Annotated in this window: 82 protein-coding genes, 2 tRNA genes and 1 pseudogene; 35 read left to right on the forward strand and 50 right to left on the reverse strand. The window is 59.2% G+C overall.

The window, feature by feature from the left end:
• Positions 1–60: 60 nt before the first annotated feature.
• From ACWR1S_RS16370 to rluD, 5 genes are all read right to left on the reverse strand, one after another.
• Positions 61–137: transfer RNA gene (locus ACWR1S_RS16370), tRNA-Pro, on the reverse strand.
• Between the two features lie 9 nt (positions 138–146).
• Positions 147–222 (reverse strand) — tRNA-Asn (locus tag ACWR1S_RS16375).
• 297 nt (positions 223–519) lie between these two features.
• The gene (clpB, locus tag ACWR1S_RS16380; protein ID WP_064118713.1) at positions 520–3,084 is read right to left on the reverse strand and encodes an ATP-dependent chaperone ClpB; all 2,565 of its coding nucleotides are present in this window, start codon (positions 3,082–3,084) and stop codon (positions 520–522) included.
• A gap of 130 nt (positions 3,085–3,214) precedes the next feature.
• Positions 3,215–3,937, reverse strand: coding sequence for a peptidoglycan editing factor PgeF (pgeF, locus tag ACWR1S_RS16385; RefSeq protein WP_454564235.1), 723 nt, complete (start codon positions 3,935–3,937; stop codon positions 3,215–3,217).
• On the reverse strand, positions 3,934–4,896 hold the full coding sequence (gene rluD, locus ACWR1S_RS16390) for a 23S rRNA pseudouridine(1911/1915/1917) synthase RluD (RefSeq protein ID WP_034153865.1): 963 nt from the start codon (positions 4,894–4,896) through the stop codon (positions 3,934–3,936). Before rluD ends, pgeF begins: the two co-directional genes overlap by 4 nt.
• A gap of 151 nt (positions 4,897–5,047) precedes the next feature.
• On the opposite strand from rluD, the gene ACWR1S_RS16395 reads away from it, so the two are divergent.
• From ACWR1S_RS16395 to ACWR1S_RS16410, 4 genes are all read left to right on the forward strand, one after another.
• Positions 5,048–6,064 carry an outer membrane protein assembly factor BamD gene (locus ACWR1S_RS16395; RefSeq protein ID WP_454564236.1) on the forward strand — a complete coding sequence of 339 codons (1,017 nt, stop codon included), beginning with the start codon at positions 5,048–5,050 and terminating at the stop codon, positions 6,062–6,064.
• A 126-nt stretch (positions 6,065–6,190) separates the two neighbouring features.
• Positions 6,191–6,433, forward strand: coding sequence for a PP0621 family protein (locus tag ACWR1S_RS16400; protein ID WP_454564237.1), 243 nt, complete (start codon positions 6,191–6,193; stop codon positions 6,431–6,433).
• Positions 6,423–8,012, forward strand: coding sequence for an ATP-binding protein (locus ACWR1S_RS16405; protein WP_454564288.1), 1,590 nt, complete (start codon positions 6,423–6,425; stop codon positions 8,010–8,012). Before ACWR1S_RS16400 ends, ACWR1S_RS16405 begins: the two co-directional genes overlap by 11 nt.
• On the forward strand, positions 8,009–9,355 hold the full coding sequence (locus ACWR1S_RS16410; protein ID WP_454564238.1) for a sigma-54-dependent transcriptional regulator: 1,347 nt from the start codon (positions 8,009–8,011) through the stop codon (positions 9,353–9,355). Before ACWR1S_RS16405 ends, ACWR1S_RS16410 begins: the two co-directional genes overlap by 4 nt.
• 115 nt (positions 9,356–9,470) lie before the next feature.
• Here ACWR1S_RS16410 and thiO read toward each other — a convergent pair whose 3' ends face one another.
• From thiO to ACWR1S_RS16445, 7 genes are read right to left on the reverse strand one after another with little or no spacing between them, the layout of a single operon-like run.
• Positions 9,471–10,571 (reverse strand): glycine oxidase ThiO, encoded by a 1,101-nt coding sequence (gene thiO, locus ACWR1S_RS16415; protein WP_454564239.1) that lies wholly within the window; start codon positions 10,569–10,571, stop codon positions 9,471–9,473.
• 57 nt (positions 10,572–10,628) lie between these two features.
• A complete protein-coding gene (locus tag ACWR1S_RS16420; protein ID WP_454564240.1) occupies positions 10,629–11,030 on the reverse strand; it encodes a type IV pilin protein in 402 nt (133 codons plus the stop codon).
• Between the two features lie 15 nt (positions 11,031–11,045).
• Entirely contained in the window at positions 11,046–14,129 is a 3,084-nt protein-coding gene (locus ACWR1S_RS16425) for a pilus assembly protein (RefSeq protein WP_454564241.1), read from the reverse strand.
• A complete protein-coding gene (locus tag ACWR1S_RS16430) occupies positions 14,116–14,595 on the reverse strand; it encodes a pilus assembly PilX family protein (RefSeq protein ID WP_064118722.1) in 480 nt (159 codons plus the stop codon). The genes ACWR1S_RS16425 and ACWR1S_RS16430 overlap by 14 nt, the downstream gene beginning before the upstream one ends.
• Before the next feature lie 11 nt (positions 14,596–14,606).
• On the reverse strand, positions 14,607–15,320 hold the full coding sequence (locus ACWR1S_RS16435; RefSeq protein WP_454564242.1) for a PilW family protein: 714 nt from the start codon (positions 15,318–15,320) through the stop codon (positions 14,607–14,609).
• Positions 15,317–15,766 carry a type IV pilus modification protein PilV gene (gene pilV, locus ACWR1S_RS16440; protein ID WP_454564243.1) on the reverse strand — a complete coding sequence of 150 codons (450 nt, stop codon included), beginning with the start codon at positions 15,764–15,766 and terminating at the stop codon, positions 15,317–15,319. Before pilV ends, ACWR1S_RS16435 begins: the two co-directional genes overlap by 4 nt.
• Positions 15,763–16,236, reverse strand: a complete 474-nt coding sequence (locus tag ACWR1S_RS16445) for a GspH/FimT family pseudopilin (protein ID WP_454564244.1) — start codon at positions 16,234–16,236, stop codon at positions 15,763–15,765. Before ACWR1S_RS16445 ends, pilV begins: the two co-directional genes overlap by 4 nt.
• Positions 16,237–16,366: 130 nt before the next feature.
• Between ACWR1S_RS16445 and ACWR1S_RS16450 the strand changes: the two genes are divergently transcribed.
• Positions 16,367–16,921 carry a GspH/FimT family pseudopilin gene (locus ACWR1S_RS16450; RefSeq protein WP_454564245.1) on the forward strand — a complete coding sequence of 185 codons (555 nt, stop codon included), beginning with the start codon at positions 16,367–16,369 and terminating at the stop codon, positions 16,919–16,921.
• Here ACWR1S_RS16450 and ispH read toward each other — a convergent pair.
• The 6 genes from ispH to murJ all read right to left on the reverse strand — a co-directional run bounded on the left by ispH (position 16,893) and on the right by murJ (position 24,404).
• A complete protein-coding gene (gene ispH / locus ACWR1S_RS16455; protein WP_454564246.1) occupies positions 16,893–17,837 on the reverse strand; it encodes a 4-hydroxy-3-methylbut-2-enyl diphosphate reductase in 945 nt (314 codons plus the stop codon). The genes ACWR1S_RS16450 and ispH overlap by 29 nt on opposite strands.
• Before the next feature lie 165 nt (positions 17,838–18,002).
• Complete coding sequence (gene fkpB / locus ACWR1S_RS16460; RefSeq protein ID WP_454564289.1) at positions 18,003–18,440, reverse strand: FKBP-type peptidyl-prolyl cis-trans isomerase; 438 nt, start codon at positions 18,438–18,440, stop codon at positions 18,003–18,005.
• A gap of 7 nt (positions 18,441–18,447) precedes the next feature.
• Positions 18,448–18,960 carry a signal peptidase II gene (gene lspA, locus ACWR1S_RS16465; protein WP_454564247.1) on the reverse strand — a complete coding sequence of 171 codons (513 nt, stop codon included), beginning with the start codon at positions 18,958–18,960 and terminating at the stop codon, positions 18,448–18,450.
• Positions 18,953–21,784: an isoleucine--tRNA ligase gene (ileS, locus tag ACWR1S_RS16470; protein WP_454564248.1), complete on the reverse strand. Its 2,832-nt coding sequence runs from the start codon at positions 21,782–21,784 to the stop codon at positions 18,953–18,955. The genes lspA and ileS overlap by 8 nt, the downstream gene beginning before the upstream one ends.
• A gap of 13 nt (positions 21,785–21,797) precedes the next feature.
• Complete coding sequence (gene ribF, locus ACWR1S_RS16475) at positions 21,798–22,736, reverse strand: bifunctional riboflavin kinase/FAD synthetase (protein ID WP_008078544.1); 939 nt, start codon at positions 22,734–22,736, stop codon at positions 21,798–21,800.
• 129 nt (positions 22,737–22,865) lie between these two features.
• Positions 22,866–24,404 (reverse strand): murein biosynthesis integral membrane protein MurJ, encoded by a 1,539-nt coding sequence (murJ, locus tag ACWR1S_RS16480; protein WP_454564249.1) that lies wholly within the window; start codon positions 24,402–24,404, stop codon positions 22,866–22,868.
• Positions 24,405–24,656: 252 nt separating this feature from the next.
• Here murJ and rpsT point away from each other — a divergent pair, with 252 nt between their 5' ends.
• Positions 24,657–24,929: a 30S ribosomal protein S20 gene (gene rpsT, locus ACWR1S_RS16485; protein WP_003228351.1), complete on the forward strand. Its 273-nt coding sequence runs from the start codon at positions 24,657–24,659 to the stop codon at positions 24,927–24,929.
• Between the two features lie 196 nt (positions 24,930–25,125).
• Here the strand turns inward: rpsT and ACWR1S_RS16490 are convergent, their stop codons facing one another.
• The 5 genes from ACWR1S_RS16490 to rplU form a co-directional block, all read right to left on the reverse strand.
• Positions 25,126–25,593, reverse strand: coding sequence for a CreA family protein (locus tag ACWR1S_RS16490; protein WP_454564250.1), 468 nt, complete (start codon positions 25,591–25,593; stop codon positions 25,126–25,128).
• Between the two features lie 10 nt (positions 25,594–25,603).
• Positions 25,604–26,722 carry a glutamate 5-kinase gene (gene proB / locus ACWR1S_RS16495; RefSeq protein ID WP_026000682.1) on the reverse strand — a complete coding sequence of 373 codons (1,119 nt, stop codon included), beginning with the start codon at positions 26,720–26,722 and terminating at the stop codon, positions 25,604–25,606.
• 137 nt (positions 26,723–26,859) lie between these two features.
• On the reverse strand, positions 26,860–28,083 hold the full coding sequence (gene cgtA, locus ACWR1S_RS16500; protein WP_454564251.1) for an Obg family GTPase CgtA: 1,224 nt from the start codon (positions 28,081–28,083) through the stop codon (positions 26,860–26,862).
• 193 nt (positions 28,084–28,276) lie between these two features.
• Positions 28,277–28,534, reverse strand: a complete 258-nt coding sequence (gene rpmA / locus ACWR1S_RS16505) for a 50S ribosomal protein L27 (protein WP_003176049.1) — start codon at positions 28,532–28,534, stop codon at positions 28,277–28,279.
• Positions 28,535–28,568: 34 nt separating this feature from the next.
• The gene (rplU, locus tag ACWR1S_RS16510) at positions 28,569–28,883 is read right to left on the reverse strand and encodes a 50S ribosomal protein L21 (RefSeq protein ID WP_003176051.1); all 315 of its coding nucleotides are present in this window, start codon (positions 28,881–28,883) and stop codon (positions 28,569–28,571) included.
• Positions 28,884–29,122: 239 nt separating this feature from the next.
• Between rplU and ACWR1S_RS16515 the strand changes: the two genes are divergently transcribed.
• From ACWR1S_RS16515 to ACWR1S_RS16525, 3 genes are all read left to right on the forward strand, one after another.
• Positions 29,123–30,091, forward strand: coding sequence for a polyprenyl synthetase family protein (locus ACWR1S_RS16515; protein ID WP_007909817.1), 969 nt, complete (start codon positions 29,123–29,125; stop codon positions 30,089–30,091).
• Positions 30,092–30,236: 145 nt separating this feature from the next.
• Entirely contained in the window at positions 30,237–30,578 is a 342-nt protein-coding gene (locus tag ACWR1S_RS16520; RefSeq protein WP_077574604.1) for a zinc ribbon domain-containing protein YjdM, read from the forward strand.
• Between the two features lie 206 nt (positions 30,579–30,784).
• Positions 30,785–31,042, forward strand: coding sequence for a PA4570 family protein (locus ACWR1S_RS16525; protein ID WP_008078558.1), 258 nt, complete (start codon positions 30,785–30,787; stop codon positions 31,040–31,042).
• Between the two features lie 132 nt (positions 31,043–31,174).
• On the opposite strand, the gene ACWR1S_RS16530 is transcribed toward ACWR1S_RS16525, so the two are convergent.
• The 3 genes from ACWR1S_RS16530 to ACWR1S_RS16540 form a co-directional block, all read right to left on the reverse strand.
• Positions 31,175–31,792: an FKBP-type peptidyl-prolyl cis-trans isomerase gene (locus ACWR1S_RS16530; protein WP_008078561.1), complete on the reverse strand. Its 618-nt coding sequence runs from the start codon at positions 31,790–31,792 to the stop codon at positions 31,175–31,177.
• A gap of 122 nt (positions 31,793–31,914) precedes the next feature.
• A complete protein-coding gene (locus ACWR1S_RS16535) occupies positions 31,915–32,220 on the reverse strand; it encodes a DUF6482 family protein (RefSeq protein WP_454564252.1) in 306 nt (101 codons plus the stop codon).
• Between the two features lie 135 nt (positions 32,221–32,355).
• Positions 32,356–32,844: a TIGR00645 family protein gene (locus ACWR1S_RS16540; RefSeq protein ID WP_007909801.1), complete on the reverse strand. Its 489-nt coding sequence runs from the start codon at positions 32,842–32,844 to the stop codon at positions 32,356–32,358.
• Between the two features lie 161 nt (positions 32,845–33,005).
• On the opposite strand from ACWR1S_RS16540, the gene ACWR1S_RS16545 reads away from it, so the two are divergent.
• On the forward strand, positions 33,006–34,835 hold the full coding sequence (locus ACWR1S_RS16545) for a hypothetical protein (protein WP_454564253.1): 1,830 nt from the start codon (positions 33,006–33,008) through the stop codon (positions 34,833–34,835).
• Between the two features lie 36 nt (positions 34,836–34,871).
• Here the strand turns inward: ACWR1S_RS16545 and ACWR1S_RS16550 are convergent, their stop codons facing one another.
• Both ACWR1S_RS16550 and ACWR1S_RS16555 read right to left on the reverse strand, forming a co-directional pair.
• Entirely contained in the window at positions 34,872–35,186 is a 315-nt protein-coding gene (locus tag ACWR1S_RS16550) for a PA4575 family protein (RefSeq protein WP_007909799.1), read from the reverse strand.
• A 309-nt stretch (positions 35,187–35,495) separates the two neighbouring features.
• Complete coding sequence (locus ACWR1S_RS16555; protein ID WP_454564254.1) at positions 35,496–37,934, reverse strand: Lon protease family protein; 2,439 nt, start codon at positions 37,932–37,934, stop codon at positions 35,496–35,498.
• A 302-nt stretch (positions 37,935–38,236) separates the two neighbouring features.
• On the opposite strand from ACWR1S_RS16555, the gene ACWR1S_RS16560 reads away from it, so the two are divergent.
• The 4 genes from ACWR1S_RS16560 (at position 38,237) to ACWR1S_RS16575 (ending at position 41,814) form a co-directional block, all read left to right on the forward strand.
• Positions 38,237–38,725: a DUF3015 domain-containing protein gene (locus ACWR1S_RS16560; protein ID WP_007909797.1), complete on the forward strand. Its 489-nt coding sequence runs from the start codon at positions 38,237–38,239 to the stop codon at positions 38,723–38,725.
• Positions 38,726–38,819: 94 nt separating this feature from the next.
• A complete protein-coding gene (locus tag ACWR1S_RS16565; protein ID WP_454564255.1) occupies positions 38,820–40,673 on the forward strand; it encodes an Lnb N-terminal periplasmic domain-containing protein in 1,854 nt (617 codons plus the stop codon).
• A 219-nt stretch (positions 40,674–40,892) separates the two neighbouring features.
• Positions 40,893–41,249 carry a hypothetical protein gene (locus ACWR1S_RS16570; protein ID WP_454564256.1) on the forward strand — a complete coding sequence of 119 codons (357 nt, stop codon included), beginning with the start codon at positions 40,893–40,895 and terminating at the stop codon, positions 41,247–41,249.
• 70 nt (positions 41,250–41,319) lie between these two features.
• Positions 41,320–41,814, forward strand: a complete 495-nt coding sequence (locus ACWR1S_RS16575) for a GreA/GreB family elongation factor (RefSeq protein ID WP_454564257.1) — start codon at positions 41,320–41,322, stop codon at positions 41,812–41,814.
• On the opposite strand, the gene gdhA is transcribed toward ACWR1S_RS16575, so the two are convergent.
• Positions 41,811–43,148: an NADP-specific glutamate dehydrogenase gene (gene gdhA / locus ACWR1S_RS16580; RefSeq protein ID WP_454564258.1), complete on the reverse strand. Its 1,338-nt coding sequence runs from the start codon at positions 43,146–43,148 to the stop codon at positions 41,811–41,813. The two genes, ACWR1S_RS16575 and gdhA, sit on opposite strands and share 4 nt — an antisense overlap.
• A 349-nt stretch (positions 43,149–43,497) precedes the next feature.
• A complete protein-coding gene (ettA, locus tag ACWR1S_RS16585) occupies positions 43,498–45,162 on the reverse strand; it encodes an energy-dependent translational throttle protein EttA (protein ID WP_064118743.1) in 1,665 nt (554 codons plus the stop codon).
• Positions 45,163–45,447: 285 nt separating this feature from the next.
• Between ettA and morA the strand changes: the two genes are divergently transcribed.
• The 5 genes from morA to ACWR1S_RS16610 all read left to right on the forward strand — a co-directional run bounded on the left by morA (position 45,448) and on the right by ACWR1S_RS16610 (position 53,869).
• On the forward strand, positions 45,448–49,296 hold the full coding sequence (gene morA / locus ACWR1S_RS16590) for a cyclic di-GMP receptor MorA (protein WP_454564259.1): 3,849 nt from the start codon (positions 45,448–45,450) through the stop codon (positions 49,294–49,296).
• 253 nt (positions 49,297–49,549) lie between these two features.
• Complete coding sequence (gene glyA / locus ACWR1S_RS16595; protein ID WP_077574612.1) at positions 49,550–50,803, forward strand: serine hydroxymethyltransferase; 1,254 nt, start codon at positions 49,550–49,552, stop codon at positions 50,801–50,803.
• A 236-nt stretch (positions 50,804–51,039) separates the two neighbouring features.
• On the forward strand, positions 51,040–52,353 hold the full coding sequence (locus ACWR1S_RS16600) for a C4-dicarboxylate transporter DctA (RefSeq protein WP_141126425.1): 1,314 nt from the start codon (positions 51,040–51,042) through the stop codon (positions 52,351–52,353).
• A gap of 81 nt (positions 52,354–52,434) precedes the next feature.
• Positions 52,435–53,139 (forward strand): FadR/GntR family transcriptional regulator, encoded by a 705-nt coding sequence (locus ACWR1S_RS16605; RefSeq protein ID WP_454564260.1) that lies wholly within the window; start codon positions 52,435–52,437, stop codon positions 53,137–53,139.
• A 19-nt stretch (positions 53,140–53,158) separates the two neighbouring features.
• A complete protein-coding gene (locus ACWR1S_RS16610) occupies positions 53,159–53,869 on the forward strand; it encodes a GntR family transcriptional regulator (RefSeq protein ID WP_454564261.1) in 711 nt (236 codons plus the stop codon).
• Positions 53,870–53,984: 115 nt separating this feature from the next.
• On the opposite strand, the gene yjiA is transcribed toward ACWR1S_RS16610, so the two are convergent.
• The 3 genes from yjiA to ACWR1S_RS16625 all read right to left on the reverse strand — a co-directional run bounded on the left by yjiA (position 53,985) and on the right by ACWR1S_RS16625 (position 57,399).
• Entirely contained in the window at positions 53,985–54,956 is a 972-nt protein-coding gene (gene yjiA / locus ACWR1S_RS16615; protein WP_454564262.1) for a GTPase, read from the reverse strand.
• Positions 54,957–55,119: 163 nt separating this feature from the next.
• Positions 55,120–55,317 (reverse strand): YbdD/YjiX family protein, encoded by a 198-nt coding sequence (locus tag ACWR1S_RS16620; protein WP_003228401.1) that lies wholly within the window; start codon positions 55,315–55,317, stop codon positions 55,120–55,122.
• Between the two features lie 15 nt (positions 55,318–55,332).
• Entirely contained in the window at positions 55,333–57,399 is a 2,067-nt protein-coding gene (locus tag ACWR1S_RS16625; protein ID WP_397482762.1) for a carbon starvation CstA family protein, read from the reverse strand.
• Positions 57,400–57,558: 159 nt separating this feature from the next.
• Between ACWR1S_RS16625 and ACWR1S_RS16630 the strand changes: the two genes are divergently transcribed.
• Entirely contained in the window at positions 57,559–57,927 is a 369-nt protein-coding gene (locus ACWR1S_RS16630; RefSeq protein ID WP_454564263.1) for a PilZ domain-containing protein, read from the forward strand.
• A 120-nt stretch (positions 57,928–58,047) separates the two neighbouring features.
• Here the strand turns inward: ACWR1S_RS16630 and radA are convergent, their stop codons facing one another.
• The 3 genes from radA to katB are packed head-to-tail and all read right to left on the reverse strand — an operon-like array spanning position 58,048 to position 61,606.
• Positions 58,048–59,415, reverse strand: a complete 1,368-nt coding sequence (radA, locus tag ACWR1S_RS16635) for a DNA repair protein RadA (RefSeq protein ID WP_007909773.1) — start codon at positions 59,413–59,415, stop codon at positions 58,048–58,050.
• 45 nt (positions 59,416–59,460) lie between these two features.
• Entirely contained in the window at positions 59,461–60,006 is a 546-nt protein-coding gene (locus ACWR1S_RS16640) for an ankyrin repeat domain-containing protein (protein WP_454564264.1), read from the reverse strand.
• Between the two features lie 58 nt (positions 60,007–60,064).
• Positions 60,065–61,606: a catalase KatB gene (gene katB / locus ACWR1S_RS16645; protein ID WP_454564265.1), complete on the reverse strand. Its 1,542-nt coding sequence runs from the start codon at positions 61,604–61,606 to the stop codon at positions 60,065–60,067.
• Positions 61,607–61,892: 286 nt separating this feature from the next.
• Here katB and mscL point away from each other — a divergent pair, with 286 nt between their 5' ends.
• Positions 61,893–62,306: a large-conductance mechanosensitive channel protein MscL gene (mscL, locus tag ACWR1S_RS16650; RefSeq protein WP_034153825.1), complete on the forward strand. Its 414-nt coding sequence runs from the start codon at positions 61,893–61,895 to the stop codon at positions 62,304–62,306.
• A 46-nt stretch (positions 62,307–62,352) separates the two neighbouring features.
• Here mscL and ACWR1S_RS16655 read toward each other — a convergent pair whose 3' ends face one another.
• Positions 62,353–63,129: a ferredoxin--NADP reductase gene (locus tag ACWR1S_RS16655; protein ID WP_454564266.1), complete on the reverse strand. Its 777-nt coding sequence runs from the start codon at positions 63,127–63,129 to the stop codon at positions 62,353–62,355.
• Positions 63,130–63,449: 320 nt separating this feature from the next.
• Between ACWR1S_RS16655 and ACWR1S_RS16660 the strand changes: the two genes are divergently transcribed.
• Entirely contained in the window at positions 63,450–64,163 is a 714-nt protein-coding gene (locus ACWR1S_RS16660) for an autoinducer binding domain-containing protein (RefSeq protein WP_454564267.1), read from the forward strand.
• A gap of 177 nt (positions 64,164–64,340) precedes the next feature.
• On the forward strand, positions 64,341–65,465 hold the full coding sequence (locus ACWR1S_RS16665; protein WP_454564268.1) for a methyltransferase: 1,125 nt from the start codon (positions 64,341–64,343) through the stop codon (positions 65,463–65,465).
• A 72-nt stretch (positions 65,466–65,537) separates the two neighbouring features.
• Here ACWR1S_RS16665 and ACWR1S_RS16670 read toward each other — a convergent pair whose 3' ends face one another.
• The 3 genes from ACWR1S_RS16670 to ACWR1S_RS16680 all read right to left on the reverse strand — a co-directional run bounded on the left by ACWR1S_RS16670 (position 65,538) and on the right by ACWR1S_RS16680 (position 68,225).
• Positions 65,538–65,705, reverse strand: a complete 168-nt coding sequence (locus ACWR1S_RS16670) for a DUF2474 domain-containing protein (RefSeq protein ID WP_150706869.1) — start codon at positions 65,703–65,705, stop codon at positions 65,538–65,540.
• A 63-nt stretch (positions 65,706–65,768) separates the two neighbouring features.
• Positions 65,769–66,776, reverse strand: a complete 1,008-nt coding sequence (gene cydB, locus ACWR1S_RS16675; protein ID WP_454564269.1) for a cytochrome d ubiquinol oxidase subunit II — start codon at positions 66,774–66,776, stop codon at positions 65,769–65,771.
• A gap of 3 nt (positions 66,777–66,779) precedes the next feature.
• Positions 66,780–68,225, reverse strand: coding sequence for a cytochrome ubiquinol oxidase subunit I (locus ACWR1S_RS16680; protein ID WP_454564270.1), 1,446 nt, complete (start codon positions 68,223–68,225; stop codon positions 66,780–66,782).
• 459 nt (positions 68,226–68,684) lie between these two features.
• Between ACWR1S_RS16680 and ACWR1S_RS16685 the strand changes: the two genes are divergently transcribed.
• The 3 genes from ACWR1S_RS16685 to ACWR1S_RS16695 all read left to right on the forward strand — a co-directional run bounded on the left by ACWR1S_RS16685 (position 68,685) and on the right by ACWR1S_RS16695 (position 70,588).
• Positions 68,685–69,923: an MFS transporter gene (locus tag ACWR1S_RS16685; protein WP_454564271.1), complete on the forward strand. Its 1,239-nt coding sequence runs from the start codon at positions 68,685–68,687 to the stop codon at positions 69,921–69,923.
• 84 nt (positions 69,924–70,007) lie between these two features.
• A complete protein-coding gene (locus ACWR1S_RS16690) occupies positions 70,008–70,286 on the forward strand; it encodes a type II toxin-antitoxin system RelE/ParE family toxin (protein ID WP_454564272.1) in 279 nt (92 codons plus the stop codon).
• A gap of 14 nt (positions 70,287–70,300) precedes the next feature.
• Entirely contained in the window at positions 70,301–70,588 is a 288-nt protein-coding gene (locus ACWR1S_RS16695; protein ID WP_095048728.1) for a HigA family addiction module antitoxin, read from the forward strand.
• Positions 70,589–70,600: 12 nt separating this feature from the next.
• Here ACWR1S_RS16695 and ACWR1S_RS16700 read toward each other — a convergent pair whose 3' ends face one another.
• Together ACWR1S_RS16700 and ACWR1S_RS16705 are read right to left on the reverse strand one after the other, a co-directional pair.
• On the reverse strand, positions 70,601–71,146 hold the full coding sequence (locus ACWR1S_RS16700; protein WP_454564273.1) for a DJ-1 family glyoxalase III: 546 nt from the start codon (positions 71,144–71,146) through the stop codon (positions 70,601–70,603).
• Positions 71,147–71,212: 66 nt separating this feature from the next.
• On the reverse strand, positions 71,213–71,662 hold the full coding sequence (locus ACWR1S_RS16705) for a DUF4879 domain-containing protein (protein WP_454564274.1): 450 nt from the start codon (positions 71,660–71,662) through the stop codon (positions 71,213–71,215).
• 222 nt (positions 71,663–71,884) lie between these two features.
• Here ACWR1S_RS16705 and ACWR1S_RS16710 point away from each other — a divergent pair, with 222 nt between their 5' ends.
• Entirely contained in the window at positions 71,885–73,180 is a 1,296-nt protein-coding gene (locus tag ACWR1S_RS16710; RefSeq protein ID WP_008084602.1) for an NCS2 family permease, read from the forward strand.
• A complete protein-coding gene (trmA, locus tag ACWR1S_RS16715; RefSeq protein WP_454564275.1) occupies positions 73,177–74,256 on the forward strand; it encodes a tRNA (uridine(54)-C5)-methyltransferase TrmA in 1,080 nt (359 codons plus the stop codon). Before ACWR1S_RS16710 ends, trmA begins: the two co-directional genes overlap by 4 nt.
• 54 nt (positions 74,257–74,310) lie before the next feature.
• On the opposite strand, the gene ACWR1S_RS16720 is transcribed toward trmA, so the two are convergent.
• The gene (locus tag ACWR1S_RS16720; RefSeq protein ID WP_454564276.1) at positions 74,311–74,757 is read right to left on the reverse strand and encodes a DUF2442 domain-containing protein; all 447 of its coding nucleotides are present in this window, start codon (positions 74,755–74,757) and stop codon (positions 74,311–74,313) included.
• Positions 74,754–75,182 (reverse strand): annotated as a pseudogene (locus tag ACWR1S_RS16725) (DUF4160 domain-containing protein). Before ACWR1S_RS16725 ends, ACWR1S_RS16720 begins: the two are co-directional and overlap by 4 nt.
• A gap of 316 nt (positions 75,183–75,498) precedes the next feature.
• Here ACWR1S_RS16725 and aroQ point away from each other — a divergent pair.
• The gene (gene aroQ, locus ACWR1S_RS16730; protein ID WP_008084592.1) at positions 75,499–75,939 is read left to right on the forward strand and encodes a type II 3-dehydroquinate dehydratase; all 441 of its coding nucleotides are present in this window, start codon (positions 75,499–75,501) and stop codon (positions 75,937–75,939) included.
• 5 nt (positions 75,940–75,944) lie between these two features.
• Positions 75,945–76,799, forward strand: coding sequence for a shikimate dehydrogenase (locus ACWR1S_RS16735; RefSeq protein ID WP_454564277.1), 855 nt, complete (start codon positions 75,945–75,947; stop codon positions 76,797–76,799).
• A 78-nt stretch (positions 76,800–76,877) separates the two neighbouring features.
• Here the strand turns inward: ACWR1S_RS16735 and ACWR1S_RS16740 are convergent, their stop codons facing one another.
• Positions 76,878–77,555, reverse strand: a complete 678-nt coding sequence (locus ACWR1S_RS16740) for a TetR family transcriptional regulator (RefSeq protein WP_454564278.1) — start codon at positions 77,553–77,555, stop codon at positions 76,878–76,880.
• A gap of 101 nt (positions 77,556–77,656) precedes the next feature.
• Complete coding sequence (gene quiC / locus ACWR1S_RS16745; protein WP_454564279.1) at positions 77,657–79,558, reverse strand: 3-dehydroshikimate dehydratase QuiC; 1,902 nt, start codon at positions 79,556–79,558, stop codon at positions 77,657–77,659.
• A gap of 269 nt (positions 79,559–79,827) precedes the next feature.
• On the opposite strand from quiC, the gene ACWR1S_RS16750 reads away from it, so the two are divergent.
• Positions 79,828–81,165 (forward strand): MFS transporter, encoded by a 1,338-nt coding sequence (locus ACWR1S_RS16750; RefSeq protein ID WP_141126448.1) that lies wholly within the window; start codon positions 79,828–79,830, stop codon positions 81,163–81,165.
• 103 nt (positions 81,166–81,268) lie between these two features.
• On the opposite strand, the gene ACWR1S_RS16755 is transcribed toward ACWR1S_RS16750, so the two are convergent.
• From ACWR1S_RS16755 to ACWR1S_RS16770, 4 genes are all read right to left on the reverse strand, one after another.
• Positions 81,269–82,159, reverse strand: a complete 891-nt coding sequence (locus tag ACWR1S_RS16755; RefSeq protein WP_454564280.1) for a DMT family transporter — start codon at positions 82,157–82,159, stop codon at positions 81,269–81,271.
• Positions 82,160–82,275: 116 nt separating this feature from the next.
• Positions 82,276–83,091, reverse strand: a complete 816-nt coding sequence (locus tag ACWR1S_RS16760; RefSeq protein WP_454564281.1) for a sugar phosphate isomerase/epimerase family protein — start codon at positions 83,089–83,091, stop codon at positions 82,276–82,278.
• A 2-nt stretch (positions 83,092–83,093) separates the two neighbouring features.
• Complete coding sequence (locus tag ACWR1S_RS16765) at positions 83,094–84,155, reverse strand: Gfo/Idh/MocA family protein (protein WP_454564282.1); 1,062 nt, start codon at positions 84,153–84,155, stop codon at positions 83,094–83,096.
• Positions 84,156–84,398: 243 nt separating this feature from the next.
• The gene (locus ACWR1S_RS16770; RefSeq protein ID WP_454564283.1) at positions 84,399–85,175 is read right to left on the reverse strand and encodes an IclR family transcriptional regulator; all 777 of its coding nucleotides are present in this window, start codon (positions 85,173–85,175) and stop codon (positions 84,399–84,401) included.
• A 177-nt stretch (positions 85,176–85,352) separates the two neighbouring features.
• Here ACWR1S_RS16770 and ACWR1S_RS16775 point away from each other — a divergent pair, with 177 nt between their 5' ends.
• The 4 genes from ACWR1S_RS16775 to ACWR1S_RS16790 form a co-directional block, all read left to right on the forward strand.
• Positions 85,353–87,092 (forward strand): FAD-dependent oxidoreductase, encoded by a 1,740-nt coding sequence (locus ACWR1S_RS16775; protein ID WP_454564284.1) that lies wholly within the window; start codon positions 85,353–85,355, stop codon positions 87,090–87,092.
• A complete protein-coding gene (locus ACWR1S_RS16780; protein ID WP_454564285.1) occupies positions 87,076–87,909 on the forward strand; it encodes an aldo/keto reductase in 834 nt (277 codons plus the stop codon). The genes ACWR1S_RS16775 and ACWR1S_RS16780 overlap by 17 nt, the downstream gene beginning before the upstream one ends.
• A 192-nt stretch (positions 87,910–88,101) precedes the next feature.
• The gene (gene ypfJ / locus ACWR1S_RS16785) at positions 88,102–88,989 is read left to right on the forward strand and encodes a KPN_02809 family neutral zinc metallopeptidase (RefSeq protein WP_454564286.1); all 888 of its coding nucleotides are present in this window, start codon (positions 88,102–88,104) and stop codon (positions 88,987–88,989) included.
• Positions 88,990–89,737, forward strand: a 748-nt coding sequence (locus tag ACWR1S_RS16790) for an alpha/beta hydrolase (protein WP_454564287.1), incomplete at its 3' end; no start/stop codon positions are given. It abuts the gene before it with no gap.

Genomic DNA, 89,737 nt, shown 5'->3' on the forward strand with positions numbered 1-89,737 from the left:
AACCTACGACCAATTGGTTAAAAGCCAACTGCTCTACCAACTGAGCTAACGACCCAAAAATGGTCGGGGTAAGGGGATTCGAACTCCTGACATCCTGCTCCCAAAGCAGGCGCGCTACCGGACTGCGCTATACCCCGGCTTGAAATTGGCTCCGTGACCAGGACTCGAACCTGGGACCCAATGATTAACAGTCATTTGCTCTACCGACTGAGCTATCACGGAACTACATATTTCAATTTACAACGGTGAAACTTGTTGCATCTAGTCACTCGTTCGCATCGCTGCGTTCGTGTGTCTGAGGCGCGCTATTCTACAACCTAGAACACCTCTGTCAACCCCCTAAATTGCTTTCAAGTTAATGATTTGCAACTTATTTCAGATTTCAACTCAGTGAGCTGAGACCGTCTTGGCGACTGACTGCGGGGCGCACTTTACAAGCCTTTTCCTTTGAGTTCAACAGCCTAACGAAAAAAAAGGCCCCACAATGTGGGGCCTGCCAATTTTCATTGGCGTTTGGACTTAGTTGAAAACGATTTCGTCGTTCTCGACCTTGCCGGTTGCCGTGTCGCCTGGCATGAAATGACCCGAGAGGATCAATTGCGCCAGCGGGTTTTCGATCCAGCGCTGAATCGCCCGTTTCAAAGGACGTGCGCCATACACCGGGTCGTAACCAACGGCGATCAGCTTGTCCATCGCTTCGGGACTGAGTTCCAGCTTCAGCTCGCGCTCGGCCAGACGGCTGCGCAGACGGCCCAACTGAATCTCGGTAATGCCCGCGATCTGATCCCGTGCCAAAGGCTCGAAGATCACCACTTCGTCGACCCGGTTGATGAACTCCGGACGGAAGTGCGACGTCAGCGCATCCATCACCGCAGCACGCTGTGCCTCACGATCACCGACCAGCTCCTGAATCTGCACAGAGCCGAGGTTAGAAGTCATGACGATCACGGTATTGCGGAAATCCACCGTACGGCCATGGCTGTCGGTCAGGCGACCATCCTCAAGCACTTGCAGGAGGATGTTGAACACATCCGGGTGAGCCTTCTCGACTTCGTCCAGCAGGATCACCGAGTACGGCTTGCGGCGCACCGCTTCGGTCAGATAACCGCCCTCTTCGTAGCCGACGTATCCCGGTGGCGCACCGATCAGGCGAGCCACGGAATGTTTCTCCATGAACTCGGACATGTCGATCCGCACCATCGCCTCTTCAGTGTCGAAGAGGAATTCGGCCAGTGCCTTGCACAGCTCGGTTTTACCGACACCGGTCGGGCCGAGGAACATGAACGAGCCGCTTGGACGATTCGGGTCGGACAACCCGGCTCGCGAACGCCGGACTGCGTTGGCCACGGCAACCACGGCTTCTTCCTGACCGATCACCCGTTTGTGCAACAGACTTTCCATCTTCATCAGCTTGTCGCGCTCGCCTTCGAGCATTTTCGACACGGGGATTCCGGTCCACTTCGACACGACTTCGGCGATTTCTTCTTCCGTCACCTTGCTGCGCAGCAACTGGTTTTCGCTCTTGCCGTGCTGATCGACCATTTGCAGGCTGCGCTCCAGATCCGGGATCACCCCGTACTGCAACTCGGCCATGCGATTGAGGTCGCCTTTACGGCGTGCCGCTTCCAGTTCCTGCCGCGATTGTTCGATCTTCTGCTGAATCTGTGCAGAACCCTGCACCTCGGCTTTTTCCGAGTTCCAGATTTCTTCCAGATCGGAATACTCACGTTCGAGACGGACGATTTCTTCCTGGAGTTTCTCCAGACGTTTCATCGCCGCTTCGTCGCTTTCTTTTTTCAGCGCCTGGGATTCCACCTTCAACTGAATCAGGCGCCGCTCCAGACGATCGAGCACTTCCGGCTTGGAATCGATTTCCATGCGGATACGGCTGGCGGCCTCGTCGATCAGGTCGATGGCCTTGTCCGGCAACTGTCGGTCAGTGATGTAGCGATGGCTGAGCTTGGCCGCGGCGATGATCGCGCCGTCGGTGATCGCCACCTTGTGGTGAACCTCGTAACGCTCTTTGAGGCCACGCAGGATGGCGATGGTGTCTTCTTCGCTCGGCTCATCCACCAGGACTTTCTGGAAGCGTCGCTCGAGGGCCGCGTCCTTCTCTATATATTGGCGGTACTCGTTGAGCGTGGTCGCGCCGACGCAGTGCAACTCACCGCGAGCCAACGCTGGCTTGAGCATGTTGCCGGCGTCCATCGAGCCTTCGCCTTTACCGGCACCGACCATGGTGTGCAGTTCGTCGATGAACAGGATGATCTGCCCTTCCTGTTTCGACAGCTCGTTGAGCAGCGATTTCAGGCGCTCTTCGAACTCACCGCGATACTTGGCACCGGCAATCAGCGCACCCATATCCAGCGAGAGCAGACGCTTGCCTTTGAGGCCGTCCGGCACTTCGCCGTTGATGATGCGCTGGGCCAGACCTTCGGCAATCGCGGTTTTACCCACGCCAGGTTCGCCGATCAGCACCGGGTTGTTCTTGGTGCGACGTTGCAGAACCTGAATGGTGCGACGGATTTCGTCATCACGACCAATCACCGGATCGAGCTTGCCGTCCTCGGCGCGCTTGGTCAGGTCGACGGTGTATTTATCCAGCGCCTGCCGCGACTCTTCGTGGTTGGCGTCGTTTACCGCTTCGCCGCCACGCAGGTTGTTGATCGCGTTTTCCAGGGCTTTCTTGCTAACGCCCTGGCCGAGCAGCAACTTGCCGAGCTTGCTGTTCTCGTCCATCGCGGCGAGCAACACCAGTTCGCTGGAAATGAACTGGTCGCCCTTCTGCTGGGCCAGACGATCGGCTTGATTGAGCAGGCGCGCCAAATCCTGCGACATGTTGACGTCGCCGGTGGGGTTCTGGATTTTCGGTAATTGGTCGAGCTCTTTGGTCAGCTCTTTGCGCAAGCTGTTGACGTCGAAGCCCACCTGCATCAGCAGAGGTTTGATCGAACCACCCTGCTGCTCAAGCATGGCTTGCATCAAGTGCGCCGGCTCAATCGCCGGATGATCGTGGCCGACTGCCAACGACTGGGCGTCGGACAAGGCCAACTGTAATTTGCTGGTTAAACGGTCTATTCGCATAAGTCACCTTCCTTTTGAGCAGGCCGGACCTAAAAACCATCCTGAATAAAGAAACCTGCCAGATACCGCTATAGATGCGGTCGATTCTGCAAGATTCAAGCGCCAGAGGGTTGATTCAGGTCAGGCAAGTCTAGCGGGTAAGCCAGATAAGAGAGGCAAAGCGACCGGTGCGCGAAGCACGGCGATAGGAGAAGAAGCGCGGATCGGTCACGGTGCAGAAACCGCCGCCATAAACCGCTGTGACACCACGGGCTGCCAGACGCAGGCGCGCCAGCATATAGATGTCCGCCATGAACTTGCCGGCATTGATGCTTGGTACAAAGGCTTCGGCTGCTTCCGGCAGTTGATTGATGAAGACTTCCCGCACTTCCGGGCCGACTTCAAAGGCTTGCGGGCCGATGGCCGGACCGAGCCAGACCAAAACGTCTCCAGCCGGAACATCAAGGCTGTCGAGAGTTGCTTCAAGCACGCCCGCCGCCAGACCGCGCCAACCGGCGTGAGCCGCAGCAACGCGAGTGCCGGCGCGATCGCAGAATAATGCAGGCAAGCAGTCCGCCGTCATCGCCGCACAGGCAATACCGGGCGTTGCTGTCCAACTGGCATCGGCGGTCGCAACGATGCCCGGATCAGCATGCGCCACGGCGATCCCGTGCACTTGCTGCAACCAGGCAGGCTGTATAGAGAAGTGATCGGTCAGGCGCCGTCGGTTCTCGGCAACAGCCTCAGGACGATCATCGACATGATCGCCCAGATTGAGGCTGTCGAACGGCGCCTCGCTGACACCGCCCTCGCGGGTGGTGACGCAGGCTTTGACGCTGGCCGGCGCAGGCCAGTCCGGCGTCAGCCAGTTCATCCGATGAAGGCCTCGCGATCCTGCTTGAGCAAGGTCAGCAGCCAGACGAAATCTTCCGGCAGCGGCGATTCCCAGCTCATGCGCTCACCGGTCGTCGGATGATCCAGCTCCAGGAAGCGCGCGTGCAGGGCCTGACGCGGGAAGTGCTTGAGGGATTCAACCATCGTCGGGTTCGCCGCTGGCGGAATGCGGAAACGACCGCCGTACGCCGGGTCGCCGACCAACGGGAAGTTGATGTGCGACATGTGCACGCGAATCTGGTGAGTACGACCGGTTTCCAGCTTCACCCGTACGTGGGTGTGCGAACGGAAACGCTCCAGCACGCGGTAGTGGCTGACGGCAGGCTTGCCGCCTTCCATCACCGCCATGCGCTGGCGCTGCTGGCCGTGGCGACCGATCGGGGCGTTGATCTTGCCACCGGCGGTGACCACACCGATCACGATGCACTCATAGATGCGGCTGACGCTGCGGCTCTGCAACTGAGTAACCAGTTTGGTCTGCGCCTGAATGGTCTTGGCCACCACCATCAGACCGGTGGTGTCCTTGTCCAGACGATGCACGATGCCGGCGCGCGGGACATTGATGATGTCCGGCACGTGGTGCAGCAAGGCGTTGAGCAGCGTGCCATCGGCGTGACCGGCAGCCGGGTGCACCACCAGGCCCGCAGGCTTGTTGATCACCAGGATATCGTCGTCTTCGTAGACGATGTCGAGCTCGATGTCCTGGGCGATCCATTCGCCCTGGGCTTCCTGCTCGGCAGTCAGCTCAAGGATGGCACCGCCGTGCACGATGTCGCGAGGGCGGATGACCGCCCCGTCCACAGTCAGGCGACCTTCTTTGATCCAGGCGGAAAGGCGCGAGCGAGAGTGCTCAGCGAAGAGTTGGGCAGCGACTTGATCGAGGCGTTGGCCGCCCAATTCGGACGGCACCTCTGCGCGAAGTTCAATTTTATCGGACATGCTCTGACTGTGCGTCGGCACAGCTTTTGGTTTCGGCTGCGCGCTTGTGGTTAAATACGGCGTCTTTTGCCCCGAGGCTTTTCAACGGGGCGCTCATCATAACAGGACGGCCCCGCCCAAGACAGCGGCCGTCATAGGGACGCAAGCCGCCATGCAAGTGAAACACCTGCTGCTGATCGCCATCCTCGCATTGACCGCTGCTTGCTCATCGAAGGAAGTCGTAGACGAAAACCTCAGCGAAGCCGAGCTGTATCAGCAGGCTCAGACTGACCTGGACAACAACAGCTACACCAGCGCCACAGCCAAGCTGAAGGCTCTGGAGTCGCGTTATCCGTTCGGTCGCTACGCCGATCAGGCGCAGCTGGAGCTGATCTACGCCAACTATAAGAACGCCGAGCCGGAAGCTGCAAAGTCTGCCGCCGAGCGTTTCATTCGTTTGCATCCGCAGCACCCGAACGTGGATTACGCCTATTACCTGAAAGGTCTGACGTCTTTCGACCAGGACGTCGGCCTGCTGGCGCGCTTCCTGCCGCTGGACATGACCAAGCGTGACCCGGGCGCTGCCCGCGACTCCTACAACGAGTTCGCCCAGCTGACCAGCCGCTACCCGAACAGCCGCTACGCGCCGGACGCCAAGCAGCGCATGATCTACCTGCGCAACCTGCTGGCCGCCTACGAAATCCACGTGGCCGACTACTACCTGACCCGTCAGGCCTATGTCGCCGCAGCCAACCGTGGTCGTTACGTCGTAGAAAACTTCCAGGAAACCCCATCGGTCGGCGACGGCCTGGCGGTAATGACGGAAGCCTATCAGCGTCTGCACCTCGACGAACTGGCGACCACCAGCCTGGAAACCCTGAAGCTCAACTACCCGAACCACCCGAGCCTGCAAGACGGTCAGTTCGTGCCACGGGTTGCCGAAGCCGATAACCGCTCGTTCCTGAGCAAGGCGACGCTGGGCCTGATCGAGTCGCGTCCACCGCTGCCGCCGGGCGAAACCCGCGCCAACCAGGATGTGCAGAAGCAGTTCCAGGACGCGAAAGACGCGATCCCGAACGAGCTCAAGCCTAAAGACGAAAACGGCGACGTGATCGAAGAGCCAGAGCCTGAGTCGAGCAACACTGACCGTTCGTGGTTCAGCTACATGACCTTCGGCGTGTTCGACTGATCACACCGGATGGACAAAAAAGGGAGATCTGCGGATCTCCCTTTTTCATGTCCGCGCTTTAATAGGCTGTGCGCTTGTCGGGTCCTTGGCTAAACTGCCGGATCATCAGTCGAAAAGCCGCTCATCATGCTTCGTTTATTGTTCTGGATTGTCGTGATTTTCGCCGCCATCTGGCTGTGGCGTAAATTCAAGGCGCCCGCCGCATCCAATCAATCCAACCGTGCCTCTCGCGAGCAGGACGCCCCGCCAATGGTGCGCTGCGCTCATTGCGGCGTGCATCTGCCACGCGACCGCGCGCTGAGCGTCCAACAACAGTGGTATTGCAGCCAGGCTCACCTCGAGCAAGGCCCGGGTGCCAGTGATCGCTGAGGCCACTCACGCCGACAGCAAACAGGCGCAGCGCCTGCTGCGCCTTTATCATCTTTACCGTTTAAGCGTCGGCATCACCCTGGTGTTGCTGATCTCCAGCAACATGGACAACCGCCTGCTGACGTCGGCCAACGACGAATTGCTGCGCGGCGGCAGTTGGCTGTACCTGATCCTCAACATTCTGTTGGTGGTGTTTCTTGAAAACCCCCGACGGCCGGCGCAGCTGTTCAGCCTGGCCCTCGTCGATGTCCTGCTTTTATGCGCTTTGTTCTTTGCGGCGGGCGGTGTAGGCAGTGCGCTGGGCAATCTGCTGATTGTCTCGGTGGCGATCAGCAACACCTTGCTTAGGCGGCGCATCGGTCTGCTGATCGCCGCTATCGGTGCGCTGGGCATCGTCGGCTCGAGTTTCCTGCTGGGTTTCAACCACCCCCTGAGCGCCAATGAATACTTGCAAGCCGGCACCCTCGGCGCGCTGTGTTTTGCCGCGTCGTTGCTGGTGCAGGGGCTGATCCGTCGCCTCGAAGTCAGCGAAACACTGGCCGAGCAACGCGCCAGCGAAGTGGTCAGCCTCGAAGCGCTCAACGCGCTGATTCTGCAACGCATGCGGACCGGCATTCTGGTGCTTGATGAAGAGCGCCGGGTGCAACTGGCCAACCACAGCGCACAAACCCTGCTCGCGCAATCGCACCTTCAGGGGCATTTGATCGACGAATATTCCACGGCGCTGGTCGATCGCTTGCAGCTGTGGATGAACAACCCGACCCTGCGCCCGCAGAGCCTGAAAATCCCCGGTAATGGCCTCGAACTGCAACCCAGCTTTATCGCCCTCGAACAGAGCCCCAACCAGCAAACCCTGGTGTTTCTCGAAGACCTCGCGCAAATCGCCCAACAAGCCCAGCAACTGAAACTCGCCGCACTCGGGCGTCTGACTGCCGGCATCTCCCACGAGATCCGCAATCCGCTGGGTGCGATCAGCCACGCCGCACAGCTATTGGCTGAATCCGAGGAACTCGACAGCGCCGATCGGCGTCTGACGCAGATTATTCAAGATCACTCCCAGCGCATGAACCGAGTCATCGAAAACGTCCTGCAACTGTCCCGCCGCCAGCAGAGCGCGCCACAACGGCTGGATCTCAAGCCGTGGCTGGAAAACTTCGTCGCCGAGAGCCGCGAACAGGCCAGCGAGCGCCAGCAGATTCATCTGCGGATCAACTCGGGGGAGTTCATCACGCTGATGGACCCCAACCAGCTCACGCAAATTCTCGACAACCTGTTACGCAACGGCTGGCGCCACAGCGCTCTGTTGCACGATCAGGCCGAAGTCTGGCTGGCCCTGTTCAGCGATCCCAACAGCCAATTGGCAGTCCTCGAAGTGCAGGACAACGGCCCCGGCGTCCCGGCCGATGAACAGGCGCATCTATTCGAACCCTTCTTCACCACCAGCAGCCAGGGCACCGGCCTTGGGCTTTATCTGTCCCGTGAGCTGTGCGAAAGCAACCAAGCGCGCCTAGACTTCCAATCACGCCAAGGCGGCGGCTGCTTTCGCATCACCTTTGCTCACGGACGGAAACAAAGTTGAACACGAGCCCACGGCAAAAAATCCTCATCGTCGACGACGAACCGGATATCCGCGAACTCCTGGAAATCACCCTGGGACGGATGAAACTCGACACCTACAGCGCGCGTAACCTGAGCGAAGCCCAGGCGCTGCTGAACCGCGAGGGCTTCGATCTGTGCCTGACCGACATGCGGTTGCCCGACGGTACAGGGCTGGAGCTGGTGCAGCATATTCAGCAACGTTATCCACAACTGCCGGTGGCGATGATCACCGCGTACGGCAGTCTGGAAACAGCCATCAACGCTTTGAAGGCAGGTGCTTTCGACTTTCTGACCAAACCGGTAGACCTCACCCGCTTGCGCGAACTGGTCGGTACAGCCCTGCGCATGCCAGCCGTGGGTGGGGTTTGCACCTCGATTGATCGACGGCTGCTGGGTGATTCACTGCCAATGCGCAACCTGCGCAAACAAATCGACAAACTTGCTCGCAGCCAGGCGCCGGTGTACATCAGCGGCGAGTCGGGCAGTGGCAAAGAACTGGTCGCGCGCCTGATTCACGAACAGGGTCCGCGTGCCAGCCAGCCGTTTATCCCAGTGAACTGCGGAGCGATTCCGTCAGAGCTGATGGAAAGCGAGTTCTTCGGCCATCGCAAAGGCAGTTTCACCGGCGCCGTCGAGGACAAACCCGGACTGTTTCAAGCGGCCCATGGCGGCACGTTGTTTCTTGATGAGGTGGCGGACTTGCCGTTGTCGATGCAGGTAAAACTGCTGCGGGCGATCCAGGAAAAAGCCGTTCGCAGTGTCGGTGGTCAGCAGGAAAGCGTGGTTGATGTGCGGATTCTTTGCGCCACGCACAAGGATCTCGACGCTGAAGTGGCTGCCGAGCGTTTCCGTCAGGACCTTTATTACCGCTTGAACGTGATCGAACTGCGCGTGCCGTCGCTGCGTGAGCGGCGCGATGACATAGAAGTGCTGGCGGCGCATATGCTCAAGCGTTTGGCCAAGGACACGGGTCAACCAGTGGCGCGCTTGCATGCGCAGGCGTTGGAAGCGCTGAAGAACTATCGCTTTCCGGGGAATGTGCGGGAGTTGGAGAACGTGCTCGAACGGGCGCACACCTTGTGTGAAAACCGGACGATCGAGGCTGGGGATTTACGCCTGAGCGAGGGCAACTGCGCGGCGGAGGGCGGGATCGCCGATCTGACGCAGATCGACAACCTTGAGGATTATCTGGAGAACGTCGAGAGAAAGCTGATTCTGCAAGCGCTGGAAGAAACCCGCTGGAATCGTACGGCAGCGGCGCAGCGTCTGAGTCTTTCGTTCAGGTCGATGCGTTATCGGCTGAAAAAACTCGGCCTGGATTGAGGGCCCCTTCGCGAGCAAGCTCGCTCCCACATTGGATTTTGTGAACGACAAAGATCAACTGTGGGAGCGAGCTTGCTCGCGAAAGCGATCTGCCAGGCTCCAGAGATATACCTGACTAAATACGGCCTTCCGGTGCATACGGCGTCGGATCAATAATCGGCGCCCTTCCCAGCATCACATCGGCAAACAACTGACACGACGCCGGCGCCAGCACCAGCCCATTGCGGTAATGCCCGCAGTTCAGCCACAACCCGTCAAACCCCGGCACCCGGCCAATATACGGAATGCCCTCCGGCGACCCCGGACGCAACCCCGCCCAGTGCCCGACCACTTCGGCATCGGCCAACGCTGGCAATAACTCCACCGCCGAAGCCTTGAGACTTTCCAGCGCCACATCGGTCGGCGTCTTGTCGTAACCTTCGTGCTCCAGCGTGCTGCCAATCAGAATGTGGCCGTCGCGACGCGGAATCGCATAACGCCCTTTTGCCAGCACCATGCTCGGCAGAAAATCCGCCGCACACTTGTAGAGAATCATCTGGCCTTTGACTGGCTCGACCGGCAATGTCAGATCCAGCGTCTTGAGCAGATCGCCGCTCCACGCCCCAGCAGTCAGCACGACCTGATCGCCCTTGATCACACCCTTCGACGTCTCGACGCCAACAACCTGCTCACCTTCGCGGACAAACCCGCTGACTTCGCACTGCTCGTGAATCGTCACGTTCGGCATCGCTTGCAGCGCCGCTTTCAACGATTTCACCAGACGCGGATTGCGCACGTTGGCGACATCCGCCATGTAGATCGCCCGCGAGAAGCCGCCCCCGAGCACCGGCACCGCATCATGCGCCGCCGAGATATCCACAGCCCGCAACGGACGATTTTCCCGCTTGGCCCAGGCCAGCGCTTCGGCCTCATCGTCCAGATCCAGCCAGTACAGGCCGGTGGTGTGCACTTCAGGATCAACGCCAGTGTCGGCAAACAAACGCTCGCCGAGCTGTGGATAAAAGTCCTGCGACCAGTGCGCCAGTGCGGTAACCGCCGGGCTATAGCGCCACGGATACAACGGCGAAACGATACCGCCGCCCGCCCAGGACGATTCCTGGCCGAGGTTCGAGCGATCGAGCAGCACCACGCTGCGCACTTCGGAGGCGAGGTTGTAGGCGGTCAGCAGGCCAATCACCCCGCCACCGACAATCACCACTTGCTGTTGCCTGGTCATGTTTGTTCCAACCGTAAAAAAGACAGTGGGCGCAAAAGGCACCCGAAAGAAAGCGCCTCAGCGGCCCCAGCAATCCTTGGTGGTCAGCCCGGTGGTCGCGTTGTTCATGCTGCGGACACCGGTGTTGTTCAGGGTGAAATCCCCGCACTTGTCGGTGGCCATGGAGGTACCCGTTTTACGGGTGGCGGTCAGCAGGAAGGTTTGGTCAGCAATGGTCGGAGTGAGGGTGTAGAAATCATTGCCCGTGCTCAGACCGGTGATGCCGGTATAGACATTGTTCTTGGTGTAGAAGCGTTCGAGGCTCTGTGCCTGCTCCGAGAGCAGCGATACCACTTCGGCGCGGCGGCCCTTTTTCAGGTACTCGGTATAGCTCGGTGCGGCGATGGTGATGACGATCCCGATGATCGCAATCACGATCATGATTTCGATCAGGGTGAAGCCTCGGTTGAATCTGCGCATGCCTCAAACTCTCGCTTACTGTATTTGTCGCCACATGATACGACGGCTGCCGCCACCGCCCTTTTCTACAATGATCGTGATGGTGCCACTGGTGTCGGTCGTACCCTTGCGCTTGCCATCGCTGGAGACGAAGTTCAGGGTCGGAATGCCACCGGTGAATATTACGCCGCTGGATATCGTGTCATTGCTGTCGACCAAACCGTCAGTGTTGGTGTCCAGCACGGCGTAATTGAGCATCTTACCGCTGAACGCATCCAGTTCGACCAGTTTGCCAGTGCCAAAACTCGCACAGGGATCGGTGGTATCAACACTCGCCGTGGTAAAGACAACACGGCCCAGCACGATACTCGCCTGATTGATCACCCGCTCTCCAGTCAGCACGTTGTTGTATACCAGCGGAAGATACCAACCCTTCTCCGCCGGATACGTCGTGTCATTCTGCGTTGTGGTCAGAAACTGTCCAGAGCTGCCGGAGAATGATCCGGTGATCGCCTGCGGCTGCAAACTGCTGACAGTCAGTTGACCAGAACCTCCATCGGCGTCCCACACGGAATAGAACGCCTGCAAATCCTTGTTGGTCTTGTCGGCCGTTTCGTTGAACTTGCCGGTACCGACGAAGACCTGTTTGCCGCCCAGCGCGTTATCAGCCAGTAACGGCTGCGCGGTGATCGGTTGAGTCGCCCCGCCCGCCGTGGTGAATAGTGGCTTGCCGGAAAACGCCACGCCCCAACTATCGGAGGACGTGGCACTCAGGTCGAACTTCCATAACCGCCCCTTCAAGTCGCCACCGTAAGCGGCCTGCACCACATTCGAAGAGTTGACCTTGAGTTTCACCGACGACAAACCGTTGGTGGTTTCCGTGCTGTCGATAACGATTTTCCTGATCAGCGAACCGTCCAGCGCATCCAGTACATACAGGGCCGCCACGCCTGAATTGCTGCCGTAGCCGTTGGCAATGAATGTCGCCCAGCGACCATTGGCCAAGCGTGCCACTTCCGGACGGGCGTAGGCATAACCCAGATCATTGAATGCGTTCGCAGTACTGGCGGTGGCCGGCGCACTGACCTCCCACAAGGCCTTGATTACATTGCCCGCAGACGCATCAAACAGTTGCAACCCGTAGAAGGTTTTACCCCCGGCACCGGTGCCGCCAATGGCCAGGGTTTTCCACGCAGTGCCGGACTGCGCGTCGAACACCCCAACCTGACCGTCCACCAAAAACTTGTGGCTCACACCGTTGACGTAGTTGGTGTCGGCGATCAGGCGCAATGACGGCAGCACACTGGACGGCATGTAGGCGTAACGGCGAGTACCGTTCGCCGAATTGATCACGTTGACGAAACCATCGTTGGCGTTGACCACCAGGCTGGTGTTCATGTTCGCAGCCTTGGTGGCCAGGTAAGTGCTGTAGCTGGTGTCCCCGGAAAGATCGGAGGCGGTTTTGTCTGATGGCGACGCCAGCACCAGCGGCGAATTGATGATGTCGCCGAGCAGCACACTGCGCACTTTCAGCCCGGTCTTGTTCGTGCCCTTGCTCCACTCCACCAGATCAATGCCGCTGATGCCGGTGGGCAACCCCTGACTGAGCGTGGTCTGCTGGGCCGGAGAAAAGTTGCCGTAGGCCAGGGTTACCGCTGCGTTGCTCAGCGTGTTCCACGACTGAAAGGTCGCGGCGGTGGCGGATGGCACGATGGTGGTGTCGGTCGTCCACTGCGCCGCGGAGGTATTGACCGTCCCGGTCGAGGTGAAGCCGAACGACCTGATCGTGCCGCGCCAATCCTTGGGGTCATAAGTGGTTTGATAAAAGCTGCTGCTGGACGTCAATGTTGTCCCGCTGGTGACCCCCGCGCCGCCGGAACCGGCCTTGGACGTGATGTCGCTCAGCGCCGAGGACAACGCCGCGTTGAGCCCGGTACTGTCCGTCGCCTGGTAATACTTGCCCTGCCCATAACTTGCCGCGTCCGACAGCATGTCATTGTCGGCGGTGAAGCCCACGGTGTAGGTGTTCATATTCTGCTTGGGAAAATCCACCGCGTTCCAACTCTTGCCCGCCGCGTCGGTACCGGTCGAGCGCATGTCGATATCGAAGGCGAACTTGGCGATGTCATCCAGATACAGCGTGTCCCCTTCGTTGTCACCATTGAGATTGTTGCCGTCATTGTTGACGCCGTCCCAGTTCGGCAAACGGCTGCCGCCCAATGGGTCGTTAGTCGGGAAGGTCCGGTCGAAAGTCGGCAAACCGTCGGTTATTACCACGCCATAGTTTTTCTGGCAGCGGTACTGAATCGGGCTGGTGTAGGTACTCGGCGTGCTGTTGTAGTAAGGCGCCATACCGCGCATGTAGCGGGTGATTTCGTAATAGGTTTCCGCCAATGGCGTGTTGGCCACCGCGCTCAAGCCGTTGATCGAGGAGATCAGTGCGTTGTAGTTGGTGTCGGCCTGTGCCTGGGTCACGCTGCCGCTGACCGGCGACAGATCGCTGATCGAACGGGCAATGAATCCGCCATTCCCCGAGTTGTTGCTGGTGGCCGGATTGAATGTCGACAGCCCGATACGCAACGTGCGGTTGCTGCTGACCAATGCCGTGGAGACGTTACGCGCAACGTTGATGCGGTAGTCGTTGGGGATCGCGCCATTGGTGAAGTCCCGCGTGCCGTTGTTGATGGCCAGGCCGACTACGTAGGAAATGTAATCCCCGGAATAACGCGTGTTGCCACTGCCCACCGGATCCGGCAGCTTCAGACACAACGGCGCCAGGCTATTGTTGTAGAACGCATAGGCGCCGCCGGAACAGCCTGATGTCGGCAGGCTCGACAGAAAGATCGTGTCGCCCGTGATCGGCGTCGAACTCAGGCACAACCCAAGCAATGCATTACATTGCCGGGCCGGAGTGAAATTGTCGGCAGGGTTGAATCCGGCTGCATAAATGATGCTGTTCATGCTCCCCGAATCGTCGATCAGCAGCATGACGTTGGGTGGCACCGCTGCCGCACTCAACAGCGGCGAATCAGACGGCGTGAACGCATACGCCGGCGCCGCCAGATAAAAGCTCATCAGCATGCCGAACAGCAGCGACCCATAGCGCTCAATACTTCGCATAGACACTCTCCACAACGCTACGCGAAGTGCCGGCGATGCCGACGGCAGTGACTCGATACAACGTCGCCGAGGTGTTACTGGGTACATTCACAGCCGTGAGTGTGGTGCCAATGTTCTGCACGCCATAGAAACCATTACCGGTCGCAATCCAGGTCACACCCGAGGTTGAGTTGAGCCCCGCCGCACTGACCACCGATGACTCCGCAGGCGGTGCGCATTGCGTGGTACCGCTGCAAACCGCGAGGGTGTAGCTGTCGAGTTGCACCGCACTCTCCCCCACCCGCAACGCCGCCTCGGCAGTCTGAAACGACTGATTACGCAGACTGACGCTGCCGGCCATTTTTTCCTGCAGATTGGCACTCTGCATCGACGACAGGCCGATCAGCGTCAGCAACAACAGAAACACCAGACTGACCAGCAACGCCATGCCGCGTTGCGCTTGCCGGTCATGAAGAGAAATCCGCATCACCCCGGCCCTCACTGCAGGCGGTTGCGCAAAGCGGCAACCACATTGAAGGTTTGCGTGGCGACCCGGCTGTCGGGGTCGGTGAGAGTCAGGCTCAGGCGCACACTGCGAATGCGTGCCGGATCACTGGGGTTGGCGCTGTAGGTCGAGGCCGCCACATCCGTCGCGGAACTGGCCAGGCCGAATGTGACGTTGAAAGCACTGACGTTGTTCACCAGCACCTGCTGGGTCGGCGTGCCGCTGCCGGTGCCCATGAGAATCTGATTGTTGCTGAAGCTGTAGATCAGACGCCGGATCGGGAAGGCAATCTGCCCGCTCGCCGCCGCTCGCAACCCGGTATAGGCCGTTGCACTGTTGCGGCAATCGGAAAGCACTGTCCAGGTCGGCGTGCCGCCACCGCTGCCGATATCGGCGGTGACCAGTGTCAGTTTCAGGTTGGCGTTGTCCCAGTTGATCGGCGCTATCTGCGACGCATTGAAATCCCCCGCCGAACTGGAGTCCGTAATGGTGCCGAGACATCCGAACATCCCGACCATGCGAATTTCCTGAATCATTTTGCTCAGCACAAAACGCGCGTCTTCCTGCATCGCCGCGGCGCTGTTCTGACTGACGTAAGTGTTTTTCGCCGCGATGAAAATCTGCACGACGCCGAGCACGATGATCAATCCAAGCGCGAGGGCAATGAGCAGTTCTATCAGGCCGAAACCACGGTTATCGCGCTTCATGGCGTGGCCACCGGATCGACTGCAGCGCGACTGCTCAGAACGAAACTGCGCGGCGCACTGGCCGTGTTGGCCGCACGTGCGTCACTCCAGTTGATGGTGATGGTGTAGACCCGCTGATTGAGGGTGATGCTGCCAGTCGCGGTCGGTCCACCGAAGTTGATGATGTTGGTGGTGAAGTCGTAGAGGTCCTGATCGCGAGCAACGCTCAGATTGCCCGAGGTCGGCGGTGTGACCGTGTAGTCGGCGCCGGAGTTGGCGCGGATGCGGTCCATCATGTCGTAGGCGATGAAACTGGCCTGGCTGGTCATCCGTGAACTGTCGGTGTACTTAAGCGCATTCAGTTGCACGGCCGCCGCCCCCAGCAGCCCGACCGTCAGAATCAGCAACGCGACCAGCACCTCGATCAGCGTCATGCCCTGCTGTGCGTGTTGACTCCCTACCCTCATCCGCAAGTTCCACCCAATTGAATTCGTCCGTTCAAACACACGTTCAGCGTCCTGCTTTGCGTTCCCAACGTGTAACTGATGACCACCGCCGTCGACGGTGCCGCCAGACCGCCGAGGTTGTTGAAATCCAGTGCGGTCACTCCTGAGGGTAGCGTCAGAGTCGCGCCGCTGCTCATCGCGGGAACAACCCGCAACACATTGGCCGGAGTGCCAGTACTGTCGTAGACCGCCAGTTCACCGGTCCAGACGCTGCCGCCGGCGGTCGGACGCAAACGCAGGGTGGTGCCACGGTCGATGGCTTCCAGGCGGGCGAAATTGATCGCGCGCTGCAGGTCGCCCATTTCGGTATCGGCCTTGCTACTTTGTATCGAGCGGGTGAAGGCTGGCACTGCCAGGGTAATCAGGATCACGAAGATCGCGAGTGCGACCAGCAACTCGATCAGCGTGAAACCTTTTGTACGAAGATCCATCGATGCCCTCCGTTGCCGTCGGCTATACCTGCTTCTACACGCTAGAACATTCAACCGGCCCGCGTCGGTTGATTTGCCCTGCCCGGCGCACGGAGCGCGCCGTTCATCACACTCCACGGAGGGAGTTTTCATGCCGCAACAGGGTTTCAGCCTGATCGAACTGCTTATGGGACTGGCGATTGGCGCAATTGTTCTGCTGATCGTCAGTCCGGCGTTTGCCACGCTCACCGAGTCGAACCATCGCCATCAGGCTGCGCAATCGCTGCTCGACGGTATTCGCAATGCTCGAACGTTAGCGATCACGCACAATCAAAGCGTGGTCATTCATGGCATCGACGGCGACTGGAGCCGGGGCTGGCGAATCATTCTGGATATCAGCGGCAAGGGGCCGGAGGACAGCAGCAATCCACTGCTGGTCGAACGCGCGAGCGATCAGCGAATTCCAATTGCCGGTAACTGGTGGGTAAGTCGCTATATAAGGTTTGGCAGCCTGGGTAAGCCGCTGATGCCCGGGCGAATGTTTCAGGCAGGAAAACTACATATCTGCTCGGTAAACGAGCCGGTCAGCCAGCTCCAGGTGGTGCTGGCGGCGACCGGTCGCGTGCGCCTGGCCAGCGAAAAAGCTGAGCAGGCGCTGTGTCAAAAGAACAAAAGCGTCAGATCGAACGTACGCGCAGCTCTTTAGGCATCGAGAACGTGATGTTCTCTTCGCGCCCGGCCAGCTCATCGGCACCGGTGGCGCCCCAGGCCTGCAATTGCTGAATCACACCACGCACCAGGACTTCCGGTGCGGAGGCGCCGGCAGTGATGCCGATACGCTCAACACCATCGAACCAACTCTTTTGCATGTCTTCGGCGCCGTCGATCAAGTAAGCCGGCGTGGACATGCGTTCGGCCAGTTCACGCAAGCGGTTTGAGTTGGAGCTGTTCGGGCTGCCCACCACCAGCACCACGTCGCACTCGTCAGCCAATTGCTTGACCGCGTCCTGCCGGTTTTGCGTGGCGTAGCAGATGTCGTCCTTGCGTGGACCGCCGATGGCCGGGAAGCGTGAACGCAGCGCATCGATGACACGACTGGTATCGTCCATCGACAGCGTGGTCTGGGTGACGAAGGCCAGTTTTTCCGGGTTGTGTACCTGCAATTCGGCGACGTCTTTCTCGTCTTCAACGAGGTAGATCGCGCCGCCATTGCTGCCGTCGTACTGGCCCATGGTGCCTTCGACTTCCGGGTGTCCGGCGTGGCCGATCAGGATGCACTCACGACCGTCGCGGCTGTATTTCGCCACTTCGATGTGCACCTTGGTGACCAGCGGACAAGTGGCGTCGAACACCTTCAGGCCACGGCCGGCGGCTTCGGTACGCACAGCCTGGGATACGCCGTGGGCACTGAAAATGACGATGACGTCATCCGGCACCTGATCCAGTTCCTCGACGAAAATCGCGCCACGACTGCGCAGGTCTTCAACGACGAACTTGTTGTGCACCACTTCATGACGCACGTAGATCGGCGGCCCGAAGACTTCCAGGGCGCGGTTGACGATTTCGATCGCACGGTCCACGCCGGCGCAGAAGCCACGGGGGTTGGCGAGTTTGATTTGCATGCTGTGCCTCGTGTCTTGCGCGCGAAAACAGTTAAAAACACTGTGGGAGCGACGGTGCGACGATTCGACTTGCTCGCGAAGAGGCCATCACCTGCAACATTACTGTTGGCTGACACACCGCATTCGCGAGCAGGCTCGCTCCCACATTTGACTCCATAGAGTCAGTTAGATCGCTTTGACGGAAATGATTTCCACGTCAAAGGTCAGCGTCTTGCCTGACAACGGGTGATTGAAGTCAATGGTCACTTGCGCGTCATCGAACTCTTTCACCACACCCGGCAGCTCAGTATTGGCCGCATCGTTGAAGATCACCAGCAAACCCGGCGACAGCTCCATATCAACAAACTGCGAACGTGGAATGATCTGCACGTTCTGCGGGTTCGGCTGGCCGAAAGCGTTTTCCGGCTCGACGGTCAGTGTGCGCTTGTCGCCGGCCTTGAAGCCGAACAGCGCCGCTTCAAAACCCGGCAGCAGGTTGCCGTCGCCGACCTTGAAGGTCGCCGGGGCCTTGTCGAACGTACTGTCGACGGTGTCGCCGTTCTCCAGGCGCAATGCAAAGTGCAAGGTGACTTCCGTGTTCTGGCCGATGCGTTGCTCAGCCAATACCTGTTCAGTCATGAACGGCTTCTCCGGTCTTTTTACTTTTGAACATATCCAGTGCCAGCATCACCGCGCCAACGCTAATCGCGCTGTCGGCGAAGTTGAACGCCGGGAAGTACCAGCGGTTCTGCCAGTGCACCAGAATGAAATCGATCACATGGCCCAGGGCAATGCGGTCATACAGATTGCCCAGCGCGCCACCCAGCACCAGCGCCAAAGCGACGGCCAGCCAGGTTTCGTTGCGGCCAAGACGCTTGAGCCAGACCACCAGCACGGCACTGACCACTATCGCGATCAGAGCGAACAGCCAGCGCTGCCAGCCGGAGCTGTCAGCCAGGAAGCTGAACGCAGCGCCAGTGTTGTAGGCCAGGGTCCAGCTGAAGTAATCGGGAATGATCACGATCTGCTGGAACATTTCGAGCTTGCCTTCGAAGTAGAACTTGCTGGCCTGGTCGATGACCAGAACCAGCAAACTCAACCAGAGCCAGCTCAACCGTCCGAAACGGCCAACGGCATTAGGCATAGTGACGAACCTCGCCAGCGCCGCTGATGTTGTCGACGCAACGACCGCAGATTTCCGGATGCTCCGGATTCACGCCAACGTCTTCGCGGCAGTGCCAGCAACGGGCGCACTTCGGGAAGGCCGATTTGACGATCTTCAGCTTCAGGCCGCTGACTTCAGTCACTACCGCGTCTTCAGGTGCGCTAACAAAAGGCGCAACACTGGCCGTCGAAGTGATCAGGACAAAGCGCAGTTCGTTGCTCAGCTTGGCCAGATCGGCGCTCAGGGCGTCTTCGGCGTACAGCGTCACTTCGGCTTGCAGGTTGCCACCGACAGCTTTCGCCGCGCGCTGGATTTCCATCTCTTTGTTGACCGCTACCTTGACCGCCATCACGCGTTCCCAGTAGTCGCGGCCCAGTTCAACGTCGGCTGGCAGTTCGGTCAGACCTTCGTACCAGGTATTGAGCATGACCGATTCGTTACGCTCGCCCGGCAGGTATTCCCACAGCTCGTCGGCGGTGAAGGCGAGGATCGGCGCGATCCAGCGCACCAGCGCTTCGGAGATGTGGAACAGCGCGGTTTGCGCCGAACGGCGAGCCTTGCTGTTGGCGCCAGTGGTGTACTGACGATCCTTGATGATGTCGAGGTAGAAACCGCCCAGCTCCTGCACGCAGAAGTTGTGGATCTTCGAGTAGACGTTCCAGAAACGGTATTCGCCGTAGTGCTCTTGCAGCTCGCGTTGCAGCAGCAAGGTGCGGTCGACCGCCCAACGATCCAGCGCGAGCATTTCTTCGGCCGGCAGGATGTCGGTGGCCGGGTTGAAACCGCTCAGGTTCGAAAGCAGGAAGCGCGCGGTGTTACGGATACGACGATAGGCGTCCGCACTGCGTTGCAGAATCTGGTCGGAAACCGCCATTTCACCGGAGTAGTCGGTCGAAGCGACCCACAGACGCATGATGTCGGCGCCGAGGGTGTCGTTGACTTTCTGCGGCGCGATCACGTTGCCCAGCGACTTGGACATCTTGCGGCCGGCTTCGTCGACGGTGAAACCGTGGGTCAGCAGTTCGCGGTACGGCGCGTGGTTGTCGATGGCGCAACCGGTCAGCAGCGACGAGTGGAACCAGCCACGGTGTTGGTCGGAACCTTCCAGGTACAGATCGGCACGCGGGCCGCTCTCGTGACCCATCGGGTGCGAACCGCGCAGGACGTGCCAGTGCGTGGTGCCCGAATCGAACCAGACGTCGAGGGTGTCACTGATCTTGTCGTACAGCGGCGCTTCGTCGCCGAGCAACTCGGCAGCGTCCATCTTGAACCAGGCTTCGATGCCTTCGACTTCAACGCGTTTGGCGACTTCTTCCATCAGCTCGACGGTGCGTGGGTGCAGCTCGCCGCTTTCCTTGTTGAGGAAGAACGGGATCGGCACGCCCCAGTTGCGCTGACGCGAGATGCACCAGTCCGGACGGTTGGCGATCATCGAGTGCAGACGCGCCTGGCCCCAGGCCGGGACGAATTTGGTGTCTTCGATGGCTTTGAGCGAGCGCACACGCAGGGTGTCGCCGCTGGTTGGCTCTTTGTCCATGCCGATGAACCACTGCGCGGTGGCGCGGTAGATCAGCGGGGTCTTGTGGCGCCAGCAATGCATGTAGCTGTGTTCGATGACGGTGGTGTGCAGCAGCGCACCGACTTCGGTCAGCTTGTCGACGATGGCCGGGTTGGCCTTCCAGATGAACTGGCCGCCGAAGAATTCCAGCGACGGCGCGTACACGCCGTTGCTCTGCACCGGGTTGAGGATGTCGTCGTTGACCATGCCATATTTCTTGCAGGTCACGAAGTCGTCCACGCCGTAGGCCGGAGCGGAGTGAACCACGCCAGTGCCAGCACCCAGTTCGACGTAGTCAGCCAGGTACACCGGCGACAGACGGTCGTAGAACGGATGACGGAAGTTGATCAGTTCCAACTCTTTACCGGTGGTGGTGGCGATGACCGAACCTTCCAGGCTGTAACGAGCCAGGCAGGCTTCGACCAGCTCTTCAGCCAGCACCAGCAGCTTGTCGCCGACATCCACCAGTGCGTAGTTGAATTCCGGGTGAACGTTCAGTGCCTGGTTGGCCGGGATGGTCCACGGGGTGGTGGTCCAGATCACGATCGACGCCGGTTTGCCCAGCGACGGCAGACCGAACGCGGCAGCCAGTTTGGCTTCGTCAGCGATCGGGAAGGCCACGTCGATGGTCGAGGACTTTTTGGTCTCGTACTCGACTTCCGCTTCAGCCAGGGCCGAACCGCAGTCGAAGCACCAGTTCACAGGCTTGAGGCCCTTGAACACGAAACCGCCCTTGACGATTTCCGCGAGGGCGCGGATTTCACCGGCCTCGTTCTTGAAGTCCATGGTCTTGTACGGGTTGGCCCAGTCGCCCAGCACGCCGAGACGGATGAATTCGGACTTCTGCCCTTCGATCTGCTCGGTGGCGTAGGCACGGCACAGCTCGCGGGTCTTGTCCGCGCCCAGGTTCTTGCCGTGGGTCACTTCAACCTTGTGCTCGATCGGCAGGCCATGACAGTCCCAACCCGGAACGTACGGCGCGTCGAAACCCGACAGGGTTTTCGAGCGGATGATCATGTCCTTGAGAATCTTGTTCAGTGCATGACCGATGTGGATCGTGCCGTTGGCATACGGAGGGCCGTCATGCAGAACGAACTTCGGACGATCCTTGCCAATCTCGCGCAACTTTCCGTACAGGCCAATACTGTCCCAGCGCTGCAGGATCTGCGGTTCGCGCTGTGGCAGGCCGGCCTTCATTGGGAAGGCGGTGTCCGGAAGGTTAAGCGTGGCTTTATAGTCGGTCATTTAAGGCTCTTCATTAGCGATGGGCGCTAGGTGCGGCTAGTGCACGGGCGGTGGCGACATCCGCATTGATCGCCGTTTTCAATGCCTCCAGGGAGGCGAAGCGCTGCTCTTCACGCAGCTTTTGGTGGAAAACCACCGTCAAACGCCGGTCATACAGATCGCCGGCAAAATCTAAAAGATGGACTTCAAGGTGGGCCTTGCCATCACCTTGTACCGTGGGCCGTACACCGATATTGGCGACACCGGGCCAGGTTTTGCCGTCGATATCGACATCCACCAGATACACCCCGGTGAACGGCACGCGACGACGCTTGAGTTGAATGTTGGCAGTGGGCGTACCCAGTTGCCGGGCCAGTTTCTGGCCATGCAGCACGCGACCGGCAATGCGGTACGGGCGGCCGAGCAAACGTTCGGCCAAGGCAAAATCGGCGGCGGCCAGGGCGTTACGGACCTGGGTGCTGCTGACGCGAATACCGTCCAGTTCGACGGTTTGCGCGGCTTCAACGGTAAAACCGTGCATCTGCCCGGCCTGCAGCAGGAAGTCGAAATCGCCGAGGCGATCGCAACCAAAGCGGAAATCATCACCGACTTCCAGATGCTGCACGCCGAGGCCATCGACGAGGATGGTGTCGACGAATTCACTGGCGCTGAGTTTGCTCAAGCGCTGGTTGAATGCCAGGCATAAAACCCGGTCAACGCCTTCAGCGGCCAGCAGTTGCAGCTTGTCGCGCAACCTTGCCAGACGCGCCGGCGCGGTCTCGGGGGCAAAGAACTCCCGTGGCTGCGGCTCGAAAATCACCACGCAGCTGGGTACACCCAACTCGAGCGCACGCTCACGCAGTCGGGCCAGGATAGCCTGGTGACCACGGTGAACACCGTCAAAGTTGCCAATAGTGGCGACGCAGCCCCGATGCTGGGGGCGCAAGTTGTGGAGGCCTCGAACCAGCTGCATAACGCGCTTCTTGCTCATAAAGTGGTCGATTATAACCACACCCGACGGCCGACGACAGGCAACACCGTAACGCAAAGTGAACGAGCCGACAAAACTGCCGGCCCGCGCCTGTTTATAAAGGGTAAAACCTTAACTCAGGGCCTTGCGATTGAAGTCACGCAAGCGGAAACCCATCAGCAGCAACATACCGAAATAGGACACCACGCCCGCCGCGACCAATGCGCCCAGACGCAGGAAGCGCTCAAGCATGTGCCCTTGATCCCACGCTGGCATGAAGTGCATGCCGATCAGCAACACCGCCGACATCACTGCCACCGCCACCACCAGTTTGAAGCCGAACTTGGCCCAGCCCGGTTGCGGCTGATACATCTGCTGTTTACGCAGTTGATAAAACAACAGTCCGGCGTTCAGACAGGCACCGGCACTGATCGCCAGGGCCAGACCCGCATGCGCCAACGGCCCGATCAACACCAGGTTGAACAGCTGGGTAACCACCAGCGTGAAGATTGCGATTTTCACCGGCGTACGGATGTTCTGTTGCGCATAAAAGCCCGGTGCCAGCACCTTGATCACGATAATCCCGAGCAGACCGACAGAATAGGCAATCAGTGCGCGCTGGGTCATTTCAGCGTCGAAACCACTGAACTGCCCGTACTGAAACAGTGAAACGGTCAGCGGCTCGGCAAGAATCCCCAGCGCCAGCGAACAGGGCAACACCAGCACGAAGCACAGGCGCAAGCCCCAGTCGAGAATGCGCGAGTATTCGTGGCGATCCTTGCTTGCGTAAGTTTTCGCCAGGGTCGGCAGCAGGATTGTGCCCAGCGCCACACCCAGTACGCCGGATGGTAATTCCATCAGACGGTCGGCGTAATACATCCATGACACCGAGCCTGCGACCAGAAACGAGGCGAAGATGGTGTTGATGATCAGCGAAATCTGGCTGACCGAGACGCCGAGAATCGCTGGCAGCATCTGTTTCATCACGCGCCAGACACCGGTATCGCGCAGATTCAGGCGCGGCAGCACCAGCATGCCGATCTTTTTCAGGTGCGGCAGTTGATAGAGCAACTGCGCCAGACCGCCGACCAGGACCGCCCAGCCCAATGCCATGACCGGCGGATCGAAGTACGGCGTAAGGAACAGCGAAAACACGATCATGCTGACGTTGAGCAGGGTCGGCACGAAGGCCGGCACCGAGAAACGGTTCCAGGTATTGAGGATCGCCCCGGCCAGCGACGACAACGAGATGAGCAATATATAGGGGAAGGTCACCCGCAGCAGATCGGAGGTGAGCTGGAATTTTTCCGGTGTGTCGGTGAAACCCGGCGCGGTGGCCCAGATCACCCACGGCGCGGCGATCATGCCCAGCGCAGTGACTACCGCCAATACCAGAGTCAGCAAACCTGATACGTATGCAATGAAAGTGCGTGTCGCCTCTTCGCCCTGCTGGCTTTTGTATTCGGCCAGAATCGGCACGAATGCTTGCGAGAAAGCGCCCTCGGCGAAGATCCGCCGCAGCAGATTGGGCAATTTAAAGGCAATAAAGAAGGCGTCCGTCGCCATCCCGGCGCCGAATGTACGGGCAATGAGCGTGTCACGAACAAACCCTAAAACCCGGGAAAGCATCGTGATAGAGCTGACGGCGGCCAACGATTTGAGCAGATTCATTGAGGGAATTTGTGCCTGTCGATAAACAGCAGGCGAACAAAGCGCCTACTTGTGCGATACTCCGCGCCGCAGCAGCACAGAGCCAAAGCTCGCGAGTTTACAGGTCAAGCGCCGGAAATAAATATCCCGCCTCTTTATACCTACCACTTAGCGGAACGTTTCAAGTGCCCTTGACAAGACTTCAACTCATCGGCATGATTCGCGGCCTATTTTGTTTGCTATTTCCTAAAAAGTCTTTCGAGGAGCTCGACGGTGGCCAACTCACCTTCCGCCAAAAAACGTGCAAAACAGGCTGAGAAGCGTCGCAGCCACAACGCCAGCCTGCGTTCCATGGTTCGCACCTACATCAAGAATGTAGTTAAAGCCATCGACGCAAAAGACGCTGAAAAAGCTCAAGCTGCATACGTTCTGGCTGTGCCAGTTATCGACCGTATGGCCGATAAAGGCATCATCCACAAGAACAAGGCTGCTCGCCATAAGAGCCGTCTGAATGGCCACGTCAAAGCGCTGAAAGAAGCCGCTTAATCGACGTAGTCATTAAAAAACCGACCTTAGGGTCGGTTTTTTATTGCCTGTGATTTAACAAATCCCAGCGCAAAAAAAGTAGGAGTGAGCCTGCTCGCGATAGCGGTGTCACAGTCAATAATTGCATCGACTGACACACCGCTATCGTCGGAACGCCGCCCGGAGCAGGCTCACTCCTACAGTTTGTTTTGCGGCGTTATTGCTGGACTGGCACCCACGGCAGGATCGGGATGGCGGTCACGGCATTCTGCGGACTGCCTTCGATCAAACGGTCGCTGTAGACCAGATAAACCAGCGTATTGCGCTTCTTGTCGAGGAAACGCACCACCTGCATGGTCTTGAACACCAGCGAGGTACGCTCCTTGAACACCTCATCACCATCCTTCAGCTCACCCTTGAACTTGATTGGGCCAACCTGGCGACAGGCGATCGATGCTTCGGCGCGATCCTCAGCCAGACCCAGGCCACCCTTCACACCGCCAGTCTTGGCGCGCGACAGGTAGCAGGTCACCCCTTCAACTTTCGGATCATCGAAAGCTTCGACCACAATCCGGTCGTTCGGGCCGACGAATTTGAACACCGTCGACACCTGACCGATCTCCTCGGCCGAGGCCAGCAATGGCAGCGCCATCAGCAAGCCCAACAATCCTTTTGCTAAACGCATCGAGTTTTCCTTAAACCAGAATCAAGTTGTCACGGTGAACCAGTTCCGGCTCCGCCATGTAACCGAGCAAACCGACAATCGCATCCGACGATTGACCGATGATTTTTTGTGCTTCCAAAGCGCTGTAATTGGCCAGGCCACGTGCAATCTCACGACCATCCGGCGCCACACAGACCACCATTTCGCCACGACGGAAACTGCCTTGCACGAGCTTCACACCGACCGGTAGCAGGCTCTTGTTGCCCTTCGACAACGCCGACACCGCCCCCTCATCCAGCACCAAGGTGCCGCGAGTTTGCAGATGCCCAGCCAGCCACTGCTTGCGCGCCGCAAGCATGCCGCGCTCAGGCGACAGCAGCGTGCCGATACGCTCACCCGCCTTGAGGCGATCAAGCACTCGCTCAAGACGCCCACCGACGATAATAGTGTGCGCACCGGAACGCGCAGCCAATCGAGCCGCACGCAACTTGGTCTGCATGCCGCCACGACCCAGCGCACCGCCCGTGCCGCCCGCTACCGCATCGAGGCTCGGATCATCAGCGCGCGCCTCGTAAATCAGCTGCGCATCAGGGTTGTTGCGTGGATCGGCGTCGAACATGCCATCGCGATCGGTAAGGATCACCAGCAGATCCGCCTCGACCAGATTCGCCACCAGCGCCGCCAGCGTGTCGTTGTCGCCGAAACGGATCTCGTCAGTGACCACGGTGTCGTTTTCGTTGATCACCGGGATGACTTTCAGCTCGACCAGTGCGCGCAGGGTACTGCGGGCGTTCAGGTAACGCTTGCGGTCGGAGAGGTCGTCGTGCGTCAAGAGAATCTGCGCAGTGTGCCGGCCATGCTCGGCGAAGCTCGATTCCCACGCCTGCACCAGACCCATCTGACCAATTGCCGCAGCCGCCTGGAGCTCGTGCATCGCACTGGGTCGTGCGGTCCAGCCCAAACGGCTCATGCCGGCCGCCACCGCCCCGGAGGACACCAGCACCAACTCGACGCCAGCCTCATGCAAGGCCACCATCTGCTCGACCCAGACACTCATTGCCGCGCGATCCAGCCCTTTGCCATCAGCTGTCAGCAAAGCGCTGCCGATCTTCACGACCCAACGCTGCGCACCTGTCACCTTGCTCCGCATCATCTTCAACCTTAGCTTGAGGGCAGCGCGACCCAGCGCTGCCCGTGACGTTATTCGTGGCTATTGCCGACCAACGATCGATTTCCAGATACTAAAACGCCGCTCGATTGAGCGGCGTTCAAGTTTATCGCAACGGATCAGTCACGCACGTAAATGATTTCCGGACCGTCTTCGTCATCCACATCTTCTTCGTCCCAATCATCGTCGCCGATGTCATGGACCGACTTCACGCCGCTGCGGCGCAGGGCACGCTTATCATCCAGCGCCTGCAGTTGCGCGCGGGCTTCGTCTTCGATGCGCTGATCGAGATCGGCCAACTCTTCCTTGTAAGCCGGGTCATTGGCCAGGCGATCAGCACGGTCTTCCATGTAACGCATGATGTCGTGGCACAGACGCTCGGTACCGATCTTGGCGATGGCCGAGATCACGTAAACCGGGCCGGTCCACTCCAGACGATCAACGATTTCCTTGACGCGCTCATCGTGATCTTCTTCGAGGATCTGGTCGCACTTGTTCAGCACCAACCAACGATCACGCTCCGCCAGGGACGGACTGAACTTGATCAGCTCGTTGACGATCACTTCGGCGGCATCCGGTGCACTGGAGTCATCCAGCGGCGCCATGTCGACGAGGTGCAGCAGCAAACGCGTGCGCGCCAAGTGCTTGAGGAAGCGAATACCCAGGCCGGCACCGTCGGAAGCCCCTTCGATCAGACCCGGGATGTCCGCGACGACGAAGCTCTTCCAGCGATCAACGCTGACCACTCCGAGGTTCGGCACCAGCGTGGTGAACGGATAGTCGGCGACTTTCGGCTTGGCAGCCGAGACCGAGCGGATAAAGGTACTTTTACCGGCGTTCGGCAGACCCAGCAGACCGACGTCAGCCAGCACTTTCATTTCCAGTTTCAGGTCACGCTGCTCACCCGGCTTGCCCGGCGTGGTTTGACGCGGCGCACGGTTGGTACTGGATTTGAAACGGGTGTTGCCCAGACCGTGCCAGCCGCCCTGCACCACCATCAGTTTCTGACCGGCCTTGGTCAGGTCGCCGATGACTTCCTGGGTAGCGGAGTCGATCACCGTGGTGCCGACCGGCACCCGCAGGATCAGATCTTCACCTTTTTTGCCAGTGCAGTCGGTGCTGCCGCCGTTGGAGCCACGCTCGGCATCGAAATGCCGGGTGTAACGGTAGTCAACCAGGGTATTGAGGTTTTCGTCGGCCATCATGTAGATGGAACCGCCGTCACCGCCATCACCGCCGTTCGGGCCACCGTTTTCGATGAATTTTTCCCGACGGAAACTCATGGCGCCATTGCCGCCGTCACCAGCCTTTACGCGAATCGATACTTCATCAACAAACTTCATAACCAACGCCTCTCGCCATACGGACGAGCCGAAAAACAATCAAGACATAAGACTCTTGCAAAAATGAGCGCAGCGACCCCAAAACACGACCTGCATCGCACGCCGACAGCCCATACAAACAGTTTTGCAAGAGACTCACCCCACAAACGAAAAAGCCCCGTCGCAAGACAGGGCTCTTCCAGCGATCGCGCAATTAAGCTGCGACAACGCTCACGTAACGGCGGTTGAACGCGCCCTTTACTTCAAACTTGATCACGCCTTCGATTTTCGCGAAGAGGGTGTGATCCTTACCCATGCCAACGCCGTAGCCAGCGTGGAATTGGGTGCCGCGCTGACGCACGATGATGTTGCCCGGAATGATTTTCTGGCCGCCATACATCTTAACGCCAAGGCGTTTGGCTTCTGAGTCGCGACCGTTACGGGTACTACCACCAGCTTTTTTGTGTGCCATGAGTCAATTCTCCTAGTGAGGAATTAGGCTGAAATTAAGCCTGAATACCGGTGATTTTGATCTCGGTGTACCACTGGCGGTGGCCCATACGCTTCATGTGGTGCTTACGGCGACGGAACTTGATGATGCGGACTTTATCGTGACGACCTTGGGAGATCACTTCAGCCACAACGGTAGCGCCAGCAACAACTGGAGCGCCGATATTCACGTCGTCGCCATTGGCAACCAACAGAACGCGATCAAAGGTAACGGATTCGCCGGTAGCGATTTCCAGTTTTTCGATCTTCAGGTATTCACCTGGGGCGACTTTGTACTGCTTGCCGCCAGTAACGATTACTGCATAAGACATGGTATTTCTCCGATAATCCTGCTCACCCAGCTCTTTATAAGAAGAGGTATTGGCTGGCATGGCTGCATAAGGCTGGAAGGCCCGTTGCAATTGCGTAAGGCAGGTGCTGCCCAGGAAGTTCAGGGTGCGCGATTGTACGCAAGCTGCGAGTGTCACGCAAGAGGCCGTCCATCGCGCCTTGACAGGTCCGGATGGGGGTCCTAGCATGCCGCGCAACCCTTCTGGAGCGACTCTCGCTGATGCAACCCCAAGCTTTCTACCGCGCGGTGGCGGACGATTTTAGCGCCGTCGACGGCATCATCAAGAAGCAGCTGACTTCCCGAGTTCCGCTGGTATCGAAAATCGGCGATTACATTACCTCGGCCGGCGGCAAACGTCTGCGTCCTTTATTAGTGTTGCTGTGTGGCAAGGCCCTGGGTCGCGAAGGCGACGACATGCGTCTGCTGGCCGCCACCATCGAATTCCTGCACACCGCGACCCTGCTGCATGACGACGTGGTCGACATGTCCGGCATGCGCCGCGGCCGTTCGACCGCCAACGCCATGTGGGGCAACGCGCCCAGCGTGCTGGTCGGCGACTTCCTGTACTCGCGCTCGTTCGAAATGATGGTCGAACTGGGTTCGATGCCGGTGATGAAGATTCTGTCCCAGGCCACGCGCATCATCGCCGAAGGCGAAGTGCTGCAGCTGTCCAAGGTACGCGACGCCAGCACCACCGAAGAAACCTATATGGAAGTCATCCGCGGCAAGACCGCGATGCTCTTCGAAGCCTCGACCCACAGTGCTGCGGCACTGGCCGGCGCTACCGCCGAGCAGAGCGAAGCCTTGCGCACCTTCGGCGACCACCTCGGTGTGGCGTTCCAACTGGTCGACGACCTGCTCGACTACAAGGGCGACGCCGAGACCCTGGGCAAGAACGTCGGTGACGATCTGGCCGAAGGCAAGCCGACCCTGCCGCTGATCTACACCATGCGCGAAGGCACGCCGGAACAGGCTGCACTGGTGCGTCAGGCGATCCAGAAAGGCGGGATCGAAGACCTGGAAAGTATTCGCATCGCCGTGGAGGCCTCCGGTTCGCTGGAGTACACCGCGCAACTGGCCCGTGATTACGTGGCCCGTGCGATCAAGTGTCTTGAGGCACTGCCGGCCAGTGAATATCGTGATGCGCTGGTTGAACTGAGCGAGTTTGCGGTCGCGCGTACGCACTGATATCGCTGAAGCAAGATCAAAAGATCGCAGCCTTCGGCAGCTCCTACAGGGGTTGTCGGGGCTGCGATTTTTGCTTTTGACTGCCTGAAAAGCTAAAACCCTATACAATGTGCGACTTTTAGCGATCCACACCCAAGGAGCCTTAGTGAGCACGTTGCCACCCTGCCCGAAATGCAATTCCGAATACACCTACGAAGACGGTACCCAACTGGTGTGCCCGGAGTGCGCCCACGAGTGGTCCGCCAATGGCGAAGCCGAAGTGGCGTCCGATGATGCCGTGAAGAAAGATTCGGTCGGCAACGTCCTGCAGGACGGCGACACCATCACCGTGATCAAGGACCTGAAGGTCAAGGGCACCTCGCTGGTGGTCAAAGTCGGCACCAAGGTCAAGAACATCCGCCTGTGCGATGGCGACCACGACATCGACTGCAAGATCGACGGCATCGGCCCGATGAAACTCAAATCCGAGTTCGTCAGAAAGGTCTGATTCCGCTGTCATCCATCCCGCGCAAGGCGTGGGATGGAGCTTCGCCCTCCTCGCTCAGCCCCAGCAAAACCACGCAATAGCCAAACGCCAGCCGTTTTGACCTTACGCAATCTTTACCCGGAAAAAATCAGAATCTGCCAATAGGCGCTTGCTATTTAGATAATAAGAATTATTCTCATCAAATACATTCAATGGAGATGAGAACCATGACTTATCTGATCGACGCCTGGCTGGACCGCCCACACCCTTACCTCAGAATCCTCCATCGGGAGACCGGTGAAGTCTGTGCGGTGCTTGAAGAAGAAGCCCTGCATGAACTGCAAGACCAAGGGGATCTGGACGTCAGCAGCCTCAATTCCAGCGAGCCGTTGGTGCTCAAGGAGCTGGTGCGCAATCTGTTCCTGTTCTGCTATGCCCGGGCGTTGCGCCCGACCCATGAACTGCATCACAAGATCGAAATATGAAACACGGTAAAAACTGTGGGAGTGAGCCTGCTCGCGATGACGGTATGTCAGACAACAAATCAGTCGACTGAAAAAACGCTATCGCGAGCAGGCTCACTCCTACATTAGCCTGCCATCAAGACAGGCTTGGGATTACAGAACGTCCAGCAGCTCGACGTCGAATACCAGAACGCTGTGCGGCGGGATGCTGCCAACGCCTTGAGCGCCGTAAGCCAGTTCGCTCGGCACGTACAGACGCCATTTGCTGCCGGCGTTCATCAGTTGCAGGGCTTCGGTCCAGCCGGCGATCACGCCGCCAACCGGGAATTCTGCAGGCTGACCACGCTCGTAGGAGCTGTCGAATACAGTGCCGTCGATCAGTGTGCCGTGGTAGTGCGTACGCACCTGGTCTTCACGGGTCGGCTTGGCGCCTTCGCCCTGAGTCAGCACTTCGAATTGCAGGCCGGAAGCCAGAGTGGTGATGCCGTCACGCTTGGCGTTTTCAGCCAGGAAGGCCAGGCCTTCGCCAGCAGCGGCTTCAGCTTTGGCAGCCGCTTCGGCTTGCATGATTTCGCGGATCACCTTGAAGCTGGCGGACATTTCTTCCTGGCCAACACGGCTTTCCTTACCGGCGAACGCGTCGGTCAGACCGGCCAGGATGGCGTCCAGGCTAACGCCCGGTGGCGGGTTGTCGCGCAGCTGGTCACCCAGCTGACGGCCGATGCCGTAGCTGACGCGGGTTTCGTCGGTGGACAGATTTACTTCGGACATGACACTGCTCCGCTGTGCGGACGGCCACAAGACTTGCCGTGCGTGCACAGCGCGTCCCGGCGCGCCCGGAACCAAAAGGGCGAGCAGACTAGCACAGATGCTCAGGCGATGGCGCGCAAGGCCTACAGCGCCGAACGCCAAGCCAGTGGCACTTTCAGACTTTCCTCGCTGCTCGGACCCAGCCCACACATTTCATCGTGTACCGAGGTGTGCACGAGATTGAACGGCAGCACCGGAAAGTTGTGCAGCAAATCCCGTGCATGCTCCACCGAGCGCAATGTCAGCATCTCACCCTTGAGATCACGCAGAGGAACCGCCGCCCCATGCATCCGCGCTTCGAGCAGATAAATCCCGCCCTCCATGGAGATCAGGTTCAACTCATCAACTTTCCTGGCGATGGCAAACGCATTCAACTCTTGCAGGTTCATGAACGCACCTCAGACAGTGGCGAATCAGGACCTCTACAGGGATATGCCCGCACGCACCAAAGCACAAGCCACAAACGACACCGCCCGTCTGTTTCGCAACAGACGGGCGGTGTTTTTGCAGCGATCAACGGTTGATCAGTGCTTGGTGACCTTGTCCAGGTAACCCATGGCGAACGCCGAGACGACGAAGGTCATGTGGATGATCACGTACCACATCAAGTGCTCGGGATCGACGTTCTTGGCGTCCATGAAGATGCGCAGCAAGTGGATCGAGGAGATCGCCACGATCGAGGCCGCGACCTTCATCTTCAGCGACGAAGAGTCCATGGTGCCGAGCCAGCTGAGCTTTTCCTTGCCTTCATCGATGTTCAGTTCAGAGACGAAGTTCTCGTAGCCGGAAATCATCACCATGACCAGCAGGCCGCCGACCAGCGCCATATCGATCAGCGACAGCAGCACCAGAATCAGCTCCGATTCGGCCATTGAGAACACGTTGGGCAGGATGTGGAAAACTTCCTGGAAAAATTTCAGTGCCAGCGCCAGCAGTCCGAGGGACAGCCCGATATAGATCGGCGCCAGCAGCCAGCGCGAGGCGTACATTGCATTTTCGATAAAGCGTTCCATTGAATCTCACACAGGGGGGGCTGGAAATGGCGGCGAGTATACCAGCCCCCTGTGACAGCCAGAAACTGCCCGAAAATCCGCCACCTGCGCGTGTGGGTGATTTTTTTCTGCTAGTGTCCAAGCCATTGACAGCCCAGTGACTGTAAACAGGACGCGTGGAAATGGATGTGCGATTACCGATAACGACGGCCGGAATCTGCCTTGCTCTGTTGATCAGCGGTTGCTCGCCCGGCGACGACAAACACGCCGCCAGCCTTGAAGAAAAAACCGCGAAGTTCGAACAGTCACTGGACGCCATCACCGATCCAAAACTCAAGGACGCCATCACCGAACTCGGCGGCTCACTGCTGCTGCTCGAACGGGCGCAGATCAAACTCAACGACATTCCACCCCGCACCGAATACGGCGAAGATGCGCTCGCCGTGCTCAAGCACTACCCTGCCCCGCAGACGCTGGTCGATACCTTCATCAATGGCCTGTTCGTGCTGCACAAGGATGCCAGCTCCGATTACCTCACCGACCTGCAACCGGTGTTCCCGTTCAACCTGAACATTCCCGGCGGATTCTTGTTTCCACACGGTGTGGAATGGCAGTCGGTGACGTTGAGCAACAAACGCGTGATCGCTTATCAGCCGGAATGGTCGGAAACCGATCCGGGCATTCAGCTCAGCCCCTCTAGCTCCAACGTCACCAACCCCGAAGACCTGACCGTGACCTACCCGTTCATTGACGGACTGGACGTGGACAAGAAGTCCCTGCCGCAACCGGTCAGCCTGCAAGGCCAGATCGAAGTCATCGCGCCGCGCCGCCTGTACAGCTTCGACCTGACGCAAAAAGACGTCGGCCAGACCCGCAGCAATGACAACCTCAGCGTCAAACTGCTGAAGCTCGAGAACAACTACGCCGAAGTCGAATTCAGCAACAATCTGCCACTGGCGGCGGAAGTCGCGGAGACGCAGCTCAATCCGCTGATCGTCCAGGCCCGCGACAAGACCGGGCAATACCTGATACGCGCCGGCTCGATCAACGAGAGTCCGGAGCAAGTGACCTTCTATGAAAAACAACTGGCCTACCTGCAACAGCAGAAGGGCTGGAGCGATGCGCTGGAAAAGCAACTCACCCAAGAGCAGCAGGATTTCGAACAGAAACATCCGCGTCGCTACAACAAGGTCTATTTCAATGGCCCGATCGACACCCTGGAAGTCAGCGTGCTGGATTTCTCCTCGGCGACCGTGACGCGTAAACCGCTGGATCTGCCGATTCGCACGTTCAATCAGCACACCACGGAGAAAACCATCCAGCCACTGGATCCGTCGGTGACCGTTTACGACGATCTGGCGGCCAACTGGCTCAAGGGCGCGAGCCTGACCGAAGAGCAATTGAAGGCTGGCATCCGCATCCATCAATCCGTGGAAGAACCGAGCGCCGCCCGCATCGAGTTCTCCCATCGCCGTACGTTCAACGATGAATTGCTGGGCGATGACTTCAGCCCGGGCGTCAGTCCTGTCACGTTCTTCACCGAAAAACGCAGCGGCAAGCTCGATGAGCCGATCGAACTGCCGCCCGAGGCCTATCAAGTCGATCCGCTGCGCGCGACGATCACTTACGACCTGAACCTGTTCCCGGAAACCCCGGCGATTGCCGTCGGCTCAATGCCGCTGTTTCTCGCCACGGTGGCCAAACAGGCGTACGACGCCAAATCCTTGCCCAAAGGCCTGGAGATCAAGAACAACCAATTGGTGGTGGATCTGAAACTGTTCCCGCCCAACGAGTGGCGTTTCTTCGTCAAAGACGACAGTGGCAACTACCTCAAGCAGATCCTGTCGGTCAGCCACGATGCGAGCGCAGAAGGCCCGGCGTTGTTTGGCGTGCATTACTTCTACGGCCGTCCCACCCACGTGGAAACCTATCAGCGAACCGACCTCGCCACCGTGCAATACGGCTTTGAGGTCAAACTCGACAAGGCACAGGTGCCTGAGACTGCGCCTTGAAGGGCAAGATCAAAAGATCGCAGCCTGCGGCAGCTCCTACAGGGCGCGGCCACGCCCACCGTTGATCTGCCGCAATTGAGCTTGCAGGTGCAGGCTCCAGATCTGCGGATCATCGGCTAATTCGTAGCCATGCAGGGTCAGACTTTCGACGATGGTGTCGAGTATTGATTCAGCGGCGACCGGCCCATGAAACGGGCCCTGGGCTTTGATGGCGGAAGGTTGTTCGCCGGCCATGCCGGCCGCGAAGAGCAGCGTCCACATGCCGTTATCGCCGGCCAACGGCTTGATGGCGCATTCGATACGGGTCACCAGACCCAGGCACTGACGGGTGAGACAGAGGTTGCGCGACATGGCGGCGACCCTCGGTGAAGCCGGTATTCAGCCCCCACGGGAGGACTGGCTCGATCCAGTGATACTGTCGATATCCTTGAGCTGAGAATAGAAGAAAAGTCCGCTGCGCAAGCCGAATGGAACCAGAAGGCGCCGAATGGTCATTGTGTGAATATTGGCGCCAGAGTTGTGGCGAATTTTCGATGGATTCACACAAAACAAATGTAGGAGTGAGCCTGCTCGCGATAGCGGTGTGCCAGGCAACTTATTCGCCGACTGACACTCCGCTATCGCGAGCAGGCTCACTCCTACAGTTTGACCGCGCCAGGCTTAAGCGGGTTTTGCTTCGGCCAGGGCTTCTTGGGCCAGCTCCTTCTCAGCCTCTTTAAGGTCTTCTTCGCTGATCATCTCAGCGATGTCGCGCAGACGCTCGACCACCCGTGCGTTGATGCTGCCTTCCGGGAATTCGCCATCGGCATTCGGTTCACCCGCCGGCTCGCCAACCAACAGACTCAACGCCTCGTCGGCCTGCCGCACCGCGTACACGTGGAACTGTCCGGCACGCACTGCCGCCAGCACTTTCTCATCGAGCATCAGCGTGGCGACGTTGGCCTGCGGAATGATCGCGCCCTGCTCGCCGGTCAGCCCGCGCGCCTCACAGAGACGGAAGAAGCCTTCGATTTTCTCGTTGACCCCGCCCACCGCTTGCACTTCACCGAACTGGTTGATCGAGCCGGTGATCGCAAAACACTGCTTGAGCGGGGTTTTCGACAGCGCCGAGATCAGCGTGCACGCCTCGCCCAGTGACGCACTGTCGCCATCAACGTAACCGTAGGATTGCTCCAAGGCGATGCTCGCGGAAATCGCCAACGGGAATTCCTGCGCATAACGGCTGCCCAGATACCCGGTGAGGATCATCACGCCTTTGGAGTGGATCGGTTGACCGAGGTTGACCTCACGCTCGATGTCGACGATGCCGCTACCGCCCGGGTACACCGTGGCGGAAATCCGCGCCGGCACACCAAACGCCGAATCACCGACTTCGAGTACGGTCAGACCATTGCACTTGCCGACTGCGGCGCCATCGGTGTCGATCAGGATGATCCCGGCGAGCATGTCGTCGAGAATCCGCGCCGACACACGTCCGGTGCGCGTAGCTTTGGCTTTCAACGCGCGTTCGATGTGTCCGGCATCGGTCATTTCATCGCCGGCCAGGTGACGGATGAAATCCGCCTCGCTGACCAGTTGGAACAGATCACCGATACGCGCCGACAAACGCCCCTGATGCTCGGCCAGTCGTGCGCTGTAAGTCGCCAGACGCGCTACCGCATCGGCGGTCAGCGGCGCCATGCCTTCTTCCGAAGTACGGGTTTTCAGCAGTTGGGCAAATTGCTCCAGGCTCTCGTCGACCATCGGGATGTCTTCGTCGAAATCAACGAGAACGCGGAACATCTCCTGGAAGTCCGGATCGAGGTCTTGCAACGTGTAGTACAGCGATCGCGCGCCGATGATGATGACTTTGACCTGCAACGGAATGTGCTGCGGGTTGAGCGTCACGGTGGCGAAACGGCCCATTTCGCCCAGCGGCGATTCCATTTTCAGCTTGCGCGATTGCAGGGCGCGTTTCAGCGCGTCCCACACGAACGGCTCGCTGAGCATTTTTTCCGCTTCAAGAATCAGGAAACCGCCGTTGGCACGGTGCAAGGCACCCGGACGCAACTGACGATAGGTCGTGTAGAGCGCGCCCTGATCGGTGGTGTATTCGATACGACCGAAGAGGTTTTCGTAAGTCGGGTGTGGCTCGAACACCACCGGCGCACCGCCGCTGGACGGATGGCCGACCACCAGGCTTGGCGCGTATTGCTCTTCCAGCAGCTTGCGCGCCACGGCGTCAGTCTTGCTGTCGTCGACCAGTTGCTCGACCACGGTTTTCAGCAAGTACACCTGCATCGCTTGCAGGTAACCGCACACCGCAGCGTTCTCGGCATATTTCTCCGACAGCGGCGACAGCAACGGTTGCAAGGCCAAGGTGATGGTTTCTTCGTTGAGCGAGCGCAGTTGATTGTTCGACTCTCGCTTCCACTGCGGCAGGCTGGCGAGCTCTTCGTTCAGGCGCTCTTCGAGGCCGGAAATATCTTCATGGAAACGCTCGCGATCAACCTCTGGCAACTGGGCGAATTCCGCTTCGTCCAGCGCTTTGCCATCAAGCATCGGCGTGAAGGCGATGTTGCTGCTGTCGCGGTACAGGGCGACGTCTTTTTCCAGGGCCAGGCGCTCGATGATGTCGAGAGCCTTGTCGTAGCGCTGGTTGAAGGCGCGGTCGATAGCGCTTTTCTTCTGCTGGTAGGACGGGTGCTCGAACACCGCTGGAAACGTCGCCAGCAGGTTATCGATCAAGCCGTTGATGTCACCGATGAATGCGCCGGCAGTGCCCGATGGCAACTCCAGTGCGCGGGGTTCGCGAGGCTCGTCGAAATTATTGACGTAGACCCAGTCCGCCGGGGTCTGCAGGCGTTTGCCTTCGGCCTTCAGGTAGCGTTTGACGAACGAGAAACGACCAGTGCCGGGCTCGCCCATGACGAAAACGTTGTAACCGGGGCGTGGCATGGCCACACCGAACTGCAAGGCTTCGACCGCGCGTTCCTGGCCGAGCACACCGCGAAAGGGCTCCAGATCATTGGTGGTAGTGAAGCTGAACTGTTCAGCGGAAAACGGACGGGTCAGCGCTTCGGGCGCGAGACGCAAGCTGGCAGCAACAGGATCAGGCATCGGGCTTCCTTAACAATCAGGCGGGGCAGATAGCGGCATTCTGGCGCTGCCCGTGCCCCACTGGCAAGGCGCGCCACACCACAAAGCATAGACAACCGGCCAAGCCTGCGGCTCGCCCCCGGAAACCGGGGTTTATTCCAAATATTTTGCAAAAAACCACGGAACCCCTGGAACGTGCCTAAACTCCAAACTGCGCGGCTGGAACTAATACCGGCCCACTGGCTTCGTTTGGATCTGTTTCGTACAGAGCTTGGGGGGCCAGAACCCTGTCCATTGGTATGCACACAAAAGAGAACAAAGCTATGAAACGGATTCTTCTCGGTACTCTCTTCACCGCTGTATCCATCAACGCAATGGCGCAAGCTCCAGGCGGCCCGGATTGCGGTTGGGGCAACATGCTGTTCGAAGGTCAGCGTGGCACCCCTGCTCACTTCCTCGCTTCCACCACCAACGGCACGTCCGGTAACGCCACCTTCGGGATGACGTCCGGCACCAACGGTTGCTCGACCAACGCATCGCTGACCTACGGCGGCAAATCCTGGTTTGCCATGAATGGCATGATGAACGAGCTGTCCGAAGACATGGCCAAAGGCAACGGCGAAGCGCTGACGACTTATGCTGTGGTACTGGGCGTGGCGCCGGAAGATCGCGCGCATTTCGCGGCGGTGACTCACGAGCACTTCCAGCAGATCTTCAGCAAGGCTGACGTGACCGCTGAAGACGTGCATACCAACACCCTGGCCGTACTGAAATCGGATCCTCGTCTGGCCAAGTACGCAACTCAGGCTTAAGCTCGACCCCACCCGCTTCCTTCGGGAAGCGGGTTTTGTTTTTTCGGCCCGCCCTCCTTGGGTCTTTATTTCTTTCCTGTTCAAGTTGCCGACTATGCTCAAACGCCTTGCCTGGCTGGCGCTCTGTGTCTGCGCCCCGCTGTCCGCCGCGCCAACCATCGACCCTCAACGTTTGCAGCAACTGGCCAACGACCGCTTCTGGATTTCCCTCGGTCACTACGAAACCGCCAAGCTCGGCGGCTGGCGCAGCTATGTCAGCGACAAGAAGTTCTTTCTCGCGCCGGATGGCAATGAGCATCCCGACCACGAACTGGCGGCCACCGTGCAAGCGCTGTACGCCCCGGCCAGCCTCGGCGAGCAACACGCGCAATGTGTTTATCCGGCACGTACTCGCTGGCTGAAGGCTCAGCTCAATCTCAGCGATCTGCCGACACCGGAATGTGCTGAATACAAGAAGTGGTTCAAGGATGTCTCGCCGCACAGCGCGGTGATGATCTTCCCGGCGGCGTACTTGAACAGTCCGTCGTCGATGTTCGGCCACACCCTGCTGCGTATCGATCAGGCCGATGTGCAGGCCGATAAAACATCGCTGCTCAGTTACGCGATCAACTTCGGTGCCTACATCGAAGGTTCGGACAACAGCATTCTCTACGCCTGGAAAGGTTTGATGGGCGGTTATCCCGGCCTGTTCGCGCTGGTGCCGTATCAGGAAAAACTTTCGGAATACCGCAGTCTGGAAAACCGCGACCTGTGGGAGTACCGACTGAATCTGACGCAAGAAGAAACCGCGCGCATGGTCGAACATGTGTGGGAGTTGAAGCAGATCCAGTTTGATTACTTTTTCTTCGATGAAAACTGCTCGTATCGCCTGCTGGAGCTGCTGCAAGTCGCACGGCCGAGCCTGCGCCTGACCGAACAATTCCCGCTGACCGCGATTCCCACCGACACCGTCAAAGCGGTGAAGGAAGCCGGGTTGGTGGAAAGCATTGAATATCGTCCGTCCCGTGAGCGTGAATTGCTTAGCCGTGCCGAGCCGTTGAGCAATGACGAACAGCAATGGGTGCTGAACGTCAGCGCCGATCAACAGCAGTTGCAGGATCCGGCTTTCAAAGCCCTGCCCCGCGACCGTCAAGCGTTGATCATCGACGCTGCATATCGTCTGGAGCGCTACCGCGCCAACGGCCAGGAACGTGATCCGCAACGGGCGCAACGCAGTTTCGAATTGCTGCGGGCGATCAACAAGAATCCCGCGCCTGAGTTGGACATTCCGCAGCCAGGCTTGCCGGAAGACGGCCACGAATCACGCACCTGGCAGGCAGGCCTCGGCACACGCGGCGATCGTGCGTTCGGCGAATACGGCTTGCGCATGGCTTATCACGATCTCAACGACAACGCCGAGAGCTTCCCGCTCGGCGCGCAGATCGAAATCCTGCAGATGAAGTTGCGTCAGTACGAGGGCAATCATTGGCAGTTTCAGCAGCTGGATCTGGCGACCATTCGCTCGCTGACGCCGCGCAATGAGCTATTGCAGCCGCTGTCGTGGCAGGTGACCGGTGGGCTTGAGCGGGTCCCGGGCAAGCATGATGACGAGACGCTGGTCAGCCACGTCAACGGTGGCGGTGGCGGCACCTGGGCGTTGGGTGACGATGTGCTGGGTTTTGCCCTCGGCACGGTGCGCGTTGAACACAACAATGACTTCGCTGAATTCGTCGCCCCGGCCGGCGGTTTCAATACCGGTGTGCTGTGGAAAAACCCGCTGGGCAATCTCAGCCTGGAGGCCAAGGGCGATTACTTCTTCAATGGCGAAGTGCGCCGCAGCCTGAGTCTGAACCAGCAGTGGGAATTGTCGCGCAATCTGGGTTTGCGCCTGAGTGCGCAGCGTGAATTCAGCCACCTTGCCACCCCTGAGACGGAAGTCATGCTCGAAGTGAAGTGGTATCACTACTGACTCCGAACACAACACAGAACCAATGTGGGAGCGAGCTTGCTCGCGAAAGCGGTGGGTCTGTCGATATTAAAATCGCCTGACAGGACGCCTTCGCGAGCAAGCTCGCTCCCACAGGGGTTTTGTGGTGTTAATGGATTTTTCACGGGGCTTCGACAGCCGTGTCATGAATCAGCTTCTAGACTTTCCCCATAAGCCGGACAACCGGCGCGGGAGAGTGCGATGTGGCGGTGTGCGGGTGTGTTGGGTGTTTTGCTGTTGCTGGGCGGTTGCCAGTCGACCCACGATGATTTGATCGCCAAGGGTTACCCACCGGCCTTCGCTGACGGTTTTGATGACGGTTGCATCAGCGGCCGCCAAGCGGCCGGTTCGATCAGCGGCGAGTTCCGCAAGAACGTGCCGCGCTATCTCAAGGACAAGCAATACGCCGAAGGCTGGACCGACGGCTTCCGCCAGTGTCAGGCAATGTTGGAAAACAAGGACCGCGAACAGTATCGCAACGAGCACTGGGACGAACGCGAACGCGCCTGGCAGCAACAGAAAGATCAGGACGCCGGGCGGGCTTATCGCTCGCCATAGGTCGTTTCCAGACATCCGGTGAAACCAAATGCCTGCGAGCATGGCCCAAACCTCATACGAGGAGGACACCATGAGTCGCGCATTCGTCAACGAAGACAACGCCGCCGCGCAAGCCGATCAGCCTGTCGAGCGGCAGGTCAGCACGCAGCCCAATTACGTCACGGCGCAAGGACTGGCGCAGTTGCAGGCGAAAGTCGCCGACCTGCAAACCCAGCAGGCCGAGCAGACTGCCAAAGGCGAACAGGCCGATAAGCAGCGGCAAGCGGATCTGCAAAGGGATCTGCGTTATTTCAATCAGCGCCTGAGCAGTGCGCAAGTGGCTGTCCCGGCAACGTCTAGAGACAAAGTGCAGATCGGCAGTTGGGTCACCTACGCCGACGAACACGACACCGAACGCCGCGTGCAACTGGTCGGCGAAGATCAGGCCGATGCCAGCAAAGGCCTGATCAATTGGGGCTCACCACTGGGCCGAGCGCTGCTCGGTGCCCGACTCAACGACGAGGTGCTGTGGCAGCGCCCCGCCGGCGATCAAGTGATCGAAGTGATTCGTATCGAACCGGCTTAAACCACGCCCTGCGCCAGCATTGCGTCGGCGACTTTGACGAAGCCGGCGATGTTCGCGCCTTTGACGTAGTTGATGCGGCCGTTCTCTTCGCCGTAATGCACGCAAGCGTGGTGGATCGACTGCATGATCGCGTGCAACTTGCTGTCGACCTCACCCGCCGTCCACAGCAGACGCATGGCGTTCTGCGACATTTCCAGACCACTGACCGCTACGCCGCCGGCATTGGATGCCTTGCCCGGAGCGAACAGAATGCCGGCCTCGATAAAAATATCCACAGCCGCAAGCGTGGTCGGCATGTTCGCGCCTTCGGCCACGCACACGCAGCCATTGCGCAGCAGTGTGCGTGCGGCTTCGGCGTCGAGTTCGTTCTGCGTGGCGCACGGCAGCGCGATGTCGCACGGCAACGACCACGGCAGCTGACCGGCGCGGAACTCCAGACCGAACACTGCCGCCAGTTCGCTGATGCGCCCACGTTTGACGTTTTTCAGTTCCAGCAGCGCCAGCCACTGTTCTTCGTTCAGACCGGCCTCGCAATACAGCGTGCCTTCGGAGTCAGACAGCGAAATCACCTTGCCGCCCAGATCCATCACTTTGCGCGCCGCATACTGCGCAACGTTGCCGGAACCGGAGATCGCCACGCGCTTGCCTTCAACCGTCTGCCCGCGACGCTTGAGCATTTCTTCAGCGAAATACACGCAGCCGAAACCCGTGGCTTCCGGGCGAATCAGGCTGCCGCCGTAGGTCATGCCTTTGCCCGTGAGGACGCTGGTGAACTGATTGCTCAAGCGTTTGTACTGGCCGAACAGGAAACCGATTTCCCGCGCACCAACACCGATATCACCGGCCGGCACGTCAACGTCGGCGCCGATATGGCGATACAACTCGCTCATGAATGCCTGACAGAAGCGCATGACTTCGGCGTCGCTCTTGCCCTTCGGATCGAAGTCCGCGCCGCCCTTGCCACCGCCCATGGGTAACGAAGTCAGGGAATTCTTGAAGGTCTGTTCGAAGGCGAGGAATTTCAGCACGCCCATATTGACCGAAGGATGGAAGCGCAAGCCGCCCTTGTACGGGCCGATGGCGCTGTTCATCTGGATGCGGAAACCGCGATTGACCTGAACCTTGCCCTGGTCATCGACCCACGACACGCGGAACACCACCGCGCGTTCCGGTTCACAAATACGCTCCAGAATTCCCGACGTCAGGTAGTGCGGATTGGCTTCGAGAAACGGCCACAGACTGCGCAGGACTTCTTCGACGGCCTGGTGAAATTCGGGTTGATCCGGGTCGCGTTTTTTCAAGCGGGCGAGGAAGGATTCGACGGATTCGATCATGGCAAAAGTCTCGGCAAATTTATTGTCGTTGGAGGAGATTGGGCCGGACTGTAACAAACGAAATGCGCACAGGAACAGAGCAAAATGTCGCAGTTATGAAATTAAATGGTGCACAGGATATAAATCAGGCCGTTTTTTGGACCTGCTTTGCACTCTAATGGTGAGATTAGATTCACGTCATGCACCAACAGTTACACCCCCTTCGCGAGCAAGCTCGCTCCCACATTTGAAATGCGTTCCCCTGTTGGAGCGAGCTTGCTCGCGAAGGGTTCGACTCGGTTAAACCTGAAAAACACAGGCAAAAAAAACGGAGCCCGAAGGCTCCGCTCTTTTATGCAACCAACCCGAATCAGGCCAGTTTCTTGTGACGTACGCGGTGTGGCTGGGCAGCTGCTTCGCCGAGACGCTTTTTACGATCAGCTTCGTACTCGGTGTAGTTACCTTCGAAGAAGATCGCTTGCGAGTCGTCTTCGTACGCCAGGATGTGTGTCGCCACACGGTCAAGGAACCACCGATCGTGAGAGATCACAATCGCGGCGCCCGGGAAGTCCAGCAGGGCTTCTTCCAGGGAACGCAGGGTTTCAACGTCGAGGTCGTTGGACGGTTCGTCGAGCAGCAGGACGTTGCCGCCCTCCTTCAGGGTCAACGCCAGGTGCAGACGACCGCGCTCACCGCCGGACAGGTCCTTGACGAACTTCTGCTGGTCGCCGCCCTTGAAGTTGAAGCGACCGACGTAGGTGCGCGACGGGATCTCGTAGTTGCCGATGCGGATCTGATCCGAACCGTCGGAGATCTGCTGGAACACAGTCTTGCTGCCATCCAGGTCATCGCGGCTCTGATCGACGCAGGCCAGCTGCACGGTTTCGCCGACTTCGATGCTGCCCGAATCCGGTGTTTCCTTGCCCATCAGCATGCGGAACAGGGTCGATTTACCGGCACCGTTACCGCCGATCACGCCGACGATGGCGCCCTTCGGCATCGAGAACGACAGGTTGTCGATCAGCACGCGATCGCCGTAGCCCTTGGTGACGTTCTTGAATTCGATGACCTTGTCGCCCAGACGTGGGCCGGCCGGGATGTAGATCTCGTTGGTTTCGCTGCGCTTCTGGAATTCCTGCGATTGCATTTCTTCGAAGCGTTGCAGACGTGCCTTGGATTTCGACTGGCGGGCCTTCGCGCCTTTGCGCACCCACTCCAGTTCTTCTTTCATGGCTTTTTCATGGGCCGACTGCTGCTTGGATTCGGCGGCCAGACGATCGGACTTGGCTTCAAGCCAACCCGAATAGTTGCCTTCGTACGGAATGCCCGCGCCGCGGTCGAGTTCGAGAATCCAGCCAGCGACGTTATCGAGGAAGTAACGGTCGTGCGTGATCGCTACCACGGTGCCCGGGAAGTCGTGGAGGAAGTGCTCCAGCCACGCAACGGAATCGGCGTCCAAGTGGTTGGTCGGTTCGTCGAGCAGCAGCATGTCCGGCGCGGACAGCAGCAGGCGGCACAGGGCCACACGACGCTTTTCACCGCCAGAGAGGAATTCGACCTTGGCGTCCCAGGCCGGCAGACGCAGCGCATCGGCGGCGACTTCCAGTTGACGATCGAGGTTGTGACCGTCGCTGGCTTGCAGGATCGCTTCGAGCTTGGCCTGTTCGGCAGCCAGTTTGTCGAAGTCGGCATCTTCTTCAGCGTAAGCCGCGTAGACCTCGTCCAGGCGGGCCTGGGCGTTCTTGATCACGCTGACCGCTTCCTCGACCACTTCACGCACGGTCTTGGTCGGATCAAGTTGTGGCTCTTGTGGCAGATAACCGATGTTCAGCTCCGGCATCGGACGGGCTTCGCCCTCGAACTCGGTGTCGACGCCAGCCATGATTTTCAGCAGCGTGGACTTACCCGAACCGTTGAGGCCGAGTACGCCGATCTTGGCGCCGGGGAAGAAGGACAGCGAAATGTTTTTGAGAATTTCCCGCTTCGGCGGAACAACTTTGCCCAGCCGATGCATGGTGAAGACGTATTGAGCCATGGAGAACCTTGGGTCAGTGACAGATGAATGATTGCAGCGCGGGCGATGCCCGGCCAGACCATGCGCGTCGTTCACTTGATGGTTATCAATGCGTGCGCGCTGAAAAAGTCTGAGTCTAGGAGCTGGAACGCTCCCGCGTAACCGGCAAAGCTACCTGATTGACCAGTGGCAGTCCAGCCGCGCGGGGCTGGCACTTCGCCACGACTCAAGGCATGCTAGCCGCCCTTTGGGCGTCCGGCTTATAGTGCACGTCGCGCCAGTCCAGCCAAACCGCAGGATTACAGCTTGTCCAATGTCACTCCGCCAGCTTCTGTGAGCAGCACCCCACCGGCGCCCGGCTCGTCCCTGCGCGGTACATTAAAGGGTGCGCTGGCGACGCTCGTGCTTTTGTTGCTGGCGTTGCTGTTCTGGCAACTGCTCGATCAATTGCGCGAAACCCAGAAAAACCAGCGTCAGTACACCATCGATTACACCGCCGACCTCGCCTCGCAGGTCAGTCTGAACATGGCGCTGAACGCGCAAATCGCCCTCAATCTGCTACCGATCGTCGAACAACCGCAATCAGCCGACGAACAGCAGGCGCTGCTGCGCAAGCTTCAGCAATCGCTGCCCGATCTGCGCAGCATGGCGTTGCTCAGCCCTTCCGGGCGGATCATCAGCGACAGCGCCGCTGACAGCCACGACGCCGACTACCTGACCGAATTGGTCCGCCGCAGCCGCGCCCAGGCGCATTACTTCAGTAACGCCGACGATGGCTCGGTGGTGCATCTGTTGCTGCATCAGGCCAGCGGCAATACACGCGGCTATTGGGCGTTGCGCCTTACCCCGACCTTCTTCGATTCACTGACCAAACAGGGTGACACCGGCCTGCGCCCACTGTGGCTGGTGGAAAACCGCGTCAACCATCAGATCATCAGTCGCGACGAAGCACAGCCTTCGGCCAAGCCCGGCGTCTTGAGTCCGGACGACATGGCCAACACCGTGCTGACCGTGCCGCTGAGCAGCAGCGATTGGCAGTTGCGCGGCCTGTTCGACCGTCAGCGCGTACTCGAAGAATTGCTGCCGGCGTTTATCGGCAAATGCCTGCTGGGCCTGGCGTTCTCGATGCTGCCGGTGATCGCGCTGTTGAACATGCGCCGCCGCCAGCGCCAGTTGCATGAGGGTCGCCGACGCTATCAGGACATTTTCGAAGGCACCGGCGTGGCGCTGTGCGTGCTTGACCTGTCCGGTCTGAAGCAAGTCTTCGACAAGGCGCAGATCCAGACCAGCGACCAGCTCAAGGCCTGGCTCGACCAACCGCAGCAGCGCCAGCAACTGCTGCAGGAACTGCGCATCACCGAGGTCAACCAGGTCGCGTTGCTACTGCTCAATGTCAACTCTTGCGAACATGCCTGGCAACTGTTGATCGATGGCCACCCACACCGTCAGTGTGCGATCGGCAATCAAGTCCTCGACGCCGTCCTGCAGCAACAAAAGCAGCTGGAACTGGAAATCAAACTGCCGGACATCAACGGCCGCGACCAGCACCTGTGGATGGTATTGCGCCTGCCGACCGAGCAGCACGACTACAAAGCCGTGATCCTCAGCATCAACGACATCACCAGTCGCAAGCTGATCGAACTGTCGCTGCTCGAACGCGAGGGGTTCTGGTCGGACGTGGTGCGCACCGTGCCGGATCACCTGTACGTGCAGGATGTGATCAGCCAGCGGATGATTTTCAGTAACCACCACCTCGGTCAGACGCTCGGCTACAACCGCACCGAACTGCACCAGATGGGCGAGTATTTCTGGGAGATCCTCCTGCACCCGGAAGATGCCGACTACTACCATCGCTCGCGCCAGTTGCAGCGCCACGCAGGTTATAGCCAGTTGCTGCAATGCCAGTTGCGTTTCCGCCATCGCGACGGCAAATGGCGGCGTTTCGATATTCGCGAACAGGCGCTAGCCCGCGACAAGCATGATCAAGTCACGCGGATCATCGGCGTGGCCAAGGACATCACCGAGCAGATCGAAGCCAGCGAATCCCTGCGCGACAGTGAGCAGCGTTATCGCATGCTCGCTGAAAGCATCAGCGACGTGATCTTCTCCACCGACAGCAAGCTCTCGCTGAACTACGTCAGCCCGTCGGTGCAAGCCGTGCTGGGTTACGACGCCGAGTGGATTTTCCAGAACGGCTGGCAATCGACCATCGCCAACCCGCAGCAACTGAGCGGCATCTACACGCTGATGGATCGGGTCAGCAAGGCGTTGGACAAACCCGAGCAATTGGCCATTTTGCGCAATCAGGTGCAGACGCAATTGTTCCTGTTCGATTGCCTGCGCGCCGATGGCCGCAAGATCCCGATCGAGCTGCGTCTGGTGCTGGTGTGGGACGAGCACGGTGCGTTCGAAGGCGTGCTCGGTGTCGGTCGCGATATCAGTCAGCAGCGCCGCGCCGAGAAAGACCTGCGCATGGCGGCGACAGTATTTGAGCATTCCACGTCGGCGATCCTGATCACCGACCCGGCCGGCTACATCGTTCAGGCCAACGAAGCCTTCAGCCGCGTCAGCGGTTACGCGGTGAGCGAGGTGCTCGACCAGTTGCCGAACATGCTCACCGTTGATGAGCAGCAGGACGCGCATCTGCGCTACGTGCTCAAACAACTGCATCAGCACAGCACCTGGGAAGGCGAAGTCTGGCTCAAGCGGCGCAATGGCGAGCATTACCCGGCGTGGGTCGGCATCACTGCGGTGCTCGACGACGAGGGCGACCTGGCCAGTTATGTGTGCTTCTTCAGCGACATCAGCGAGCGCAAGGCCAGCGAGCAACGGATTCACCGCCTCGCCTACTACGACGCCTTGACGCATTTGCCGAACCGCACGCTGTTCCAGGATCGCCTGCACACCGCGCTGCAATCGGCCGAACGGCAGAAGTCGTGGGTGGTGCTGATGTTCCTCGACCTCGACCGTTTCAAACCGATCAACGATTCCCTCGGCCACGCCGCCGGCGACCGCATGTTGAAAGACATGGCCACGCGCCTGCTGGCCTGCGTCGACGATGACGACACCGTGGCGCGCATGGGCGGCGACGAATTCACTTTGCTGCTGCAACATCGCTCCAGTCGCGAAATGGCGCTGAACCGGGCGATTCATGTCGCCGAACAGATCCTTGGCAGCCTGGTGCGGCCATTCGTGCTCGAAGGCCGCGAGTTCTTCGTCACCGCCAGTATCGGCATCGCCCTGAGTCCGCAGGACGGCAACGAACTCAGCCAGTTGATGAAGAACGCCGACACGGCGATGTACCACGCCAAGGAACGCGGCAAGAACAACTTCCAGTTCTATCAGGCCGACATGAACGCCAGTGCGCTGGAGCGCCTGGAGCTGGAAAGCGACTTGCGCCACGCCCTGGAGCAGAACGAATTCGTCCTGTATTACCAACCGCAATTCAGCGGCGACGGCAAACGCCTGACCGGCGCCGAAGCGCTGTTGCGCTGGCGTCATCCGCGTCGCGGACTGGTGCCGCCGGGGGATTTCATTCCGGTGCTGGAAGAACTCGGGCTGGTGGTGGACGTTGGCGACTGGGTGATCAGCGAGGCGTGCCGCCAACTGAAGACCTGGCACCAGAACCGTGTGCGCGTGCCGAAGGTGTCGGTGAACATCTCGGCGCGGCAGTTCTCCGATGGCCAGCTCGGCACGCGGATCGCCACGATCCTGCGCGAGACCGGCCTGCCGCCGGCGTGTCTGGAATTGGAGCTGACCGAAAGTATTCTGATGCGCGAAGTCAGCGAGGCCATGCAGATTCTCGCCGGGCTGAAAAACCTGGGTCTGAGCATTGCGGTCGATGACTTCGGCACGGGTTATTCATCGCTGAACTACCTCAAGCAATTCCCGATTGACGTGCTGAAGATCGACCGCACGTTTGTCGATGGTTTGCCGTCGGGCGAGCAGGACGCGCAGATTGCCCGGGCGATCATTGCCATGGCGCACAGCCTGAATCTGGCGGTGATCGCCGAGGGCGTGGAAACCCATGAGCAGTTGGACTTCTTGCGTGAACATGGCTGCGATGAGGTTCAGGGCTATCTGTTCGGGCGGCCGATGCCGGCGGGACGATTTGAGGCGCAGTTCAGCAATGACGCGCTCTTTATGTTCGACTGAAGATCGGCGTCGCGACCGAAAAGATCGCAGCCTTCGGCAGCTCCTACAAGGATTGATGTCGGTCACAGTATTCGGGATCAGCTCGGATTACTGTAGGAGCTGCCGAAGGCTGCGATCTTTTGAGGCCGGCACAATCACCATCTATCTGCGCATGAACGCCACTTGTCTGCGACATGATGTCGTTTCATATGCCATCCAAAACCCATTGGGTTAGAATGCCCCCCTTTTCTGCCCCCGATCCTTGAGGACCGCCATGTTCAGCCGTGATTTGACTATTGCCAAGTACGACGCCGACCTTTTTGCCGCCATGGAGCAAGAAGCTCAGCGCCAGGAAGAACACATTGAGCTGATCGCTTCGGAAAACTACACCAGCCCAGCGGTGATGGAAGCTCAAGGCTCGGTCCTGACCAACAAGTACGCTGAAGGCTACCCAGGCAAGCGTTACTACGGTGGTTGCGAGTACGTCGACATCGTTGAGCAACTGGCCATCGACCGCGCCAAAGAGCTGTTCGGCGCCGATTACGCCAACGTTCAGCCGCACGCCGGTTCGCAAGCCAACGCCGCCGTTTACCTGGCCCTGCTGCAAGGTGGCGATACCATCCTGGGCATGAGCCTGGCACACGGTGGTCACCTGACCCACGGCGCCAGCGTTTCCTCCTCCGGCAAGCTGTACAACGCCGTTCAATACGGTATCGATGCCAACGGCCTGATCGACTACGACGAAGTCGAGCGTCTGGCAGTTGAGCACAAGCCAAAAATGATCGTGGCCGGTTTCTCTGCCTACTCGCAGATTCTCGACTTCCCACGCTTCCGCGCAATCGCTGACAAGGTTGGCGCTTACCTGTTCGTCGACATGGCTCACGTAGCCGGTCTGGTTGCCGCCGGTGTTTACCCGAACCCGGTGCCGTTCGCTGACGTCGTGACCACCACCACGCACAAGACCCTGCGCGGTCCACGTGGCGGCCTGATCCTGGCGCGCGCCAACGCCGACATCGAGAAGAAGCTGAACTCCGCGGTCTTCCCGGGCGCCCAGGGTGGCCCGCTGGAGCACGTGATCGCTGCCAAGGCGATCTGCTTCAAGGAAGCGCTGCAACCTGAGTTCAAGGCCTACCAGGAACAAGTGGTGCTGAACGCCCAGGCCATGGCCGAAGTGTTCATCGAGCGCGGTTTCGACGTAGTTTCCGGTGGTACCAAGAACCACCTGTTCCTGCTGTCGCTGATCAAGCAGGACATCTCCGGTAAAGACGCCGACGCCGCTCTGGGCAAAGCGTTCATCACCGTGAACAAGAACTCCGTACCAAACGATCCACGCTCGCCGTTCGTCACTTCCGGCCTGCGCTTCGGTACTCCGGCTGTGACCACTCGCGGCTTCAAGGTTGCAGAGTGCAAAGAGCTGGCCGGCTGGATCTGCGACATCCTGGCTGACCTGAACAACGAAGCGGTGATCGACGCCGTGCGCGAGAAAGTCAAAGCCATCTGCAAGAAACTGCCGGTGTACGGCGCGTAATTGCGACGTTAAATCTGCAGCATGAAAAACCGGCCAAGTGATTGGCCGGTTTTTTTTCGCCTGCAGAAACCACCGGTCAGACCGGTCATGCCAATTTTGTGTTTTTCACTTGTCATCCCGAAAAAACCGAGCGTAGACTGCACCCGCACTGGACATACCGGTAAGACCACAATAATTAAGTCCTGAATCTGAGCGTGTAAGCGCCAGCAGCCAGGACACCGACCAGGATTCCTCCCATGCTCAGATGGTGCTCGCGTTCAATCTTCCTCCAAGTGGTTCTCGGACTGATGCTCGGCATCGTCTGCGGGCTGACCCTTCCTGAATACTCGGCCCAGCTCAAACCGCTCGGCGACGGCTTCATCAAACTGATCAAAATGCTCATTGGCCTCATCGTGTTCTGCGTGGTGGTCAGCGGCATCAGCGGCGCGGGCGATCTGAAGAAGGTCGGGCGCATCGGCCTCAAATCGGTCATTTACTTCGAAGTGTTGACCACCATCGCCCTGGTGATCGGCCTGGTGTTCGCCTTCAGTACCGGCATCGGCAGCGGCGCGAACATTCATTTGGAGCAGCTGTCCGCCGCTGATATAGGCGACATCGCCGAGCGCGGCCAGCACATGCACACCACCACGCAGTTCCTGATGGACCTGATTCCGACTTCAGTGATCGGCGCCTTCGCCGACAACAATATCCTGCAGGTGCTGCTGTTCTCGGTGCTGTTCGGCAGCGCCTTGAATCTGGTCGGCGAAGCGGCTTCCGGGATCTCCCGACTGATCAACGAACTGAGCCATGTGATCTTCCGGATCATGGGCATGATCGTGCGTCTGGCGCCGATCGGCGTGTTCGGCGCCATCGCCTTCACCACCAGCAAATATGGCCTCGATTCCCTGCAGCACCTGGGCAGTCTGGTCGGTTTGTTCTATTTGACCTGTATCGCTTTCGTCAGCGTGATTCTCGGTCTGGTGATGCGCGCCTCTGGCCTGCGTATGTGGCCGCTGCTCAAGTACCTGCGTGAAGAACTGCTGATCGTCATGGGCACCGCCTCTTCCGATGCTGTGCTGCCGCAAATCATGCGCAAACTCGAACACCTCGGCATTGGCAGCTCGACGGTTGGCCTGGTGATTCCGACCGGGTATTCGTTCAACCTCGACGGTTTCTCGATCTACCTGACCCTGGCCATCGTCTTCATCGCCAACGCCACCGGCACGCCACTGGCGATGACTGATTTGCTGACGATTCTGCTGGTGTCGCTGATTACCTCCAAAGGGGCACACGGCATTCCGGGTTCGGCGCTAGTGATTCTGGCGGCAACATTGACGGCGATTCCGGCGATCCCGGTGGTCGGTCTGGTGCTTGTGCTCGCGGTGGACTGGTTCATGGGCATCGGCCGGGCACTCACCAATCTCATCGGCAACTGCGTCGCCACGGTAGCAATCGCCCGTTGGGAAAAAGACATCGACGTGCAACGCGCCAACAAAGTACTCAGCGGCCAGCAGGGCTACACCTTTCAGCCGCGTAAAACAGCAACTCCGGCGCACCAGCAGGAGTTCTGATTTCAACCCTGGAGGCGCTGCCGCAAGCGGTGATCTTTGATCCTGATTTGCGGCGCCCTACAGGCACATGGAGCAAGACAAGTGATTACCACATCAACCGTCGTCAACTCAGTCGTAGAAAAACTCCGCGCCGCCCTCGCCCGGGGTCAGTGGCGCTCCGGCGACATGCTGCCGGGCCAGCGTGAACTGGCCGAACAACTGGGCATCAGCCGGCCGAGCCTGCGCGAAGCGGTGATCGTCCTTGAAACCCTGGGTCTGGTGCGTTCGATGCCGGGCAAAGGCGTGGTCGTCCTCGATGCGCAATTGAGCGACAGTCAAAGCCACGACAGTGCCGTGGCCGGCGCCAGCCTGGAAGACGTGCTGCAACTGCGCTACACCCTTGAGCCGTTCATTGTCGGGCTGGTCGCACAATCGATCAGCAGCAAGGAAGTCGGCCAGTTGCGCCTGACCCTGATGGACATGCGCGAAGCCCTCGAGGCTGGCGACAGCGAAGCCGGGGTCAGCGCTTACATCGCCTTCCACGAAGAGTTGTTCACCCTGACCTCGAATCCGATCTTCCAGAGTGTGGTGCAGCAGACCAGCAATGCCCTCAAGCAAAGCGCTGAAGTGTTGCGCAACTCACCGGAACATCTGGCCGAACGGCTGGAAGAAAACGAAGCGGTGGTGCGCGCCATCCGCAGCAAGAACAGCGCCCAGGCCAGCGCCGAAATGCGCCGGCACATTCTGCGCGAAGGTCAGCGCATGGGCATCGAGCTGAATATCCCGGAAGACCACCTGAGTCGCTGATATCTATTGGAGACAGGCTATGAACAGTTTCGCTTCACCCTCGCATGCTCAGCCGACTGCCACGCCCCTGCCCTTCTCTCGGCTGCGGGCGCCGGTGGAGGATTTGTATCCGCGACTGTTCGACGCAATTCTCGAGCAGCGCATTGATTCGGCCAGCCGTTTTACTGAAGACAGCCTGAAAGACATGTTCGGCGCCAGCCGCGCCGAGGTGCGCCGGGTGCTGACCCAACTGTCCCATGAGCACGTCATTGTGTTGCGGGCCAATCACCGGCCACGGGTGGCGGCACCTGATCGGGAACAGACACGGCAGGCCCTGCATGCGCGGCGACTGACCGAGAGCACGCTGGTACATTTGGCCTGTCAGCGCGCGCAAGCGGAAGGGTTGAAACGCTTGCGCGGGGTGATCGAGCGCGAGCGTCAGGCCGTCGACAAAGATCGGCGAGGTGCGGCGATTCGCATGTCGGGGGAGTTTCATCTGCACTTGGCGCAGATGGCGGGAAATGCACCGTTGGCGCATTTTCTTGGCAGTCTGGTGCCGCTGACGTCATTGGCGATTGCGCGAAGTGAGTGCCAGACGCATAGCTGTTGCGCATGGCAGGAGCACTTGGCGCTGGTTGAGGCGGTGGAGCGAGGCGATGCTTGCAAAGCCGGGATGCTGATGAATCAGCATCTGGATCAACTTGAGCAGACCCTGCTGGGTTCAGACCTTGAGCAATGTGCTGTCGGTTAGACCGCCATCGCGAGCAAGCTCGCTCCCACAGTGAATTGCATTCGACTGACAGAGTGCGGTCGACTGTGGGAGCGAGCTTGCTCGCGAAGAGGCCATCACTGACAACCAAGATCCATCAGGCAGAAGCGACTTTGGCAAACCCCGCCCGAATCTTCTCTTCCGGCAAATCATCAGCAATAAACACAATCACGCTTTCCCGCGCCTCGCCCTCGGCCCATTCGGTGTCCCAGTCGAAACCATAAAGCTTCAGCACGCCCTGAAACACCAAACGCCGATCCTCACCGGCAATGCTCAGCACGCCCTTGTAACGCAGCAATTGCTTGCCGTGTTCTTCCAGCAGTTCGTTCATGAACTCGCTGAGCTGATCGATATCCAGCGGCTGATCGGTGCGCAGCACCAGACTGGAAATACGATCGATTGACGGCGCCTTGCTCACCGGGCGCAGGCTCAAGCCGCCGCCAAGATCGGCATTGAGGTTGAAGCCACGGACATCCAGCAGTTCTGCCAGATCGATGTTGCCGTGCTCAACCACACGAACCGGCGCGCGCCGGTTGATCCGCGTCAGTCGTTCGCTCAGTGCATTGAACGTGGCTTCGTCGACCAGATCGGTTTTGCTCACCAGCAGGCGATCGGCAAAACCGATCTGTGCCTGGGCGATGGTCTGGGTCAGGTGCACGTCTGCGTGCGCGGCATCGACCAAGGTGATGATGCCATCGAGCAGATAACGCTCGCGCAATTCCTCATCGATGAAAAAGGTCTGCGCCACGGGTGCTGGATCGGCCAGGCCGGTGCACTCGATGACCAGACGATCGAACGCAATATCACCGCTGTCCAGCCGTTCAAGCAGCAAGTACAGAGCCTTGGTCAGGTCGGTGTGAATAGTGCAGCAGACGCAGCCGTTGGCCAGGGTCATGACTTGCACCGGCTCATCACCCAGTAACTGAGTGTCGATGCCGGCGTCGCTGAATTCGTTTTCGATCACGGCGATTTTCAGGCCGTGCTCGGCTTTGAGGATATGGCGCAGCAAAGTGGTCTTGCCGGCACCGAGAAAACCGCTGAGTACCGTTACCGGAATGGGAGAGGACAAACGCTTTCTCCTTCACAAAATGAATGAACAACACAAAAACAACTGTGGGAGCGAGCCTGCTCGCGAAGGGGTCGTGTCAGTCGACATCATTGCTCGATGACACACCGCTTTCGCGAGCAGGCTCGCTCCCACAGGGGGATTACCTCAACCGCACGCTGTCAGCTCAACAGCACTTCGGCCCACCCTTGCCACCGTAACGGGCTTCCTGACGTTCGCGAAAGAACATCTCGTAGCTCATCACCGGTTTGTCCGGGTGCTTGGTTTGCATATGCTCGACGTAGGTGTCGTAGTCGGGCATGCCGACCATCAGACGCGCGGCCTGACCGAGGTATTTACCGAGGCGACTCAGGTCATTGAACATGGTGCAATCCTCTGGTTACGCGTCCGGCAGGGCCTGGAATGGCGATTCTTTATCCGTACGCTCTTTTTTGCCCCAGGCGGCGATGCCGACCTTGAGCGCATAGAACAGGATACTGAAGACCACGAACAGGAACAGCGCGGTAAGCGTTGCGTTGGTGTAAGCGTTGAAGATCACGTGCTGCATCTGCTCGACGCTTTTTGCCGGTGCCAGCACCTGACCGTTGGCCAGCGCATCGCTGTACTTCTTGGCCAGCGACAGGAAGCCGATCGCCGGGTTGGCATCGAACAGCTTGATGAAGCCTGCAGTCGTGGTGCAGATCAGCAGCCAGGCGGCTGGCAGCAGCGTGACCCAGATGTAGCGCTGGCGCTTCATTTTGATCAGAACCACGGTGCCGAGCATCAGCGCGATACCGGCCAGCATCTGGTTGGAGATACCGAACAGTGGCCACAGGGTATTGATGCCGCCCAGTGGATCGATCACACCCTGGTAGAGCAACCAGCCCCACATCGCCACACAACCGGCGGTGGCGATCAGGTTGGCGGTCCATGATTCGGTACGTCTCAGTGCCGGAACGAAGGAGCCGAGCAGGTCCTGCAGCATGAAACGCCCGGCACGGGTACCGGCGTCGACTGCGGTAAGGATGAACAGCGCTTCGAACAGGATCGCGAAGTGGTACCAGAACGCCATGGTGTTTTCACCCGGCAGGACGCTGTGCAGGATCTGTGCGATACCGACCGCCAGGGTCGGCGCACCACCGGCACGGGCCAGAATGGTGGTTTCACCGATGTCGTGTGCCACCGCTTGCAGCGCTTCCGGCGTGATCGCGAAGCCCCAGCTGGAGACCACTTGCGCAACCGAAGCGACGTCACTGCCAACCACAGCGGCCGGGCTGTTCATGGCGAAGTACACGCCTGGCTCGATCACCGAAGCGGCGACCATGGCCATGATGGCGACGAACGACTCCATCAGCATGCCGCCGTAACCGATGTAACGGGCGTTGGTTTCGTTATCCAGCAGCTTCGGCGTGGTGCCCGAAGAAATCAGTGCGTGGAAACCGGACACTGCACCGCAGGCAATGGTGATGAACAGGAACGGAAACAGACCACCCTTCCACACCGGGCCAGTACCGTCGACGAACTGGGTCAGCGCCGGCATTTTCAGCTCGGGCATGGTCACCAGAATACCGATCGCCAGGGCGATGATGGTGCCGATCTTGAGGAACGTGGAGAGGTAGTCACGCGGAGCCAGAATCAGCCACACCGGCAGCGATGCCGCGACGAAACCGTAACCGACCAGCATCCAGGTAATCTGCACGCCGGTGAAGGTAAACGCCTTGGCCCACACCGGATCAGCGGCAATCTGCCCACCGAGCCAGATTGAACCGAGCAGCAGCAACACGCCGACCACGGAGATTTCACCGATGCGGCCCGGGCGGATGTAGCGCATGTAAATGCCCATGAACATCGCGATCGGGATGGTCGCCATCACGGTGAAGATGCCCCACGGGCTCTCGGCCAGCGCTTTAACCACGATCAGCGCCAGCACCGCGAGGATGATGATCATGATCAGGAAGCAGCCGAACAGTGCGATGGTGCCGGGAATGCGGCCCATTTCTTCACGCACCATGTCGCCCAGGGAACGGCCGTTGCGCCGGGTCGACATGAACAGAACCATGAAGTCCTGCACCGCGCCCGCCAGCACCACACCGGCAATCAGCCACAGCGTGCCGGGCAGATAACCCATCTGCGCCGCCAATACCGGGCCGACCAGAGGTCCGGCGCCAGCGATGGCAGCGAAGTGGTGACCGAAAAGAATGTGTTTGTTGGTCGGCACATAGTCCAGACCGTCGTTGTTGAGCACGGCGGGGGTGGCCCGACGCGGGTCCAGTTGCATCACATTGTTAGCGATGAACAGACTGTAGTAACGATACGCAACCAGATAAATGGCCACGGCAGCGACCACGATCCACAAGGCGTTGATCGCCTCGCCGCGGCGCAATGCCACTACGCCCAGGGCGCACGCTCCTACGATTGCCAGCAATAGCCAGGGTAAGTGGCGTAGCAGGCTATTATTATTTTTCATTTTATTATTCCAGCCAGGGTGGACAAGAAAGACAGCCACCCCGAGTTTAGCGCTTACGGCGCCAAAGGCCATACCCCGACGTTGGTCTAGACGCTTTAGCGATTGGCTGCGACCGACAGGTCGGGTCTATAGTCAGCGAACCTTCATGAGGATTGCGCCATGAGCGAGCACCCCGCTAATCGACGTCGTTTCAAACGTATTGCGTTCGATGCCAGAACCGAGCTGAGTCAGGACCAGTTCATCTGGCCGGTGAAGCTGATTGATCTGTCGCTCAAGGGACTGCTGATCGAGCGGCCGGAGCCGTGGCTGGGGGACTCGGGGAAGGATTTCTTCGTCGACATTCATCTGAGCGATGACGTCGATATCGAGATGGACGTGCACTTGGCCCACGAGGAAAACGGCCAGCTTGGGTTTGTCTGCCGGCATATCAGCCTGGAATCGATCCAGCGCTTGCGGCGCTTGATCGAGCTGAATCTGGCTGACGAAGCGGAACTGGAGCGCGAACTGGGCGCCCTGATCGAAATTTAGAATCCACCACAGATCAAATGTAGGAGTGAGCCTGCTCGCGATAGCGATTTGTCATTCAACATTTGCGTTGACTGGTTCACCGCTATCGCGAGCAGGCTCACTCCTACAGGGGTCGGTGGTTTATTCGAAGAGCGCGTCGAGGGCCTGTTCGAGGCGGGTCACGGCGATGATTTGCAAACCCGGCGGGGATTCCTTCGGCGCATTGCCCTTCGGCACAATCGCCCGTTTGAAGCCATGCTTGGCGGCTTCCTTCAGACGTTCCTGACCGCTCGGCACCGGGCGAACCTCTCCAGACAAACCGACTTCGCCGAATACCAGCAAATCATGCGGCAACGGACGATTGCGCAAACTCGACATCACCGCCGCCATCAACGCCAGATCCGACGCCGTTTCCAGCACCTTCACCCCACCGACCACATTGAGAAACACGTCTTGATCGTGCGTCGGAATACCGCCATGGCGATGCAAAACCGCGAGCAACATCGCCAAGCGGTTCTGGTCCAGCCCCAGCGTCACCCGACGCGGATTGGCCAGATGACTGTCATCGACCAGTGCCTGCACTTCCACCAGCATCGGCCGGGTGCCTTCCCACGTCGCCATTACCACACTACCCGGGACTTCTTCCTGCGCACGAGTAAGAAAAATCGCCGAAGGGTTGGAGACTTCTTTCAAACCCTTGTCAGTCATGCCGAACACACCCAACTCGTTAACCGCGCCGAAGCGGTTTTTCACCGCACGCAGCAAACGCAGACGTCCATCGGATTCGCCTTCGAAATACAGCACGGTGTCGACCATGTGCTCGAGAACACGGGGACCGGCCAGCGCGCCCTCCTTGGTCACGTGGCCGACAAGGAAAATCGCCGTACCGCTCTGCTTGGCATACCGCACCAGCAGCGCCGCGCTTTCACGTACCTGGGAAACGCCGCCGGGCGCCGATTGCAGCTGTTCGGTGAAGATCGTCTGGATCGAATCGATCACCATCACCTTGGGCTTTTCCTGACGGGCCGTGGCGATGATGGTTTCGATGCAGGTTTCAGTCATCACCCGCAGTTGATCCTGCGGCAAGCCGAGGCGACGCGCGCGCATGGCCACTTGTTGCTGGGATTCTTCGCCGGTGACATAGAGTGCCGGCATGCTTTTGGCGAGGTTGCACAGGGTCTGCAACAGGATCGTCGATTTGCCAATACCCGGGTCACCACCGATCAGCACCACCGAGCCGTCGACCAGACCGCCTCCGAGGACCCGGTCCAGTTCACCGGACGCAGTGGAGAAGCGCGGAATCTCTTCGATGCTGACTTCGGCCAGGGTTTTGATCTGCGCCTGCTGCCCGGCCCAGCCCGTACGACCGGTCGGCGCCGTGGCACCGCCGCTTTCGATCATGGTCTCGGTCAAGGTATTCCAGGCACCGCATTCGCCGCACTGACCGGCCCACTTGGGAAAGGTTGCGCCGCACTCGGTGCAGCCGTACATGCGCTTGGCCTTGGCCATCAGAACCCCCGACAAAAACCGCGATGATAACGCACGTGCTGCCGATCAGCGCGGCGCAGGACTACGGATTTCGCCGCTGGCCAGACGCGCGGCGCTATTGCCCAGTGGATCTTCGGCATTCAGGTCAGCGCCTTTGACCTTTAACGCATCGAGCAACTCCAGACGCTTGAACAACCCGGCGTACATGGCCGCCGTCTGCCCGGCGCCGTTGCGCTGATCGGGGCTGCAATCGGTGGCCATCAAGCGCCGGGCGATCTGCAACTCACCCTTGAAGATCGCGCCCATCAGCGCCGTGTTACCGCGTTGGTCCTGGGCACAGGCATCGGCGCCGGCAGCGAGCAAACGTTCCACCGCTGGTGCCTGACCGTGATAAGCCGCCAGAATCAGCGCGGTGTAACCCTTGCTGTCACGAGTGTCGAGGGAATAGCCGGACTCGATGAACGTGTTGAGCATCGGCACATCGCCGCGCCGGGCCGCATCGAAGTAATAGTCCTGCAACTGGGTCTTGATTGCCTCGGGACTCTGCTCGGCCGGTGCCGCCCACGTCGCGAACGACAGGCAGCCGGCCAACAGCAAAAGACAGATGCGCATCAGCAGTCTCCTTTGAACGAAACGGGGCCTGACTCAGGCCCCGTGTGCTACATCGATATCAATCGACCAGTTTGGCCGCCAAGGCCTTGACCCGGCTCAGGTCGCCCTTGGCCACTTCCGTTACGCCAGTGCCGTATTCCGGATCAGCCTTATAAAGGAAGGACAGGATGATGTGCTTGCTCTCGTCATCGGTGCTGGCCAACGAGCCACCGAAGCTGTCGATCAGGTCCCGGCGCTCTTTCTTGCTGAACGAGCGGTACAGATCGCCGGCCTGCTTGAAGTTCTGCTCACGCTGGATTTTCGCCTGCTGAGTGCTGCCCGACAGTGCCGACTGGCTGTAACGCGCGTTTGGCGTCTCGTCACGGGGTTGCAGTCGGCTCGGCTGATAGTTCACGCCGCTGTTGCTGGCGCCGAAGTTCATCGCGCCATCCTGATTGCCATTGTTCACGGCAACTTTCGGCGCATTGATTGGCAATTGCAGCGCATTGGCGCCCAGGCGATACATCTGCGTATCGGCATAAGAGAACACTCGACCTTGTAACAAACGATCTTCGGAAGGCTCGATACCCGGAACAATATTCGCGGGTGCCATGGCCACTTGTTCGGTTTCCTGGAAGACATTCGCCGGATTACGGTTCAACACCATTTGTCCAACTTTTCGTTCAGGAATACCAGGCCAGATCTTGGTGGCGTCTAATGGATCGAAATCAAACTTGGACAGATCTTGTGGTTTCAGCATTTGAATGTACAAGTCCCATTTCGGGAAATTGCCTTTATTGATGTTACTCACCAGATCATTGGTCATGTGACTGTAGTCTTGACCCTGAACTTTTGCGACTTGTTTTGGCGTCAGATTATTAATCCCCTGCAAGCTCTTCCAGTGAAACTTTACATAGTTAACTTCGCCTTTGGCGTTGATCAACTTGTATGCATGTACGCCGTTACCATCCATTTCGCGATAACTGGCGGGCGTGCCCGAGTTCGAATACAACTCGGTCAGCGTACGGGTGGCTTCTGGAACATGGGAGAAGAAGTCGAATCGACGCGAGTCGTCATCAAGGTTAGTCCGTGGGTCCGGTTTAAACGCGTGCACCATGTCTGGAAACTTGATCGCATCACGGATGAAAAAGGTCGGGAAATTGTTACCCACAAGGTCCCAGTTACCGTCAGCCGTGTAGAACTTGGTGGCGAACCCCCGTGGGTCACGCAGGGTTTCCGGCGAGTGATTGCCGTGCACCACCGCAGAGAAGCGCACAAATACCGGCGTGCTCTGGCCGGCGGCGAACACTTTGGCTTTGCTCAGGTCGCTGAGATCGTTGGTCACCGTGAAGGTGCCATGGGCACCGGTGCCGCGTGCGTGAACGACGCGCTCGGGAATGCGCTCACGATCAAAACGCTGAAGCTTCTGAATCAGTTGCACATCCTGCAGCAGCACCGGGCCGTTGGCACCGGCGGTCTGCGAGTTCTGATTGTCGCCGACGGCGGCGCCGTTATCGCGGGTCAGCGGCGCGGCGTTAACGGAGAAGGTCAACAAGCTGGCGGTGAGTACACCGAGGGTACGGCGACGGGGAAAAGCCCCCAGTCCAAGTGCGGAGTTCATATCAGGATCCTCTGGTTATTTTGGGGCGCATCCAGATGCGCCACCCCAAGGCTAGAGGCCTGCGACGTCGAACATAAATAGAAAGAACGTAACGCCATGATTGACAAAATTGGCTTTCTGATCAGCGGGTTACAGGATATAACGCGCGCGATTGGTGGCACTTTGCAAACTAATCGTCGATTGATGTGTCGATAAAAACGGGCATTGTAAGAAGGTGTTTCGCGCAGGACGCGTTTTGCTGATTTACACTGCGTACACCAAACTCATCTGTAACAAGGAAATAACTATGGGCGTGCTAAGTGAGTTCAAGGCCTTCGCGGTCAAAGGCAATGTGGTCGACATGGCCGTCGGTATCATCATCGGGGCCGCGTTCGGCAAAATTGTTTCGTCGTTTGTCGGTGACGTCATCATGCCGCCAATCGGCCTGCTGATCGGGGGGGTGGACTTCAGTGATCTGGCCGTCACGCTCAAGGCTGCCGAGGGCGCTGCGCCTGCAGTGGTGCTGGCCTACGGCAAGTTCCTGCAGACCATTCTGGACTTCGTGATCGTCGCTTTCGCCATCTTCATGGGCGTCAAAGCCATTAACCGCCTCAAACGCGAAGAAGCCGTGGCCCCTACCCTGCCACCGGTGCCGACCAAGGAAGAGGAGTTGCTGGGCGAGATCCGCGACTTGCTCAAGGCCCAGAACACCCGGCCCTGAAACCCTTGCTCGATAGAAACAACGGCGCCTTCGAGGCGCCGTTTGTTTACCAATAGTTTTCCACAGCCACCTGACCAGGTCGACGAGTCAAGCTGAGGCTCATGTGGCGTTTTTTCAGCAACGCGCGAGTGTCATCGATCATCTGTGGATTGCCGCAGAGCATGACGCGTGAGTGCTCCGCCGACAGTTCCACGCCTGCCGCACGCTCCAGCTCACCGTTCTCGATCAGTGTGGTAATGCGCCCGTGCAGTGCACCCGGATGCGCTTCACGCGTCACCGTCGCGATGAACTGCAATTTGTGAGCATGCTCGCTGAGGTACTCGCGTTGCGTGAGCCCGGCAATCAGATCCTGATAGGCCAATTCCCGCGCCTCGCGCACGCTGTACACCAGAATGATGCGCTCGAATTTTTCCCAGACTTCGAAGTCCTGCAGAATCGACAGGAACGGCGCCACTCCGGTGCCTGTGGACAATAGCCATAGATCCCGTCCGTCGACGAAGCGATCAAGCGTCAGGTAGCCGAAGGCCTGACGATCCACCAGCAAGGTGTCACCGACCTGCAGCCGGCTCAGCTCACTGGTGAACTCACCGCCCGGCACCACGATGGAAAAGAACTCAAGAAACTCGTCAAACGGCGACGACACCATCGAATACGCGCGCCACACGATGCTGCCATCGGCTTTGCTCACACCCAGCCTGGCGAACTGCCCGGCGTGAAAACGAAAGCCTGCATCCCGGCTGGTGCGCAAGGTAAACAGGTTCGGGGTCAAGGGTTGCACATCAAGCAAAGTCTGCGTGGTGTATTTCTCTGCGCTGGCGGTCATGAGGCACTCCATTGAACGGTGACCTCCAGTGTCGCCCAAAACGCCTCCACGAAACACCGACGACTGATAGTGATATTCAGCAGATTTCCCAACACATTCAAAACTATAAAATCGCTAAAACTAACGGTATTAGAGCAATCACTTCATATGACAATCTGCATGTAAAGTTTTTGAGCGCTAAGAACTCTTTATCAACAGATGATCATGTTCAATACCGAAAAAATTTAAAGCCTGGCGTAGGAAACATCCTACACTCCGATGCGTGCCGGATCTTTTGGATCCATTCCGCGCCCCCCGCAACGTCGATGGAGAATTCTGTAATGGAAACGTGGAAGGAATCACAACTGAAACAACTGACGTTTGCCAAGGGAGTAGATGCTGCTTATCCGATTCTGTTGCGATTTGCCGAAAATCTCGGATTCAACTTTTGTGCTATTTCGGTTATTTCACTCCATCGGGATCCGCTTCTTAATCCCTTGCAAATCAATAACTATCCTGATGAATGGAACGCACGATATGAAAAAAGCGATTACAGTAAAATCGACCCATTGATATCACACTGCAATCATTCAATGACGCCCATTGTCTGGAGTGAATCGGTATTTGCAGACACCCACCAGATATGGCAAGGGCTGCAATATTATGGCCTGCAACATGGCTGGTCGCAGTCTTTCCATCATGAGCCCAGTGGTTTGTGCAGCATTATCAGCCTGGCGCGAAAGCACTGCTCGATCAGTCCCCTGGAACTGTATGAGCACTTTGGCTACATGTTCTACGCCGCCAGTCATTTGAGTGAATTGTTTGCCCGGACCCTGCCGCCTCACGTGCTCAAGCCCCGCCAACCGCACCTGTCGCCACGAGAACTTGAGGTGCTGAATTTGTCTGCTGTCGGCAAAACGGCCTATGAAATCTCGAAGATCCTCAGCCTGAGCGAGCGTACCGTGAACTACCACGTGCAAAACATCATCGAGAAGCTCAACGTCTGCAACAAGATTTCCGCTGTCATAGCGGCCGCCAGAGCCGGCATCATCTAGTCGAACGGTCTTGCCTCCTTTTACAAAACATGTGGGTAATGACGAATAAAAAACGTACCATTTGTGGCCCTCCTGAGTGATGACGCCCACATTGCGCGTTGAATTACACTCAGTCGGTTCCGCCGCACACTGTCAGGGCTGCGGAACACCCCGTTGATTACCCTGAGTTCCCGCCCGATGCCTTTGCTTGATACGCCCTTCGCCCAACTCGATCTGATTCGCCAACCTGAACAGCAGAACGAACCGCTGCAAGCCTTCGATGCGGCCGACGAATACCTGCTCAATCATCTGGCGGCGCAGCAACCGACGGCCGACACGCGGGTATTGGTGCTCAACGACAGCTTTGGCGCACTGGCAGCCAGCCTGCTCGGCAAGGTTCAAGTCAGCAGCAGCGGCGACTCGTTTCTGGGTTTTCAGGGGCTGGAAAAAAACCTGCTGCGCAATGGTCAGGCATTCGACGCTGTTCGCGGGATCCCCGCCAGTGAGCCATTGGTCGGACCGTTCGACCGGGTGCTGATCCGCGTACCGAAAACCCTCGCGCTGCTCGAAGAACAACTGATTCGCTTGCAAGGGCAACTCGCGCCCGGCGCCGAAGTGATCGCCGCCGCCATGGTCAAACACCTGCCACGCGCTGCCGGTGATCTGCTGGAGCGCTACATCGGCCCGGTGCAAGCCTCTCTGGCGGTGAAGAAGGCGCGGCTGTTGATCGCCACGCCTGAAACGAAAGCCCCGGCCATCTCGCCTTACCCTTCGCGGTATCGCCTCGATGAGCCGCCGATCGAATTGCTCAACCACGCCAACGTGTTCTGCCGTGAAGGTCTGGACATCGGCACGCGGGCCTTTCTGCCACACCTGCCGAAAAACCTTGGCAGCGCTCGAGTCGCCGATCTCGGGTGTGGCAACGGTGTTCTGGCGATCGCGAGTGCGCTGCAAAACCCCGATGCGCAGTACACGCTGGTCGACGAATCGTTCATGGCGGTGCAATCGGCGGCCGAAAACTGGCGCGCAGCGCTGGGGGAGCGCGAGGTGATCGTGCGGGCTGGCGATGGTCTGGCCGGGCAAGAACCACAATCGCTGGACGTGGTGCTGTGCAATCCGCCGTTCCATCAGCAGCAGGTGGTCGGTGACTTTCTGGCCTGGCGCATGTTCCAGCAAGCCCGCGAAGCGCTGGTGGTGGGCGGTGCACTGTACATCGTCGGTAACCGCCATCTGGGTTACCACAGCAAATTGGCGCGGTTGTTCCGCGGCGTCGAGCAAGTGGCCGCCACGCCGAAATTCGTGATCCTCAAGGCCCGCAAGTAAACCTTCAGACAAAAAAACCCTCCGCGAGGAGGGTTGCAAAGCCGTACCCGAAGGCGCCGGGACGGGGATGATTCAGTGCGTGGTCAGGCCTGCCGCATTCATGAACATGCGCATCAGGCTGGCGGCGATAAACAGCACGCCAACACTGCCAACCCAGATCAGGGCCAACCAGCCGAGCCGCTGCCATAGCGGTTTTTTTTCGGCTTGTTCAATGTCGTGCAGGGAATGTTTTCCAGTCATTTTTTTCAAACCTCTTCAAGATTGATGGCGCCATCGCCGACGCCATCGCGAGCAGGTTTTTGCTTAGTGATAGCCATCTTCGTGGGTGACCTTGCCGCGGAACACGTAGTAGCTCCAGAAGGTGTAACCCAGGATGAACGGGATGATGAACAGCGTACCCACCAGCATGAAGCCTTGGCTTTGCGGCGGTGCGGCGGCGTCCCAGATCGAGATCGACGGCGGCACGATGTTCGGCCACAGGCTGATGCCCAAGCCGCTGTAGCCGAGGAAGATCAGCACCAGGGTCAGCAGGAACGGCATGTAGTTGGCATTGCGTGCCACGGCGCGGATCAGACCGTACAGGGTCACCAGCACCAGAATCGGCACCGGCATGAACCAGAACAGGTTGGGCATGCTGAACCAGCGCGAGGCGATTTCCGGGTGGGCCAGCGGCGTCCACAGACTGACCACACCAATCACCGCCAACAGCACGAACGCCAGTGGCCGTGCCAGATTGTGCATCTGCTCTTGCAGCTTGCCTTCGGTTTTCATGATCAGCCAGGTGCAACCGAGCAAGGCATACGCCACTACCAGCGCCGCGCCGCAGAACAGCGTGAACGGTGTCAGCCAGTCGAGTGATCCGCCGGCGAACTGCCGATTGACCACCGGCAAGCCGTCGATGAACGCCCCCAGCGCCACACCCTGGAAGAACGTCGCCGCCACCGAGCCGCCGATAAACGCCTTGTCCCACAGGTGGCGCTTGTCATCCTTGGCCTTGAAGCGGAACTCGAACGCTACGCCGCGAAAGATCAAACCGATCAACATAAAGATCAGCGGCAGGTACAGCGCCGACAACACCACCGAATATGCCAGCGGGAACGCGCCGAACAACGCCGCGCCGCCCAGCACCAGCCAGGTTTCGTTGCCGTCCCAGACCGGGGCGACGGTGTTCATCATCACGTCACGGTCGACTTTGCCGGGGATGAACGGGAAGAGAATCCCGATGCCCAGGTCGAAGCCGTCCATGACCACGTACATCATGATGCCGAAGATGATGATCACGGCCCAGATCAGCGGAAGATCAATACCCATGGCTCAAATCTCCTTGGTCAGGCTGGGGGTGTCGTCGTGATCGGCATCGGCCGAATCGTCGGCGGCGGACAACGGACGCGCCGGTGTACGCTGTTTGCCTGGACCACCTTGCGGTGTTTCGGCGCCCTCGCTGATCTTCGGCCCTTTGCGCACCAGACGCATCATGTAGCCGAGCCCCGCACCAAACAGCGCGAAATACACCACCACGAACATGATCAGCGTGATGCTCATCTGCATGAAACTGTGGTTGGAAGACGCATCCGCCGTGCGCATCAAGCCGTAGACCACCCACGGCTGACGGCCGATTTCGGTGGTGAACCAGCCTGCAAGAATCGCGATCAGACCGGACGGCCCCATCCACAACGCCAGATACAGGAACGGCCGCGAGGTGTAGAGCGTGTCGCGTTTACGCAACCACAGGCTCCACAGACCGGTGAAGATCATCAGGAAACCGAGGCCGACCATGATCCGGAACGACCAGAACACGATGGTCGAATTCGGCCGGTCTTGCGGCGGGAATTCCTTGAGCGCTGGCACCTGTTTGTCCAGCGAGTGAGTGAGGATCAGGCTGCCGAGGTACGGAATCTCCACGGCGAACTTGGTTTTCTCTTCTTTCATGTCCGGCCAGCCGAACAGGATCAGCGGCGTGGCTTCGTCGCCTTTGTTTTCCCAGTGACCCTCGATCGCGGCGATTTTCGCCGGCTGATGCTCGAGGGTGTTGAGGCCATGGAAGTCGCCGATGACTGCCTGGATCGGCGCTACAATCAGCGCCATCCACATCGCCATCGACAGCATGGTGCGGATCGCCGGGTTGTCCTTGCCGCGCAGCAAATGCCAGGCCGCCGAGGAACCGACGAAGAACGCCGTGGCGACGAACGCGGCAGTTGCCATGTGCATCAGGCGATAGGGGAACGAAGGATTGAAGATGATCGCCAGCCAGTCGGTGGGAATCACCTGACCGTTGATGATTTCAAAGCCTTGCGGGGTCTGCATCCAGCTGTTGGAGGCGAGAATCCAGAAGGTCGAAATCAGCGTGCCGATGGCCACCATTACCGTGGCGAAGAAGTGCAGCCCGCGCCCGACCTTGTTCCAGCCGAACAACATCACCCCAAGAAAACCGGCTTCGAGGAAGAATGCCGTGAGCACTTCATAAGTCAGCAACGGCCCGGTGACAGCACCGGCGAAGTCGGAGAAACGGCTCCAGTTGGTGCCGAACTGGTAGGCCATGACCAACCCCGAAACCACGCCCATGCCGAAGTTGACGGCAAAGATCTTCGACCAGAAATGGTAGAGGTCACGGTAGGTGTCGTTGCGGGTCTTCAGCCACAGGCCTTCGAGCACCGCGAGGTAACTCGCCAGACCGATGGTGATGGCCGGGAACAGGATGTGGAACGAGATGGTGAACGCGAACTGAATTCGGGCGAGATCCAGTGCCTCTAAACCGAACATATGGCTTCCTCTGTCAGGTAATACCGGCTGCGGACCCGGAGGCCTGCACCCACTGCCCCCACGGATATGGAGTGCGGCGAATTCTGATTCGTTCTTTTTAAACAACCATCGCAACGCAGGGAGTCTGGCCAACTGGCCACCGGATCAATTCCGTATGAGGTCTTGATCTGGATCAAGCAACGTTGAAAGAGTAGTCCCATTTTTGCCGATGAACTGCGTGGTCGTTTGCCGCGTGACAAGTTGCCTCATCGGCGGGCAATGCTCTGCAACAAATCCCCGGCGGGTCGTAAGCGAGGAAAACAGTACAGATTCCGAGGACGACACAAATTCCCGAACAGCGGAATCCATCTGCACCGCAAAAAAATCGATGTCTTCCTAACTAAATTTTTTGTCATGGCAACTTCCTGTTACAGACTGGTGATAATCTCGGCATTCCCCTCGAGCCAGACCGGCCTTCAGATGCCCAGCCAAGCGCCCCTGCTGTTACGTCGTCACCGTCCGTTTCTCGCTTTCTGGTTCGCGCGGATCTTTACCGCCAGCGGTTTTCAGATGCTCACCGTGGCGATTGGCTGGAACCTCTACCAATTGACCGGCAACGTTCTCGATCTGGGTCTGGTCGGGTTGGTCGAATTCACTCCGCGCGTGCTGTTCATGCTGCACACCGGGCATGTCGCCGATCGCTACGACCGGCGCAAAGTCGCGGCAATCTGTCAGTCGTTGCAGGCGTTGATCGCCTTGGCGCTGGCCATCGGCAGCGCCACCGATCACGTGACCCGCGAGATGATCTTCATCCTCGCCTTCCTGCTCGGCGCCGCGCGCTCGTTCGAGATGCCGACCACCCAGGCTTTGCTGCCGAGCATCGTGCCCAGTGCGCTATTTCCTCGGGCAGTCGCGGCGGCCCAGTCGGCGCAGCAGTCGGCAACCATCGTCGCCCCGGCGCTGGGCGGTTTGCTCTACGCATTCGGTAGCGTCTGGGTGTATGGCCCGACGGTGCTGCTCTATGTGATCGCCTGCACGCTGATGCTCAACCTGCCCGCGCGGCAAACGCCGTTGAACAAAGGCAAAGCCACGCTGGATTCGTTATTGGCCGGGATTCGCTTCATTCGCAGCCGCCCGGACATCCTCGGGGCGATTTCGCTGGATCTGTTTGCGGTACTGCTCGGCGGGGCCACGGCGCTATTGCCGGTATTTGCCAAAGACATCCTGCTGACCGGACCGTGGGGTCTGGGCCTGCTACGTTCGGCGCCGGCAGTCGGCGCACTGGGGATGTCGCTGTTCCTCGCGCGGTTTGCCGTGGAACGCAATGTTGGCCGGGTGATGTTCACCGCAGTGGGCATCTTCGGCGTCGCCACCATAGCCTTCGGCCTGTCGACCTCGTTCTGGTTCTCGCTGGCAGTGTTGGTGGTGCTCGGCGCGGCGGACATGATCAGCATGGTCATCCGAGCGTCTTTCGTACAACTGGAAACCCCTGACGAAATGCGCGGCCGGGTCAGCGCGGTGAACGGGCTGTTCATCGGTGCTTCAAATCAGTTGGGCGAATTCGAATCCGGCGTCACCGCCCACTGGTTCGGCACGGTGCCGGCGGTGGTGATGGGCGGGATCGGTACGCTGGTAGTGACGGGGACGTGGATCAAGTTGTTTCCGACGCTGGCTAACCGGGACCGGATGCATATCCCGGTGGAAGAGGTGAAGGTCTGACAATCTCCAAAGCACAAGACAACTGAAAATGTGCGGTACATAGTCACCGCACTGAGTGTAATGTATCGCCTTACACTCGAGCCCATGATCAAATCCTTTCAGCACAAAGGCCTTCGCGGCTTCTATGAAACAGGTTCGACTCGCGGGATTCGTGCCGACCACGCAAAACGGCTGTCGCGCATGCTGCAGTTCATGGATCGCGCTACGATTCCCGCAGACTTGGATCTTCCGGGCTGGCGCCTGCATCCATTGAAAGGTGAGCTGACGGAGTACTGGTCGCTGAGCGTTTCAGGCAACTGGCGAGTGATCTTTCGTTTTGTCGGTTCGGACATCGAATTGGTCGATTATCTGGACTACGACTGACAGGAGGCAGGCTCATGCCCATGCACAACCCGCCACACCCCGGTGAAACACTGCTGATGGATGTCTTGCCCGAGCTTGGCATCAGCGTGACCGAATTGGCCCGACACTTGGGCTTCGCACGCCCGCATCTTTCACGTGTATTACACGGACATGCGCCAATCAGCCCGGATCTGGCTGTACGTCTTGAGCGTGCTGGCATTGGCAAGGCGCGCGTGTGGCTAGGTGTACAAACCGACTATGATCTGTGGCAAGCGGAGCATCGGGAGCAACCGGTTATCGAACTGATCGCTGTCCACGCCTGACACCTCCAGCCACTACAACTCCCCCGCCACTTTCGCCCGCAAGGCCTTGCCGCCGAGTTGCTCGACCAGCGTCAAGGCAAATTCCAGCGCAGCGCTGGAGCCTTGCGCGGTGATGCAATTGCCATCCACTACCACGGGCTGATCAACAAACGTACAGCCGGACAATTGATGGCTGGCACTCGGTAGACAGGTCATCCGCCGCTGGCGCAGCACGCCGAAGGCTTGCAGGGCGATGGCCGGGGATTCGGCGATGGCGGCGAACAGGCGCCCGGCGCTGGCCTGATCCTTGAGCAGTTGTTGCAGCGGTTGATGCGCCGCCAGGTGTTGTGCGCCGACGGCGCCGCCGGGCAGGACGATCAGATCGAAGGTTTGCGCCAGCACATCGACCAGCATGCCGTCGGCGGTCAGTCGTGTACCACGCGCGCAGGTGAGCATGCGTCGTCCTTCAATACTGGCGGCGACCACTTCAACGCCGGCGCGGCGCAGCACGTCGATCAGGGTCACGCTTTGCAGATCATCGATGCCCTCGGCGAGGGTAATCAGGGCTCTAAAGGTCATGGGCGCTATCCGCTGGGTGATAGTTGAAGCGTAGTCAGCTTCACCCGGATCGCGCTGCAACAGCCGTTACTTGATGTAAAGCTGGGTCGACATTGTGTTGCGGGGCGCGTTGATCGAGGTGTTGCTGAAGGTGAAGGTGCCTTCCTGCTTGCCCGCCAGATCGAAGGTATAGAGAGAACCAACGGTTTTGCTGCCGGCAGTGCACTCGGTCAGGTTGCCGTTATCAAAGGCACACACCGGGGCACGGGTGCCGTTGACTTCAAAACCGTCCAGAGTAGCGTGCGGCTGATTCTGGCCGTAACCGACCTCCAGGACATAGACCTTGATGTTCGGTCCGCCGTGATTGCATTGGGTCTGCGTCTGCCCATCGCCGATGTCTTCAAGACCGCAGGCAGGCGATTGCACCTTGATGACTTTCACTTGCGTCAACGGCGGTGCCGATGCCGCCCAGACACTCGAGGCTCCGGCCATCAGCAATGCAATTAACCCAAAAGCGTTCATCCAGACCTTGCTCATACGATCCCCAGCGCAAAAAATTCAGCGCGCAGTATGGCGCAGTTGGCTTCAAGGCAAAACTTCGCCGACGATCGACACCAACAACCGCCATATTCCTCACGCTGCTGGTATGATGCGCGGCTTTTTCCGGCCCACCACAATTTTTCAGGCGCTTGCGACGGTCTGTGCTTTGCTGTTGAGGTCGATACATTCACGGCGCCACGCGCGCCACGGGGAGCAGACATGCTGGAAAGGCTGTTTCAACTCAAGGCACACAACACCAACGTGCGCACCGAGATTCTGGCGGGCATCACGACTTTCTTGGCCATGGCCTACATTCTGTTCGTCAACCCGAGCATTCTCGGCGAGACCGGCATGGACAAAGGTGCGGTGTTTGTCGCCACCTGCCTGGCCGCCGCGATCGGTTCGACGATCATGGGCCTGATCGCCAACTACCCGATTGCCCTCGCTCCGGGCATGGGCCTGAACGCCTTCTTCACCTACACCGTGGTCTTGCACATGGGTCACACCTGGCAAGTCGCACTGGGTGCCGTATTCATCTCGGCCGTGTGCTTCTTCCTGTTGTCGATCTTCCGCATCCGTGAATGGATCATCAACAGCATCCCGCTGCCACTGCGCTCGGCGATTGCTGCCGGTATCGGTCTGTTCCTGGCGCTGATCGCCCTGCACAACGCTGGCATCGTGGTCAGCAACCCGGCAACCATGGTCGGCCTCGGTGACTTGAAAGCCCCGGCACCGATCCTCGCCACCCTCGGCTTTGCCCTGATCGTTGCCCTCGAAGCGCTAAAAGTGCGCGGTGCGGTACTGATCGGCATTCTGGCGGTGACCATCGTTTCCATCGTGATGGGCTTCACTCCGTTCAACGGCGTGACCTCGATGCCACCCTCGCTGGCCCCGACCTTCATGCAACTGGACATCAAAGGCGCACTGGACATCGGTCTGGTCAGCGTGATTTTCGCCTTCCTGTTCGTCGACCTGTTCGACAACTCCGGCACCCTGATCGGCGTCGCCAAGCGCGCCGGCCTGATGGGCAAGGACGGCCACATGCCGAAAATGGGTCGTGCACTGATCGCCGACAGCACCGCGGCCATGGCCGGCTCCCTGCTGGGCACGTCGACCACCACCAGCTACATCGAATCCGCTGCCGGCGTCAGTGCGGGCGGCCGTACTGGCCTGACCGCCGTGGTTGTCGCAATCCTGTTCCTGCTGGCGCTGTTCTTCTCGCCTCTGGCGGCCAGCGTTCCGGCGTTCGCCACCGCGCCGGCACTGCTGTTCGTCGCCGTGTTGATGACTTCGGGCCTGGCGGAAATAGACTGGGACGACATCACCGTCGCCGCGCCGGTTGTCGTGACCGCGCTAGCGATGCCGTTCACTTACTCGATCGCCAACGGCATCGCCTTCGGTTTCATCTCCTGGACCGTGATCAAGCTGCTGTCGGGCCGCGCTCGTGAGCTGAACCCGGCGCTGGTGATTCTGTCGATTCTGTTTGTGATCAAGTTGGGTTGGTTCAACGCATGACATTCGATTCCCTGGCTTACGCCGAGCAACTAGAAGCCAAGGTCACGCGTTTGCGTGATCTGCTGGCACCGTTCGATGCCCCTGAGCCGACGGTGTTCGACTCGCCGCTGCAGAACTTCCGTCTGCGCGCCGAGTTCCGCCTGTGGCGCGAGGGCGGCGATCGGCATTACGCGATGTTCGCTCAGGACGACAAACGCACGCCGATTCTGATCGAAGAATTCCCGATTGCCAGCCTGCGCATCAACCAGTTGATGCCGCAGTTGAAGGCGGCATGGCAAGCCAGTTCGGCGCTGAGCCACAAACTGTTTCAGGTCGAATTCCTGACCACGCTGTCGGGCGACGCGATGATCACCCTGTGCTACCACCGTCCGTTGGACGAACACTGGCACGCGGCGGCGACGAAACTGGCGGCGGATCTCGGCGTCAGCATCATCGGTCGCTCGAAGGGCAAACGCGAAGTGCTCGGCCTCGATTACGTGGTGGAGAAACTCGAAGTCGGTGGTCGCACTTTCAGCTATCGCCAGCCAGAAGGTGCGTTCACCCAGCCTAACGGCACGGTGAACCAGAAGATGCTGAACTGGGCGTACGAAGCACTCGGCGATCGCTCCGACGATCTGCTGGAGCTGTACTGCGGCAACGGCAACTTCACCCTGCCGCTCGCCACCCGCGTGCGCAAAGTGCTGGCCACCGAAATCAGCAAGACCTCGGTCAACGCCGCATTGAGCAACCTCAGCACAAACGCTGTGGATAACGTTACCCTGGTGCGTTTGTCCGCCGAAGAGCTGACCGAAGCCCTCAACGAAGTGCGTCCGTTCCGCCGCCTGCAGGGCATCGACCTGAAGAGCTACGAGTTCGGCAGCGTCTTCGTCGATCCACCGCGTGCCGGCATGGATCCTGACACTTGCGAGCTGACCCGACGCTTCGACAACATCCTGTACATCTCCTGCAACCCGGAAACCCTGGCGGCGAACATCGCCCAGTTGCACGACACGCACCGTATTACCCAGTGCGCGTTGTTTGACCAGTTCCCGTGGACGCATCACATGGAATCGGGTGTGTTGCTGACCCGGCGTTGATTGCGGGAAGCCGATACGAGAAAGCCGTCGTGATTGACGGCTTTTTTGTGGTTTTTACAAAGCGGGATCGGCCTTGCGTGGTCGCCCGCCCTTTTTGCCATTCGCTCGAGCAGCTTCGGACTTTGCAGCACTGCTTTGACGACCGTTACGCGATGCAACCACCGACGCAGCCATCTTCATGAGTGACGGGCTCGCTGAAATCATCCCGGCAATGGAAACGTCAAGGTCTTTGCCCTCATGGCAAAGCGCAGTGCCTGCGAATCCGACTGTCAGCCCCTCGTAATCGCCTGCATCAAACCCGTCGAACTCTGGATACTGGCTCACCGGTAACAACACACCGCTGCCATCCTCAAAACGGATGACCAGAGATGATTCTTCAAAGGTTACGGAGACAGCCTGCAAGCTACTCGCTCGGCGTGCCTCCCCTTGCAGGATGGCGGCGTCGATCATCTCCTCCGTCAGGGGACGATGTGTGGATGGTTTAGCCTTGATGACTTTCATAAATCGATTTCCACTCCTTCCAATGCGCCTATCAATGTCAGAAGAGTTTTGCCCTCTTCTGGCAGATAACGCGCCGATCCCACTCTGTATGTCTTGTCAGTGACGAGTTTCATCCCCAGCACTTCGTTTGAATGGCTGTCCCACAATTGATTGTCGAGACAGACAGTTTGCAATCTTGACCACCAGATCCCGCGTGCTCGTCGCAGATGAGCAGGCTGCTCAAGAGATCGACACAAGCCTTCCAGCACGGTTAACGGTGGTCGACGAGAAAGCGGCATGACATCCCAAAGCTCAATATCGTTGTGCCAGAAACTGAACTGTAATCGGGCGCTCTAGCTACCTGCATTCACGTGAACGTGCGGGGGGCAATGCTCATCTCGCAACATGATGACAATCGACAATCCTTTGTAGCTGCACACCTTCATGCTAACCCATCCGTTAGGTTAATAAGTTTCAGGATTCAAGATTCCTTTCAAATCCGACGACTGGTGATCGACACATGACGTTTCACCGCTTTTCAGGCTAGCGTCGCAACAGGTCATGAGCCGGACAATTTCCAGTGAAAAACGTAAGCAAAGCTGTCGTCATATCTCGATCAATATTGCTTCTGTGCGATCACCGAACATAAAACGCCCCCGCCATTTTTGTTCAATTGACCATGGTAACCATCTAGTACATTTTATCTCCACAGGCCGATACCCTACGGCCAAAGCCAAAAACAATAAGTGGAGTTACCCCCTCATGCCCCCTATCGTTCTGGTGCTCAACGGCCCGAACCTGAACCTGCTCGGCACCCGTGAGCCGGCGACTTACGGCCACGAAACTTTGGCGGATATCTCGGCGTTGTGCGGTCGCGCGGCTGAAGAGTTCGGCCTGGCCGTGGAGTTTCGCCAGACCAACCACGAAGGTGAACTGCTCGACTGGATTCACGCGGCTCGCGGTCGTTGCGCCGGGATCGTGATCAATCCGGCAGCGTGGACGCACACTTCGGTGGCGATTCGCGATGCGCTGGTGGCCAGTGAATTGCCGGTGATCGAAGTGCACCTGTCCAATGTCCACGCCCGCGAACCGTTTCGTCATCACTCGTTTGTCTCGGCGATTGCCACAGCGGTAATGGCCGGGTTTGGCAGTCATGGCTATCGCCTGGCGCTGGAACATTTCAGCCAGCGGTTGAAGGGGTAACGCGCATGTCTCGCTCTAACGTAATACTCGCCGGGCTGATTGGCGCCGGCATTCAGGCCTCGCGCACTCCCGCGCTGCATGAGCATGAAGGCGATGCCCAAGGCCTGCGTTATCTGTACCGACTGATCGATCTCGATCAGTTGAAAATGGACAGCACTGCCCTGCCCGACCTGCTGCTGGCGGCCGAGCGGATGAACTACACCGGGTTGAACATTACCTTTCCGTGCAAGCAGGCAATCATCCCGTTGCTCAATGAGTTGTCGCCGGAAGCCGAAGGCATCGGTGCGGTGAACACCGTGGTGTTGAAGGATGGCAAACGTATCGGCCACAACACCGATTGCCTCGGTTTCGCTGAGGGTTTTCGCCGTGGCCTGAAGGACGCTGCCCGTGAGCGCGTAGTCCAGATGGGTGCTGGCGGTGCGGGCGCGGCAGTGGCCCACGCATTGTTGAGCGAAGGCGTACAGCAACTGAGCATTTTCGATGTCGACAGTGAGCGCGCCGAGAGCCTGGCGAACAATCTCAATCAGCATTTTGGCTTTGGTCGTGCGGTGGCCGGTCAGGATCTGCCGAGCACGCTGAATCAGGCCGACGGTCTGGTCAACACTACGCCGATGGGCATGGCCAAACTGCCGGGCATGCCGGTGCCGGTCGAGCTGCTGCGCAAGGCATTGTGGGTGGCGGAGATTGTGTATTTCCCGCTGGAAACCGAACTGCTGCGCAATGCCCGTGCGCTCGGTTGCCGGACACTGGATGGCGGCAATATGGCGGTGTTTCAGGCAGTGAAGGCGTTTGAATTGTTCAGCGGCGTGGCGCCGGATGCGCAGCGGATGCTGGCGCATTTTCAAAGCATGAATGGTTGAAGATCAAAAGATCGCAGCCTGCGGCAGCTCCTACAGGGATCGGTGTAGGAGCTGCCGAAGGCTGCGATCTTTTGATTGTCAGGCTTGCAGGTAGCGCAACACCGATTCGCAAATCATCTCGCGATGCCGCTGCTTGATGCTCTCATCGGGCAGATCGATCTGGAAAATCTCGCCAAACGTGTGCCGGTTCGATACGCGATAGAAGCAGAACGAACTGATCAGCAAATGCACATCCAGCGCATCCAGCCCCGCACGGAAAACACCTTCAGCAGCACCACGACGCAGAATCTCGCCGAGTGAATCGAGGATGGTGTTATTCATCGCCTTGATCGCATCGGAACGCTTCACGTATTCGGCGTTGTGGATGTTCTCGATGCTGACGATGCGCACGAAATCGACATTGCGGTCGTGGTGATCGAAGGTGAATTCGACCAGTCGCCGAATCGCCTCAACCGGCGCCAGCTCGGCCAGGTGCAGGCGGTTTTCGGTGCTGCGGATATCACCGTAAAGCTTCTCCAGCACCTCGACGTACAACTGCTCCTTACTGCCGAAGTAGTAATAGATCATGCGTTTGGAGGTGTGGATGCGCTCGGCGATCGCGTCGACGCGGGCACCCGACAAGCCTTGCTGGACGAACTCGACGATCGCCTCCTGCAAGATGTTCTCGCGGGTCTTTTCCGGGTTGTTCTTGCGACTCTTGCGCGGCTCTACGGCGGACACTTCAGGAGCTGCGGAAAGTTCTGTATTCATCGTCATTGCGGGCTCACGGCCATCACTGCACAGGCGGCGATTATGGGCCGCGCAGCACAGTGAAGGAAGCCGCGGGACCTGTGTTTAATCCTGCGTTTACGAATTTCCTACAACTTCGCCTGGCGCACGGCGCCACTGCGTGACTTGGCCATCGCCGCCAGACGCACCGCGACGTTCGCCGCGCCATACCCGGCATAGCCGTTCTTGCGCTGGATAATCTCGAAGAAGAAGCGCCCTTCGAACGGCTCGGTGTAGACGTGGAACAGCTCACCGCCCTGGGCATCACGGTCGTACAAGACGTTGTAATAGGCCAGTTCGCTGAGGAATTCGTCGTCAAAATCGAAGCGTGCGGCGAGGTCGTCGTAATAGTTGAGCGGAATATCCAGCAGCGGTACGCCGGCTTCTTTGGCGCGACTGACTTCGGCGAAGATGTCATCACAATCGAAGGCGATGTGATGCACACCGGAGCCACGGTAACTCGACAGCGCGTGGGAGATGGCGGTGTTGCGGTTCTCGGAGATGTTCAGCGGCAAGCGGATCGAACTGTCGCGACTGCGCAATGCGCGGCTCTTCACCAGCCCGTACGGATCGGGCAGTACCACTTCATCGTCCGCCTCAAAATCCAGCAGGCTCTTGTAGAACAGCACCCAACTGTCGAGGCTGTCGGCCGGCAGCGCCATGGCCATGTGATCGATACGCTTGAGACCGCCGCGTGCCGGCGCATCCGCCAGCAGATTGAAATCGGTGCCATAGACGTCGGCCTGTTCATCGACCAGATAAATCAGGCTGCCGTCGGGTGCGCGCACCGCCGCCAGTTCCAGCTCGTTGGGGCCGACCAGTCCGCGATAGGGCTGACCTTTGTAAGCGACGGCACGGGCCAAGGCACTGGCGCTGTCCTTGACCCGCACGGCGGTGGCGCACAGCGACGGGCCGTGGGCCTCGAAAAAGCTGTGGGCGAAAGAGTAAGGTTCGGAGTTGAGGATCAAATTGATATCGCCCTGACGCAACAGGCTCACGCTCTTGGATCGATGCTGCCCGGCCTTGACGAACCCGAGGCGCTCCAGCCAGTTCGACAGCTTGGCGCCGAGGCTTTCATCGACGGCGAACTCAAGAAACTCGATGCCGTTGTACTCACTGGCCTTCGGTGTTTCGAAGAGAATTTCGCGGTTGGCCACAAGTTTGGTTTCCTGCTCCAGACGCTGGCGGGTCTTCTCTTCCAGATACAGCAGCGAGCGCAAACCGTCGGCGGCATTGGCCCGTGGTGGCGCGGCGCGGAAGCCGTCGTTGAAGATTTCCAGCGACAGCGGCCCGGTGTAACCACTCTGGATGATCGGCGCGAGGAACCCCGGCAAATCGAACTCGCCCTGCCCAGGGAAGCAGCGGAAATGCCGGCTCCACTCCAGCACATCCATCTGCAGAATCGGCGCGTCAGCCATTTGCACAAAGAAGATCTTGTCGCCGGGAATATCGGCGATGGCGCTTGGATCACCCTTCAGCGACAAGGTGTGAAAGCTGTCGAGCAACACACCGAGGCTCGGGTGATCGGCCTGACGCACGATGTCCCAGACCTGTTGATAAGTATTCACGTGACGGCCCCACGCCAGCGCTTCGTAACCAATGCGCAAACCGCGCGCACCGGCATGCTCGGCCAGCAGCCGCAGGTCATCGACTAGAATTTGTTGGTCGCCGACGCTGTCGGCCGAGGCGTTGCTGCAAACCAGCACCAGGTCGGTGCCAAGCTCCTGCATCAAATCGAACTTGCGTTCCGCCCGCTCCAGATTGCGCGCCAGGCGATCGCGGCGGCAGCCTTCGAAATCGCGGAACGGCTGAAACAGGGTGATGGCGATGCCGAGATCGGCGCACATCTGTTTAATTTCCCGCGGACTGCCGTCGTAGTACAGGAGGTCGTTTTCGAAAATCTCCACCCCGTCGAACCCGGCGGCGGCGATGGCTTCGAGTTTTTCCGGCAGGGTGCCGCTCAAGGAAACGGTGGCAATGGAACGCTGCATGTTTCAACTCCCGGACTTCGCCGCTTTTGGCTGGGATGGTTTTTGTAGTGAGGGAAATTATTGGCTGCATCGAACGTGGCAGCAATTTAAAGTGTACTACCCGGTTAGTTTTGCGTGCGATTATCGAACACAATGGCGGTTTGGCGAATTGACGATTTTTCGTCCACTGCCCAACATCGACCGCACATTGAGTCCGGATCTGAACCACCGGTCGCAGCGTGCAAAGTAAAAAGCACACCAAATAACAAATCCAAAAACGGGTGGAACACATGATTCCTTCACAGACTTCCCGCATGGCCCCGGCCATGAGCACTGCCACGGGTGGCATCGGCGACAAGATCCGCGGCGCCATGGCTGTCGGCAAGACCCGTTGGGGCATGCTGGCGCTGGTGTTTTTCGCCACGACCCTGAACTACATCGACCGCGCCGCCCTCGGCGTCATGCAGCCAATCCTCGCCAAGGAAATGAGCTGGACGGCGATGGATTACGCCAACATCAACTTCTGGTTTCAGGTCGGCTACGCGATCGGTTTCGTCCTGCAGGGCCGGTTGATCGACCGGGTCGGCGTCAAGCGCGTGTTCTTCTGCGCCGTGCTGCTGTGGAGCCTGGCCACCGGCGCTCACGGTCTGGCGACGTCGGCCGTTGGTTTCATGGTCTGCCGGTTCATCCTCGGTCTGACCGAAGCGGCGAACTACCCGGCCTGCGTGAAAACCACACGCCTGTGGTTCCCGGCCGGCGAACGTGCAGTGGCCACCGGCATCTTCAACGCCGGCACCAACGTTGGCGCGATGTTCACGCCAATGCTGCTGCCGCTGGTGCTGCACGTCTGGGGCTGGCAAGCGGCGTTCCTGTGCATGTCGGCACTCGGCGGGATCTGGTTGCTGTTCTGGGGCTTGAAGTATTTCAACCCGGAAGATCACCCGAGCGTTAAGCAGTCCGAGCTGGACTACATCCAGAAAGAAGTCGAACCGGAACAGGCCCGCGTGCCGTTCTCGAAAATCCTGCGTATGCGCGGCACCTGGGCCTTCGCCCTCGCCTACTCGCTGACCGCGCCGGTGTTCTGGTTCTACCTGTACTGGCTGCCGCCGTTTCTCAATCAGCAATACAACCTGGGCATCAACGTCACCCAGATGGGTATTCCGCTGATCATCATCTATGTGACCGCTGACTTCGGCAGCGTCGGTGGCGGCATTCTGTCTTCGTTCCTGATCGGTCGCGGGATGAACTCGATCAAGGCGCGCCTGCTGTCGATGTTCCTGTTTGCCTGCTGCATCATCGGTGTGGTCATGGCCGCCGGCTCTGCCAATCTGTGGGTTGCAGTCGCCGCGATCTCCCTCGCCATCGGTGCGCATCAGGCTTGGACGGCGAACATCTGGAGCCTGGTGATGGACTACACGCCCAAACACATGATGAGCACGGTGTTCGGTTTCGGCGGCATGTGCGCAGCGATCGGCGGGATGTTCATGACCCAGATCGTCGGCCACATCCTCACCGTCACCAACAACAACTACACCGTGTTGTTCACCCTGATTCCGGCGATGTATTTTCTTGCGCTGACGTGGATGTACTTCATGGCACCGCGCAAGATTCCGACCATCACCGAATAACCTGCCTACACCCGGCTCCCTTGTAGGAGCTGCGGCACGCTGCGATCTTTTGATCTTGATGTTGAAGATCAAAAGATCGCAGCCTCGTTTCACTCGTCAGCTCCTACAGGGGTTTGTGTTTTCTGCTCTGCTGCCACGCTGCCGCCAGTCCGCTGCAACAGATCACTGCAATACCGATGATCGTCAGCAGACTCGGCGTGTGATTGAACAGCAACCAGCCCAACAACCCGGCAAACACGATCTGGCAATAACCGAACGGCGCCAGCAGTGCCGGTGCGGCATGACGAAACGCCTGGGTCAGAAACAGATGCGCGGTCATCCCGCAACTGCCCAGCGCGATCATCAACGTGGCGTGGCTCAGCGTCGGCACTTGCCAGAAGAACGGCACCAGCGCACTCATCACCAGCGTGTTGCACAGCCCGGCGAAGAAGTTGCTGGTGGTCGGGCTGTCGACTTCGGCGAGCTTGCGTGTCAGCAACTGATAGAAGCAGAAAAACAGCGCCGAACAGAAGGGCAGTAACACTGCCGGTGTGAACAACTCACCGCCGGGATGGACGATGATCAGCACACCGATAAAGCCGCAGATCACCGCGATCCATTGGCCGCGTGTCACTCGCTCCTTGAGCAGCGGCACCGACAATGCGGTCACCAATACCGGCGCGAGAAAGTTGACCGCCGTGGCTTCCGCCAACGGGATATACAGCAGCGCCGTGGTGAAAAACAGGCTGGTACCGAGTAGACAAAGTGCCCGCGTCAGCTGCCATAACGGCTTCTTCGTACGCAAAACGCGCAACCCGGATTGCGGCAGGAAAATCCCCGCCATCAGCAGTGTGTGCACCAGATAACGCGCCCAGACCACCATCACGATCGGATAGAAACCGGACAGGTATTTCGATAGCGCGTCGTGACTGGAGAACAGGAAGGTTGCCACGACAATCAGCAAGATCCCCTTGAAGGGTTGGTTGACTCCGGAGAGCGGGGTGCTGACGGTCATTGGATTTCCTTGTGTTGCCAAAAAGATCAAAAACCTTCGCAGGAAAGTCTCGCCGCCACAGGAACAACACGGTCCCTGTGGCAGCGGGCTTGCCCACGATAGGTGCGCAGCACCGCTTAAAGCCGCGCCAATAATTCCCGGGTTCTGCCGATCGCCATCTGCGCTCGCTCTAATCCGCTTACGCCCTGCTCGAGCAGTTTCACCGTGGGAATTTCCAGACTCAGTGGAATATTAGTCGGCAGCGCTTTCAGCAACCCGCGTAGATCACAATCACCCTCGCCGGGAAACCGCCGCTCGTTGCGCGCCTGACGCAAGATCTCGGCCATATCTGACGGTCTCGGCCCCGCCACATCACATAATTGCGCGTAACGCAGGCGCGACGCTGGCACCTCAGCCAGATCCTCCAGGCGTGACGCCGAACGATCAAAGTGAAACGCATCGACCAGCACCGCAGCGTTTGTCCGATCCGCGTTCTCGACAATGCGCAACGCTTGCTCAAGATTGCGCGCATCGGTCCAGGGCATGAACTCCAGATGCGGATGCAACCCGTAAGGCGCGGACAGATCACACAGCGCCGCGAAGTTGTCGGTGAGGCGCTGTTCGTCAGGATCATTACCGGCAACGAGTAACTCTGTGGCACCAAACTCCGCGCCGACCGTAAGCAGTTTCTCGAAGTCGGCGACGACGGTCTGCGGTTTCAAGCGCAGGATTTCCACGTCGAGCACACGGACACCGGTATCACGCAGTCGCTGCAAGGTCTGACGCCGCAAGTCGCCATCGGCTACCAACGGGAAGTGATATTCCTCAGGCGTCGCCGGTTCCAGGCGCAGGCCGACATGGCTGTAACCCGCGCGGGCGGCCACTTCGACCATTTGCGGCGGTGACAACTCCAGCACGGTGAGGCTGGCCAGGGACAGAATTCGTTCACTCATCTTCAAGCCTCGATCAACGCAGGGACGCAGGCACGGCCGGTGGCGGCAGCCTCACGAATGGCTTCAATCAGCGCAAGAGTGCGGGCGGCATCGGCAGCACTCACCAGTGGCGCGACTTCACGCCGCGCTACACGTACGAAATGCTGTAACTGCAAGCGTAAAGCGTCGTCACCGCTGTAGGACTCTTCGACCATCAACAAGGGTTCATGCCAACCGGCGTCGACCTGATCAGCGGCATAATGCCAACGCTTGAGTTGCGGAATGCTCAAGGCGCCAGCAGTCCCCGCTAGCAGATAGCACGGCTGATCGGACTGACGTGGGTACACCGGGTTCTCGCCGGAATCCAGCTCCCAACTCCACGGCGCGACAACCGCGTCGGAACCGCTCAATGTGCCCAATGTGCCCCCCTCGAATTGCAGCAACACCGCCGCACTGTCTTCGTTGGCGAACCCGCGCACTGAATTGTCGGTGATCGCTTGTACCGAGCGCACTTCGCCGCACAGGTGACGCAGCAGGTCGAGGTCGTGAATCAGATTGGTCAGCAACATCCCGGCGCCCGGTTCGCGGCGCCACGGGATCTCGAAGTAGCTGTCGGGTTTGCGCAACTGGAACAGTGCGGTCACCGTGGTCAGGCGCCCGAGTGCCCCGCTCTGCAGCAACTCATGGGCGCGCGCGATCAGCGGGTTGTGGCGCCGATGATGACCGACCAGCACCGGTACGCCGCTGCGTTTAACCGCAGCGACCAGCTCGCGCGCTTCATCCAGGTGCACGCCGACGGGTTTCTCCAAGAGCACCGGTACGCCTGCCGCCAGGCAATCGAGCGCCGTAGCGACGTGCTGGTTATTCGGATTGGCGACGATCACCGCGTCTGGCCTGATGTGCTCGAGCATCTGACGATGATCAGCGAAATGCCTGATACCCCAATAAGCCGCTAGCGCTGCGGCTTGCGGCCCGGGATCAGCCACTGCGCACAGCGTCGCTTCGTTGAGGGTTTGCAGATGCCGATAATGTTGCTGACCCATGTTGCCGGCACCGATCAAGGCGATTCGAAGGGGCGAATTCAAGGTGCGGTCCTCTTGTGATTGTTCTCGGAATGACACTCCGCAAACAATTTAGAACCGAGTTCCAGAATCAAACACCCATCGTTTTCAAATCCGTGCGAACACCGCACAACTTCGTGAACAACAAAAATCCCCTGTAGGAGTGAGCCTGCTCGCGATCGCGGAGTGTCAGTCGCCGTTAACGTTGGCTGACATACCGCTATCGCGAGCAGGCTCACTCCTACAGGGGGTCTGTGTGAACTCGGATTAGATAAACAGTTCTGAGGCCAGGCTGGCTGCTGATAATTCTTCGGTGAATGTCAGCAACAGCGGCGCCAATTCATGCAACCGTGCCCCCGGCATCCGCGCACTCGGCCCAGCAATACTGAGTACACCGATCACCCGACCATCCGTTGGATGCCTCACCACAGCCGCAATCGCCGAAGTCCCCACCGCCGAACTTTCCTCAACCCAGGCATAGCCCTGCTCCCGAGCCAGGCGCAGCCGCTCCAGCAATTCGATATTGGAGCGCGGCGCATTCGGCCCCACGCCCACCGGCACTTCCGCGGCCTGCCGCTCGACCAGCGACAGCGCCTCGGCGTCGCTCATGCAGGCCAGCCACGCATGCCCGGACGCGGTGTAGAACAGTGGCGCATCGCGGCCCATGTCCGGGTCATAACGCAGACCGGTGCGCGCACCTTGCGCCTTGGCAATCCAGGTCTGGCGCTCGCCGTCGATCACGCCCAAACGCACCAGCTCGCCGGTTTCCTCCGCCAGCCGATCGAGCACCGGCTGGACGATATCGGCACCGCTGCTCGACAAGTACTGGAAACCCATCGCCACCAGTTTGGTCGACAGGTGATAACGCAGGGTTTCCGCGTTCTGCCGCACATAGCCCAAGCGAATCAGCTCGGCGAGCAAGCGGTGCGTCGCGCTTTTGGGGATATCCAGTTGCTCGGCCAGGGTCTGCATCGGCAGCCCGCGCGGATCACTGGTGAGGCTTTCCAGCACGCTGAAAACCCGTTCGATTTGACTGCCAGCCATGGGGACATCCGAGTGAAATTTTGCCGATTCTAGAAGACATCGGCGGCAAAGCGAAATCTGGAACCCGTTGTTCGATAACCGCCCGCTTTGTTGCTTCAAGGCTTGTCGTGCGACGGCAGCGCTGGTTATTTTCTGGAATCTAATTCCAAAAAAAATTTAACGCTGGAGCGTTGTTTGATGTCTGCCGAACTCCCTGATATCGACTGCGACGTGCTGGTCGTCGGCTCCGGCGCTGCCGGGTTGTCGGCCGCCGTCACCACCGCGTGGCATGGTTTGAAAGTCATCGTCGTCGAAAAAGATTCGGTGTTCGGTGGCGCCACCGCGTGGTCCGGCGGCTGGGCGTGGGTGCCGTGCAACCCCTTGGCCCGTCGTGGCGGGATCATCGAAGACATCGAACAACCGCGCACCTATCTGCGCCATGAACTGGGCGAACACTTTGACCCGGCGATGATCGACGCCTTTCTTCAAGCCGGGCCGCGCATGGTCGCGTTTTTCGAACAGCACACCGCCCTGCAATTTGCCGACGGCAACGCCATCGCCGACATTCATGGTGACACGCCGGGCGCTGGCACTGGTGGCCGCTCGGTCATCGCGGCGCCTTACGACGGACGCAAAGTCGGACGCCTGCTCAAGCGCCTTCGTACCACCCTGCGCGAAACATCCTTCATGGGTATGCCGATCATGGCCGGGGCGGATCTGTCGGCGTTCCTCAATCTGACGCGCTCGTTGAAAGCCGCATGGCATGTGACCCAACGTTTCACTCGGCACCTGTTCGACCTCGCCGTGCATGGCCGGGCGATGCAACTGGTCAACGGCGTCGCACTGGTGGCAAGGCTGGCAAAGTCTGCCGAAGACCTTGGCGTTCTGCTCTGGGAATCGGCGCCTGTGTCGGAACTGCTGCGTGACGGCTCGCGCGTTTCGGGTGCTGTGGTCAACACGGGCAAAGGCCCGATCCGCATTCATGCACGAAAAGCCGTGGTGCTCGCCGCCGGAGGTTTTGCCAATGACATTGAGCGGCGCAAAGCCCTGTTCCCGCGCACGCCGACCGGTCACGAGCATTGGGCGCTGCCACCGCTGGCCGTCAACGGCGATGGTCTGCGCCTGGGCGAAAGCGTCGGCGCTCGGGTCAATACCGATGTGGCTTCGCCAGTTGCCTGGGCACCGGTATCGCAAGTGCCACACTCCGACGGCAGCACCGGCCATTTCCCACACATCATCGAGCGCGGCAAACCCGGGATCATCGGCGTGCTGCGCAACGGCCAGCGCTTCGTCAATGAAGCGAATGGTTATTACGACTATGTCAGCGCCATGGTCGCCACTGCGCCGGAAGGTGAAGAAGTCGCCTCCTGGCTGATCTGCACGCGCGCCTTTCAACGGCGTTATGGACTGGGTATATCGCGGCCGTTTCCGCTGCCAGTGTCAGCATTTATCCGCAGCGGCTATCTGAAAACCGGTAACACCGTTGAAGAATTGGCCGTCGCCTGCGGTATCGACCCGAGCGGCTTGCGCCAGACTGTGGATAACTACAACCGCCATGCCCGTCACGGCGAAGACCCGTTGTTCGGTCGCGGCGCCACACCCTACAACCGCAAACAGGGTGATCCGGCGAACCTTCCCAACCCTTGCGTTGCCCCATTAGACACCGGCCCGTTCTACGCCGTGAAAGTCCAGCCGGGCTGCTTCGGCACCTTCGCCGGACTCAAGGTCAACCCGCACGCGCAAGTGCTGGATGCCAACGAACAACCCATCGCCGGCCTCTACGCCGCCGGCGGCGACATGGCCAGCATCATGGGTGGCCATTACCCGGCGGGCGGGATCAACCTCGGCCCGGCGCTGACTTTCGGTTACATCGCCGCCCGGCACATTGCCGGCATGACTGCTTTCGAAGAGGAGATCGACCATGCAGCACATCGTTAATGCCCAAGGTTTGAACATGCCGAAACTCGGCCTCGGCACCTGGCCGATGCTCGGCGACGAATGCACTCGCGCCGTGGAGCAAGCACTGGAACTGGGTTATCGACACATCGACACGGCAGCGGCCTACAACAATGAAGACGCCGTCGGACAAGCACTGGCGAATACCCCGACACCGCGCGAACAGATTCACGTCACCACCAAGGTCTGGTGGGATCAGCTGCAACCCGACGCCATGCGCCACTCCATGGACCGCAGCCTCACAGCCTTGCGCAGTGACTATGTCGACCTGTTCATGATCCATTGGCCGACCACCGACTGGGACCTGCCACGCACCCTCGAAACGCTCGCCTCTTTCAAGGAGCAAGGCCTGGCGCGCAATATCGGCGTGGCGAATTTTCCGCTGCCGTTGCTGCGCAAAGTCGTCGAGGAATATGGCATTGGTCTGTCAGCGATTCAGGTCGAATACCACGTCCTCCTCGGCCAAAACGCCCTGCTCGACTACGCCCGTCAACACGACATGGCACTGACGGCCTACACCCCGCTGGCGCGCAACAAGGTCTCGGATATTCCACAGATCCAACAGATCGCCCAAAAGCACGGCGTGCTGCCGACCCAGGTCGCATTGAAATGGTTGCTCGACCAACCCAACGTCGCAGCGATTCCCAAGGCCAGCAGCCGCACCAATCAACTGGCCAACCTCGCCTCGCTGCAGGTCGAACTCGACGATGAAGACCGCGCATTGATTGCCGCACTGCCGAAAAATCAACGCCAGGTCAGCCCGGATTTCGCACCGCAGTGGGATGCCTTTGATCGCTGATTGATAATCCAGCGATAGAAATCCTGAGCGGAGTTGAATTTGCCGCGCGCCAGACCGTCAATAACAGGCCCGACCTCGTCAACACGAGGCCGGGCCTGTTTGCATGTGGCCAATAGACGGACGACCGGACTGGCGCCACACTCACACAACAGCAACACTCATCACCACCCGATACACACAGAGGATTCCCACATGCTATGGAAAAAAGGCCGACGCAGTGACAACGTCGTCGATGCCCGTGGTGATGATGCCGGCGGTGGCGGCGGCATGCGTTTCGGAGGCGGCAAAGGCCTGAGTCTGGGGGCAATTCTGCTGATCGTCGGCATCGGTTGGATCACCGGGCAGGATCCGCTGCAGATCCTCGGTCAGCTCGCCGGGCAATCCACACAACAAGCGGCGCCGACCTCGCAAACCCGTCAGGCACCGCCGGCCAACGATGAACAGGCCGAATTCGTCCGCTCGATCCTTGGCGACACCGAAGACACCTGGGGCGCGATTTTCCAGCAGGCCGGGCGCCAATATAAAGACCCGACCCTGGTGCTGTTCAGCAACCGGGTCAATTCCGCCTGCGGTCTGGCCACCTCGGCCACCGGTCCGTTCTATTGCCCGGCCGATCAGAAGGTCTATCTGGACATGGCGTTCTTCCAGGAAATGTCGCAACACTTCAAAGCCGCCGGCGACTTCGCTCAGGCCTACGTGATCGCGCATGAAGTCGGACACCATGTGCAGACACTTCTCGGCGTCTCGGCGAAAATTCAGACAGCCCGCCAGCAAGGCCGGCAGATGGAAGGCGACGGCGGTTTGCTGGTGCGTCAGGAATTGCAGGCTGACTGCCTCGCCGGCGTCTGGGCCTACAACGCGCAAAAGCGTTTGAACTGGCTGGAACCGGGCGACATCGAAGAAGCCTTGAACGCGGCCAACGCCATCGGTGATGATCGCCTGCAGCAACAGGGTCAGGGCCGTGTGGTGCCGGACTCGTTTACCCACGGTACGTCGGCGCAAAGGGTGCGCTGGTTCAAAACCGGATTCGCACAGGGCCAGGTCGGCCAATGCGATACCTTCGCGGCGAAAAACCTGTAAATGCATAAATGGCTTTTGGCGTTACTGATCGTTGGCAGCACCGCGCAAGCCGCCGGTGTCGATGCGATCAGCCCCGGTCGTTTGCAACTCAAGGCCGGGGAAATGGCGGTGGGCATCGGCCCCGCGCCCGAGAAGATCGAGCGGGTGCTGATCGTCATTCATGGCCGCTTGCGCAACGCCGAAACCTATCGCAAAAGCGCCGAGAGCGCGGCCGAGCTGGCCGGGCAAAGCGCGCACACCCTGGTGATCGCCCCGCAGTTTCTCAATGAGAGTGATGTCGCGCTGTACTCGCTGCCCACAACCGTCCTGCGCTGGCAGGGCAACGAGTGGATGGGCGGCGGGTTATCCACAGGGCCGAATCCGTTGAGTTCCTATTCCGCGCTCGATGAGATCGTTGGACGGATCAGCGATCGCAAACAGTTTCCGGACGTAAAGCAGATCGTGATCTTCGGTCATTCCGGTGGCGGCCAGGTGGTGCAGCGTTATGCCCTGCTGGCCAAGGATCAGCCGGCGCTGAAGGCCAACGGCATTCGCTTGCGCTACGTGGTCGCCAACCCGTCATCGTATGCCTACTTCAATGAACAACGGCCGGTGGCGTTCGATCACGCCAAGTGCGCGGGTTTCAATCGCTGGAAGTACGGCTTGTCAGACGCGCCAGTGTATGCCGGTGGGCAAACGCCGTTGCAGCTTGAAAGCAGTTACGTCAAACGCGAGGTGATTTATCTGCTGGGGCAGCAGGATATTGATC

The organism is Pseudomonas sp. AIG (assembly GCF_977020205.1).

Bases quoted from the DNA above. Each gene is read 5' to 3' on its own strand.
- clpB (WP_064118713.1), bottom strand. From the start codon at position 3,084: ATGCGAATAGACCGTTTAACCAGCAAATTACAGTTGGCCTTGTCCGAC.
- pgeF (WP_454564235.1), bottom strand. From the start codon at position 3,937: ATGAACTGGCTGACGCCGGACTGGCCTGCGCCGGCCAGCGTCAAAGCC.
- rluD (WP_034153865.1), bottom strand. From the start codon at position 4,896: ATGTCCGATAAAATTGAACTTCGCGCAGAGGTGCCGTCCGAATTGGGC.
- ACWR1S_RS16395 (WP_454564236.1), top strand. From the start codon at position 5,048: ATGCAAGTGAAACACCTGCTGCTGATCGCCATCCTCGCATTGACCGCT.
- ACWR1S_RS16400 (WP_454564237.1), top strand. From the start codon at position 6,191: ATGCTTCGTTTATTGTTCTGGATTGTCGTGATTTTCGCCGCCATCTGG.
- thiO (WP_454564239.1), bottom strand. From the start codon at position 10,571: ATGACCAGGCAACAGCAAGTGGTGATTGTCGGTGGCGGGGTGATTGGC.
- ACWR1S_RS16420 (WP_454564240.1), bottom strand. From the start codon at position 11,030: ATGCGCAGATTCAACCGAGGCTTCACCCTGATCGAAATCATGATCGTG.
- ACWR1S_RS16425 (WP_454564241.1), bottom strand. From the start codon at position 14,129: ATGCGAAGTATTGAGCGCTATGGGTCGCTGCTGTTCGGCATGCTGATG.
- ACWR1S_RS16430 (WP_064118722.1), bottom strand. From the start codon at position 14,595: ATGCGGATTTCTCTTCATGACCGGCAAGCGCAACGCGGCATGGCGTTG.
- ACWR1S_RS16435 (WP_454564242.1), bottom strand. From the start codon at position 15,320: ATGAAGCGCGATAACCGTGGTTTCGGCCTGATAGAACTGCTCATTGCC.
- pilV (WP_454564243.1), bottom strand. From the start codon at position 15,766: ATGAGGGTAGGGAGTCAACACGCACAGCAGGGCATGACGCTGATCGAG.
- ACWR1S_RS16445 (WP_454564244.1), bottom strand. From the start codon at position 16,236: ATGGATCTTCGTACAAAAGGTTTCACGCTGATCGAGTTGCTGGTCGCA.
- ACWR1S_RS16450 (WP_454564245.1), top strand. From the start codon at position 16,367: ATGCCGCAACAGGGTTTCAGCCTGATCGAACTGCTTATGGGACTGGCG.
- ispH (WP_454564246.1), bottom strand. From the start codon at position 17,837: ATGCAAATCAAACTCGCCAACCCCCGTGGCTTCTGCGCCGGCGTGGAC.
- lspA (WP_454564247.1), bottom strand. From the start codon at position 18,960: ATGCCTAATGCCGTTGGCCGTTTCGGACGGTTGAGCTGGCTCTGGTTG.
- ileS (WP_454564248.1), bottom strand. From the start codon at position 21,784: ATGACCGACTATAAAGCCACGCTTAACCTTCCGGACACCGCCTTCCCA.
- ribF (WP_008078544.1), bottom strand. From the start codon at position 22,736: ATGCAGCTGGTTCGAGGCCTCCACAACTTGCGCCCCCAGCATCGGGGC.
- murJ (WP_454564249.1), bottom strand. From the start codon at position 24,404: ATGAATCTGCTCAAATCGTTGGCCGCCGTCAGCTCTATCACGATGCTT.
- ACWR1S_RS16490 (WP_454564250.1), bottom strand. From the start codon at position 25,593: ATGCGTTTAGCAAAAGGATTGTTGGGCTTGCTGATGGCGCTGCCATTG.
- proB (WP_026000682.1), bottom strand. From the start codon at position 26,722: ATGCGGAGCAAGGTGACAGGTGCGCAGCGTTGGGTCGTGAAGATCGGC.
- cgtA (WP_454564251.1), bottom strand. From the start codon at position 28,083: ATGAAGTTTGTTGATGAAGTATCGATTCGCGTAAAGGCTGGTGACGGC.
- rpmA (WP_003176049.1), bottom strand. From the start codon at position 28,534: ATGGCACACAAAAAAGCTGGTGGTAGTACCCGTAACGGTCGCGACTCA.
- rplU (WP_003176051.1), bottom strand. From the start codon at position 28,883: ATGTCTTATGCAGTAATCGTTACTGGCGGCAAGCAGTACAAAGTCGCC.
- ACWR1S_RS16515 (WP_007909817.1), top strand. From the start codon at position 29,123: ATGCAACCCCAAGCTTTCTACCGCGCGGTGGCGGACGATTTTAGCGCC.
- ACWR1S_RS16525 (WP_008078558.1), top strand. From the start codon at position 30,785: ATGACTTATCTGATCGACGCCTGGCTGGACCGCCCACACCCTTACCTC.
- ACWR1S_RS16530 (WP_008078561.1), bottom strand. From the start codon at position 31,792: ATGTCCGAAGTAAATCTGTCCACCGACGAAACCCGCGTCAGCTACGGC.
- ACWR1S_RS16535 (WP_454564252.1), bottom strand. From the start codon at position 32,220: ATGAACCTGCAAGAGTTGAATGCGTTTGCCATCGCCAGGAAAGTTGAT.
- ACWR1S_RS16540 (WP_007909801.1), bottom strand. From the start codon at position 32,844: ATGGAACGCTTTATCGAAAATGCAATGTACGCCTCGCGCTGGCTGCTG.
- ACWR1S_RS16545 (WP_454564253.1), top strand. From the start codon at position 33,006: ATGGATGTGCGATTACCGATAACGACGGCCGGAATCTGCCTTGCTCTG.
- ACWR1S_RS16550 (WP_007909799.1), bottom strand. From the start codon at position 35,186: ATGTCGCGCAACCTCTGTCTCACCCGTCAGTGCCTGGGTCTGGTGACC.
- ACWR1S_RS16555 (WP_454564254.1), bottom strand. From the start codon at position 37,934: ATGCCTGATCCTGTTGCTGCCAGCTTGCGTCTCGCGCCCGAAGCGCTG.
- ACWR1S_RS16560 (WP_007909797.1), top strand. From the start codon at position 38,237: ATGAAACGGATTCTTCTCGGTACTCTCTTCACCGCTGTATCCATCAAC.
- ACWR1S_RS16565 (WP_454564255.1), top strand. From the start codon at position 38,820: ATGCTCAAACGCCTTGCCTGGCTGGCGCTCTGTGTCTGCGCCCCGCTG.
- ACWR1S_RS16570 (WP_454564256.1), top strand. From the start codon at position 40,893: ATGTGGCGGTGTGCGGGTGTGTTGGGTGTTTTGCTGTTGCTGGGCGGT.
- ACWR1S_RS16575 (WP_454564257.1), top strand. From the start codon at position 41,320: ATGAGTCGCGCATTCGTCAACGAAGACAACGCCGCCGCGCAAGCCGAT.
- gdhA (WP_454564258.1), bottom strand. From the start codon at position 43,148: ATGATCGAATCCGTCGAATCCTTCCTCGCCCGCTTGAAAAAACGCGAC.
- ettA (WP_064118743.1), bottom strand. From the start codon at position 45,162: ATGGCTCAATACGTCTTCACCATGCATCGGCTGGGCAAAGTTGTTCCG.
- glyA (WP_077574612.1), top strand. From the start codon at position 49,550: ATGTTCAGCCGTGATTTGACTATTGCCAAGTACGACGCCGACCTTTTT.
- ACWR1S_RS16600 (WP_141126425.1), top strand. From the start codon at position 51,040: ATGCTCAGATGGTGCTCGCGTTCAATCTTCCTCCAAGTGGTTCTCGGA.
- ACWR1S_RS16610 (WP_454564261.1), top strand. From the start codon at position 53,159: ATGAACAGTTTCGCTTCACCCTCGCATGCTCAGCCGACTGCCACGCCC.
- ACWR1S_RS16620 (WP_003228401.1), bottom strand. From the start codon at position 55,317: ATGTTCAATGACCTGAGTCGCCTCGGTAAATACCTCGGTCAGGCCGCG.
- ACWR1S_RS16625 (WP_397482762.1), bottom strand. From the start codon at position 57,399: ATGAAAAATAATAATAGCCTGCTACGCCACTTACCCTGGCTATTGCTG.
- ACWR1S_RS16630 (WP_454564263.1), top strand. From the start codon at position 57,559: ATGAGCGAGCACCCCGCTAATCGACGTCGTTTCAAACGTATTGCGTTC.
- radA (WP_007909773.1), bottom strand. From the start codon at position 59,415: ATGGCCAAGGCCAAGCGCATGTACGGCTGCACCGAGTGCGGCGCAACC.
- ACWR1S_RS16640 (WP_454564264.1), bottom strand. From the start codon at position 60,006: ATGCGCATCTGTCTTTTGCTGTTGGCCGGCTGCCTGTCGTTCGCGACG.
- katB (WP_454564265.1), bottom strand. From the start codon at position 61,606: ATGAACTCCGCACTTGGACTGGGGGCTTTTCCCCGTCGCCGTACCCTC.
- mscL (WP_034153825.1), top strand. From the start codon at position 61,893: ATGGGCGTGCTAAGTGAGTTCAAGGCCTTCGCGGTCAAAGGCAATGTG.
- ACWR1S_RS16655 (WP_454564266.1), bottom strand. From the start codon at position 63,129: ATGACCGCCAGCGCAGAGAAATACACCACGCAGACTTTGCTTGATGTG.
- ACWR1S_RS16660 (WP_454564267.1), top strand. From the start codon at position 63,450: ATGGAAACGTGGAAGGAATCACAACTGAAACAACTGACGTTTGCCAAG.
- ACWR1S_RS16665 (WP_454564268.1), top strand. From the start codon at position 64,341: ATGCCTTTGCTTGATACGCCCTTCGCCCAACTCGATCTGATTCGCCAA.
- ACWR1S_RS16670 (WP_150706869.1), bottom strand. From the start codon at position 65,705: ATGACTGGAAAACATTCCCTGCACGACATTGAACAAGCCGAAAAAAAA.
- cydB (WP_454564269.1), bottom strand. From the start codon at position 66,776: ATGGGTATTGATCTTCCGCTGATCTGGGCCGTGATCATCATCTTCGGC.
- ACWR1S_RS16680 (WP_454564270.1), bottom strand. From the start codon at position 68,225: ATGTTCGGTTTAGAGGCACTGGATCTCGCCCGAATTCAGTTCGCGTTC.
- ACWR1S_RS16685 (WP_454564271.1), top strand. From the start codon at position 68,685: ATGCCCAGCCAAGCGCCCCTGCTGTTACGTCGTCACCGTCCGTTTCTC.
- ACWR1S_RS16690 (WP_454564272.1), top strand. From the start codon at position 70,008: ATGATCAAATCCTTTCAGCACAAAGGCCTTCGCGGCTTCTATGAAACA.
- ACWR1S_RS16695 (WP_095048728.1), top strand. From the start codon at position 70,301: ATGCCCATGCACAACCCGCCACACCCCGGTGAAACACTGCTGATGGAT.
- ACWR1S_RS16700 (WP_454564273.1), bottom strand. From the start codon at position 71,146: ATGACCTTTAGAGCCCTGATTACCCTCGCCGAGGGCATCGATGATCTG.
- ACWR1S_RS16705 (WP_454564274.1), bottom strand. From the start codon at position 71,662: ATGAGCAAGGTCTGGATGAACGCTTTTGGGTTAATTGCATTGCTGATG.
- ACWR1S_RS16710 (WP_008084602.1), top strand. From the start codon at position 71,885: ATGCTGGAAAGGCTGTTTCAACTCAAGGCACACAACACCAACGTGCGC.
- trmA (WP_454564275.1), top strand. From the start codon at position 73,177: ATGACATTCGATTCCCTGGCTTACGCCGAGCAACTAGAAGCCAAGGTC.
- ACWR1S_RS16720 (WP_454564276.1), bottom strand. From the start codon at position 74,757: ATGAAAGTCATCAAGGCTAAACCATCCACACATCGTCCCCTGACGGAG.
- aroQ (WP_008084592.1), top strand. From the start codon at position 75,499: ATGCCCCCTATCGTTCTGGTGCTCAACGGCCCGAACCTGAACCTGCTC.
- ACWR1S_RS16735 (WP_454564277.1), top strand. From the start codon at position 75,945: ATGTCTCGCTCTAACGTAATACTCGCCGGGCTGATTGGCGCCGGCATT.
- ACWR1S_RS16740 (WP_454564278.1), bottom strand. From the start codon at position 77,555: ATGACGATGAATACAGAACTTTCCGCAGCTCCTGAAGTGTCCGCCGTA.
- quiC (WP_454564279.1), bottom strand. From the start codon at position 79,558: ATGCAGCGTTCCATTGCCACCGTTTCCTTGAGCGGCACCCTGCCGGAA.
- ACWR1S_RS16750 (WP_141126448.1), top strand. From the start codon at position 79,828: ATGATTCCTTCACAGACTTCCCGCATGGCCCCGGCCATGAGCACTGCC.
- ACWR1S_RS16755 (WP_454564280.1), bottom strand. From the start codon at position 82,159: ATGACCGTCAGCACCCCGCTCTCCGGAGTCAACCAACCCTTCAAGGGG.
- ACWR1S_RS16760 (WP_454564281.1), bottom strand. From the start codon at position 83,091: ATGAGTGAACGAATTCTGTCCCTGGCCAGCCTCACCGTGCTGGAGTTG.
- ACWR1S_RS16770 (WP_454564283.1), bottom strand. From the start codon at position 85,175: ATGGCTGGCAGTCAAATCGAACGGGTTTTCAGCGTGCTGGAAAGCCTC.
- ACWR1S_RS16775 (WP_454564284.1), top strand. From the start codon at position 85,353: ATGTCTGCCGAACTCCCTGATATCGACTGCGACGTGCTGGTCGTCGGC.
- ACWR1S_RS16780 (WP_454564285.1), top strand. From the start codon at position 87,076: ATGCAGCACATCGTTAATGCCCAAGGTTTGAACATGCCGAAACTCGGC.
- ypfJ (WP_454564286.1), top strand. From the start codon at position 88,102: ATGCTATGGAAAAAAGGCCGACGCAGTGACAACGTCGTCGATGCCCGT.